108 protein-coding genes and 1 tRNA gene (2 of these 109 only partly in view) are annotated in these 111,484 nt (G+C 63.3%); 24 read left to right on the forward strand and 85 right to left on the reverse strand.

The features are described from left to right. The 5 genes from AC1Q6X_RS21450 to AC1Q6X_RS21470 form a co-directional block, all read right to left on the reverse strand. On the reverse strand, positions 1-505 hold the 5' end (the start) of the coding sequence (locus tag AC1Q6X_RS21450; protein ID WP_070221591.1) for an ATP-binding protein. The gene continues 2,327 nt to the left of window position 1, outside the view; 505 of the gene's 2,832 nt are visible here — the first part of the coding sequence; its start codon is at positions 503-505; its stop codon lies off the left edge, out of view. Between the two features lie 8 nt (positions 506-513). Next, positions 514-1,248, reverse strand: coding sequence for a hypothetical protein (locus AC1Q6X_RS21455; RefSeq protein WP_492498350.1), 735 nt, complete (start codon positions 1,246-1,248; stop codon positions 514-516). Then, positions 1,241-2,611 (reverse strand): hypothetical protein, encoded by a 1,371-nt coding sequence (locus AC1Q6X_RS21460; protein ID WP_092608970.1) that lies wholly within the window; start codon positions 2,609-2,611, stop codon positions 1,241-1,243. The genes AC1Q6X_RS21455 and AC1Q6X_RS21460 overlap by 8 nt, the downstream gene beginning before the upstream one ends. 268 nt (positions 2,612-2,879) lie before the next feature. After that, positions 2,880-3,635, reverse strand: coding sequence for a DUF3108 domain-containing protein (locus tag AC1Q6X_RS21465; protein ID WP_492498351.1), 756 nt, complete (start codon positions 3,633-3,635; stop codon positions 2,880-2,882). Next, a complete protein-coding gene (locus AC1Q6X_RS21470) occupies positions 3,636-4,754 on the reverse strand; it encodes a DUF3108 domain-containing protein (protein ID WP_492498352.1) in 1,119 nt (372 codons plus the stop codon). A 149-nt stretch (positions 4,755-4,903) separates the two neighbouring features. Here AC1Q6X_RS21470 and AC1Q6X_RS21475 point away from each other — a divergent pair, with 149 nt between their 5' ends. Continuing rightward, complete coding sequence (locus AC1Q6X_RS21475; RefSeq protein ID WP_492498353.1) at positions 4,904-5,614, forward strand: PhaM family polyhydroxyalkanoate granule multifunctional regulatory protein; 711 nt, start codon at positions 4,904-4,906, stop codon at positions 5,612-5,614. Between the two features lie 21 nt (positions 5,615-5,635). On the opposite strand, the gene AC1Q6X_RS21480 is transcribed toward AC1Q6X_RS21475, so the two are convergent. The 11 genes from AC1Q6X_RS21480 to pdxR form a co-directional block, all read right to left on the reverse strand. Further along, positions 5,636-5,899: a hypothetical protein gene (locus AC1Q6X_RS21480; RefSeq protein ID WP_230492232.1), complete on the reverse strand. Its 264-nt coding sequence runs from the start codon at positions 5,897-5,899 to the stop codon at positions 5,636-5,638. Positions 5,900-5,915: 16 nt separating this feature from the next. Next, positions 5,916-7,625 (reverse strand): response regulator, encoded by a 1,710-nt coding sequence (locus AC1Q6X_RS21485; RefSeq protein ID WP_492498354.1) that lies wholly within the window; start codon positions 7,623-7,625, stop codon positions 5,916-5,918. Between the two features lie 11 nt (positions 7,626-7,636). Then, entirely contained in the window at positions 7,637-8,356 is a 720-nt protein-coding gene (locus tag AC1Q6X_RS21490; protein ID WP_492498355.1) for a sensor histidine kinase, read from the reverse strand. A 155-nt stretch (positions 8,357-8,511) separates the two neighbouring features. Beyond that, positions 8,512-10,290 carry a family 2A encapsulin nanocompartment cargo protein cysteine desulfurase gene (locus tag AC1Q6X_RS21495; protein WP_492498356.1) on the reverse strand — a complete coding sequence of 593 codons (1,779 nt, stop codon included), beginning with the start codon at positions 10,288-10,290 and terminating at the stop codon, positions 8,512-8,514. Then, positions 10,265-11,194 carry a family 2A encapsulin nanocompartment shell protein gene (locus tag AC1Q6X_RS21500; protein ID WP_070221598.1) on the reverse strand — a complete coding sequence of 310 codons (930 nt, stop codon included), beginning with the start codon at positions 11,192-11,194 and terminating at the stop codon, positions 10,265-10,267. Before AC1Q6X_RS21500 ends, AC1Q6X_RS21495 begins: the two co-directional genes overlap by 26 nt. A gap of 117 nt (positions 11,195-11,311) precedes the next feature. Further along, on the reverse strand, positions 11,312-11,536 hold the full coding sequence (locus AC1Q6X_RS21505) for a helix-turn-helix domain-containing protein (protein ID WP_070221599.1): 225 nt from the start codon (positions 11,534-11,536) through the stop codon (positions 11,312-11,314). Between the two features lie 7 nt (positions 11,537-11,543). Next, positions 11,544-12,530, reverse strand: a complete 987-nt coding sequence (gene epsC, locus AC1Q6X_RS21510; RefSeq protein WP_492418278.1) for a serine O-acetyltransferase EpsC — start codon at positions 12,528-12,530, stop codon at positions 11,544-11,546. 19 nt (positions 12,531-12,549) lie between these two features. Further along, positions 12,550-13,047, reverse strand: a complete 498-nt coding sequence (locus tag AC1Q6X_RS21515) for a rhodanese-like domain-containing protein (protein WP_083287303.1) — start codon at positions 13,045-13,047, stop codon at positions 12,550-12,552. Between the two features lie 228 nt (positions 13,048-13,275). Continuing rightward, a complete protein-coding gene (mnmC1, locus tag AC1Q6X_RS21520) occupies positions 13,276-14,907 on the reverse strand; it encodes an FAD-dependent 5-carboxymethylaminomethyl-2-thiouridine(34) oxidoreductase MnmC1 (RefSeq protein ID WP_492498357.1) in 1,632 nt (543 codons plus the stop codon). Then, the gene (locus tag AC1Q6X_RS21525) at positions 14,907-15,470 is read right to left on the reverse strand and encodes a DNA-3-methyladenine glycosylase I (protein ID WP_070221601.1); all 564 of its coding nucleotides are present in this window, start codon (positions 15,468-15,470) and stop codon (positions 14,907-14,909) included. Before AC1Q6X_RS21525 ends, mnmC1 begins: the two co-directional genes overlap by 1 nt. A gap of 38 nt (positions 15,471-15,508) precedes the next feature. After that, on the reverse strand, positions 15,509-16,987 hold the full coding sequence (pdxR, locus tag AC1Q6X_RS21530; RefSeq protein ID WP_492498358.1) for a MocR-like pyridoxine biosynthesis transcription factor PdxR: 1,479 nt from the start codon (positions 16,985-16,987) through the stop codon (positions 15,509-15,511). A 105-nt stretch (positions 16,988-17,092) separates the two neighbouring features. Between pdxR and AC1Q6X_RS21535 the strand changes: the two genes are divergently transcribed. Continuing rightward, positions 17,093-17,554, forward strand: coding sequence for an OsmC family protein (locus AC1Q6X_RS21535; RefSeq protein WP_099409234.1), 462 nt, complete (start codon positions 17,093-17,095; stop codon positions 17,552-17,554). Next, positions 17,555-18,208 (forward strand): FMN-binding negative transcriptional regulator, encoded by a 654-nt coding sequence (locus AC1Q6X_RS21540; RefSeq protein ID WP_070312551.1) that lies wholly within the window; start codon positions 17,555-17,557, stop codon positions 18,206-18,208. Between the two features lie 126 nt (positions 18,209-18,334). Here AC1Q6X_RS21540 and AC1Q6X_RS21545 read toward each other — a convergent pair whose 3' ends face one another. The 3 genes from AC1Q6X_RS21545 to AC1Q6X_RS21555 form a co-directional block, all read right to left on the reverse strand. Next, positions 18,335-19,288, reverse strand: coding sequence for an AEC family transporter (locus AC1Q6X_RS21545; RefSeq protein ID WP_492498359.1), 954 nt, complete (start codon positions 19,286-19,288; stop codon positions 18,335-18,337). Between the two features lie 99 nt (positions 19,289-19,387). Continuing rightward, positions 19,388-19,825 carry a CHRD domain-containing protein gene (locus AC1Q6X_RS21550; RefSeq protein ID WP_492498360.1) on the reverse strand — a complete coding sequence of 146 codons (438 nt, stop codon included), beginning with the start codon at positions 19,823-19,825 and terminating at the stop codon, positions 19,388-19,390. Between the two features lie 155 nt (positions 19,826-19,980). After that, a complete protein-coding gene (locus tag AC1Q6X_RS21555; protein WP_070312550.1) occupies positions 19,981-20,538 on the reverse strand; it encodes a winged helix-turn-helix transcriptional regulator in 558 nt (185 codons plus the stop codon). Between the two features lie 244 nt (positions 20,539-20,782). Here AC1Q6X_RS21555 and AC1Q6X_RS21560 point away from each other — a divergent pair, with 244 nt between their 5' ends. Next, complete coding sequence (locus tag AC1Q6X_RS21560) at positions 20,783-21,019, forward strand: hypothetical protein (protein ID WP_139143745.1); 237 nt, start codon at positions 20,783-20,785, stop codon at positions 21,017-21,019. Here the strand turns inward: AC1Q6X_RS21560 and AC1Q6X_RS21565 are convergent. The 4 genes from AC1Q6X_RS21565 to AC1Q6X_RS21580 are packed head-to-tail and all read right to left on the reverse strand — an operon-like array spanning position 21,016 to position 25,679. Continuing rightward, on the reverse strand, positions 21,016-22,023 hold the full coding sequence (locus AC1Q6X_RS21565; protein WP_070292382.1) for a Csu type fimbrial protein: 1,008 nt from the start codon (positions 22,021-22,023) through the stop codon (positions 21,016-21,018). The genes AC1Q6X_RS21560 and AC1Q6X_RS21565 overlap by 4 nt on opposite strands. Continuing rightward, a complete protein-coding gene (locus tag AC1Q6X_RS21570; RefSeq protein ID WP_492498361.1) occupies positions 22,023-24,371 on the reverse strand; it encodes a fimbria/pilus outer membrane usher protein in 2,349 nt (782 codons plus the stop codon). The genes AC1Q6X_RS21565 and AC1Q6X_RS21570 overlap by 1 nt, the downstream gene beginning before the upstream one ends. Before the next feature lie 36 nt (positions 24,372-24,407). Continuing rightward, positions 24,408-25,136: a fimbrial biogenesis chaperone gene (locus AC1Q6X_RS21575; RefSeq protein ID WP_227742093.1), complete on the reverse strand. Its 729-nt coding sequence runs from the start codon at positions 25,134-25,136 to the stop codon at positions 24,408-24,410. A 12-nt stretch (positions 25,137-25,148) separates the two neighbouring features. Continuing rightward, positions 25,149-25,679: a Csu type fimbrial protein gene (locus AC1Q6X_RS21580; protein ID WP_492498362.1), complete on the reverse strand. Its 531-nt coding sequence runs from the start codon at positions 25,677-25,679 to the stop codon at positions 25,149-25,151. 348 nt (positions 25,680-26,027) lie between these two features. On the opposite strand from AC1Q6X_RS21580, the gene AC1Q6X_RS21585 reads away from it, so the two are divergent. Next, positions 26,028-26,834 (forward strand): response regulator transcription factor, encoded by an 807-nt coding sequence (locus AC1Q6X_RS21585; RefSeq protein ID WP_492498363.1) that lies wholly within the window; start codon positions 26,028-26,030, stop codon positions 26,832-26,834. Between the two features lie 23 nt (positions 26,835-26,857). Here AC1Q6X_RS21585 and AC1Q6X_RS21590 read toward each other — a convergent pair whose 3' ends face one another. Together AC1Q6X_RS21590 and pnuC are read right to left on the reverse strand one after the other, a co-directional pair. Continuing rightward, positions 26,858-29,425 (reverse strand): TonB-dependent receptor, encoded by a 2,568-nt coding sequence (locus AC1Q6X_RS21590; RefSeq protein ID WP_492498364.1) that lies wholly within the window; start codon positions 29,423-29,425, stop codon positions 26,858-26,860. A gap of 331 nt (positions 29,426-29,756) precedes the next feature. Continuing rightward, complete coding sequence (pnuC, locus tag AC1Q6X_RS21595; RefSeq protein ID WP_083287966.1) at positions 29,757-30,347, reverse strand: nicotinamide riboside transporter PnuC; 591 nt, start codon at positions 30,345-30,347, stop codon at positions 29,757-29,759. 137 nt (positions 30,348-30,484) lie between these two features. On the opposite strand from pnuC, the gene AC1Q6X_RS21600 reads away from it, so the two are divergent. Continuing rightward, on the forward strand, positions 30,485-31,246 hold the full coding sequence (locus tag AC1Q6X_RS21600) for a substrate-binding periplasmic protein (protein ID WP_492498365.1): 762 nt from the start codon (positions 30,485-30,487) through the stop codon (positions 31,244-31,246). Between the two features lie 5 nt (positions 31,247-31,251). Here the strand turns inward: AC1Q6X_RS21600 and AC1Q6X_RS21605 are convergent, their stop codons facing one another. Beyond that, positions 31,252-31,953, reverse strand: a complete 702-nt coding sequence (locus AC1Q6X_RS21605; RefSeq protein ID WP_217494254.1) for an isochorismatase family protein — start codon at positions 31,951-31,953, stop codon at positions 31,252-31,254. A gap of 65 nt (positions 31,954-32,018) precedes the next feature. After that, the gene (locus AC1Q6X_RS21610) at positions 32,019-32,885 is read right to left on the reverse strand and encodes a pirin family protein (protein ID WP_492498366.1); all 867 of its coding nucleotides are present in this window, start codon (positions 32,883-32,885) and stop codon (positions 32,019-32,021) included. Between the two features lie 117 nt (positions 32,886-33,002). Here AC1Q6X_RS21610 and AC1Q6X_RS21615 point away from each other — a divergent pair, with 117 nt between their 5' ends. Together AC1Q6X_RS21615 and AC1Q6X_RS21620 are read left to right on the forward strand one after the other, a co-directional pair. Continuing rightward, entirely contained in the window at positions 33,003-33,908 is a 906-nt protein-coding gene (locus AC1Q6X_RS21615; protein ID WP_409027359.1) for a LysR family transcriptional regulator, read from the forward strand. Between the two features lie 46 nt (positions 33,909-33,954). Then, positions 33,955-34,758 carry a metallophosphoesterase gene (locus AC1Q6X_RS21620; RefSeq protein ID WP_492498367.1) on the forward strand — a complete coding sequence of 268 codons (804 nt, stop codon included), beginning with the start codon at positions 33,955-33,957 and terminating at the stop codon, positions 34,756-34,758. 9 nt (positions 34,759-34,767) lie between these two features. Here AC1Q6X_RS21620 and AC1Q6X_RS21625 read toward each other — a convergent pair whose 3' ends face one another. The 3 genes from AC1Q6X_RS21625 to bla all read right to left on the reverse strand — a co-directional run bounded on the left by AC1Q6X_RS21625 (position 34,768) and on the right by bla (position 37,395). After that, positions 34,768-34,941 carry a hypothetical protein gene (locus AC1Q6X_RS21625; protein ID WP_227742091.1) on the reverse strand — a complete coding sequence of 58 codons (174 nt, stop codon included), beginning with the start codon at positions 34,939-34,941 and terminating at the stop codon, positions 34,768-34,770. A gap of 11 nt (positions 34,942-34,952) precedes the next feature. After that, positions 34,953-36,161 carry an RtcB family protein gene (locus AC1Q6X_RS21630; RefSeq protein WP_492498368.1) on the reverse strand — a complete coding sequence of 403 codons (1,209 nt, stop codon included), beginning with the start codon at positions 36,159-36,161 and terminating at the stop codon, positions 34,953-34,955. Between the two features lie 289 nt (positions 36,162-36,450). Then, complete coding sequence (gene bla, locus AC1Q6X_RS21635; RefSeq protein WP_492498369.1) at positions 36,451-37,395, reverse strand: subclass B3 metallo-beta-lactamase; 945 nt, start codon at positions 37,393-37,395, stop codon at positions 36,451-36,453. A 138-nt stretch (positions 37,396-37,533) separates the two neighbouring features. Between bla and AC1Q6X_RS21640 the strand changes: the two genes are divergently transcribed. Next, positions 37,534-38,337 (forward strand): metallophosphoesterase family protein, encoded by an 804-nt coding sequence (locus tag AC1Q6X_RS21640; RefSeq protein WP_492498370.1) that lies wholly within the window; start codon positions 37,534-37,536, stop codon positions 38,335-38,337. On the opposite strand, the gene AC1Q6X_RS21645 is transcribed toward AC1Q6X_RS21640, so the two are convergent. Continuing rightward, positions 38,334-38,861, reverse strand: coding sequence for a dihydrofolate reductase family protein (locus AC1Q6X_RS21645; RefSeq protein ID WP_492498371.1), 528 nt, complete (start codon positions 38,859-38,861; stop codon positions 38,334-38,336). The two genes, AC1Q6X_RS21640 and AC1Q6X_RS21645, sit on opposite strands and share 4 nt — an antisense overlap. Positions 38,862-38,902: 41 nt before the next feature. Here AC1Q6X_RS21645 and AC1Q6X_RS21650 point away from each other — a divergent pair, with 41 nt between their 5' ends. After that, positions 38,903-39,499 (forward strand): TetR/AcrR family transcriptional regulator, encoded by a 597-nt coding sequence (locus AC1Q6X_RS21650; RefSeq protein ID WP_492498372.1) that lies wholly within the window; start codon positions 38,903-38,905, stop codon positions 39,497-39,499. A gap of 30 nt (positions 39,500-39,529) precedes the next feature. Here AC1Q6X_RS21650 and AC1Q6X_RS21655 read toward each other — a convergent pair whose 3' ends face one another. The 29 genes from AC1Q6X_RS21655 to AC1Q6X_RS21795 form a co-directional block, all read right to left on the reverse strand. Next, on the reverse strand, positions 39,530-40,207 hold the full coding sequence (locus AC1Q6X_RS21655) for a type 1 glutamine amidotransferase domain-containing protein (protein WP_070312539.1): 678 nt from the start codon (positions 40,205-40,207) through the stop codon (positions 39,530-39,532). A 22-nt stretch (positions 40,208-40,229) separates the two neighbouring features. Beyond that, complete coding sequence (locus AC1Q6X_RS21660; RefSeq protein ID WP_230506573.1) at positions 40,230-41,393, reverse strand: iron-containing alcohol dehydrogenase; 1,164 nt, start codon at positions 41,391-41,393, stop codon at positions 40,230-40,232. 82 nt (positions 41,394-41,475) lie between these two features. Next, positions 41,476-42,078 carry a TetR/AcrR family transcriptional regulator gene (locus tag AC1Q6X_RS21665; protein WP_070221625.1) on the reverse strand — a complete coding sequence of 201 codons (603 nt, stop codon included), beginning with the start codon at positions 42,076-42,078 and terminating at the stop codon, positions 41,476-41,478. Positions 42,079-42,144: 66 nt separating this feature from the next. Further along, complete coding sequence (locus AC1Q6X_RS21670; RefSeq protein ID WP_230506574.1) at positions 42,145-43,554, reverse strand: HdeD family acid-resistance protein; 1,410 nt, start codon at positions 43,552-43,554, stop codon at positions 42,145-42,147. A gap of 435 nt (positions 43,555-43,989) precedes the next feature. Further along, a complete protein-coding gene (locus tag AC1Q6X_RS21675; protein ID WP_070221627.1) occupies positions 43,990-44,769 on the reverse strand; it encodes an enoyl-CoA hydratase in 780 nt (259 codons plus the stop codon). 204 nt (positions 44,770-44,973) lie between these two features. After that, a complete protein-coding gene (locus AC1Q6X_RS21680) occupies positions 44,974-46,170 on the reverse strand; it encodes an acetyl-CoA C-acyltransferase (protein WP_070221628.1) in 1,197 nt (398 codons plus the stop codon). A gap of 68 nt (positions 46,171-46,238) precedes the next feature. Beyond that, positions 46,239-46,736 carry a PaaI family thioesterase gene (locus tag AC1Q6X_RS21685; RefSeq protein WP_230506575.1) on the reverse strand — a complete coding sequence of 166 codons (498 nt, stop codon included), beginning with the start codon at positions 46,734-46,736 and terminating at the stop codon, positions 46,239-46,241. 11 nt (positions 46,737-46,747) lie between these two features. Then, positions 46,748-49,147: a 3-hydroxyacyl-CoA dehydrogenase/enoyl-CoA hydratase family protein gene (locus AC1Q6X_RS21690; RefSeq protein ID WP_070292368.1), complete on the reverse strand. Its 2,400-nt coding sequence runs from the start codon at positions 49,145-49,147 to the stop codon at positions 46,748-46,750. A gap of 14 nt (positions 49,148-49,161) precedes the next feature. Next, a complete protein-coding gene (locus AC1Q6X_RS21695) occupies positions 49,162-50,952 on the reverse strand; it encodes an acyl-CoA dehydrogenase C-terminal domain-containing protein (RefSeq protein ID WP_034753387.1) in 1,791 nt (596 codons plus the stop codon). 77 nt (positions 50,953-51,029) lie between these two features. After that, the gene (locus AC1Q6X_RS21700; protein WP_070312530.1) at positions 51,030-51,632 is read right to left on the reverse strand and encodes a TetR/AcrR family transcriptional regulator; all 603 of its coding nucleotides are present in this window, start codon (positions 51,630-51,632) and stop codon (positions 51,030-51,032) included. Positions 51,633-51,890: 258 nt separating this feature from the next. Further along, the gene (locus AC1Q6X_RS21705) at positions 51,891-52,280 is read right to left on the reverse strand and encodes an RNA-binding S4 domain-containing protein (protein ID WP_070312529.1); all 390 of its coding nucleotides are present in this window, start codon (positions 52,278-52,280) and stop codon (positions 51,891-51,893) included. Beyond that, a complete protein-coding gene (gene clsB, locus AC1Q6X_RS21710) occupies positions 52,277-53,440 on the reverse strand; it encodes a cardiolipin synthase ClsB (RefSeq protein WP_070221631.1) in 1,164 nt (387 codons plus the stop codon). Before clsB ends, AC1Q6X_RS21705 begins: the two co-directional genes overlap by 4 nt. 9 nt (positions 53,441-53,449) lie before the next feature. Then, positions 53,450-54,271, reverse strand: coding sequence for an endonuclease/exonuclease/phosphatase family protein (locus AC1Q6X_RS21715; RefSeq protein WP_070221632.1), 822 nt, complete (start codon positions 54,269-54,271; stop codon positions 53,450-53,452). Between the two features lie 97 nt (positions 54,272-54,368). Further along, a complete protein-coding gene (locus AC1Q6X_RS21720; RefSeq protein ID WP_099409257.1) occupies positions 54,369-54,662 on the reverse strand; it encodes a hypothetical protein in 294 nt (97 codons plus the stop codon). Between the two features lie 19 nt (positions 54,663-54,681). Continuing rightward, positions 54,682-55,146, reverse strand: coding sequence for a dihydroneopterin triphosphate diphosphatase (gene nudB / locus AC1Q6X_RS21725; RefSeq protein WP_492498373.1), 465 nt, complete (start codon positions 55,144-55,146; stop codon positions 54,682-54,684). 84 nt (positions 55,147-55,230) lie between these two features. Continuing rightward, entirely contained in the window at positions 55,231-57,027 is a 1,797-nt protein-coding gene (gene aspS, locus AC1Q6X_RS21730) for an aspartate--tRNA ligase (protein ID WP_070221635.1), read from the reverse strand. A gap of 69 nt (positions 57,028-57,096) precedes the next feature. Continuing rightward, entirely contained in the window at positions 57,097-57,738 is a 642-nt protein-coding gene (locus AC1Q6X_RS21735) for a DUF502 domain-containing protein (RefSeq protein WP_070292364.1), read from the reverse strand. A 40-nt stretch (positions 57,739-57,778) separates the two neighbouring features. After that, positions 57,779-58,087 (reverse strand): FmdB family zinc ribbon protein, encoded by a 309-nt coding sequence (locus tag AC1Q6X_RS21740; protein WP_230506580.1) that lies wholly within the window; start codon positions 58,085-58,087, stop codon positions 57,779-57,781. A gap of 80 nt (positions 58,088-58,167) precedes the next feature. Beyond that, positions 58,168-58,770, reverse strand: a complete 603-nt coding sequence (locus AC1Q6X_RS21745; protein ID WP_492498374.1) for a methyltransferase — start codon at positions 58,768-58,770, stop codon at positions 58,168-58,170. 19 nt (positions 58,771-58,789) lie between these two features. Then, complete coding sequence (gene ubiB / locus AC1Q6X_RS21750; protein ID WP_070221638.1) at positions 58,790-60,361, reverse strand: ubiquinone biosynthesis regulatory protein kinase UbiB; 1,572 nt, start codon at positions 60,359-60,361, stop codon at positions 58,790-58,792. After that, a complete protein-coding gene (locus AC1Q6X_RS21755; RefSeq protein WP_070292362.1) occupies positions 60,358-60,996 on the reverse strand; it encodes a ubiquinone biosynthesis accessory factor UbiJ in 639 nt (212 codons plus the stop codon). Before AC1Q6X_RS21755 ends, ubiB begins: the two co-directional genes overlap by 4 nt. Before the next feature lie 152 nt (positions 60,997-61,148). Next, on the reverse strand, positions 61,149-62,087 hold the full coding sequence (locus AC1Q6X_RS21760) for a Tim44 domain-containing protein (RefSeq protein WP_070292361.1): 939 nt from the start codon (positions 62,085-62,087) through the stop codon (positions 61,149-61,151). A gap of 31 nt (positions 62,088-62,118) precedes the next feature. Then, complete coding sequence (gene ubiE, locus AC1Q6X_RS21765; RefSeq protein WP_034753359.1) at positions 62,119-62,853, reverse strand: bifunctional demethylmenaquinone methyltransferase/2-methoxy-6-polyprenyl-1,4-benzoquinol methylase UbiE; 735 nt, start codon at positions 62,851-62,853, stop codon at positions 62,119-62,121. A 29-nt stretch (positions 62,854-62,882) separates the two neighbouring features. After that, positions 62,883-64,124 carry an RNA polymerase sigma factor gene (locus AC1Q6X_RS21770; RefSeq protein WP_492498375.1) on the reverse strand — a complete coding sequence of 414 codons (1,242 nt, stop codon included), beginning with the start codon at positions 64,122-64,124 and terminating at the stop codon, positions 62,883-62,885. Between the two features lie 2 nt (positions 64,125-64,126). Further along, the gene (locus AC1Q6X_RS21775) at positions 64,127-64,471 is read right to left on the reverse strand and encodes a YciI family protein (protein ID WP_070221642.1); all 345 of its coding nucleotides are present in this window, start codon (positions 64,469-64,471) and stop codon (positions 64,127-64,129) included. Positions 64,472-64,565: 94 nt separating this feature from the next. Further along, positions 64,566-65,018, reverse strand: coding sequence for a gamma-butyrobetaine hydroxylase family protein (locus AC1Q6X_RS21780; protein ID WP_070221643.1), 453 nt, complete (start codon positions 65,016-65,018; stop codon positions 64,566-64,568). A 9-nt stretch (positions 65,019-65,027) separates the two neighbouring features. After that, positions 65,028-65,480 (reverse strand): HIT family protein, encoded by a 453-nt coding sequence (locus AC1Q6X_RS21785; protein WP_492404216.1) that lies wholly within the window; start codon positions 65,478-65,480, stop codon positions 65,028-65,030. Then, positions 65,477-69,517, reverse strand: a complete 4,041-nt coding sequence (locus tag AC1Q6X_RS21790; RefSeq protein ID WP_492498376.1) for a DUF3683 domain-containing protein — start codon at positions 69,515-69,517, stop codon at positions 65,477-65,479. Before AC1Q6X_RS21790 ends, AC1Q6X_RS21785 begins: the two co-directional genes overlap by 4 nt. Positions 69,518-69,773: 256 nt before the next feature. Continuing rightward, positions 69,774-70,265 carry a YqaA family protein gene (locus AC1Q6X_RS21795; protein WP_070221645.1) on the reverse strand — a complete coding sequence of 164 codons (492 nt, stop codon included), beginning with the start codon at positions 70,263-70,265 and terminating at the stop codon, positions 69,774-69,776. A 201-nt stretch (positions 70,266-70,466) separates the two neighbouring features. Between AC1Q6X_RS21795 and ilvA the strand changes: the two genes are divergently transcribed. From ilvA to rapZ, 5 genes are all read left to right on the forward strand, one after another. After that, the gene (gene ilvA, locus AC1Q6X_RS21800; RefSeq protein WP_034753344.1) at positions 70,467-72,002 is read left to right on the forward strand and encodes a threonine ammonia-lyase, biosynthetic; all 1,536 of its coding nucleotides are present in this window, start codon (positions 70,467-70,469) and stop codon (positions 72,000-72,002) included. 95 nt (positions 72,003-72,097) lie between these two features. Further along, positions 72,098-72,940 carry an NADPH-dependent 7-cyano-7-deazaguanine reductase QueF gene (gene queF, locus AC1Q6X_RS21805; RefSeq protein WP_121668351.1) on the forward strand — a complete coding sequence of 281 codons (843 nt, stop codon included), beginning with the start codon at positions 72,098-72,100 and terminating at the stop codon, positions 72,938-72,940. 343 nt (positions 72,941-73,283) lie between these two features. Continuing rightward, the gene (locus AC1Q6X_RS21810) at positions 73,284-73,766 is read left to right on the forward strand and encodes a PTS sugar transporter subunit IIA (RefSeq protein ID WP_034753339.1); all 483 of its coding nucleotides are present in this window, start codon (positions 73,284-73,286) and stop codon (positions 73,764-73,766) included. Between the two features lie 36 nt (positions 73,767-73,802). Further along, complete coding sequence (gene hprK / locus AC1Q6X_RS21815; RefSeq protein WP_034753337.1) at positions 73,803-74,738, forward strand: HPr(Ser) kinase/phosphatase; 936 nt, start codon at positions 73,803-73,805, stop codon at positions 74,736-74,738. A gap of 166 nt (positions 74,739-74,904) precedes the next feature. Continuing rightward, entirely contained in the window at positions 74,905-75,768 is an 864-nt protein-coding gene (rapZ, locus tag AC1Q6X_RS21820) for an RNase adapter RapZ (RefSeq protein ID WP_070221648.1), read from the forward strand. Here rapZ and AC1Q6X_RS21825 read toward each other — a convergent pair whose 3' ends face one another. The 8 genes from AC1Q6X_RS21825 to AC1Q6X_RS21860 all read right to left on the reverse strand — a co-directional run bounded on the left by AC1Q6X_RS21825 (position 75,769) and on the right by AC1Q6X_RS21860 (position 82,481). Further along, positions 75,769-76,854 (reverse strand): enoyl-CoA hydratase/isomerase family protein, encoded by a 1,086-nt coding sequence (locus tag AC1Q6X_RS21825; protein WP_492498377.1) that lies wholly within the window; start codon positions 76,852-76,854, stop codon positions 75,769-75,771. It lies immediately after the preceding gene. Between the two features lie 131 nt (positions 76,855-76,985). Further along, positions 76,986-77,345, reverse strand: coding sequence for a ribosome hibernation-promoting factor, HPF/YfiA family (gene hpf, locus AC1Q6X_RS21830; protein WP_070221650.1), 360 nt, complete (start codon positions 77,343-77,345; stop codon positions 76,986-76,988). Between the two features lie 69 nt (positions 77,346-77,414). After that, positions 77,415-78,893 carry an RNA polymerase factor sigma-54 gene (locus tag AC1Q6X_RS21835; protein ID WP_070221651.1) on the reverse strand — a complete coding sequence of 493 codons (1,479 nt, stop codon included), beginning with the start codon at positions 78,891-78,893 and terminating at the stop codon, positions 77,415-77,417. A gap of 4 nt (positions 78,894-78,897) precedes the next feature. Further along, on the reverse strand, positions 78,898-79,653 hold the full coding sequence (lptB, locus tag AC1Q6X_RS21840; RefSeq protein ID WP_034753325.1) for an LPS export ABC transporter ATP-binding protein: 756 nt from the start codon (positions 79,651-79,653) through the stop codon (positions 78,898-78,900). Beyond that, positions 79,653-80,234 carry a lipopolysaccharide transport periplasmic protein LptA gene (lptA, locus tag AC1Q6X_RS21845; RefSeq protein WP_070221652.1) on the reverse strand — a complete coding sequence of 194 codons (582 nt, stop codon included), beginning with the start codon at positions 80,232-80,234 and terminating at the stop codon, positions 79,653-79,655. The genes lptB and lptA overlap by 1 nt, the downstream gene beginning before the upstream one ends. A 25-nt stretch (positions 80,235-80,259) precedes the next feature. Next, a complete protein-coding gene (gene lptC, locus AC1Q6X_RS21850; protein ID WP_070221653.1) occupies positions 80,260-80,871 on the reverse strand; it encodes an LPS export ABC transporter periplasmic protein LptC in 612 nt (203 codons plus the stop codon). 42 nt (positions 80,872-80,913) lie between these two features. Further along, entirely contained in the window at positions 80,914-81,447 is a 534-nt protein-coding gene (locus tag AC1Q6X_RS21855; protein WP_492498378.1) for a KdsC family phosphatase, read from the reverse strand. Then, complete coding sequence (locus AC1Q6X_RS21860) at positions 81,447-82,481, reverse strand: KpsF/GutQ family sugar-phosphate isomerase (protein ID WP_492498379.1); 1,035 nt, start codon at positions 82,479-82,481, stop codon at positions 81,447-81,449. Before AC1Q6X_RS21860 ends, AC1Q6X_RS21855 begins: the two co-directional genes overlap by 1 nt. Positions 82,482-82,565: 84 nt before the next feature. Here AC1Q6X_RS21860 and AC1Q6X_RS21865 point away from each other — a divergent pair, with 84 nt between their 5' ends. Continuing rightward, positions 82,566-84,545 (forward strand): cation:proton antiporter domain-containing protein, encoded by a 1,980-nt coding sequence (locus AC1Q6X_RS21865; RefSeq protein ID WP_492498380.1) that lies wholly within the window; start codon positions 82,566-82,568, stop codon positions 84,543-84,545. Between the two features lie 14 nt (positions 84,546-84,559). Here AC1Q6X_RS21865 and AC1Q6X_RS21870 read toward each other — a convergent pair whose 3' ends face one another. The 3 genes from AC1Q6X_RS21870 to AC1Q6X_RS21880 all read right to left on the reverse strand — a co-directional run bounded on the left by AC1Q6X_RS21870 (position 84,560) and on the right by AC1Q6X_RS21880 (position 87,828). Continuing rightward, a complete protein-coding gene (locus AC1Q6X_RS21870) occupies positions 84,560-85,717 on the reverse strand; it encodes a GGDEF domain-containing protein (protein WP_070221656.1) in 1,158 nt (385 codons plus the stop codon). 34 nt (positions 85,718-85,751) lie between these two features. Then, positions 85,752-86,603 carry an MOSC domain-containing protein gene (locus AC1Q6X_RS21875; RefSeq protein WP_492498381.1) on the reverse strand — a complete coding sequence of 284 codons (852 nt, stop codon included), beginning with the start codon at positions 86,601-86,603 and terminating at the stop codon, positions 85,752-85,754. 130 nt (positions 86,604-86,733) lie between these two features. Next, on the reverse strand, positions 86,734-87,828 hold the full coding sequence (locus AC1Q6X_RS21880; RefSeq protein WP_070221658.1) for a type II asparaginase: 1,095 nt from the start codon (positions 87,826-87,828) through the stop codon (positions 86,734-86,736). Between the two features lie 133 nt (positions 87,829-87,961). On the opposite strand from AC1Q6X_RS21880, the gene AC1Q6X_RS21885 reads away from it, so the two are divergent. Together AC1Q6X_RS21885 and AC1Q6X_RS21890 are read left to right on the forward strand one after the other, a co-directional pair. After that, a complete protein-coding gene (locus tag AC1Q6X_RS21885; protein ID WP_492498382.1) occupies positions 87,962-88,354 on the forward strand; it encodes a hypothetical protein in 393 nt (130 codons plus the stop codon). Further along, complete coding sequence (locus tag AC1Q6X_RS21890) at positions 88,336-89,187, forward strand: MipA/OmpV family protein (RefSeq protein WP_492498383.1); 852 nt, start codon at positions 88,336-88,338, stop codon at positions 89,185-89,187. The genes AC1Q6X_RS21885 and AC1Q6X_RS21890 overlap by 19 nt, the downstream gene beginning before the upstream one ends. A gap of 105 nt (positions 89,188-89,292) precedes the next feature. Here the strand turns inward: AC1Q6X_RS21890 and ychF are convergent, their stop codons facing one another. The 3 genes from ychF to AC1Q6X_RS21905 all read right to left on the reverse strand — a co-directional run bounded on the left by ychF (position 89,293) and on the right by AC1Q6X_RS21905 (position 91,344). Continuing rightward, on the reverse strand, positions 89,293-90,384 hold the full coding sequence (ychF, locus tag AC1Q6X_RS21895) for a redox-regulated ATPase YchF (RefSeq protein ID WP_071325626.1): 1,092 nt from the start codon (positions 90,382-90,384) through the stop codon (positions 89,293-89,295). Positions 90,385-90,535: 151 nt separating this feature from the next. Then, complete coding sequence (locus AC1Q6X_RS21900; RefSeq protein WP_070221669.1) at positions 90,536-90,769, reverse strand: helix-turn-helix domain-containing protein; 234 nt, start codon at positions 90,767-90,769, stop codon at positions 90,536-90,538. Beyond that, positions 90,769-91,344: a hypothetical protein gene (locus AC1Q6X_RS21905; protein WP_070221670.1), complete on the reverse strand. Its 576-nt coding sequence runs from the start codon at positions 91,342-91,344 to the stop codon at positions 90,769-90,771. Before AC1Q6X_RS21905 ends, AC1Q6X_RS21900 begins: the two co-directional genes overlap by 1 nt. A gap of 118 nt (positions 91,345-91,462) precedes the next feature. On the opposite strand from AC1Q6X_RS21905, the gene AC1Q6X_RS21910 reads away from it, so the two are divergent. Continuing rightward, positions 91,463-92,560 carry a serine hydrolase domain-containing protein gene (locus tag AC1Q6X_RS21910; protein WP_070221671.1) on the forward strand — a complete coding sequence of 366 codons (1,098 nt, stop codon included), beginning with the start codon at positions 91,463-91,465 and terminating at the stop codon, positions 92,558-92,560. Here AC1Q6X_RS21910 and pth read toward each other — a convergent pair whose 3' ends face one another. The 7 genes from pth to AC1Q6X_RS21945 all read right to left on the reverse strand — a co-directional run bounded on the left by pth (position 92,561) and on the right by AC1Q6X_RS21945 (position 98,675). Beyond that, a complete protein-coding gene (gene pth, locus AC1Q6X_RS21915; RefSeq protein ID WP_034753275.1) occupies positions 92,561-93,145 on the reverse strand; it encodes an aminoacyl-tRNA hydrolase in 585 nt (194 codons plus the stop codon). It lies immediately after the preceding gene. A gap of 115 nt (positions 93,146-93,260) precedes the next feature. Next, on the reverse strand, positions 93,261-93,869 hold the full coding sequence (locus tag AC1Q6X_RS21920; RefSeq protein ID WP_070221672.1) for a 50S ribosomal protein L25/general stress protein Ctc: 609 nt from the start codon (positions 93,867-93,869) through the stop codon (positions 93,261-93,263). A gap of 166 nt (positions 93,870-94,035) precedes the next feature. After that, positions 94,036-94,986 (reverse strand): ribose-phosphate pyrophosphokinase, encoded by a 951-nt coding sequence (locus AC1Q6X_RS21925; protein WP_034753270.1) that lies wholly within the window; start codon positions 94,984-94,986, stop codon positions 94,036-94,038. A gap of 150 nt (positions 94,987-95,136) precedes the next feature. After that, a tRNA-Gln gene (locus AC1Q6X_RS21930) sits at positions 95,137-95,213 on the reverse strand. A gap of 78 nt (positions 95,214-95,291) precedes the next feature. Beyond that, on the reverse strand, positions 95,292-96,176 hold the full coding sequence (ispE, locus tag AC1Q6X_RS21935) for a 4-(cytidine 5'-diphospho)-2-C-methyl-D-erythritol kinase (protein ID WP_070312513.1): 885 nt from the start codon (positions 96,174-96,176) through the stop codon (positions 95,292-95,294). Then, entirely contained in the window at positions 96,173-96,823 is a 651-nt protein-coding gene (locus tag AC1Q6X_RS21940) for an outer membrane lipoprotein LolB (protein WP_492498384.1), read from the reverse strand. The genes ispE and AC1Q6X_RS21940 overlap by 4 nt, the downstream gene beginning before the upstream one ends. Positions 96,824-96,884: 61 nt before the next feature. Continuing rightward, positions 96,885-98,675 carry a tetratricopeptide repeat protein gene (locus AC1Q6X_RS21945; RefSeq protein WP_492498385.1) on the reverse strand — a complete coding sequence of 597 codons (1,791 nt, stop codon included), beginning with the start codon at positions 98,673-98,675 and terminating at the stop codon, positions 96,885-96,887. 167 nt (positions 98,676-98,842) lie between these two features. Between AC1Q6X_RS21945 and mutM the strand changes: the two genes are divergently transcribed. Genes mutM through AC1Q6X_RS21970 form a run of 5 tightly spaced genes read left to right on the forward strand, consistent with a single transcriptional unit; the run spans position 98,843 to position 105,223 of the window. Further along, positions 98,843-99,679, forward strand: coding sequence for a bifunctional DNA-formamidopyrimidine glycosylase/DNA-(apurinic or apyrimidinic site) lyase (gene mutM, locus AC1Q6X_RS21950; RefSeq protein WP_492498386.1), 837 nt, complete (start codon positions 98,843-98,845; stop codon positions 99,677-99,679). 22 nt (positions 99,680-99,701) lie between these two features. Beyond that, a complete protein-coding gene (locus AC1Q6X_RS21955; RefSeq protein WP_070221677.1) occupies positions 99,702-101,603 on the forward strand; it encodes a dynamin family protein in 1,902 nt (633 codons plus the stop codon). 34 nt (positions 101,604-101,637) lie between these two features. Beyond that, a complete protein-coding gene (gene mutY / locus AC1Q6X_RS21960; protein ID WP_492498387.1) occupies positions 101,638-102,801 on the forward strand; it encodes an A/G-specific adenine glycosylase in 1,164 nt (387 codons plus the stop codon). Further along, positions 102,801-104,603: a sensor histidine kinase gene (locus AC1Q6X_RS21965; RefSeq protein WP_492498388.1), complete on the forward strand. Its 1,803-nt coding sequence runs from the start codon at positions 102,801-102,803 to the stop codon at positions 104,601-104,603. The genes mutY and AC1Q6X_RS21965 overlap by 1 nt, the downstream gene beginning before the upstream one ends. Then, positions 104,600-105,223, forward strand: a complete 624-nt coding sequence (locus tag AC1Q6X_RS21970; RefSeq protein ID WP_070221680.1) for a response regulator transcription factor — start codon at positions 104,600-104,602, stop codon at positions 105,221-105,223. The genes AC1Q6X_RS21965 and AC1Q6X_RS21970 overlap by 4 nt, the downstream gene beginning before the upstream one ends. Here AC1Q6X_RS21970 and AC1Q6X_RS21975 read toward each other — a convergent pair. The 4 genes from AC1Q6X_RS21975 to AC1Q6X_RS21990 all read right to left on the reverse strand — a co-directional run. Next, positions 105,220-108,441, reverse strand: a complete 3,222-nt coding sequence (locus AC1Q6X_RS21975; RefSeq protein ID WP_492498389.1) for a molybdopterin dinucleotide binding domain-containing protein — start codon at positions 108,439-108,441, stop codon at positions 105,220-105,222. The genes AC1Q6X_RS21970 and AC1Q6X_RS21975 overlap by 4 nt on opposite strands. A 10-nt stretch (positions 108,442-108,451) precedes the next feature. Further along, positions 108,452-109,564 carry an NrfD/PsrC family molybdoenzyme membrane anchor subunit gene (gene nrfD / locus AC1Q6X_RS21980; RefSeq protein ID WP_492498390.1) on the reverse strand — a complete coding sequence of 371 codons (1,113 nt, stop codon included), beginning with the start codon at positions 109,562-109,564 and terminating at the stop codon, positions 108,452-108,454. Positions 109,565-109,567: 3 nt separating this feature from the next. Continuing rightward, on the reverse strand, positions 109,568-110,278 hold the full coding sequence (gene dsrO / locus AC1Q6X_RS21985; RefSeq protein ID WP_070221683.1) for a sulfate reduction electron transfer complex DsrMKJOP subunit DsrO: 711 nt from the start codon (positions 110,276-110,278) through the stop codon (positions 109,568-109,570). Positions 110,279-110,633: 355 nt separating this feature from the next. Further along, positions 110,634-111,484, reverse strand: the 3' portion of a protein-coding gene (locus AC1Q6X_RS21990) for a deoxyguanosinetriphosphate triphosphohydrolase (RefSeq protein ID WP_230506599.1). Its footprint extends 301 nt past the window's final position; the window shows 851 of its 1,152 coding nt (coding positions 302-1,152); its start codon lies beyond the right edge, outside the window; the stop codon is at positions 110,634-110,636.

Raw genomic sequence — 111,484 nt, forward strand, 5'->3', positions numbered from 1 at the left:
TGTCCGTCTCGCCCTGCTCCAGCGCCAGCACTTTCGACATGGCCGGCGACAGGCCCGCATTGGCCAGGCGCTTGCGGTAGTTTTCCACGCCGAGCCAGTCGTTGGCGTCCGTGATGTCCTCGATCTGCACATTGCCCGGACGCATCAGATACTGGCGCTTCCAGTCGCCGCCATTCTTCTGGATCTGGCAAAACAGCGTTACTTCATCATCGCTGAAGAAGCCGGAACTGCGGAACGGGCGGTTCGACAGCTGCTTGCCCACGTTCTTGTTGTCGACCACGGCGCGCAGCCAGGCCGTCTGCTGGCCCGAATGGCGCGCATAGTGTTTATACGTGCGCCCCATCGAGCAGTCGAGGCCGAACAGGGTGCGCAAGGCGTCGAGCAAGGTGGTCTTGCCCGAGCCGTTCTGGCCCGCGATGGTGATGATCTTCGCGTCGAGCGGAATATTCTTGATGCGCTGCCAGTAATCCCAGTGCACCAGTTCAAGTGATTTGATATGAAACATGGGCGCTTTCAGTGAGGGAGATCGGACACGGGCTCGTCGCCCGCGTCAGGCAGGTCGCCGATGTCGCCGGACAAGTCGGCGGACAAGTCAGCGTCCAGGTCGACGGCCACCAGGCGCGCCGGCGCCCGCTTGAACACGTCGGCCAGGGCGCCGTTGATGATGCGTTCTTTCAAGACGTCCGTGTCCATCATCAGGTCCAGCAGCGGACCTTCCAGGATGAAGTCGCCGCGCCGCTCGATGAAGCCCAGCTTGGCCAGGGTGCCCAGGTTCATGTCCATGCGCGTCTTCTTGCCCAGCTTGTCGCCGAAGTCGGACAGCAGCGCCTTGTAGGAAATGCCGATCGACGCGTCTTCCGCGCGCGGCAGGGGCTTTTCCGTGCCAAACATATCATTTTGATCGTCGTCCGCATGCTGGTGCGTTTCCTGGCGCTCGCGCTTGGGCAGGATGATCTGCGCCCACAGCACCACCAGCAAGGCCACGCCATCGCGCGCCAGACCGAAATTATTGTTTTGCCACACGTCGCGCGCGCCGAAAATCTTCGGCTCGATGGTGCGCGTCAGGGCCAGGGTCACATGGTCGGCATACACGTTGTCGAGCAGCTTCAAGCCGCAGGCCAGCAGGCGCGCATCGATTTCGGCGCGGAACAGCTCGTCGGACAGCACGCGCTTGACGAGCTTGTCGTCGCGGCGCAGGGTTTGATGCGTGAGCAGGCGCGCAATCAGGATTTGGGAATCGTCATTCATCGGCGGTGCCGCTATCTAAATCAAGTGAAACATTCAGTGAAAGCGAGGCGATCGACATGGCCGCCACGTGGGGGTCGGTCAGTTGGACCATCTCGTCGGTCGGTGTAAAGGTGATCGGCAGACGGGCCAGTTCGGCCGTCGAGCCTTGCAAGCTCGCTTCGGACACGTCGCCGAGCAGCGGCAGCATCGAGGCGCGGTAGGACGCCACGGCAAAGCTGGCCGGCAGCAGCGAATCCTGCACGGGCACCGATTTCGGTCCTTCTTCGCCGATGCTGGGGAAATTGCCCAGGCTGGCAAAGTTCGACAGGCGTTCGAGCAAATCATCGAGTTCAAGCTGCATGGCGGGACCGTCGCTGATGGTGGTGGGCGCGTCCTCTCCGCTGGGCAGGCCCGTGTTGATGACGCCTGCCGCCCGTTCGGACAGCAGTTCCGTTTCGGCCACGTCGATCATTTCGGCCGGCGTGGAGAACAGCGGGACGACGGGCTGGTCGATGGCGCCTTCGGCCAGGCTGGCCAGGTCGTCGTGCAGCAAGAGCCAGCGCTTGATGTCGGTGGTCGACAGGCCGGACTGGCCCAGGTGCACGCGCTGGCGCTCGATCTGGTTCAGGGCGCGCGAAAACATGCCTTGCATGTTGAGCAATTTACTTTGCGCCCGGCCGATCGCCTGCGCCGCCTTGTGCGTGGCGCTGTCCGCGTTTTCATCGGAGGTGATGGCCACGAGAATCTCGGAACCCTTTTCCACCCAGTCGCAAGCCATGTTCCACTTCGCCTGCGCCGTGCGCAGCCGGAATTCGGAGCCGGAAGCAATCGCGTCGGAAAACTCTTCCGTCAAGTCCACCAGGCGGCCCAGCAAATGCTGGAGTTGTTCGACCGATACGCCGCCCACGGCTTGCGCGCCCGCCACCTGAGACAGCAGAAAACCCATTTCCGCTTCGTCTTCCGTCTGGCCCAGGCCCAGCAAGCTGTCGATGGCCGACAGCACATTGCGGGCCATCGGTGTGACGCGGTACACGCCCTGCTGCGCATCCCAGGCCAGCAGCTGGTTCGAACGCAGGCGCAGCAAGACCGTTTCCAGGCTTTCCGGCAACAGATAAGCAAGCTTGGTGTTGATATCGGCGCGCGTATAGGCGGACGTGGCGGCATCGGACGCCAGCTCGCGCAACACCAGCAGACGCACCAGCACGCCATCGAAACCGCCGTGAAACAGGGCCGTAAACACTTGCAGCAAGGGCTGCGCCCGCTTCAAGTGAAATACCTGCTCGATTTCATCGGCCGAAATATTGGGCTGGAAATGCGCCTGCAAGGAATCGTGATGCTCTTGCTCTGTCTGATTTGCATCCGTAGCCACGGCTGCACTTGCCATTATATCAATCATTCTTTTCCGGATGAGTGTTCAGCGGGCGGCGCGGCGGGCTAACGCAGCGCTGCGGGGCGGGGGCGTCAGTATATCAGTTCTGACATGCAATTCGACTTGTGGAAGAGGGGCGATGGCGCTGTCGACAAGCCGAGTGTTGCATCAGCAAAAAAACCAACAGCGAAAATCCGGGGTCAGACCCGGCGGGTCTGACCCCAGCATTTGCCGTTAGGGGTGAAAAATAGAGAAAATCAATATTTGCTATGATAGCAAGCACTTACTTCTTGACGATCTTCTGCAAGGTTTGCTCGACATAATCGCCACCGTCCGCGTCGGCGAATGTCACCTTCACGGGATACCATTCCAGCGACGGCGCCAGCCACAGGTCCACTTGCTGGCCCTTCTTGTCCGGCGGCGGCGCCTTGACCAGGTGGATGGCGGCGACCTCCCCCATGCCCGTGGCGACCGTCTCTTCCTTGACCACCTTGAAGGTCCACGGCTCGGCATCGTGCGCGCCGGCGACGAAGAACGCCCATTCCGAGCCGGGGACGAATTTCTCGGGCGCGGCGCGCGCCACGCTGGCCAGTTGCCAGACGGCGCTATTGCGGTCCTGTTCGCCGCCTTTCAGCGGATACGTTTCATCGCCTTCGCCAAAGACGATGGTCTTGCTGTCGCGCTTGAAGGTGGTCGTCACGGCATCCTTGCGAAAGCGCTTTTCCACGAACTGGGCTGGCGCCAGGCCGAAATCGTCGACCGTGCCTTCGCTGCGCTGCTCGAGGATCTTGCCGAACAGGGCAGCCTTGGTTTCGGCCAGCAGCGAATACTTGCCATCGCCCACGCGCCAGTTGCTGACCGATTCGCCGGACAGCCCGATGCCGCGCTGTTTGGCCTTGATCGAATACACGAGGTCGGCCGACGGCACCAGCTTGTACGGGCGCTTGATGGCGGGATGCTCCAGGGGGGCGTCGGCCATGGCAGGCGTGAGGGTGGCGGCCAGCAGGCTGGCGAGCAAAATGCGTTTCAAAGTAGTCATTTATTTTCCTGTAGCGTCATTGACGCGAATTTGGGTCACGGTTTGCGTGGTGAGCGCCCCGTTCGCTTCGGTATTGCGTATTTGTACCGGATACCATTGCATGGACGGCGCCAGCCAGATATCAAGCTGCGACGAATACGTGCCCGGCTTCGGCGGCCGGCGCAAATGCCAGGTCACCAGGCGGCCCATCTTGGTGTCCAGCTCTTCCTCGCCCACCAGCTGGAAGCGGAACACGGTCGCTTCCTTTTCCTCGCCGACAAGGATGTCGATATTGCCCGCCAGCTGGTTGACGTCGGCGCGGCCGATGGCGGCCAGCTGGAACGGCACGGTCGCCTTGTCCTGCGCCCCCTCCTGCCATGGCACCGTCGTCGTCGTAGCTGAAAACGTGATGGTCTTGGCGTCGCGGTTGAAATGCGTGGCCGTTTGCGCGCGGCCCTTGCGTTTTTCCGTGGCCGTGACGGGCACGATGCCGCTGCCGCCGATCAGGCCCTCGCTGGTCAGCACCAGCAGGTTGATGCGCGTAATCAGCATGCTCAGGCCCACTTCCAGTTTCAGCTGGTACGTGTCGCCCCGGTTTTCCCACGCCATGCCGGCCACGCCTTGCCACTTGGTGCCGTCCGCATCGCGCCGGTCCACGTGCAGGTCGAACTGGGCCGAAGCGGGCGCATTCGTCTTGTAGCGCCGCGCCTGCTCGACGGGCGGTGGCGGCGGCGCGGGAGCCGGCGCGGCAGCTTCCGCCACGGCGGGCGCGGGCGCCGTGATGGCTGGCGCGCTGGCCGCCGGTGCCGCGGGCGTCACCGGCCCTTCCGGCGCGTCGCTGGCAGGCGCCGTCAACTGGGCCGACTCGCTCGACGGCAGCTCCGTCGGCGGCGGTGGCGGCGGCAAGCGAGGCTCGGGCAAGGGCCGCAGCGTCGGCGGCGGAGGCGGCGCCACCGGCACGGGTTTGGGCGGCTCGGCGATCAATGCCATGCTCACCACCTGCGCATGATCCTGCCCCAGCGGCACCATGCTGGCATGCGAGGTGAGCCATTCCAGCGCCACGTAATGCAGTGCGCCGATGACCGCGACAAAAATGACGGTGCGGCGGCGCGGTGGCGAAAAGAAGGAGTCAGGCATCATAGGCCGTAGTGTAACGCCTTCCCCCCACTTCCTGCTTCTTGCCTGTGCTCAACTCCTGCTGTTTTATGTAAGAAAATGTTGGCGGCTTTGCGTCAGTTGCAAGCTGATATCTGCTACGCTAGGCACATCCACCTACCAGGAGATTTCGCATGGCAAACCCGCAAATACCCCAAATGCCGGGCGCAGCAGTTGTGACCGACACCCTCGACTTCGTCAAAAACCTGTGGGGCAGCATGAGCGTGCCCGGCATGGGCGTGCCCGGCATCACTGCGCCCACCATGTCGGTGGAAGAGCTGGACAAGAAAATCAATGACTTGAAAGCCGTCGAAGCCTGGCTGAACCTCAATACCAGCATGCTGCGCGGCAGTATCCAGGCATTGGAAGTACAACGCGGCACCATCGCCACCCTGAAATCGATGGGCGCGTCCCTGGCGGCGGCCATCACCCAGCCCGGTGCCAGCGAGAAAACCGTGTTTGAATCGGTGCCCTACGCTTCCGCGTTTTTCCAGCAAGCGGCACCCGCAGCGCCAGCGCCTGAACCGAAACCGGCGCCTGCACCCGCGCCCGCGCCCGAACCGGCTACGGCGGCGCCCAACGATGCCGGCAGCCAGGCGGCAGCCCAGCTGGCCAATCCAAGTGCCTGGTGGAATTTGTTACAAGATCAGTTCAAGCAGGCCGTGTCGACAGCGATGTCGCCCGATGCGGCCAGCGCGGCAGCGGCCAGTTTTGGCGGTGGAGCCACGGCCGGCAAGTCCGCCAAGCCGGCAGAAGCAGGCATGGCAGCCAAGGCCAAAGCCCCGCTGCGCAAGGCGCCGGCAAAACGCGCGGCACCCAAGTCCAAGGCGCCAGGCAAATCCTGACGTCGCGGAGAGGCGATGTGATCAGGCGATACGATGAATGCGGATCGCCTCGATCTGATTGTCGGCCTGGCGTTTTACGTCACCGATCGTGATCAGGCCTTCGTCGGCCAGCGCCTTGGCGTGCTCGTACGAAGACTGGAATGTTTCCAGCGTGTCTCCCTTGGCAGCCACCGGGCGTACCCAGGCAACGGCGCCGACTTTCATTTTTTTGTATACTTCATTGACCACATCACGCATAGTTTCTTCCTTATTGTTGTAGAGCAACTCAAGCGCAGGCGAACCCACGCTGGCCCCTAGTTTATCATCCGGCACGCTCCCGCACGGCTTTTCCCCCTTTTTCCGCCACCTCGACAGCCTCTTCCGGCCCGGGCGGGGGCGTCAGCTGCACCAGTTGCTCCATCAATTGCGCAAAGCGCTGCTGGCCCGGTGCAATTTTGTCTACATACAACAACACTTCCATCGCCTCGGCCGCCAAGTCCGCCTGGTAGCCGCGCTGCTCCAGGAACGATACGATGATTTGCGCGGAATTGAACAGGATGCGCAAGTTGTTCGGCAGTTTTTCGCGCGCCGCGCGCATCCAGGCCACCGCTTCGTTGAGCTTGTCCGTCTTCCACAGCAGCACGCCCTTGTTCATCAAGTCCGACGCTTCCTTGCGCGAGGCGATGATCAGGCTCGTGCCTTCGTCGCCCATCTTCGCCTTGTCGAAGATCTTTTGCACCTCGTCCTGCACCACCTGGTTGTCGTGGTTGTTCTTCACCACGTAGCACAGCAGGCCGGCCGGCGCATCCTTGACGCCGACGGCGAACAGCAGGGTCGCCAGTTCCATGCAGATGCTTTTCTCGGGCCGCGCCGGGTCTTCCAGCAGCATGGCTTCGAGTTCATCGCCGCACTTGCGCGCGCGCCGGTAATCGCCCGTTTCGTGGTGCACCATGCCTTCCGTGATCTTCGCGCGCAAGCCGATCTGCTCGGGCGAGAATTCGCGCTGCGCCAGCAGCAGCCACTGCAGCGCCTCCTTGGCATCCTTCTTCAGGCCGCACACGCGCGCCAGGCCCAGATAGGCGTCCGGCGTCTTCATGACGGAAAACTCGCCGATGGAAATACACTTGCGAAAGGCCTTTTCCGCCATGCTGACATTGCCGATCTTTAGCGCCGCCAGCCCCAGGTTGCGCTGGCGCGGCACGGAATTGGGCGACAGGCGCGCCGCCTTTTCCAGCACGCCGCACGCTTCCTCGTGCTGGCCCATCAGCTGGTAGGCGACGGCCATCTGGTCGTAGGCGTCGATGTAGTACTTGTTCTCGACGATCACGCCCTGGAAGATCTGCCGCGCCGCCTCGTGCTCGCCGTTATTCATGCGGATCTTGCCCAGGCCTGCCTTGGCCCAGCTGTAATCGCGCTCGGCCAGCACTTTTTCGTACACGGCGCGGGCCTTTTCCGGCTCGCCGCTTTTCAGCAGCAACGACGCCTTCATGCGCAGCAATTCCAGCTCGTGCAGCTTGTTGACTTCGATCTGCGCATCGCACAACTTGGCCGCGCGCAGATAATCCTTTTCCATGCAGGCCTGGTCGATTTCACGGAACACCTGCTTCTTGTGCCACACGCGGTTCAAGCGCGTCAGCAGCACGCCTTCCGTGATCGGTTTGATCAGGTAGGCGTCGGGCTGGTGCTCGGCCGCGCCCATCACCGATTCCACGCTTTTCTCGGCCGACACCATCAGCCAGACGCTCGACGGCGCCGTCAGGTTGCGCACGCGCGTCTCTTCCAGCACTTGCTGGCCATTCTTGCCTTCGCCCAGGTTGTAATCGCACAGCACCACGTCGTAGCGCATCTTGGCCAGCAGCTTCATGGCTTCGCCGCCGCTGGCCGCCTGGTCGATATGGCGCGCGCCCAGGTTGCGCAGCGATTCGCGCAGCAGGATGCGGATGCCGATGAAGTCGTCGACCAGCAGATAATGTTTGTCGGCCCAGTCGGTGCTGCCCGCTTCGGCGGCGGTGGCGTGGCTGTCTGTCGTCATGGCATCCTCGTTCAGGGCAGGCGCAGGATGAAACAGCCGCCGCCCAGGGCGCCGCCATTTTCCAGGGCGATGCTGCCGCTGCTGCCCCGGTGCTTGTGCATCTTTGCCACTTCGCTGGAAAAATACAGGCCCAGGCCCGTGCTGTTGGTGGAAAAATTCACGCCGGCCCCCATGCCACCCATGGCCGCGCTGCCCGCGTCGAGCAGCGCCTGCGTATAGCCGTCGCCATTGTCTTCCACGCGCAGCTCGAGCATATCGTCGTGCTCCCGCACCGACAGGCGTATCGTATCCTTCGTGTAGCGGATGGCGTTGTTGATGGCATGCGCGAGCACGCCGATGACCAGGTCTTCGTCGAGGGTCCAGATCAGCTCCGGCGGGCAAGCCGTCTGCAGATGGATGCCTTTCGAGGCCAGCAGGATCTTTTCCTGGTCCACCACCTGGTCGATGACCTGGCTCACCAGTTGCGGCTGCACGTCGAAGGGGTAGCCGGGCTTGCCCACTTCTTTGTACAGGGCCAGCAGCTGGATCAGGTTATCGTTGAGGCGCTTGGTCTGGTACAGCATCTGCGCCATCTGCAGATAGGCCGGGTCGGCCTGGGGCGTCGGCTTGGCCTGCTCGGCCGCCAGCAGCGACTCCAAAGTGCCGCTGACGACGCTGATCGAATTTTTCATGTCGTGCACGGTCGACGCCAGGAACAGGAATAGCTCGGGCGAGCTGTGTTGATCTTCCACCGGATATCTCCTTGGGCCGCAGCTTGAATATTGCCAAGGATAAATTATACCGCCAGCCTGCGGGCGCCAGCCAGCCGCGCGCAAAGTCCGTGATTTGACGCAACAATGCCGCCCCGCTTGCGCAGGGGCGGCATCAGCTTGACAAGCGGGCAAGATCAGCGGCGCGCGCCCGCCAGGCGTTTGACCACGACGATCATGCGGTCGATTTCCTCATACGTGTTGTAGAAGGCGAACGAGGGCCGCACGGTCGCTTCCACGCCGAAGCGGCGCAAAATCGGCTGGGCACAGTGGTGGCCCGAGCGCACGGCGATACCCTCGTCGTTCAAGGCGCGCCCCACTTCCGCCGGCTCATAGCCGGCCAGCACGAACGAGGCCACGCTGGCCTTGTCCAGCGCCGTGCCGATCAGGCGCACGCCGGGAATCGCTTGCAACTGGTGCGTCGCGTATTCCAGCAGCGCGTGCTCGTAGGCGGCGATGTTTTCCAGGCCGATGCGCTGCACGTAATCGATGGCCGCGCCCAGGCCCACGGCATCGGCGATATTGCCCGTGCCCGCCTCGAAACGGTTCGGCACGCCCTGGTAGACGGTGCGCTCGAACGTCACGTCGGCGATCATGTTGCCGCCGCCCTGCCATGGCGGCAGTTGCTCGAGCAAGTCCGCCTTGCCATACACGGCGCCGATACCCGTCGGGCCGAACACTTTATGCCCCGAAAACACATAGAAATCCGCACCGAGCGCCTGCACGTCCACGCGCAAATGCGACACGGCTTGCGCCCCGTCGACCAGCACGCGCACGCCGGCCGCATGCGCCAGCGCGATGATCTGCGCCACGGGCGTGACGGTGCCCAGCGCATTCGACACCTGCGTCACCGATACCAGCTTGGTGCGCCCGTTGAGCAGCTTGCGGAATTCATCGAGGAGGATCTGGCCGCTGTCGTCGACGGGAATCACGCGCAGGGTCGCGCCCTTTTCCGCCGCCAGCTGCTGCCACGGCACGATGTTGGCGTGGTGCTCGAGCTGCGAGACGATGATCTCGTCGCCGCTGCCGATGTACTTGCGCCCGAAGGTGTTGGCAATCAGATTGATGCCTTCCGTGGCGCCGCGCACGAAAATGATTTCATTGGCCGAGGCGGCGCCCAGAAAATTCGCCACCTTGGCGCGCGCGGCCTCGTACGCATCGCTGGCGCGCGCCGCCAGCGCGTGGGCGGCGCGGTGGATGTTCGAATTCTCGTGCGCATAGAAGTACGACACGCGGTCGATCACCGACTGCGGCTTGTGCGTGGTGGCCGCATTGTCGAACCAGGCCAGCGGCTTGCCGTTGACCCGTTCGGCCAGCACGGGAAAATCGCGCCGCACGGCGTGCACGTCGAATGGCGCGGGGGTTTGGCCATGCCCTTGCGGCCGCGCAGGCAGCTCGGTCTGGAAATAGAACGCCGGCTGGCTGTCAGATGGCGATACGGGCAGCTGGCGCGCGGGCGTCCGCTGCGGCGTGGCAAACGCGTCGGGCGCGGCTTGTCCCAGTCCCTGGCCCGCCAGGCCGTCGAGATTACGGTTCGACACGGGATAGCCATGTGCGCCGCCGACAAAATAATAGGGCGACGGTGCACCGATGGCGGACAGCCGCGGCGTGGGCACCGATGCCGGCGCCGGCGCAATGGGGGACTCCAGCGGCGCCGTCACGGGCGGCACCTGCGCCGTCGCCACGCCGGGGGCGATGGCAGCGAACGACGGGCCGGGCTGCGGCGGCGGACGGTTCGCATAACGGGGTGCCGCATCGAGCACGCTGCCGGAACCGCCAAGGCTGGGCGACTTGTCCAAGCCCGGCAAACGGGCAAAGAATTCACCGGCCAGGCGGTTCAGGGTCGCTTCATCGGGCAAAAACGGGACGGCAGGCAAGCCTGCCGCGCCATCACTTGTAGGTGTCTGGGTAGTCATGGTATTTACCGATCTCCACGTCTTCCAGTACGGCCAGCGCATCGTCGGTCAGCACGGCCAGCGAGCAATACAGCGAAATCAAATAGGACGAAATCGCGTGGCGGTTGATGCCCATGAAGCGCACGGACAGGCCCGGGCTTTGCTCGCCCGCCAGGCCAGGCTGGAACAGGCCGATCACGCCTTGCCGCTGCTCACCCGCGCGCAGCAAAATGATTTTCGTCTTGCCGTCTTCGATGGGCAGCTTATCGGACGGCACCAGCGGCACGCCGCGCCACGTCAAAAACTGGGAGCCGAACAGGCTGACGGTGGGCGGCGGCACGCCACGGCGCGTGCATTCGCGGCCAAAGGCGGCAATGGCCAGCGGGTGCGCCAGGAAAAAGCCCGGCTCCTTCCACACTTTCGTCAGCAGTTCGTCGAGGTCGTCCGGCGTGGGCGCGCCCGTCAGCGTAAAGATGCGCTGGTCGTCATGCACGCTGGCCAGCAGGCCGTAGTCGGGATTGTTGATCAATTCGCTTTCCTGGCGCTCCTTGATCGTCTCGATGGTCAGGCGCAGCTGCTCCTTGATCTGGTCGTGCGGGCTGCTGTACAGGTCCGACACGCGTGTGTGCACGTCGAGCACCGTGCTGACGGCATTGAGAAAATACTCGCGCGGCTGGTCGTCGTAGTCGACGAAGGTTTGCGGCAGTTCCGATTCGTCGCGCTGCGAGCAGGCCACGCGCACGTCCTTCGGATTTTTGACGCGATTGAGGCGGTAGATACCCGCTTCCACAGGCAGCCATTGCAGCAGGTGCACGAGCCAGCGCGGCGTGATCGTGGATAACTGGGGGACGCTCTTGCTTGCATTGGCCAGCTGGCGCGCGGCGTTGTCGCCTAGCGCAAACTGACTCTCTGTTGCTACTGTCATGACTACTCCTGATGAGAAAAGTGAATATGCTTATCTGAAAAACAAATAAAGTATCGGACGTCTCCCCTCTTCTCTCAACATGCTATCGCCATCATCGTGACGCTTGATCCACCCGATTTAATCCACAAGTTCCGGTTCGCAGCGCGCCATCAATCCCGCCAGGCCGATGCCCAGCGCGATGGCCAGTTTTTCCACCGTCAGCAGCGATGGCGTGGCGGCTCCCCGTTCGATTTCGCCGATGAACGAGCGGTTCAAGTCGGCCGCTTCGGCCAGGCGCTCCTGCGACCAGCCACGCCCTTCGCGCAACTGGCGCACGGCCAGTCCAAACTGTTTGATCAACATGCTGTCCTCATGGGTGGTGGGCAAAGGCGGGGTGGGATGGCGCCGGCGACTCCGGGGCCTCCTGCTGGTTGTGCGCTTGCGTGACATGGCTGCCGGGCGCCACGCTGCGGGTGAGCCAGACATTGCCGCCGATGACGGAGCCCTGGCCGATGGTCACCCGTCCCAGGATCGTCGCGCCCGCATAGATGACCACGTCGTCCTGCACGATGGGATGGCGCGCCAGTCCCTTTTTCAACACGCCATCAAAGCCGGCTGGAAAGCGCTTGGCGCCCAGGGTGACGGCTTGATAAATACGCACGCGCTCGCCGATGATGGCCGTCTCGCCGATCACCACGCCCGTGCCATGGTCGATGAAAAAGCTGCTGCCGATGATGGCGCCCGGGTGGATGTCGATGCCCGTCTGCGAATGGGCCACTTCGGCGATGATGCGCGCCACCAGCGGCGCGCCGAGCGCATACAAGGTATGCGCCAGGCGGTAATGGATGATGGCCAGGATGCCCGGATAGCACAGCAGCACTTCGTCGACGCTGTGCGCGGCCGGGTCGCCATGGAAGGCGGCCGCCACGTCCGTGTCGAGCCGGGCGCGGATGCGCGGCAGCGCGCGGGCGAAGCGCTGCACGATGGCCAGCGCCTGCTGTTCGATGGACACCGTCTGCTGCAAGCCGTGCTGGCGCGCGTGGTAACTGAGTTCGCGCCGCACCTGTTCGTGCAAGCCCGTGAGCGTCGTGTCGAGCGTGTGGCCGACAAAGAAATCCTCGCTCTCCTGCTGCAGGTCGAGGGGACCCAGGCGCATGGGAAACAGGGCCGCGCACAGGGCTTTGATGATGTCGTGCAAATGCTGGCGCGACGGGAATTCGCGCGCACCGCATTCCTGGCTGCCGGCCAATCCTTCGCGCCACTGCGCGCGCACGGCGCGCAACTCGCCGACGATCTGGTGCAGCTCCCATTGCGGCTGCGCGGCAAGGGAGACGGGGGGAATGGCTCGCTGGTTCATGGTGGTCCCGGGAAGCGGGTTAATCTTGCAGCCACGGCAGCGCATGCCAGCGCCAGCCGCCGCTGTGGCCACGCTGCTGCTGTGCGTCGAGGTCGCCCTCGAAGCCTTGCGCGATATTGAAGACGTGCGTAAAACCCGCCTTGGCCGCCGCTTCGGCCGCCGCGGCCGAGCGCTTGCCGCTGCGGCACAGCAGCACCACGACGGCATCCTTGCCGCCCACCTTCGCTTCGAGCTCGCGGGTAAAACGGGGATTGCGGTTCATGGCCGTGCCGGTGGCCCACGCCACGTGCAGCGAGGCGGGCACGTAGCCGACAAAAGTGCGTTCTTCGTTGGTGCGCACGTCGACCAGCACGGCTTTGCCGGCCTGCACCAGTTGCCACGCATCCTGCGCGCTGACGATGCCCGCATACGGCAAACCCTGCGCCTGCGCCTGGCTGCGCGCGAGATGGAGTACTTCATCAAACGCCGCCTCGCCGTGCGCGGCGCGGGGATCGAAAATCAGTTCTGCAGCAGCCATCTGTCCACCTCTTTATTCCGTCGTCAAAAACCAGCACGAGTCCACTGTAGCGAACTTATGTTGTTCGGAAAACAAATTAAAAAGAGTTTGGAAAGCTGAAAAACAGATATGGGGACTACGCGCGGAGCGTCCGCGTATGGGGTCAGACCCTCACGCGCGTTGGCGCCAGGCTTTGCGTCAGCTGTGTTGGGGGTCTGACCCCAGCCCTCGCCTGCCCTGCGCCAACGCTCAACCAGCGCGGCGGCGCTCGCGCAGCAAGAAACGGGCAGGATCCAGGGCGGCGGCCAATTGACTCTCCAGCGGCAACGGCTCCCCCTCCAGCTGGCAAGCCAGCAGCTCGGCCGCCAGCGGTGCCCAGATCAGGCCGCGCGAGGCATAACCGAGCAAGCCGAACAGGCCGGGCCAGCGCGGCACGTCGCGCAGGCGCTCGCAGCGGCCCGGTATGCCGGGGTCGGGCAAGGCGCCCGCCAGCGGCAGGCGGTCCGCTGCCATGCAGCGAAAGCCCGTGCGCCCGGCCAGCGGCGCCTCGAACGGGGCCACGTCCAGGATGTCGGCGATCTTCGCGATATTGTCTTCCTGGTTCGATGGGCGCAAGCCGGGGTCCGCGTCCGCATCGTAGCTGGCGCCCACGCACACGACGCCCTGGTACGCCGGCGTCACGTAGGCTTCGCGGCAGACGACGAACGGCAGCGACGGCAAGCTGCCTTCGGCCAGGTGCGTGACCTGGCCGCGCACGGCGTCCAGCGGCAAGCCGGCCGCCTGTTCGAAATCCACGGCGCCCGTGCCCGCCGCCAGGATGACGGTGGGTGCCGCCGCGATCAGGGCACCGTCCGCATCGCGCACCAGCCATTCGCCGTCGCCACGTTCCAGGCGCAGGGCGCTGCTGAAAAAGCGCCGCGTGAGCAAGGCGCCGCAGGCGTCCAGCATGGCCGCGCAGACGGAAGACGGGCGCGCCCAGCCGCCCTGCTCGAACCACCAGGCGCCATCGGGCGCCGGCGCGCCCAGCATGGCGGTTGCCTCAGGCGCTTCCAGCCAGCGGGCGAATTCACGCGGATACAGGCCGCTGGCGGCGATCTGCCGCTGCACCTGCGCATGCGCCCCGTCGCGCGCCAGGTGCAGCACGCCGCTTTGCGCACCCTCGATGGCGGCGCCGATACCGCCCAGGTCTTTCCAGCGCTTCAGCGAGTACAGAAAGGCGGCGCGCACCAGGCGCGTGGCGATATTGTCGTCCTTTGACATCAGCGGCATGAAGATGCCGGCCAGGTTGCCCGACGCTTCGCTCGCAGGCTGCGCGTGGCGTTCGATCAAGGTCACCTTCCAGCCGCGCGCGGCCAGCCGTTCGCAGGCGGCCGCGCCGGCCACGCCCGCGCCGATGACGACGGCGCACCGCTCGGGCGCGGCAACGGCCGCGTACTCGTCGCGCCGCGCATAAAACACGGCGCGCAAACGGCTCTCGTCAAAAACAAAGCCATGCTTTTGCAGCGCCGTGCGCTGCGCCTCGTCCAGGTGCACGGCTTGCAAGTGCGCGCCATCGGCCATCAGGCGCGCCAGCACCGGCGTGGCCGCCGGCACCCAGGCCAGATGCACTTCATCGACACGCGCCGACAATTGCGCCAGACAGGCATCGGGCTCGCCGATCAGCACATCGAGTGTGACGAGGCCATCGTGCGACACCATGCGGTGCAGACCCGGCACGCAGGGCGGCCACTGTGCGCGCCACTCGTCGGGCAAGTGATGCGCATCGACAGGACGCGGCGCCAGCGCGATGTAATGCAGGCGGCGACCGCCATGCGCGGCGCAGGCGGCGCGCAGGCGGGCAGCGTCAAAATCCGTGTCGAGCAGGACCAGGGCGCGGCGCATCAGCGCCCCGCGCGGCAAAAGCAGGCGGGCGCGTGGTCGTTGACCATGCCGATGCCCTGCATGTAGGCGTAGATGATGGTCGAGCCGACGAACTTGAAGCCACGCTTGAGCAAGTCTTTCGACAGTTTGTCGGACAGGGCCGTCTTGGCGGGAAACTCGCCCGGCTGCCAGCTGTTGACGATGGGCTGGCCGTCGACATACGCCCACAAAAAGCTGTCCAGGGTCTGCCCTTCCGCGCGCAGGCGCAAATAGGCTTGGGCATTCGTGATGGCGGCCGCCACCTTCAGGCGGTTGCGCACGATGCCAGGGTCCGCCAGCAGCTGCGCCACCTTGTCCGGGCCATATGCGGCGATCTTTTCCGCATCCCAGTTATCAAAAGCGGCGCGGTAGGTGTCGCGCTTGTTGAGGATGGTTTCCCAGCTCAGGCCAGCCTGCGCGCCTTCCAGGTTCAGCATCTCGAACAGCCGGCGCTCGTCGTGGCAAGGCACGCCCCATTCCGTGTCGTGATACGCAAGGTAGCGGGGATTGGCCGGATTGGCCCAGGAGCAGCGGATGGTGGTCATGGTCGGGTTCTTCATGTGCGGGCAACCGCCAGTATAGTTTATCGGCCGCGCAGGATGCGCCCCAGCTCCTGCAAGCCGTGCGCCATCTCGGCCGGGGGAATGGCCGCAAAGCCCAGCAGCAGCCCGGGCGGCGTGGCGCATTCGGGCCCCGCCGCCGGGTCGGCATAGTGTCCCAGCGGGCGCAGTTCGATGCCCCGCGCCAGGCCCGCGCGCGACACCGCTTCCTCATCGTGATCGCCGCGAAAATACGCGCACAGTTCCAGGCCGCTGTCGGCCGGGCCGCACGCGAGCTGGTCGCCCAGCTCGTGCGCCAGACCGCGCACCAGCAGGTCGCGCCGTTCGGCATTGCTGTCGCGCGTGCGGCGGATATGCCGGCCAAAGTGGCCTTCGGCGATGAAGTCGGCCAGCGCCATCTGCGGCACGATGGCCGTGTGCCGGTCCATCACGGCCTTGGCCTGCACCAGCGCCTCGGCCAGCGCGGGCGGCGCCACCATGTAACCGAGGCGCAGGCCGGGGAACAACACCTTCGACAGGGTGCCCACGTAGACCACGCAGCCGGCCCGGTCCAGGCTTTGCAGCGACGCCAGCGGCGCGCCCGTGTAGCGGTATTCGCTGTCGTAATCGTCTTCCACCAGCCAGGCTTTATTGTGCGCGGCCCAGGCCAGCAGGGCCAGGCGGCGGGGCAAACTCATGCTCACGCCCAGCGGCATCTGATGCGACGGCGTCACGTAGGCCAGCTTCGCCTGCGGGCAGTGCGCCACGCCGTAGGCCACGTCCAGCCCCTGCGCGTCGACGGGAACAGGGAAGACGCGCGCGCCGGCCGCGCGCAGCGGGCCGCTGGCGCCCCGGTAGCCGGGCGACTCCATCCAGGCGGCGTCGCCGGGCGCCAGCAGGATGGTCGACAGCAAAAACAGCGCCTGCTGCGAGCCGGACGTGATGACGATTTGCTGCGGCGTGCACTGGACGCCGCGCGACGCCTTCAGGTACACGCACAGCAGTTCGCGCAGCGGCAGGTAGCCGGCCGGGTCGCCGTAGCCGAACTGGTGGTCGGGACGGCGCCAGCGCCGCGCTTCCAGGCGGTTCCACACGTCAAATGGAAAATGGTCGATGCGCGGCATGCCGACGCGGAAGGCGCGCAGCGGCCCCCGGTGGAATGCCACCTGGCGCATGGCCGTCACCACGCCCTGCCCGCGCGCCGACAGGGGCCGCAGCAGGCCGGGCGCAGCTGCCGGCGGCACAGGCAGCGGCACCTCGCGGCTGACAAAGGTGCCGCGCCCGACGGCGCCATCGAGGTAGCCTTCCGCCGTCAGCAGCGCATACGCATTGAGCACCGTCTGGCGCGACACAGCCAGCAGGCGGCAAAAATCGCGCGTGGGCGGCAGCTGCATGCCGGGGCTCATGCGCCCGTCGAGGACGGCCGCCTTGATGGCCGCGTACAGCTGGCGGAACAGCGGTTCGCTGGCGCCGCGCTGCAGCGGCAAGGCGGCGATAAGCTGGTTCAGGTGGGAAGCTGGCATAGTGTGGCTCTCGAATTGGTATCTTCAAGATAGCACTTATTGGCTGTTTTAAATAGCCAAGACTGGCGCTAAGATGGCGTATCCCTCTACTTTTGCGGAGTACCCATGCATCAGTTTTTCGCCACCTTGGCCTGGCAGCGCGACGGCCAGGATTTCGCCGGCCAGCGCTACAGCCGCGGCCATGAATGGCAGTTCGACGGCGGCCTGACGGTACCCGCCTCGTCGTCGCCCCTGTCCGTGCCGCTGCCGATGTCGGTGGCGGAAAACATCGACCCGGAAGAGGCGCTGGTGGCCGCCACGTCGAGCTGCCACATGCTGTTCTTCCTGTCGCTGGCGGCCCAGCGCGGCTACGTCATCGACGATTACCGCGACGATGCCGTCGGCGAACTGGGCAAGAATGCACAAGGCCGCCTGGCCATGACGCGCATCGTGCTGCGTCCGCGCATCGCCTTCGCGGGAACGCCGCCCACGCCAGATGCCTTGGCCGCCCTGCACCACGATGCGCACGAACGCTGCTACATCGCCAATTCGCTGACGGCCGACGTCGTCGTACAAGGAGCCTGTTAAATGTACACGCCCTCCACCTTCCGCGAAGAGCGCCTCGACGTGCTGCATGGCCTGATCGACAGTCACCCGCTGGGCGCGCTCGTGCGCCACGGCGCCGATGGCTTGTGCGCCGACCATCTGCCGTTCGAGATCGCCGCGCCCACGCTTGATGCGCCATTCGGCATCCTGCGCGCCCACGTGGCGCGCGCCAACCCGCTGTGGCGCGCCGCCGGCGGGAGCGACGACGCACTGGTGATCTTCCAGGGGCCGCACGCCTACATCACGCCCGCCTGGTATGCGGAAAAGCAGCGCAGCGGCAAGGAAGTCCCCACCTTTAACTATGCGGTGGTGCATGCGCACGGCCCCCTGCGCGCCATCGACGACGCGGCGTGGCTGCTGGGATTGGTGGAGCGGCTGACGGCGCGCCACGAGGCGGATCAAGCCGCGCCGTGGAAGGTGGGCGACGCGCCGGCCGGCTATATCGACAAGCTATTGAAAGCCATCGTCGGCATCGAGATTCCCCTCACGCGCCTGGAAGGAAAATGGAAGCTGGGCCAGAACCGCAGCATGCAGGACCAGGCCAGCATGGCGCACGGCCTGGCGCTCGATCATCACCCCGGCCCGGCGCAGGCGCTGGGCGCGCTGATCGCCGCCAACGTCACGCCAGCCAGCTGACGGCCGCCGAAAACGTCAAAAACGACAGCGCCGTCGAGACGAGGATGATGCGGGCAATGCGCGTCGACGCTGTGCGACCGATGATGCGCAAGGCGCGGGGCGCGCCCCGTGACGTTGACTGTCCCCTCACGCCAGCCAGCTGACGGCGGCCGAAAACGTCAAAAACGACAGCGCCGTCGACACTAAAATGATGCGGGCGATGCGCGCCGTGTTCGCGCCGAAGCGTTCCGACAGCAGCGCGACGTTGCTGGCGCTGGGCAGGCAGGCCACCAGCACCATGCAGGTCAGCGCGAACGGATCGAGCGGCGCACCGAGCGCGATGGCCGCGTGGCCGATGCCCCACACCAGCAGCGGATGCAGCAGCAGTTTTTTCAGCGCCACGGGCACATATTCTCCCAGCGGCGCCGGGTCGCTCGTGCTCATCTGCGAACGGGCCAGCACGGCGCCGATGGTAAACAGGGCAACGGGAGAGGCGGCATCGGCCAGCAGGCCCACCGTCTGCGTCAAAGGCTTGGGCAAGGCCAGTTCCAGCCACGACGACAGGGCACCGAGCACGATCGCCCACGGCATCGGGTTGCCCGCCATGCCCTTCATGGCGTTGACGACGGCGGCGCGGCTGCCGTGCGCGCCGCCGCTGCCGATGCGCGACAGGGCGATGCACAGCGAGCTGGTAATGAGCATGTCGACGACGATGGTGACGATGACGGGGCCCGAGGAACGGGGTCCGAGCAAGGTCAATAGCAGGGGCACGCCCATGAAGCCCGTGTTCGGGAAGGCCGCCACCAGCGCGCCGAAGGCAGCATTGTTCCAGTCGATGCGGTGGCTCAGGGTCATGGCCGTGGTGACACCCACCATGATCAGGGCGCACAGCAGATAGACGCCGAACACGCTGGCGTCGAGCAGTTGCGCGACGGGCGTGGCGGCGCCGAAGCGGTACAGCATGCACGGCAGCGCGAAGTACAGGACAAAACTGTTCAAGCCGCCGATGGCGGCCAGCGGCAGCAGCGTGCGCCGCACGGCCAGATAGCCGCACAGCACCAGGGCGAAGAAGGGAAAGGTGATGGCAAGAATGGTCAGCATGAAACGCCATTGTAGCGCGCCGCACTGGCCGGCCGGCTGGCGCAAAAAAAGGCCGCTCGCGCGGCCCAAGGAGGTTTCGGAAAAAACGCCGGGGGCAAGCTATGGCTTGAGCTGGGCGCGGATCTCGCCGGCCGGGTAGGCCGCGCTGTGCACGTTCACATACAGGTTGCCGGCCTGGTAGCTCGCATACTGGGGCGGCGTCAGCATGGTGTTCGGCGGCACGGCAAACATGCCTTCGGCGGTTTTCACCAGCGGCACGATGACGGGGCCGTTGACGCCCGCCGGCGCTTCATGGATATGCGCGACGGTGGCCACCATGCCCGCGTAGCGCACGCCCCCGCTGACGCTGCGGTCGTGCGCGATGCGGATATTGCTGCTGCCGGTGGCCATGCTGGTATTGGCCGGCACTTCCTGCGCGCCCGTCAGGGTGACGTCATGGCCGCCCGGGTGATGCGGGCCATGGGAACAGGCGCCCAGCAGGGCGGCCAGCGCCAGCACAGTGGCGGCGCGGCGTAGGTGTTGCGGCAATGTGGTCATCGCAGTACTCCTTCAACGGACATCGGATCACGGATGGCGCCATGCCCGCACAGCCGGGTCTGCGCCGCACTTGAGTTGCATGGTGCGACAGTAACGCCATGCCGTGCAGTCCGTCTTGCTTTGCGACAAACTTGGCGCGCGCCCGCCACCCGGCCTCAGACCAGATGCCCTTCCGCCACCCAGCCCCGATTGGCTGCTGGCGCCTTCGGCTTGGGCGCGATGCCGCTGCTCTTTTCCGCATCGAGGATGATGCTGCGCATGCTGTCGCTGGCGGCAGGCCCTGGCGCGAACGCGTAATACTCATCATTGATGGGCAAGCCCGTCGTGGCGTCGACCAGCACCGGATCGGCGGCCAGGCCCGTGTCGCGGCTGGCGATGACGAGACTGGCGCCTTCGGGCGCGAAGTTTTCATTGCCCCAGGCGATAAACGCCAGCAAGACGGGCTTGAAGGCGCGGCCGGACTTGGTCAGCACATAGTCGTAGCGGGGCGGCTTGGCGCAATACAGGCGGCGCGTCATCAAGCCCCCTTCCACCAAGTCGGCCAGGCGGCGCGTCAGGATAGTGGGCGCGATCTTGAGGCTTTTTTCAAATTCGTCGAAGCGCGTCTTGCCATAAAACGCTTCGCGCAGGATGAGGATGCTCCACCATTCGCCGACCTTGCCCAGGCTGCGCGCAATGGGGCAAGGCAAATTATTAAAGTTGGTATGTTTCATGACCGTCTCCTCACGTTGATCCAACACAACAATTAAAAAAAAATCCTACGGTTGCCACACGGAAACTTAGTTACTATCGCTTTGCAAGCGGTCTCCCGCCCCGTGGAGGGCTTGAAAATACGCGAAAAATCACACTTTTCTTGCTCCAGTACAATCATGCTTAGTCCAGCTTCTCCCGTCCCGGTGTGCGAAACGGCGTCAGAGAATGTTGTTTCCCGTCCGTTTTTCACCTGATACGCTTACGATGACTTCTTTGAAATTTGCCTCCCTGCCAATGTTGCTCGCCCTCTCCCTCTGCCAGACCACCGCCGCCGCCACCGTTTCCTCCGCATCGTTCCAGGCCACCTTCGTCGTCCACGAAGCGTGCACCGTCGTCTCGCAGCGCGGTAGCACCCAGGTGCGCTGCCAGTACAACACGCCCTATCTGCTGCAACAGCAGGCGACGCCATCGGACACCGGCCTCATCACCGTCACGTTCTAAAAATAGATCGTTGCCGTCACCGTGTCCTTGTAGTCGCCGGGGCGCGGCGACACCTGCGCCGGCACGCGGCCGTAAATCGTCAGCGGCACGCTGGCGCCCGTACCCGTGCCTGTCACCATGCTGGTGCCTGACGTGCCATCGCCCCAGAGCGGGCCATCGAGCGTCGACGACAGCAGGTAGCTGACCTTGTCCGTCGTTACAATGTTTTTCATTTGCCGGTTCGCCACGTTGGCCGCCACGCTGCCGCCGTTCAGGGCAATCTGGTAGGCATTGTTGTTCACGCAGCGCACGGACAAGGTACTGGTGCTGCGCAAGTTGCCCGTCAGGATGGAAGCGTTCGCGAATGCCATCGGACTGGCCGCGATGGTGCAGTCGTTGACGGCCGTGGCATTGACCGCGAAACCGAAGCTGCCGCTGCTGGCCGTGCAGCCAAACAGGTTGACGAGGCCATACGTGGTGTAGGTGTAGGTGCCCTGGCCGGCAAAGCTCGACGTGTACACCGTATTGGCGTTGGCGGCCGTGGGCACGGCGGCCAGGGCCGTGCCAGCGGGGATCCTGGCATACACGGTAAAGGTGGTGGAATACGTGCCGGGCGGGGCCAGCAAGCCGGCCGACAAAATGATGCCGAAGGTCGACGGCGCGCCCGCCACGCCGGCGCCGCCCCAGATCTTCGCCGTGGCATACGAATTGTCCACGTACACGTTGTACTCCATGCGGTTGCTGCCATTGCCCAGCTTGCGCGGCAGGGCCGAGGTGGAATTCGTGCCCAGCCCCAGCGAGATGCACACTTGTGCGTTGGGCGTGAGCAACTGCCCCAGGTTCAGCGACGAAAACAGGCAGCTGAAGGTGCCCGTTGCCTGCGCCACGTAATCGCTGCCGGAAATCGGGCTGACGGCGCCGAAATCGATATTCGTCATGCTCACCGTGCAGGTATCGGCCGCCTGCGCCGCGCCGCCCCAGGCGCATCCCAGCAGCAGGGTCAGACATGGCAGCAGGCGGCGCATCAGCGGCCTCCCCCGGCGCCGGCGGCAGCGCAGCGCAGCGGCCCGATCACGGGCAAGCCGCCCGCGGCAGGACGCACATAGGCAAAACCTACCGTGCACGCGCTGTCGCCCTCGCCGACTTGCAGCTGATTCTGCTCGAGCAGATCGTCAACGAACACCATGCCGTCAAATCCCATGACCGTCTGCTTGCCGCTTTGCACATGCAGCACGGGCAAGCCCGTGGCCAGCGGCTTGCCGTCGGCGCCTTGCATGATGACGGTGGCGGCGCTGTAGCGTTCGACGGGAAAGGCGGCCAGCACGCCCGCCAGCTGTTGCGGCACGACATTCATATTGGTCACGGGCACGCGCGCGTCAACGTCGAGCTCATCCGTGGCGATGCTGATCTGGTTATTGCCATAAGGATTCAAATTCGGTACCAGCAGATAGCCGCCCCTGTCCGTCACGCCGATCTGGCGGTTTTCATGCAGCACGGGAATATTGCCCACACCGCCAGTGGACACCAGCGCAAAACCGCTGCCCACCTGGCGCGCCGCCTCGACATGCCCATCCATCAGCACCAGCGCGCCGGCCGCGCCCAGCGAGGAGGCATTGCCCATGCCGCCGCTTTGCGTGCGCGCATTCACGCGGCCGTTATTGCCCAGGTATTCCACTTGCGCTTGCCGATAGGCATTGCGGCCCACCGTGCCAGCCTGCAAGTTCCAGCCGACACCGCCGCCAAAGTCCGCCGCGCGCTGCGCGCTGACGCTGCGGCCGCTCTCGCCGTTTTGCCGGCTGCCGCTCGTGCTGATGGCCAGATTGTTGTCGAAGGCCATGCTCAAGCCGACATAAAAGCCCCGCTTCTCGCGTTGCCGCAAATCCTGGAACAGGCTGGCGTTCAGGAACAGGCCGTGAAACAGGGTCGCCGAATAGCCCAAGGTGGCCAGCTTCGATGACGGTGCGCCGGGCGTGCGGTAGCCGATATAACTGCTGCTGATACTGCTTCCCGCCGGCAAAGGCAGGCTCACGGTGACGCGGTCCGCCGCGCGCACCACGGGGCTGCCATCACGCGAAGCGAGGTCGCCAAACCCGGCGCTGGCGCGCACGCTGTACGCATCGACGCTGAAGCTTGGCCCCACATATTGGTACCCGGCGCCCAGCTGCGCACCACGGCTGCGGCCGGCGCTGGCCGACAGCGAGCCGCTGAGCACGCCCGCCTGGCCCAGCCGCACCAGCGCGCCCGCCCCCGCCTGGTACAGGCCGGCAGCCAGTTCCGCATGGCCTTCGATGGTGAAGCTGTCGCTGACGCCATGGCGGCCGGAAGCGCTGGCAAGCAGTTGCCGCTCGTAGCCGAACAGGCGGCGGCCATAGTCGCGCCGCACGGCGCCCGCCTCGACCGAGTAATCGCTCAAGCCGCTGGCCAGCATGCGCGTGTCGACATACAGGGGCAGCACGGTCGTCACGCTGCGCCCCAGGGCATCGCGCGTGATGAGGGTGGCTTGCCCCGCGCCATTGATGCCGGCCACCTGGTTCAGCACGAACGGACCGCTGGGCACGCTGGCAGCATATTGCTGCACGCCATTCACATACAGGCTCAGCGACGAAGGCACGAGCGCCGTGCCATCGACGGAGGCGACGGGAAAGGTCAGCAGGTCCGGGCGCAGCTGGAAGTTCTTGCGCCACTGCACGCCGCCCACGCGCACGGCGCGGCTCCAGCTGAGCGATGAGGAGATCAGGTCGCCCACTTGCCACGTTTGCAGGGTCTCGGGGTCGGCATGGCTCCAGAAGGTGTCAAAGCGCATGTACTTGCGCTGGTCTCCCCCCAGGTTCACGGTACCGGTATGGCTGAACACGCCGCTGTCATTGAAATAGCGCAAGTCGTTGAAGATGGCCGCGCGCCGTGTCCGGCCCAGTTCCGCATAGGCTTCGTAATCGAGCACGGCGCCGGGCGTGACGCGCGACGGCGGCGTCTGCGGCGCCAGGCGCGCATCGATGCGGTACGGCGCGCGCAAGTCGTCCGTCACCTGCAGCGACACGCTCTGGCGCGCCGCATCATATTCATAGCTGAGTCCCGGAACCGCATCGAGCGCCACCTCGGTCTGACCGGGCGCGACCACGCGCGCCGGGTCCAGCCCCAGCTGCTGCAAGTTCGCCACACTGCTGCGCAAGGTTTTGCCCACCTGGGTAAAACGCAAGATCAGCCCGGTTGAAACAGCATTCACACTTACCTCCAGATACAGTTCATTCGGCGCCGCCGGATCGGTGGGCAAGCTGGCCGGCCCCGGATCGGCGCCCGTCACGGCCGCCGCGCCATCGGCCCTGGCCAGCGGCGCCATGACCAGCAACAGCAACGCTGCCAGCGCGCGTTTCATGCTTCACGCCGGTCGCGCCCGCCATGGCGGCCATGTTCAAGGTGTCGAATTCTTGGCAATGAGCGCCTTCGCATTCACATTGACCGCAATACTCAACGGCCCATCCAGTTCGGCCTCCCTGGCGACGGGCAGGCGCCATACGCGCATGCGTTCGGCCAGGACATAACCAAACAGCCCCTTGCTGACGGCAAACTCCTTGCCCGCCTGGTTCGTCAACGTCATCGCCCCGATCTGCGCATGGACATTGCCGCTGTTCTTGATACGCAACATCCACTCGCCCCGCTCGCGGAAGACTTGCCAGTCGAGCACTTCCTTGCCAGGCGCAGCGGCCGGCAGCACGAAAACGGGCACCGAATAGCGCAGGCGGATATCGACGCCACTGCGACCCGCATCATCCTCGCGGCTGATTTCATCGATGAGCACGCGATACGTCTTTTCCTGCGCGACAGGGCCAGCCTGGGCACGCACGAGGCGGATGGTCTGCCGGCTGTTGGCGGCGATTTCGACGATCGGCGGACTGGCCACCAGCTCCTGCGTCGGCGCCAGCACTTCTTCGCCATCGCGCTGGTCCCAGGCGAACACCCGCACCTGCCCGTAGATGGCTTGGTCGCCGAGATTTTGCAAGTTGATACCCGCGGCATTCTGAGCGGCGCGCAAATTGAGCGTCACCGGCGAAATCTGCAAATTGGCGCCGTTCGCGCCGGCGGCGCAGCAGGCCAGCAGCGCCAGTACGCTTTTCAGCAGCGACATCGAACCGGCGTTCACGCAGCGCCTGGCTTAAAAGTACACGGTGGCCGTGATGGTCGACTTGTAGGTATCAGGGGCCGGCGTCGCCTGCGGCGGAATGTTGCCGTACACCGTGAGCGGCTGCGACGCGCCGTTGCCGGTGCCGCCGACGGTATTCGTGCCCTGCGTATCGCCCCACAAGGTGCTGCCGGCCGTCTGGAACAGGTTGAATTGCACCGTCCCCAGGTTGCCGCCCGTGCCGCTCAGATAGCGCGTGGTGCCGCTTGAGCCCGTGCCCGTACCCGCCGTCAAGCCCACGTTGTACGGCGTGGTATTGGTGCAGGTGACATTCACGGTCGTATTGACGTTCACGGCAGTAGCCAGTACGCCCTGACTTTGGCCAAAGTCGAGATTGGCAGCCGCAATGGTGCAGTTGGCGATGATTTTCAGGGTCACGTCAAAGGTCGTGGTATTGCTGCCGTTCAAATACACAGCGGCATCGGCGTAGCCAGGCAGGAGGGCCGTCACGGCAAGGACGACACTGGCGGCAGCGGTGAAGCGGGGTAAAATAACTCGCAACATGATACCTCCTGATGACGGAACATCATTAATGCGCCCATCGGCATGAAGGGCTCGAGGATAGTCACGGTATTGCCGGCGTTTTCTGGGGCACGCAAACCAGGACGACAACATACTTGCGCCGAGAGTCAGAAAGCGAGGGACTCCGGCATTGTTTGCAGCATTGGCAAAACAGATTTTTTGGCAATCGACATTGCTTAAAATCAATGCATGAGTGAATTATTGGCGATATAGGAAATCCGCGCTTCTTCTCGCGGAGAAACATCTTTTGAAATACGAGAAAAGCAGAAAAAAAAGAAAAAGCGAGGCATAATAAGCCACAACTTGCTATTTGGTTAAGTCATCCATGCCATGCCATTGACCAGCGAAACCATCAGAAAAAACATCTTGATCGTGGACGATTCCGCGTTCGAGCAGCGCATGCTGATGGAGCTGCTCAGCGAGCAGCCCTACCGCTTCAGCATTGCCTTCAATGGCTATCAGGGCTACCAGCTGGCATTGGCCACGCATCCCGACCTGATCCTGCTCGACGTGCGCATGCCCGAGATGGATGGCTACACGGCGTGCCGTTTGCTCAAGGCCAATCCCGACACGGAACAGATTCCCGTGATCTTTCTCAGCGGCGCCGACGCCGCCAAGGAGCGCGTCATGGGCTTGCAGGTGGGCGGCGTCGATTACATTGCAAAGCCGTTCCTGCCGGAAGAACTGGCCGCGCGCATCCATATCCACCTGGGATTGATGCGTAAAAGCAACAGCACATTACCCGCGGCGACCCCGGTCGGCGACCGGCAGCAACATCCGGACCTCGTGTTCGTCAATGCCGTCAAACAGTTGATCCTCGACAACCTGGGCAGCCTGCCCAACCTGTCCGAAATCGCCCGCAGCGTGGGCACCTACCGCGAAAAGCTGACCCTGATGTTCCGCGAGCAGACGGGCATGACGGTCTTCGCCTTCATCCGCGAAGCGCGCATCGCGCGCGGCGTGGAACTGCTGCAGCAGACGGAAATCGACGTGCAGGATGTCGCCCTCCTGATCGGCTTTCACAACGCGGGCAACTTCGCCACGGCCTTCCGCGAACGCATGGGCGTCACACCCAGCGCCTACCGCCAGCGCCTGCAGGAGCAGACGGTGCAGCGGCAGGTGTCGAACGGGCACTGAGGGGCACGCATGCCCCCCGCACCCTAGAACTTATAGTTCAGCTTGAGCGACGCGAAGCGTCCGCGCGGATCGGCTTGCGTATAGTCGAAGCCCGAGGCCGAGTAATCCCACGGCGCGCGCTTGTTGGCCAGGTTTTGCACGATGAAGGTGACGTTCGCCGCCGGCGTGACTTGCCAGCTGGTGGTCACGTCGAACGTGCTGAAGGCGGCCACCGATTCATCGAGATGCGTATTTTGCGCATAGCCGCCCACGTAATTCCAGGTCAGCGTGGACGACCATTTGCCCTGCTCCCAGGTGGCCGAGGTGACGCCGCGCCATTTCGGGATGGAGCCGAAATAATTGGTGCCGGCGCCATCGGTGAGCGGCGCGCCGTCCGACAGCGGTTCGGCAAAGCGCAGCACGCGGCTCAGCTGGCCGGCCAGGGTCAGCTTGCCCCAGTCCTTGTCGACGAAGCGCTGGCGCAGGTCCAGGTCGATGCCGGACACTTCGCGCTGGCCCTGGTTGCGGTACTGGCGGTACAGGGTCGTGATGCGGCCATCGGCGTCGCGCGTGATCTTCTGCGGCGCCGCTGCTTCGTTGGCGAGCGTGGTGGTGGCGCTTTCCGTGCCGATCACGCCATCCTGCCTGATGCGGTAGTAATCGAGGCCGATGCTCGAACTGCTGGTGGGCGATACCACCACGCCCAGGTTCAGGTTATTCGAGCGCTCCGGACGCAGCGCCGTATTGGCGATGGTGATGGCCGTCACGCCGCGCGTCTGCGTGGGCGTGACGGGGTCCTTCGGATCGAGCACGCTGACATAGCTGACGGCCGTGCTTTGCGTAATTTCCGGCAGCGACGGCGCGCGGAAGCCGCGCGACACGGTGCCGCGCACCAGCAGCCACGGCGCCGCCTGGTAGCGCGCGCTGGCCTTCGGCGAAAACGCATTGCCGAAATCGCTGTAATGGTCGGCGCGGCCCGCCAGGTTGACGGACAGGTCTTTCACCACCGGGACGTTCAATTCGGCAAACAGGGCCGACACACTGCGCGAACCGTTGATGATGTTGATCGCCGGGCGCAGCTCGGTGCCGGACAAGACGGCCGTCGAGGTTTGCGAATCCATCTTTTCGCGGCGCCACTGCGCGCCGGCGGCAAAGCCCAGCGGGCCGGCCGGCAACTGCCACAGGTCTTTCGCGGCCGAGAAATCGACGGTGTCGAGGGTCGATTCGGCCGGACGCAGGGTCGACAGACGCAGGCGGTTGCGCACCGCTTCGCTGTTTTGTGCCTGATCAAAGAAGTTATAGCTGCCGTCGGCCAGCACCTGCTGGAATGCGTAGCGGTTGACGAAGTTCTGCACGGTTTCCTCCAGCTTGCTGCTGGAGTGGCCTACGGCCGCATCCCAGTCCCAGCCCGCCAAAGTGCCCTTGACGCCCGCCAGTGCGCGGTAGAACGTGACCTTGTCCTGTTTCAGGCGCGGCCCCAGGTCGAACAGGGTGGCCGTGAACGGCAGGGGCGTCGTACCCGGATTGTTCGGATGGCCCACGGGCAGCACGACGGGAATCGTGTCGAGCGCCTGGGTGGCGTTGTTCCACACGCGCGTGGCGTTGTTCACCGTCAATGGCGCGCTGAAGGTCTGGTCGGCGCGCGAATAGCTGTGCAGCAGGTCGACATACGCTTCCGTATCCGCATTCAGTTTGAAAGTGGCACGCGCGGCCGTGTGCACGCGCTGGATGCCGGGAATCAGGGTTTTATATGGCGACGGGTTATACGCCAGCACTTGTCCCGTCTTGCCGGGCGTGATGTCGCCATAATTAACCAGCTGCAATGGTCCGCGCACGCCGCCCAGGGTCTTCGTCGGGTCCGTGCCCGCATAGTTGGTGATGGCCCAGCCCAGGCTGCCCCGCTGCTGGTTGCGGAAGTCCGCATCACGCATCCACGCCACATCGCTTTGCTGCAGCTTGTCGCGCTGCTGCGCATCGACCGAGAAGACCAGGCTGTAGCCATCTTCCTCGAGCTTGCCGAAACCCGTCTGCAGCGCCGCGCTCTTTTCATGCTGGCCCGTGCCTTCGGTCGAGCCGCCCCACTGCGCCGTGATGTCCGTGCCTGTGAATTCCTTGTACAGGATGATATTGACCACGCCGGCCACGGCATCGGAACCGTAGACGGACGAGGCGCCATCCTTGAGCACCTCGATGCGCTGCACGGCCGCCATCGGCAGGCTGTTCAGGTCGACAAAGGTTTCCTGCAGGTTTTGCGCCGTCGCATAACTGGCCACGCGCTTGCCATTGACCAGGATCAAGGTATTTTTCTGGCCGATGCCGCGCAGCGACAGGCCCGAGGTGCCGGCCGAGAAACTGCCCGTATATTGTTCGTTGTAGCTGTTGCCGCTGTTGGCGGAGATGGCCCGCAGCACATCCGACACGCTGGTCTTGCCGCTGGCTTTCAATTCCTTGGCCGTGATGACCTGCACGGCGCTGGCACCCTCTTTTTCGCTGACGCGGATATTCGATCCGGTCACGTTGACGCGCAACATGTCGTCCTCGGCATGGGCGATGGTGGAGACGGCGGGAAATGCGGCGGCGATGGCAAGACTGATGGCGAGTGGTTTGAACATGGTTTCCTCTTATTGGGATTGCAGCCTTTTTCCGATAAAAAGGCCGAGCAGGGGCACGCGGACCGGGTAGGCCAGCGGGCAAACGACAACGAAACGGATGGGAATGACTTAGGGGATGCGTGGCCGGGCACGCACCGGCATCCACTGCGCCATGCATTGCATGGTCAGCTGGTGCCGGACGGCATAAAAACAGGGAGAAGGACTAATGCGCAACATAAAAGACACCGGTGAGCGGGGAAAGGCCACTATATCCCGGCGTCTTTATGGCGTGAACGAATTAAAAATTGATTGTATATACGATTTGAATCTAAGGACTTGGTCTTTGGCAATATCAGGCGTCGGCCATCGCCTGCGGCGCGGCCGCCGCGCGGCGCGCCTGCACGCTCCACCAGTACCAGGAAATGACGGCATTGACCCAGTAGGCCGCATACAGCACGGCCGTCAGGTGCAGACCGCGGCTGTAGTAGAGCGGCACGGCCACAGTGTTGACCAGCAGCCAGAAGGCCCAGGTTTCGATGCGCCGGCTCATCAGCAAAAATTGCGCGATGATGCTGAACACCAGCACGGCCGAATCGATGAAGGGCGCGTAGGCATTCGTGAAGCGGTGCAGCAGCATGCCGTAGATCGCCACGGAGGCGATACCGGCCGGCACCACCCAGGCCAGAATGCGCCGGCCCGTGCGCGTGATCGGCAAGGGCTTGCCGCCGGCGCCGCGCCGCCATTGCAGCCAGCCGATGACGCAGGTGACGATGAAAAACAGCTGCAGCATCACGTCGGCGTACAGGTTGACCTGGAAAAACAGTACGGCGAACAGCACGCAGCCGACCATGCCGATCCACCAGGAATGGATATTATTGCGTCCAGCCAGGATGATGGAGGCAGTCATCAAAACATTGGCGGCGATCTCGAGCGGGGGAGTCAAGCGGATTTCCTTAGAATGAAGGCAGGCCGCCACTATAGCCCATTTGATATCCGCAACCAGCCATGCACTGCTTGACTTTCGTGGCCATTCTGGCAAATTGGCAAGCACTACCACTTGAACCACTGCGGAGATGTTCCATGCGCTTGCGCCACGTGCTGCTTGCGGCAACGCTGCTCGGCAGCGTCCTGCCCGCCCAGGCCTGCCGCATGACAATGGCGCTCGAGCAATGGCCGCCGTACCTGTATCGCGACGCCCAAGGCAGCTATACGGGTCTGGACCTGGAATTGCTGCAGGCCATCTTCAAGGAAGCGCACTGCACCCTGGTCACCTTGCCGGAACTGCCCACGGCGCGGCGCCAGCTGCTGTTCCAGACAGGCGGACTGGACCTGATGCTGGCCGCGTCCGAAACGCCGGAACGCCAGTCCTACGCCCGCTTCTCCATCTCGTACCGCGATGAAGCCGTCGGCGTCTTCGGCAAGGCCGGCACGCCCGCCGCGCAGCGCCATGTCGGCAGCTTCGGCCAGCTGGCGCGCGGCAAGGCCACCCTGCTCGCGCCCAAGGTGGGCTGGTATGGCCCGCAGTACGCTGCGGGCCGTCCGGCGCTGGAAAAAGACAGCCGCCTGAATACCTTCGGCAGCTTCCGGCAAGGCATCCTCATGCTCGACGCGGGCCGCGCCGACCTGTTGCTGGGCGACGTGCTGGCCGTGCGCCACGAAGCGCGCCTGCAGGGCGTCGCCCTGACCGCCCTGCCCTTCCTCGCCCTGCGCGCGCCCGTGCACCTGATGCTCAATGCGCGCAGCACCAGCACGGCCGATCTGGCGCGCCTGAACGCCGCCATCACGCGCTTGGAGCAGCGCGGCGTGCTGGCGGCGATACGCGCCCGCTACGACGCGCCGTAAGGCGATCAGCCCTTGCTGGCCGCCTCGAGGATTTCCAGCTTGGTCTCGCGGCCATTCTTTTGCACGCCCTGCGCCTTGTCGTAGCTTTCGATCAGGGCACGGTACGGCGGCACGATGTGGTCCGTCATGATGGCGGCGAAATCCATCGCATCGGCGCGGTTCCAGGTGCTCATCACTTCAGCCAGCACGGCATACGTGTCGATCGGCACGGCGCCCGCTTGCGTGACGCGCGCCATGGTGATGTCGGTGGCCATCTTCGACCAGTTGCCCGAGGCATCGATGATGGCAAACACCTTGTAGCCGGCCGCCAGCGCGCTGATGGTGGGGAAAGCCATGCATACGCTGGTGAGCGTGCCGGCGATCAGCAGGGTCTTGCGGCCCGTCTTTTCGATGGCCTCGACCCAGGCAGGATTGTCCCAGGCGTTGATCTGGCCCGTGCGCGGGATGTAGACGGCGTCCGGGTTGAAATGATGGATCTCCGGGATCAAGGGGCCGTTCGGGCCGTCGGGCACGGAAGCGGTGGTAAAGGTCGGCATATTGGCCAGGCGCGACAGCTTGGCCAGCGCCGTGACGTGGCCGCGCAGCACGTGCTGCTCGATGTCGCGCACCAGCTGGAACAAGCCGCTCTGGTGGTCGATCAGCAGCATGACGGCGTCGTCGGGATCGATCATCGGTGGCAAACCTTGGAAGTTGGCGGGGGTGCTCATGGTGGTCTCCTGAAAAACCATGCCGCGGGATGCGGCATGGGTACTGCACAAATTAATGACACAAACTATGTCGCGATGCGGGCGAAGCGGCCGCTGTTGAAATCCTCAAACGCCTGCGCGATTTCCGCTTCGCTGTTCATGACGAAGGGGCCATGGCCGACGATGGGCTCGTCGATCGGCTCGCCGCTCAGCAGCAGCACCACGGCGTCGCTGTTCGCCTCGACGGTGATGCTGTCGCCGTCGCGCCCGAACAGCGCCATCTGCGCTTCGCGCACCACGCTCTCGCCATTGACCAGCACCGTGCCATGCAGGACGATCAGCGCCGTGCTCCAGCCGGCGTGCACCGGCAGCGCCGTCAGCTTGCCCTGGGCCAGGCGCACATCCCACACCTGCATCGGCGAAAACGTGCGGGCCGGTCCGTGCCGGCCGTCGAAGTCGCCGGCGATCACGCGCACGGAACCGGCGCCGTCGGGCAGCGCCACCGTGGGAATCGTGTCGCTGGTGATGGCCTGGTAGCCGGGCGCCGTCATCTTGTTTTTCGCCGGCAGGTTCACCCACAGCTGCACCATTTCCAGCGTGCCGCCCGACCGCGTGAAGGCAGGCGAGTGAAACTCTTCATGCAGGATGCCGGCGCCGGCCGTCATCCACTGCACGTCGCCGGGGCCGATCACGCCGCCCTGGCCCGTCGAATCGCGGTGCGCCACTTCGCCCTTGTAGACGATGGTCACCGTCTCGAAACCGCGGTGCGGGTGCGAGCCGACGCCGGGCGGACGCGTGCCGGGCGCAAATTCGGCGGGGCCGGCATAGTCGAGCAGCAGGAAGGGGCTCAGCTGCTTGCCATGGCCGTTATACGAAAACATCGAGCGCACGGGAAAACCGTCGCCGACCCAGTGCTGGCGCGGTGCGCTGTAGATACCTGTGACTGTGTTCATCTCGATCTCCTGTTGGTTTGCATTACGATGGAAACAGAATACGCTTGCAACGATGAAGCCGGTAGACGGTAAAATTCGCCATCAGCGTTCCAAAAATAGAACGATCAAGGAGGCGGCATGCAGGATTTGAACGATTTGTATTACTTTGTGCAGGTGGTCGACCATGGCGGCTTCGCCCCGGCCGGGCGCGCGCTGGGCATGCCGAAGTCCAAATTGAGCCGGCGCATCGCACTGCTCGAAGAGCGCCTGGGCGCGCGCCTGCTGCAGCGCACGACGCGGCATTTTTCCGTCACCGATGTGGGGCAGACGTTTTACGAGCATTGCAAGGCGATGCTGGTGGAAGCGGAGGCGGCGCAGGAAGCGATCGAACTGACGCGGGCCGCGCCGCGCGGCACGGTGCGCCTGTCCTGCCCCATCGCCCTGCTGCATTCCCTGGTCGCTCCCATGCTGGCCGGTTTCATGCGCGACCATCCGCAGGTGACCCTGCTGCTCGAAGCGAGCAACCGCCGCGTCGACCTGGTGGCCGAGGGCATCGACGTGGCCATCCGCGTGCGCCCGCCGCCGCTGCCCGACAGCGACCTGGTGCTGCGCGTGCTAGCCGAACGCAGCCAGTGCATGGTGGGCAGCCCGCTGCTGTTCGGCGACGCGCCGCTGCCGACAGCCCCGGCCGACCTGGCGGACTGGCCCAGCCTGGCCCTGGGCATGCCGCAGCAGCACTACCAGTGGGATTTATATGGCCCCGATGGCGCGCGCGCCCAGCTGCGCCACGTGCCGCGCTTCGTCACGGGCGACATGCTGACCCTGCGCGACGCGGCCGTGGCCGGCGTGGGCGTGGTGCAGCTGCCGACCATGATGATCACCGAACAGGTGGCCAACGGCAGCCTGCTGCCGCTGATGGGACAATGGCGGCCGCAGCGCGAAATCATCCACGCCGTCTTCCCGTCGCGGCGCGGCCTGCTGCCGGCCGTGCGCGCGCTGATCGACTACCTGGCGCACAGCTTCGCCGCGCTGGAGGAAGAGTGACGGTTTTCAGGTACGATGGCGTACTCCCGAATCGCCTGGATACCGCATGCGTTTATTGATTCTGTCGGACCTGCACCATGAGCTATGGCGCGACGAAGCGCCGCAGGGCGACCTTGCGCTCAGCCGTCCCGACGCCGTGATCCTGGCCGGCGACATCGATACGGGCGCGCGCGCCGTCGCCTGGGCCACCACCGCGTTTGCGGGCCTGCCCGTGCTGTACGTGCATGGCAACCACGAAGGCTATGGCCACCACCTCGACAAGGTGCGCCAGGAGCTGCGCGCGGCCTGCGCCGCCACGCCGAACGTGCATTTTCTCGACGCCGATACCCACGTCTTCACCGACCCGGCAGGCAGCAAGGTGCGCTTCCTGGGCGCCACCCTGTGGACGGATTTCCGCCTGCTGGGCGACGACACGCGGCAAGCGGCCATGCGCGACGCGGAAGCCGTCATGAACGACTACAAGCGCATCCGCCTGGCCAGCATGGGCTTTCGCAAGCTGCGCGCGGCCGACACGGCGATGTTCCACGCGCAGCAAAAAGCCTGGCTGGCGCGCGAACTGGCGCAGCCCTTCGACGGCCGCACGGTGGTCATCAGCCACATGGCGCCGTCGCTGCGCTCGGTCGACGACGCCTACGGCAGCGAGGGCTGCTCGCCTGCCTATGCCTCGCGCCTGGACGATCTGGCCGCGCAGGCGGACCTGTGGGTGCATGGCCATATTCACGTCTCGCGCGATTACCGCATCGGCCCGTGCCGCGTCGTAGCCAACCCCTGCGGCTACAAGACGCGCAGCGGCACGCCGCAAAATCCCCAGTTCAACCCGAACTTCATCGTCGAACTGCCGTTGCGTTAATCCAGCGCGCTACTCCTCGGGCTTCAGGCGTCCCGCCAGCAGTTGCTGCAGCCGGTGCTTGCCGGCCCGGCGCGCCGCGCGCGGCGACGCTTCCGACTGATGCGCGCCGGCGCCGCCGCGCAGTTTGGCGGCCGCCACCAGCGGGTTGCGCGGCTTGGGCGGGATTTTCACTTTGATCTTCATGGCCACTCCTTTCAACCCTTGATGCAGACGACCTGGCGCAAGGTATGCACCACTTCCACCAGGTCGCTCTGATGCGCCATGACGGCGTCGATATTTTTATAGGCGGCGGGGATCTCGTCGATCACGCCGCCATCCTTGCGGCACTCGATGCCGGCCGTCTGCTCGGCGAGGTCGAAGCGGTTGAAGCGGCGCTTCGCCTCGCTGCGGCTCATGCTGCGCCCCGCCCCGTGCGAGCAGGAACAGAACGATTCCGGCTTGCCCTTGCCGCGCACGATGAAGCTGCGTGCGCCCATGCTGCCGGGGATGATGCCCAGCTCGCCCTGCCGCGCCGAAATGGCGCCCTTGCGCGTCACATATAAATCCTCATTGCCATGCGTTTCGCGCGCGATGTAGTTGTGGTGGCAGTTGATGGCTTCCCCGTCGAGCCGGAACGGCGGAGCAAACTTCGCCAGCACATCGAGCACGCGGCGCATCATTTCGCTGCGGTTGAGCAGCGCGTAATCCTGCGCCCAATCCACCGCTTCCACATAGTCGTCAAATACCGTGGAGCCCTCGCTCAGGTACGCCAGGTCCGCGTCCGGCAGCTGCAGCTGGTGGCGCCGCATGTCCTTCTGCGCGGCGGAGATAAAGTAACGGCCGATCACGTTGCCGATGCCGCGCGAACCCGAATGCAGCATGATCCACACCCGCTGCTCCTCGTCGAGGCAGATTTCAATGAAGTGATTGCCGCCCCCCAGGGTGCCGGCCTGGCAAATCCACGTGCGCTCGAACTGGCGCAGCATCTTGGCGATGCCCCGGTGGCGCTCAACGATGTGCGCCAGGCGGTCGCCGAGCGGCCGCACGGCGCGCGCCTGGCGCGAGCCTTGCACGCGGCTCCATTCATGTTGTTCGAAGCCGATGGGCACTTCCGCTTCGATGGCGCTGCGCAGGCGCGCCAGGTTATCGGGCAGGTCGCTGGCCGTCAGGGTCGTGCGCACGGCGTTCATGCCGCAGCCGATGTCGACGCCAACGGCGGCCGGGATGATGGCAGCGCGCGTGGGAATCACGCTGCCGACGGTAGCGCCGATGCCGGCATGCACGTCTGGCATGGCCGCCACATGCGGATGGACGATGGGCAGGCTGGCGATATTGTGCAGCTGGCGCAGCGCCTGCGCGTCGATATCGTCGGTAAAGATATGCACGGGCACATGGGCGCCGTGCAGTGTCTGATGAATGGGCATAACGTCTTCCTTGGTATTGTCGTTATGCCGGGGTCGTCGAAAAGAAAAAAACCCCGGCGAGTTTCCTCACCGGGGTTTTGCAGGACACCGGCTCGGGATCGGCAATGTGCCGATGGCCCCGAGCGTCATGCACGGGGCTAGTGGTAGTACAACTTGCTGCCAGCCTGCTCGAACATGGGTTTCCTTTCTTTTGTCTGGTTAATCTGAACTGCGCTGAACTGCGGACGATGATTCTGCACCTTATGCTGCAGTGCGTCAACCGCTTTTCATGGCGAAGACGCCAACGTTGTTATTTTGTCGCGGCCGCTTTTTCCTTCGCGATGCGGGCATCGAGCTTGACTTCATTTTTGGCCGCGTAATTGCGGCACGCCTGCGCATCGATGAAAGGATTCGGCGTGACGCCTTCGAGCAATTGCGTCAGTTTCAGGTCGCCGCCCGAGTGGTCCGGGTGGGCCGAGATCAAAATGTCGCACGGCAGTTTGGCAAAGTCCTGCATGACGCGGCGGAAGGCCGGCGTCAGGTCCCCATGGCGGTCATCGCCCAGGTAGTGAAAATCGTCGGCCGCCACCGGCGTGAGGCTGGCGCCGAACACCACGTTCAGGCATTCCTGACGCTCGGCATCCTCGCACGAGACCCAGGTCCAGCTGGTGCTGCCCGGCGTATGGCCAGGCGTGTAGCGCGCCGTGACGGTCACCTCGCCCAGATGCAGGGTTTCGCCATCGGCGATCTCGCGCACGTTTTCCACGGCCGGCATGGGGTCGATTTCGCCCGCCTGCGGGTCCATGGCGAGTACCGAGCCCGCGCGCAGCGCCTGCGCACCGAGCGGGCTGGCGACCACCTGCGCGCCGCTGTCGCGGGCCAGGGCGGCAATGCCGCCCGAATGGTCGAAATGCGCTTCCGTATTCAGGATGAACTTGATGTCTTCCAGGCGAAAGCCCAGCTCGAGGATATGTTCCTTGATGGCGGCCACCGACTGCGGCAACGCGCCATCGATCAGGATCAAGCCGTCGCGCGTATCGATCAGCACCACGCTCAAGCCGCCCACGCCCACGTAATACGTGTCGCCGTGGATGCGTGCCGGCTGCTGCGGGCGGTTCCACTGCGCCGCATACGGCGAGGCGATCGGCTGCGTCAAGGGATCGACGGCGGGCGTGGCGGCATGCGCGGCAAATGGCAGCGCCAGGGCGGCCAGCGCGATGCTGAGCAGGGACTTGGAAAGGAAGAAAGGCGGCATGCGGCTCCAGTAATGAGTGTGCGGTAATCGATGCCACAGAGTAACGTCGCTACCCTCGCGCGGTCAAGCAAGCCATCGTCCGCACTTGCGCTACGATAGAGGTCCATACACTTTCGTGCGCCTTGCCGCCCTATTGCCATGCGTTTGCTGATTCTGTCCGACCTGCATCTGGAAGTCTGGGGTGAAGACACGCCCGCCATCGACCTTGCCGCCAGCCGCCCCGACGTGGTGATCCTGGCCGGGGACATCGACACGGGCAGCAACGCCATCGCCTGGGCCGCGCGCACCTTCGGCGCCCTGCCCGTGCTGTACGTGCATGGCAATCACGAGGGGTATGGCCACCAGCTCGAACGCATGCAGGACGCCGTGCGCGACGCCTGCGCCTGCGCCAATGCGCAGGGCGCCAACATCCGCCTGCTCGACGGCGACGCCGTGACGCTCGATGGCGTGCGCTTTCTCGGCGTCACGCTGTGGACGGATTTTCTGCTGTTCGGCGCCGAGCGCCGGGATGAAGCCTTGAGCGCGGCGCAAAGCTACATGCCCGACTACAAGCGCATCAGCACGGGCGGCGATGCACCGCGTCTCTTGTGCGCCAGCGACACGGCGCAGCTGCATGCGCAGCACCGTTCGTGGCTGGAACGACAGCTGGCGCAACCATTCGAGGGCAAGACGGTCGTCATCACGCACATGGCGCCGTCGATGCTGTCGGTGGAAGAGCAATACGCGACGAACCTGGGTTCGCCCGCCTTCGCCTCGCAGCTGGACGAGCTGGTAGCCCAGGCCGACCTGTGGGTGCATGGCCACATGCACGCCTCGCTCGACTACCGCGTCCAGGAGTGCCGCGTCGTCTGCAACCCCTGCGGCTACAAGCGGCCCGATGGCACGCCGGAAAACGATCGCTACGATTCCGGCTTTATCGTCGACCTCGCCGGCACGGTTTAATTTTTCCGATAGCGCAGCTGCACCACGCCGCTGGGCAGCTGGCGCGTGCCGTCCAGGCGCCAGTCGCTGCGCGGCAAGCCGTCCTCGAACAGGCGCACGCCCTTGCCCAGCACCACGGGCAGCACGGACAAGGTCAGGCTGTCGACGACGCCCTCGCGCAAGCCGGCGCGGATGACGGCGCCGCCGTCGAGATACACGTGGCGGCAGCCGTCTTCGGCCAGCCCCTCCAGTACTTCACGCACGCTGCCCTCGCGGTGCTGCTCGCCATGGCGCGGCGCGAAGTCGCGGTGGCTCAATACCACCACGCGCTTGCCCGCATACGGCCACGGCTCGAATCCCAGCACGGCGTCATACGTGGTGCGGCCGATCAGCAAGGTATCGACCTGCTCCATCAAGGCCGTGTAGCCGGTGGCGTCGGGCGAGTCAGGCGCCAGCTCGGCCAGCCAGGACAGGTCGCCGTTTTCTCCGGCGATGCAGCCGTCGATGCTGATGCCGAGAAATACGCTGACAACAGGCTTTTTCATGGATGTTCCTTCAATTAATTCTACGGTGTAGAATTATGCCCATGAAAACCCCAAAACTTCAAGACCTGGAATCTCCCGTGCGCCGTGCCGGACGTCCGCGCCGCGTGGCGCCCGCGCTGGACAGCACCGCCATCCTGCAAGCGGCCTTGACCCTGCTGGAAGAGCAAGGCGAAGCGTTTTCCATGCGCGCGCTGGCGCAGCGGCTGGGCGTCGATGCCATGGCCCTGTATCACTACTATGCGGGAAAAGAGGAGTTATTACTGGCCCTGATGGCGCAGCGTTTTGCCGCGCTCGATCCGCGCCAGCCGCCGTTTACGCAACGCCAGGGGCCGCAGCGCCGCCTGCTCGCGCTGTGCGCGCTGTACCTGGAACTGGTCAGCGCCACACCGTATTTCGTGCGCCTGATGGCACGCGGACTCGTGACGCAAGCCGATGTGGCTGAACGCTTTACGACGCTGTTCGAGCTGGCCGTGGAGGCCCTCGATCTGGATAAAAAAACCCGGCTGCGCGGGCGCGACGCGCTCGTCGATTTCCTGCACGGCTATGCACTGGCGGGCAGGCCCGCCAGCGAGACGGCCTGGCATACGTCCGTCGGCCTGATCCTGGCGGGCATGGCCGCCGGACGCAGCGGTGGATGACGCCCGGCGGCCGGCCGTCCTACCGGCGCATCAAGCCAGCAGCTTGAGCAGCGCCTGGGCGGCCGCTTCCGACGAGGCCGGGTTCTGGCCCGTGACCAGCAAGCCATCGGTGACGGCGTACGGCTGCCAGTCGCCCAGCTTCGAGTAAACGCCGCCGTTTTGCTTGAGCATGTCCTCGACGAGGAAAGGCACGATGGCCGTCAAGCCGACGGCGTCTTCCTCGGTATTCGTAAAGCCCGTCACCTGCTTGCCGCGCACCAGCGGCGAGCCGTCGGCCGCCTTCACGTGGCGCAGCACGCCAGGCGCGTGGCAGACGGCGGCGACGGGCTTGCCGGCGGCGATCATCTGCTCGATCAGCGCGATCGAGTGCGGGTCTTCAGCCAGGTCCCACAGCGGGCCATGGCCGCCCGGGTAGAACACGGCGTCAAAGTCGGCCGCCTTCACGTCGGCCAGCTTGCCCGTGTTGGCCAGCACGGCTTGCGCAGCGGCGTCCTGCTTGAAGCGGCGCGTGGCGTCCGTTTGCGAATCGGGCTCGTCGCTTTTCGGGTCCAGCGGCGGCTGGCCGCCGTTGGGCGAAACCACCGTCAGCTGCGCGCCCGCTTCCTGCAAGGCATAGTAGGGCGCGGCGAATTCTTCCAGCCAGAAGCCGGTTTTCTTGCCCGTGTCGCCCAGTTGATCGTGCGAGGTCAGTACCATCAGGATGTTCATGTTGTTTCCTTTTATGTCAGGGTTACAGTGCTGCTTCGAGGATACGGCGGCTACGCGCGAGGTCGATATCGCGGTGTTCGCCGAGGGAGGTCATGCCATGTGCTTCCAGTTGCGTCAAAACCGCTTCCACCGCTTCCTGGCCCAGCTGATAGGCCGACAAACGGGTCGGAATGCCCAGCCCTTCAAAGAAGGCGCGGGTGCGGGCGATGGCGGCGGCGATGCGCTCGTCGTCGCTGCCCTGCGTGATGTTCCAGACACGTTCGCCATATTGCAGCAATTTGCCGCGTTTCTGCTCGCGCTGCACGTCCAGCAGTGCGGGCAGCACCAGGGCCAGGGTGCGCGCATGGTCGATGTCGTACAGGGCCGTCAATTCGTGGCCGATCATGTGGGTGGCCCAGTCCTGCGGCACGCCGGCGCCGATCAGGCCATTCAGGGCCAGGGTGGCCGTCCACATCAGGTTGGCGCGCGTGGCGTAATCGTCGGGCGAGGCGACCGCCTGCGGCGCGATCTCAACCAGGGTCTGCAGCAAGCCTTCGGCAAAGCGGTCCTGCACCTTCGCCTGCACCGGATAGGTCAGATACTGTTCCGTGGTGTGAACAAAGGCGTCGACCAGGCCATTGGCTACCTGCGTGGCCGGCAAGGTAAACGTTTTGCCGGGGTCGAGCACGGAAAACTGCGGGTACAGCAGCGGGTTGCGAAAACTCAGCTTGGCATGCGTGGCTTTTTTCGTCACCACGCCGCCGCTGTTCATTTCCGACCCGGTGGCCGGCAAGGTCAGCACCGTGCCGAACGGCAGGGCGCGCTGCACGTTGGCGCCGCCGCGCTCGGCGATTTCCCACGGCTCGCCGTCATACAGGGCGGCCGCGGCGACGAACTTGGTGCCGTCGATCACGGAGCCGCCGCCGACGGCCAGCAGGAAGTCCAGCTTCTCGCTGCGCACCTGTGCCACGGCGCGCATCAGGGTTTCATAGCTGGGATTGGGTTCGATTCCGCCAAACTCCTGCACCGTGCGCTGGCCCAGCGCAAGAGCAGTGCGCACTTCGGCCAGGGTGCCCGTCTTTTCCGCGCTGGCGCCGCCGTACAAGATCAGCACGCGCGCATCGTGCGGCACCAGCGTGGACAATTTGATGACGGTATCAAGACCGAAGACGATACGGGTCGGGTTGTGGAATTCAAAATTCTTCATGCTGCTCCTTTATTATTAGACTGGTCGTCTAGAATGCGGTTCAAAAAAACGCGGATGTCTGTCATCCGCGTACCTGGCGCCCTTATTGATCCGGCGGCAGCTGCAGCATGGCCAGGGTCGCCCGCCAGGCCGTTTGCAAGGCGCTGGCGTCGCGCCGCAGCTTGGTCAACATGGCCGCGCCCAGCCACAGCTGGTACAAGGTGGCGGCCATCTGCGCCGGGTCGGCCACCGATGGCAGCGTATCGTCCACCCTGCCCCGCGCGATGGCCAGGGCCAGCCTGGCGATGATGCGGTCGGTGCCGCCAAGCAGCGCCACGCGCATCGGTTCCGACATGTCCGCCACTTCGCTGCTGAGCTTGACCACCAGGCAACGGCAGTCGCAGCCGCTGCCATCGAGGCTGTCGCTGGTCCAGCTGGCCCAATACGCCATCAGCGACTGCGCCGCGTTCCGGCCGGGCTGGCCCAGCACGCGCTCCATTTCGTCCAGGTAGCGCGTTACGTAGTCTTCCAGCATCGCTACACCAAACAATTCCTTGGACTTGAAGTAATGGTAGAACGAACCCTTGGGCACATCGGCGGCCGATAAAATCTCGTTCAGCCCCACGCCGGCAAAACCCTTGCGCGTGATGATGGCCTTGCCCTGGTCGATAATGTGCTGGCGCACGTCGGTGTATTCAGCTTTCATGCGGGGCATTGTAGCACAATTAGACCAGTCGTCTAGATCCATCTATTTCAATGCAGCGACGGCGAACTACGCGCGCTTGTCACGCATGGCGTCTTCACCAGGATTCTCGCGCAGATCGATGGCGCCATGGTCCTGGGCACGCCATTCGCGGCGCAATTGCGCCATCCTGTTGAAGGCGGCCCTCGCCAATTTCCACCAGGCGAACGGACGCGGATCGGCCAGCATGCTGAGCGCCCTGGAATAATCGAGCGTCAACCCGGGCGTCCACGCCATCGTCACGGCACGCTTGCGGATCTGGGCGGCTACCCACAACTCCGGCGTCGCCAGGATGCGGAAAAACACTCTCCAGCCTGCGCGATCCCCATACAGGCGGCCAACGGCGCCGTCGATCGCCGCCTCCAATGCCCGGGCAACAGTACTGGAACAATTACGATGCGTGAGATTGTAAGTCTCGTCGCAGCGATACTGTCGCCAGAAAGCCTGCAGCTGGCGCGGGTCGTAATTCCGGATACGGACCTGAACGGTGGACGGGCACCATGCCTTGGATTCTGTCGCATAATCCGGCTGGAATACGCCCGGCACGTCATTCTCCCGGGTGGCGCGCAGCAGGCGCCCGAAATCGTCCGGCGAACGGTCGATCTCTGTGCGCGGATACAGGCTGATATAAATACCTTCCGGCGATTCCAATGCCGCATGCCCGGTAGAGATCACGCCGTTGACATCGACTGCGGCGATATAGCGATCGACAATCGGATAATGTTGGGTCGGCGACCTGGCTGAACCGGCAGGCGTCCAGACATGCACCGTCAGCGCCTGTTCATGCTCCGCTGGAGGACCGTCCCACTCCACTTGGGTATATGCAGAAGCAAGGTGTTCATCCGGCTGGACTGCGGAATGCGCCGATTCCAACAGGGCCGGATTACCGCTCATGCGACGAACACGGCTTGCCAGCCCCATCAAATTGGCGCCGCCAAACATCAGAAACAAGCCCAGGCAATACGGTAGTGTTCCAACATAATGCGTCGGGTATGGCTGATAAAAGAAGATTGCCAGCGCAATCTCGGCCAGGCCCCAGGAAAACGCCACGCGCCAGCGCCGATAGCGGACCATGTAGGCAGAGACGCACTGTATCAGTCCGTCGGCGAGAAAAAGCGTTCCAAAAATCATCGATAACAGGAAATTGCCATGGTGGTGACCGGCGAAGATCAGCATCGCCGCCAGCACCACGGCGCAGCCTTTCACGTAGCGCAAGATGCGCTGTCCGCCGACGCCAGTCCATGCCACAGCCAGCGTTGCCAGACCTTCGACCAGGAACAGGTAAGCAAAAAAATTGATCGGGAAGTACATCGCATTGTCGAGCGCGTCAATAAAGATGACCAGGCCTGCGAGCAGCCATATCAATCCGATCAGCAGGATACTGCGCCAGCGCTTGCGTAGATATTCAACGCCCAATAACAGCAACACCAATCGAATCATGAATGCTCCTCCTGTTTTACCTGCAGCAGCAATACCCGGACAATACGCGTCAACTGGTCGTCATGGCCGTGCAAATACATGACGATGAACTTTCACATCATTTGAGAATGGAAACTGTCGCAATCCATGCATTAGCATAAAACATGAAATTCATCAGGAAAGTATCATAAAAGATAAAAATGTCAGGTTTGCTTGTCGGCAGCCGTAGCCGCACCAAGCAATCGTTATTGGGCCCTGTTTTCAATCAGGCTCGCCGCGACGTCAAGACCAGCCCCCGTTGCAGGGGCGCAGCTGAGAAACTTCTTTTATATTCAATGAGTTGCGGCAGCGGCTGTAAACGTGGTCGTTTTCGCGCTGACCGGCCACCGCATTCTCATCGTCGATCGTCATTTCCGCATCAGATGGTGAAGGTCCGACGCGATGTCAGGCCCTGCCTTAGGCGAACTTCTTGAAATCCGGCTTCCTCTTTTCAAAGAAGGCCGTAAACGCTTCCTTCGCCTCGGCGCCGCCCAGCATGGCGCTGAACAGTTTGTTTTCCTCGGCGATGGCCGCCTTCATCGGTTCCATGCGGCTTTGCTTCATCAGGCGCTTGGTGGCGCGGATCGAGGCCGCCGGCAATGCCACCAGCTTGGCCGCCTGGCCTTGCGCGAACGTCATCAGGTCGTACAGGGGCACGACTTTTGAGACGAGGCCCATTTCCAGCGCTTCGCTGGCGGGGAACGATTCGCCCAGCATCAGCTTTTCCGCCGCGCGCGGGTAGCCGGCCAGTTGCGTGAGCAGCAGGCTGGAGCCGAATTCCGGGCACAGGCCCAGCTGCGTGAACGGCATCGAGAAGCTGGCGTTGTCGGCCGCGTAGACGAGATCGCAGTGCATCAACAAGGTCGTGCCGATGCCGATGGCGGGGCCGGAGACGGCCGCCACCACGGGCTTGCTGCTGCCGTACAGGGCGCGCATGAACTGGAACACGGGACGGTCATGGTCAAGCGAGCCATCCTTCGGGCGCGCCGTCTTCATGAAGTCATCGAGGTCGTTGCCGGCCGTGAAAATCTCGCGCTTGCCGCAGATCAGGATGGCGCGTACTGCATCGTCCGTCTCGGCCGCCACCAGCGCATCGGCCAGGGTCTGGTACATGGCGCCCGTGATCGCATTCTTGCGTTCCAGGCGGTTGAATTCCAGGGTCAGAATGCCCTCGCTCTTGCTGCACAAAATATCCATGTCATCTCCAAAAAGATAAAGGGCGCCGGGGTAATCCCGCAGCGCCCAAGTTTTGACTAATCTTAGCTGACCACTGACGTCACGACGCCTGGCAGAAGCGTAGCGAGCGGCAGCGAGTTGTGGCCGAGACGCGCAACTGTGCGAAGGCACAGTGAGCATCGCAGGCCGCGAATCGCAACGCGCAGTAGCTTATGCCAAGTGTCATCAGACGCGTTCGAAGATGCCTGCTGCGCCCATGCCTGCGCCCACGCACATCGTGACCATACCGTACTTCTGCTTGGTGCGCTGCAGCGCGTGAATCACGGTCGCGGCGCGGATGGCGCCGGTGGCGCCCAGAGGGTGGCCCAGGGCGATCGCGCCGCCCATCGGGTTGACCTTCGATGGATCCAGGCCCAGGTCGCCGATGACGGCCAATGCCTGTGCGGCAAACGCTTCGTTCAGCTCGATCCAGTCCAGCTGGTCTTGCGTGATGCCGGCGGCGGCGCACGCTGCAGGAATGGCAAATTTCGGACCGATGCCCATGATTTCCGGCGGCACGCCGCGCACGGCGAACGAGGAGAATTTTGCCAGCGGGGTCAGGTTATGCTCGCGCAAAATTTTCTCGCTGACGATCAGCAGCGCGCCGGCGCCGTCGGACATCTGCGAGCTGTTGGCGGCCGTGACGGTGCCCTTGGCGGCGAACACTGGTTTCAGTTTTGCCAGCGACTCCATCGACGAATCGGCGCGCGCGCCTTCGTCAGTGTCGACGGTGCGGCGCGATACGTCCACCTGGCCGGTGGCCAGGTTCGGCGTGCGCGTGATGATTTCCACTGGCGTCGTTTCGGCCTTGAAGAAACCGGCTTGCTGCGCGGCGATGGCGCGGCGGTGCGATTCAACGGAGAACGCGTCCTGCTGTTCACGCGACACTTTCCATTGCTGCGCCACTTTTTCGGCCGTCAGGCCCATGCCGTAAGCCATGCCGATGTTTTCGTCGCTGAACATGTCCAGATTCATCGATGGGTGGTGGCCCATCATCGGCACCATCGACATCGATTCGATGCCGCCGGCGATCATGACGTCGGCTTCGCCCACGCGGATGCGGTCAGCCGCCATGGCGATGGCCGTGATGCCCGAGGCGCAGTAGCGGTTGACGGTGACGCCGCCCACGGTTTTCGGCAAGCCGGCCAGCAGCACCGAGTTACGCGCGATGTTGAAGCCCTGCTCCGCTTCCGGGAACGAGCAGCCGATGATCGCGTCGGTGATCAGCGCCGGGTCGAGGCCAGGCGCCTGCGCCAGGGCCGATTGCAGTACGCGCACCAGCAGGTCGTCCGGGCGGGTGTTTCTGAACATGCCGCGCGGCGCTTTGCCGATCGGGGTGCGGGTTGCAGAGACGATGTAGGCGTCTTGAAGTTGTTTGCTCATTTTGTTCTTTCAAAGATGTTGAACGAGGTTCGTGTTCTGTCGAATGTCCGGGGTAGTCAGGTTGCCGCTTAGCGCTTCTGCGACAAATACCAGTCCACCGTCACCTGTGCCGCCAGCGTGCCTTCGGCATCGAAAATATCGACTGCCACGGGAAACGCCACCTTGCCGTCCTGCGCCAGCTGCGCCTTCAAGGCAGCCAGGTCGCCCGGCACGCGGCCTTCGGCGCGCGTCGCGCCCCGGGCCACCTTCTGGTAGGCGATGCGCGACTCCTTGGCCACCGGGCGCAAGCCCAGTATCAGCTCGGCGAAGCCGCCAGCCATGGCCGCGCCGGAAGCCGTTTCGGCCAGGGTAAACAAGGCGCCCGCATGCTGCGTGCCCAGGTGATTATGCAGTTTGGGATCGTCCGGCAGCGACACCTTCGAGGTGCCGGCGCCGATCTCGTCGATGCTGATCCCCAGCAGCCGCACGAAGGGCAAGGTGTCCATCATCTGTTGTTTGATACGGTCATACACCATGCTTGGCCTCACGCGCAGCAGTACTTTAAATACGAGGGACAGGATCGTCATCGACGTTGTGCTTAGTTGCGTACCGGCTTACCGGTCTGCATCATGCCCATGATCCGTTCCTGGGTTTTCGGATGGTTCAACAGCTCCAGGAATGCCTTGCGTTCCATATCCAGCAGCCACTGTTCGCTGACGAAACTGCCCTGGTCCACGTCGCCGCCCGATACGATCTCGGCGATCATCTCGCCCAGCTTGAAATCGTGCGCCGAAATGAAGCCGCCGTCGCGCATGTTGACCAGCTGCGCCTTGATGGTGCCCCAGCCGTAGCGGCCCGTCACCTGGATCAGCGAAGGAAGCGCCGGACGGAAGCCCGCGTCGAACATGGCGCGCGCTTCGACCTTGGCCACGTGCAGCAGCTCGTAGGCGTTGAACACGATCACGTCGTCTTCCTTCAGGTAGCCCATCTTCTTCGCTTCCAGCGCCGATTTCGACACGTTGGCGGTGGCCGCATTGGTGAAGCCCGTTTTCAGGAATTGCAGGATATCGTTACCCTTGGCTTCCTTGTAGGCGCGCTGCGCCGCTTCCTTCAAGCCGCCGCCGGCTGGAATCAGGCCCACGCCCACTTCCACCAGGCCGATATACGACTCGATCGAGGCCACGCGCTTCGATGCGTGCAGCGCCAGCTCGCAACCGCCGCCCAGTGCCAGGCCAGCGACCGCGGCGATCACCGGCACGTTCGCGTATTTCAGCGACATGAAGGTGTTCTGCAGTTCGGCGATGATCGGATCGACGGCTTTCACGCCGCCTTGCATGAAGGCCGGCAGGGCCGATTGCAGGTCGGCGCCGGCCGAGAAGGCGCCGCCTTCGGCTGCGTCCGCGTGCCAGATCACCAGGCCCTTGAAGTTTTTCTCCGCTTCGGCCAATGCCAGTTTCAGGCCGTTGATCACGCCTTCGCCGATCACGTGCATCTTCGTCTTGAACGAGATGATCAGGACGTCGTCGCCCGTATGCCAGACGCGCACGGATTCGTCTTCGAAGACGGTGGTGCCGGCGGTCTTGCCGTCGATGGCGCCGCTGCCCAGCACGGGCGCGCGGAACTGCTGTCGGTCGTAGACGGACAGGTTAGAGCGTGGCACGAAGCTGTTCGACACGGCGGAATACGAACCTTCCGGCGTGTGCACGCCGCCTTTTTCAGCGACCGGGCCTTCGAAGACCCAGGCAGGCAACGGCGCGTTGCACAGCGCGTGGCCGGCGTCGATGTCTTCCTTGACCCAGTTGGCCACTTGCAGCCAGTTCGATGCCTGCCACGTTTCAAACGGGCCCACGTTCCAGCCGAAGCCCCAGCGCATGGCGAAGTCGATGTCGCGCGCGTTGTCGGCCACGGTGTCCAGATGGATGGCGATGTAGTGGAAAGCGTCGCGGAAGATCGCCCACAGGAACTGGCCTTGCGGATTCGTCGATTCGCGCAGCGCCTTCATCTTCTTGACCGGATCCTTTTCCTTCAGGATGCGGGCGATGATGTCGGCCGCCTTGGCGCCGCCGGCCACGTATTCACCGGTGGCGAAATCGAGGCGCTGGATTTCCTTGCCGACCTTCTTGTAGAAGCCCGCGCCGCTCTTCTGGCCCAGCGCGCCTTTTTCGACCAGCTGCGCCAGCACGGCCGGCGTCTTGTAGACGGCGGCGAACGGGTCGTTCGGCAGGTAGTCCTGCATGGTCTTGATCACATGGCCCATGGTGTCCAGGCCGACCACGTCCGCCGTGCGGAAAGTGCCCGATTTGGCGCGGCCCAGCTTGGAGCCGGTCAGGTCATCGACGACGTCCACGGACAGGCCGAATTTTTCCGCTTCATGCACGATGGCCAGGATGCCGAACACGCCCACGCGGTTGGCGATGAAGTTCGGCGTATCCTTGGCGCGGACCACGCCCTTGCCCAGGGTGGTGGTCAAAAAGCCTTCCAGCTGGTCGGCGATCTCGGGTTTGGTGAACGCGGTCGGGATGATCTCGACCAGGTGCATATAGCGCGGCGGATTGAAGAAGTGCACGCCGCAGTAGCGCGATTTCAGGTCGGCGTCGAAGCCTTCGGCCAGCTTGGTGATCGACAGGCCCGAGGTGTTCGAGGCGAAGATCGCGTTCGGGCCGATGTGCGGGGCCACCTTCTGGTACAGATCGTGTTTCCAGTCCATGCGCTCGGCGATGGCTTCGATGATCAGGTCGCAACCGGCCAGCAAGTCCAGGTTGTCTTCGTAGTTGGCCACCTGGATCAGCGCGGCGTCATCCTTGTTGCCCAGCGGCGCAGGCGACAGTTTTTTCAGGTTCTCGATGGCGCGCAGCACGATGCCATTCTTTGGACCTTCTTTTGCAGGCAGGTCGAACAGCACGACCGGCACTTTCGCGTTGATGCAATGGGCGGCGATCTGCGCGCCCATCACGCCGGCGCCGAGGACGGCTACTTTTTTAACGATGAAATTGGTCATATTTTCCTCAAGTCTTAGAACAGGTCTGCGTCGAGTGCCATCAGGTTGGCCGAACCGGAACGCGCCTGACGGATCAGGGTTGCCGTTTCAGGCTGCAAGCGGGCGAAGTAGAAACGTGCGGTAGCCAGTTTGGCGGTGTAGAACTTGTCGCCGCTGGATTCTTTTTCGAGGGCGATCTTGGCCATCTGCGCGAACAGGTAGCTGTAGATCATGTGGCCGACGACGCGCAGGTAAGGCACGCAGGCCGCGCCCACTTCGTCCGGATTCTGGAAGGCCTTCATACCGATTTCCATGGTCAGCTTGGTGACTTTGTCGCCCAGGTCGCCCAACGGGGTGACGAATTCGCTCATCGCTTCATCGGTGCCGTTGTCTTCGACGAAAGCCTTGATTTTTTCGCCGAACTTGCGCAGCTTGGCGCCGTTGTCGCCCAAGATCTTGCGGCCCAGCAGGTCCAGCGACTGGATCGTGTTCGTGCCTTCATAGATCATGTTGATGCGCGCGTCGCGCACATACTGCTCCATGCCCCATTCCGAAATGTAGCCGTGGCCGCCGAACACTTGCATCGCGTCCGAGGTGGCGATCCAGGCGTTGTCGGTGATGAAGGCTTTGATGACGGGGGTCAGCAGCGCCACTTCGTCGGCCGCTTCCTTGCGCACGTCGGCGTCCGGGTGGTGCAGTTCGCGGTCGATCTGCAGCGCCACGTACGAAGTGAAGGCGCGCGCGCCTTCGGCGTAGGCTTTGCCCGTCAGCAGCATGCGGCGCACGTCAGGGTGCACGATGATGCGGTCGGCCGGCAGTTCCGGGTTCTTGATGCCGGACAGCGAACGCATTTGCGTGCGGTCCTTGGCGTAGATCAGCGCGTTCTGGTAAGCGATTTCCGTCAGGCCCAGCGACTGCATGCCCACGCCCAGGCGGGCCGCGTTCATGAAGACGAACATGGCGTTGAGGCCCTTGTTCGGCTGGCCGATGATCCAGCCTTTCGCGCCGTCCAGGTTCATCTGGCAGGTCGAATTGCCGTGGATGCCCATTTTTTCTTCGATGGCGCCGCAGGTGATCGGGTTGCGCTCGCCGACCGTGCCATCCGCGTTCGGCAGGAATTTCGGTACCAGGAACAGCGAAATGCCTTTCGAGCCTTCCGGCGCGTCCGGCACGCGGGCCAGCACCAGGTGCAGGATGTTTTCCGCCATGTCGTGCTCGCCGGCCGAGATGAAGATCTTGTTGCCGGTGATGGTCCAGGAACCGTCCGCCTCAGGCAGCGCTTTCGAGCGCAGCAGGCCCAGGTCGGTGCCGCAGTGCGGTTCGGTCAGGCACATGGTGCCCGTCCATTCGCCCGACACCAGCTTCGGCAGGTAGACTTCCTTCTGGTGGTCGGTGCCGTGTTCCTTCAGGCACTCGTAGGCGCCGTGCGACAGGCCCGGGTACATGGACCAGGCCTGGTTCGACGAGTTCAGCATTTCATAGAACGAATTGTTCAGCACGACAGGCAAGCCCTGGCCGCCGTATTCCGGATCGCAAGCCAGCGCCGCCCAGCCGCCTTCGACGTACTGCTTGTAGGCTTCCTTGAAACCTTTCGGCGTGGTCACGCTTTTCGTGACGGGGTCGTGGTGGCAGCCTTCACGGTCGCCGGAGTGGTTCAGCGGGAACAATACTTCGGAGGTGAATTTGCCGCCCTCTTCCAGCACCTGGTTGATGATGTCGGCGTCGACGTCGGCGTACGACGGCATTTGCTTCAGTTCTTCTTCCACTTGCAGGAACTCATGCAGGACGAATTGCATATCCCGGATTGGCGCGACGTATTGACCCATAATTTTCTCCTGAAGGCGATTAGCTAAAGTGTTGTACTTGTAGTGCGTGTGCGTTGTTGCGGATACTGCCTGACGGCTTATTTACTTGTGGCGCAATTCTGGTACGACGCCAGCAGGCGGACAAATCCCGCTTGCGCCCGTTCGATGCTGCCCGGCACGCGCAGGAAGCGCGCGTCGTGATGCAGGGCCAGGATCAGGCCATACATCTCGTACACCAGCTGCTGGGCGTCCGTGTCCGCTTTCAGGTCGCCCGTGGCGATCGATTGCTCGACACAGCGCAGCAGCGCGCCCTGCCAGGCCCGCACCATGGCCACCAGGGCCTCGCGGATGGGACCGGGACGGTCGTCATACTCGACGGCGCCACTGATATAGATGCAGCCGGAAGCGATTTCCACGCTGACCCGCTTGACCCAGCGCGCAAACATCGATTGCAGGCGCTGGATGCCGCGTGGTTCTTTCATGCTGGGGAAAAAGACTTCTTGCTCGAAACGATAGTGATAAAGCTTCAGCACTTCCATCTGCAAGTCCTCGCGCGAGCCGAAGTGGGCAAACACGCCCGACTTGCTCATGTTCATTTTGTCCGCAAGCAGCCCAATCGTCAGGCCCTCCAGGCCGTCGCGGCTGGACAGGTCCAGCGCCACGTCGAGGATGGCTGCACGGGTCAGCTCGCCCTTGCGCATGAATTTGACTGAAGTATTCAAGATGTCCGTTCTAAAAGTGATGTTGCCGATTTGGCGGACTGAAGCGAGGGTAAAAAAAAAGCACGCTTCGAAAAAATCCGAACGCTCGTACTATTATCCACTACCACGTAAAAGTCAAACGGGAACTTTAGAGCCGGCGTTCTATTGGTGCAGCGCAGCATTTTCTGACTGCGTGTTTGTATCGGTTTCAAACGGCAAAAGCGCCGTGCGCCCTTGCCTTATAGTAACAATCGCGCCTCAGTCGAGGCCGCCAGCCTTGCTCAGTTGACGGCGGTCGCGCTTGGTCGGCCGCCCCTTGATGGTGGTGCCCGGCTCGCGGAACAGCTTGCGCTCCTCGGCCAGCTGCTCGCGGCGGGCGATGCTGGCCGGCGTTTCTTCATACAGCAGGCGCGCCACGGGTGCCGCGCCGCGCTTGTCGGACAGGCCCAGCACGGCCACTTCCCACGTCTCCGCGCCATTGTCGATGGCCAGCTCGTCGCCCACGCGCACGCTGCGCGCCGGTTTCACGCGCTCGCCGCCCACTTTGACCTTGCCCGTGTCGACGGCTTCGCTGGCCAGCGAGCGCGTCTTGAAGAAGCGCGCCGCCCACAGCCATTTGTCCAGCCTGACCGTTGTCATCTCGTTCATGCGTACTTGCCTACTGAAAAAATGCGCATCACCAGCCGGTACACGAGGAAGGCGGCTTCATAGCCGATGCGCCGGAAACGACCGATGTGCTTGAAATCATCCTGGTGAATCACGATGCCGTCGGCCACGCCTTGCTCGATATGCTGGCGCAGGCTTTGCGCGAAGGCCACGTCCTTGATCACCACGTTCGCTTCCTGGTTCAAAAACAGGCTCAGCGCGTCAATATTGCTCGAACCCACCGTCGCCCAGTCGTCGTCGACGACGGCCACCTTGGCGTGCAGCTGCGTCTTGCGGTATTCGACGATTTTCACGCCGGCAGCCAGCAGTTTCGGGTAAAACGAGTGCGCCACAGCATCTTGCATGCGGAATTCGCCCACGCCGATCAGCAGTACCACGTCGACGCCCCGCTGGGCCGCCTGGGCCAGGGCGTGGCGCAGCTTGTGACCGGGCGCGAAATACGGGTTGGCCAGCATCACGCTTTTCCTCGCCTGGCCCAGCGCCTGCAGGTAGGCGCGCTGGATGGTGCGGCGGTTGCGCAGGTTGTCGCGCACGACAAAACCGGCCACGACGGGGTTTTTCGCCAGCTCCTTGCTGACGACGCGCATCTTGCGGTACAGCTTGATACGCCGCACCAGGTTCATCTTGCCCAGGCGCGCCCACTGCGCCTGCACCTCTTCATGGATGGCGTCCACCAGCGGCCCCTTCACCTGCACGGCGAAATCCCAGCGCGGCGCTTCCAGGCTGATGCTGTGATCGTAGTCGCAAAACATGTCGTCGTTGATATTGATGCCGCCCACCAGGGCGATCTCGCCATCGGCGACGCAGATCTTGCGGTGCGTGCGCGTGATGCCGCGCCGGAACCAGGGATTGAAGATGCGGTGGTGCACGCCGGCCGCTTCCAGCTGCGCATGCATGGCCTTGACGCGGCGGTTGCCCGTGCCGAACCAGTCCGTGATCATGCACACCAGCACGCCGCGCGCAGCCGCCCGTTTCAGGGCGTCGAGCACCAGGGTGCCCGTGGCGTCATCGGCAAAGATATAGGTTTCGAAATAGACTTCCGAGCGCGCGCCGTCAATGGCCGCTATGAGCGCGGGAAAATAATCGGTGCCGCAATACAGCAGCTTGATGTCGTTGTGGGCGATGAAATTGACTGTGCGCATGCCGGCAGTCTACGCGAGTTTCAAAGCGGCAACTATCGGCGCGTGGTCCGACAGTTTGGCCCACAGGGTGCCATGCATCACTTGTGCACCTTCCACGTGGAAACCGCGCACATAGATGCGGTCCAGGCGGAACCACGGCAAGGCGGCGGGAAAGGTGCGTGCCGGTACGGGGACGGGTGTTTTCGTCTGGCGCCGCGCCAGAGTACGCACGAGGTCGCCCAGGGCCGAGTTCGATGCGCGCTGGTCAAACACTTCCACCACGCCCAGCGCATTGCGCAGCTTATCGCTGAGCGTGTTGCGCCAGTCGTTGAAGTCGCCCGCGATGATGACGGGTTCGCCATTCGGCGCCGATTCCATCACGGCGTCGATCAGCGCCTGCGTCTGCCGTCCCCGCCCCGACTCGAACAGGCCCAGGTGGACCACGTAGCAGTGCACGTCGGCCTGCGGCGTCTTGAGCACGCAATGCAGGATGCCGCGTTGCTCGTAGGCATGGTCGGACACGTCATGGTTGGTTTGCGAGGCGATGGGAAATTTGCTGAGCAAGGCGTTGCCATGGTGGCCATGGTCGTACACGGCATTCATGCCGTAGGCGGAATGGTGCTCGGCGCCGGCAAAGAATTCATGCTGCGACGCTTCCGGCCAATGCTTGTGGCCATTTTTCTCGGCGCCAAAGCGGGCCGCATTGCGGTCGTGCTTGCCTTGCACCTCTTGCAGGAAGACGACATCGGCATGGAACAGGGCGATCGCCTGCTTCAATGCGTGGACTCTGGGCAAGCCCCGCACGGAAGAGACGCCCTTGTGGATATTATAAGTTGCTACGCGGATTTTCATGCATGGATTCTACTCCCAGACGGGCCCCGCGCGGCGCCAGCGTAGGTGCGCGTGCGCACCTAATTCCTCGATTGGCTCGCCTTCGGCCTCGCCTGGCTCAGGCAAACATGCGCGCCAGGCCGCTGGCGACACTGACGCCGGCCGCCGCGATGCCGGCGGACCACACCACCTTGACCAGCAACGGTGCGCCGCGCCAGGCCACCGTGCGCTTGCCCTTGCTAAACATACCGGGATGCAACAGCAGTCCCACCACCATCAGCGGCAAGCCGACGGGCGGCGTGCGTTCGGGCGGCGTGTACAGGCTGGCCGCCACAATCACGACCAGGCACAGCGCCAGGCAGAATGTGCCGGCCAGTTTTTGTTGCAAGGAGAGATTAAACCAGTTCAACATGCAAGGCTTTCGAATGAGATCAACGATGGCGCGCCAGGCCCGTCATGGCCGGCAATTGCAGAATCGCTTCCGCGTTGGACGACGAGAAACAGCGGTCGGCCGCCGCCAGGTAGGGCAGCCACGCGTATTGCAAGTGTTCGCGCGGGCTCAGGGTGATGGCGACGTCGCGCGGCACTTGCACGCTGAACACGTGTTCCGTATTGCGCGTCACGCCGGGCGCATAGCGGTGGCGCCAGATCGGATAGATCTCGTACACATTCGACAATTTCCAGTCGCGCAGCACGATGTCGTTCCCATCGGCAACGATGCCCGTTTCCTCAAACAATTCGCGCGCGGCCGTCTGCAGCAGCGGTTCGTCGACGGCATCGACGGAACCCGTCACGGATTGCCAGAAACCGGGCTGGCCCGCGCGCTCGATCAGCAAGACGTCAAGGTCAGCCGTATGAATGACGACCAGCACGGAAACAGGGATTTTATGAGTCATATCAACAATGAAAAAGGCGCCACAACAGCGCCTTTTTTTGCATAGTGGATCAAACAGCGGCCGCCGGGGCAGCCGCATGCTTCATTACACTACTTTAGGCTCGGCGCTGCGCAAACGGATGTGCAGTTCACGCAATTGCTTTTCGTCAACTTCCGACGGCGCATGGGTCAGCAAGTCTTGCGCGCGCTGGGTTTTCGGGAAGGCGATCACGTCGCGGATCGATTCGGAACCCGTCATCATGGTCACGATACGGTCCAGGCCGAATGCCAGGCCGCCATGCGGTGGCGCGCCGTATTGCAGGGCGTCGAGCAGGAAGCCGAACTTCAGCTGCGCTTCTTCCGCATCGATCTTCAATGCGCGGAACACTTTCGACTGCACTTCTTCGCGGTGGATACGGATCGAACCGCCGCCCAGCTCCCAGCCGTTCAAGACCATGTCGTAAGCCTTGGCGATGCAGGCGCCCGGATCGCTTTCCAGCATGTCTTCATGGCCGTCTTTCGGCGCCGTGAATGGATGGTGGGTCGCCGTCCAGCGGTCCGCTTCTTCGTCGTGCTCGAACATCGGGAAGTCGACCACCCACAATGGCTTCCACACGTCTTCGAACAGGCCGGCTTTCTTGCCGAACTCGCTGTGACCGATTTTCACGCGCAGCGCGCCGATGGCGTCGTTGACGACTTTCGCCTTGTCGGCGCCGAAGAAGATCAGGTCGCCGTCTTGCGCGCCCGTCTGCTCAAGGATCGTGGCCAGCACGTCGGCAGGCAGGAACTTGACGATCGGCGACTGCAGACCTTCAGGACCCTTGGCTTTCTCGTTGACCTTGATGTAAGCGAGGCCCTTGGCGCCGTAGATGGCGACGAATTGCGTGTAGGCGTCGATTTCCGAACGGGGCATACTGCCGCCTTGCGGTACGCGCAGGGCCACCACGCGGCCGCCTTTCATGTTGGCGGCGCCGTTGAAGACCTTGAACTCGACCGACTTCATGACTTCGGTCAAGTCCGTGAAGGCCAGCTTGACGCGCATGTCCGGCTTGTCGGAACCGTACAGGCCCATCGCTTCGGCGAAATCCATCACCGGGAACGGGTTCGGCAGGTCGATGTTCAGGGTGTTCTTGAAGACGACGCGGATCATGTCTTCGAACAGGTCGCGGATTTCCTGTTCCGTCAGGAACGAGGTTTCGCAATCGATCTGCGTGAATTCAGGCTGGCGGTCGGCGCGCAAGTCTTCGTCGCGGAAGCACTTGGTGATCTGGTAGTAACGGTCGAAGTTGGCGACCATTAACAGTTGCTTGAACAACTGTGGCGATTGCGGCAAGGCGAAGAAGCTGCCGGCGTTCACGCGCGACGGCACCAGGTAATCGCGCGCGCCTTCTGGCGTGGACTTGGTCAGCATCGGCGTTTCGATGTCGATGAAGCCCAGCGCGTCGAGGTACTTGCGCACTTCCATCGTCACCTTGTAGCGCAGGCGCAGGTTGTTTTGCATTTGCGGGCGGCGCAGGTCCAGCACGCGGTGCGTCAGACGCGTCGTTTCCGACAGGTTGTCGTCATCGAGCTGGAACGGCACGGGCACGGAAGGGTTCAGCACTTCCAGTTCCGAGCAGACCACTTCGATCTTGCCCGACTTCAGGTTGTTGTTGATCGTGCCTTCGATACGGTTGGTCACGACGCCCGTCACGCGCAGGCAGAATTCGTTGCGCACGGCTTCGGCGACCTTGAACATCTCCGCTTGTTCCGGGTTGCAGACGATTTGCACCAGGCCTTCGCGGTCGCGCAAATCGATGAAAATCAGGCTGCCGTGGTCGCGGCGGCGATGTACCCAGCCGCACAGGCTGACGGTTTGTCCCAGCATGGCTTCGGTAACGAGGCCGCAGTATTCAGTACGCATAGACATAAAATTCTCAGTTCAGGTTAGTGAGTGTTCAATCCGGCCACGTCCCGCATGGGACGCCTGCCTTTATTCTTTGGCTGCCGGGGCCGGTACAGCAACAACTTCCGCAGGTGCCACCACGCCCATCGAGACGATATATTTGAGCGCCGCATCGACGCTCATGTCGAGTTCGACGACATCGCTGCGCTTCATCATCAGGAAAAAGCCTGACGTCGGGTTCGGCGTCGTCGGCACGTACACGCTGACATAGTCGCCCACCAGGTGGTTCGCCGCATCGCCGCCCGGCACGCCCGTCAGGAAAGCGATGGTCCAGGAGTTCTGGTGCGGATACGGCACCAGCACGGCCTTGCGGAAGGCATTGCCCGACGGGGAAAACAGGGTATCGGATACTTGCTTGACGCTCGAATACAGGGAATTGACGATGGGTATGCGTTGCAGCAATTTTTCCCACAGTTTCACCACGTAATTGCCGACCAGGTTATTCGTCAGCAAGCCCGTGAAGAACACGATCAGCACCGTCAATACCGTGCCCAGGCCGGGAATGGTGCTCAGCGCGGGAATCTTGTGGCCGAACCAGACGCTGGGCTGCGTACTGCCGGGCACCAGCAACAGCGACTGGTCCATCGTGCTGATGACCAGATTCAGCACCCAGGCCGTAATGGCCAGGGGCACCAAAATCAGTAATCCGGTAATAAAGTATTTACGCATCGGTTTCTCGGTAATGGATCGTATCGGCGCGGCGCGCTTTTCAGTCCGCTTTCGGCGTGGTGGCAGCAGGAGCGGGCGCAGGCGCAGCGGCAGGCGCGCTCTCGGCGGCCGGGGCGGGCTTGGCGTTATCGGCCGGGCCCGTCGGAATGGCCGTGGTGGGCGCCGTGCCGCCGCGGAAATCGGTCGCGTACCAGCCAGTGCCCTTCAATTGGAAACCGGCGGCCGTCAATTGTTTCTTGAAACTGGGCTTGCCGCACGACAGGCACACCGTCAGTACTGGATCGGAGATCTTTTGCAAGACATCCTTGGCAAAACCACACTCGTCACAACGGTAAGCGTAAATCGGCATCTCTACTCCGAGAAAAAACTTCAAAAACCCTGAATTATAAAGCTTTTCCTTTGTCGCCAGCGGAAAATGCCCCGCCCGCTTCAGTCCGCCCGGCGGCGCCAGCTCATCCAGCGCTCCTTGCCGGCGAAGACGGCAATGGAATCATCGACGGCCTCATCGGCCAGACAGTCGAAATGCGGCGCCAGCAATTCCTGCAGTTTCTCCCGCGAAATGCCGAACGGCGGCCCCTTGGCATTGTCGTCATAGAAAAAGTAGCCGGCCAGCATGGCGCCCGGCGCCAGCAGCTGCGCCCAGCGGGCCGCCACTTGCGGCCACATGGCGCGCGGCATGGCGCACAGAAAAGCCCGTTCATAGATCAGGTCCAGCGGTGCCTCGGGCTGCCAGGCAAAGAAATCCGCTTCCACCACCTGCCCTGCCCGCTCGCCCAGCTGGGCACGCGCGGCGGCCACGGCAGCCGGCGCAAAGTCGATGGCCGTGGCATCCCAGCCGTGATCGAGCATGAAGACCAGTTCATAGGCGGAGCCGCAGCCGGGTATCAGGCAGCGCAGCGCCGCCGGACTGCCGGCCACGAAGCGGCGCAGGCGGGACGGCACGCCGCCCTGGTCCCAGGGCGTGAATTGCTTTTCGAAACGCTCGTCCCAGAAGGCGGGCGAGAGCGGGTCGCGGTTGTGGAAGTCAGCCATCACTTACGTCCTGATCCAGTTAAAACGGCAGTTGATGCCAGCGCATGAATACTTGCAAGCCCAGCGCGCCGAGGGCGAAGGCGCCGACAAAGTACACGATAAAACTCAGCAAGCGGTTCGTCTGGCGTTGCTCCGCCAGCAAGGTTTTCATCAGTTCCACGTCGTTTTCACGCGGTTCGCCATGCACGGTCAAGGCCTGGTGCAGCAAGCGCGGCAGCTGCGGGAAAATGTGCGCATAACGGGGCGCCTCGGCGCGCAAGCGCTCCATGAAGCCTTGCGGGCCCACCTGGTTGCTCATCCATTTTTCCAGGTAGGGCTTGGCCGTTTGCCACAGGTCCAGTTCCGGATCGAGCTGGCGGCCCAGGCCTTCGATATTGAGCAGGGTCTTTTGCAGCAGCACCAGTTGCGGCTGCACTTCCACGTTGAAGCGGCGCGAGGTCTGGAAGAGCCGCAGCAATACTTGCCCAAAAGAAATATCCTTCAGCGGGCGGTCGAAGATCGGCTCGCAGCAGGCGCGCACGGCCGCTTCCAGCTCGTCGACGCGCGTGTCCTTCGGCGCCCAGCCCGATTCGATGTGCGCCTCGGCCACGCGCTTGTAGTCGCGGCGGAAGAAGGCGAGGAAGTTTTGCGACAGATAATCCTTGTCGTAGTCATTCAAGGTACCCACGATGCCGAAGTCGAGCGCGATGTAGCGGCCGAACGAGTCGGGCGCGATGGACACGAGAATGTTGCCCGGGTGCATGTCCGCGTGGAAAAAGCCGTCGCGGAACACTTGCGTGAAGAAAATCTCCACGCCATCGCTGGACAGTTTGCGCAAATCCACGCCGGCCGCCACCAGGCGCTCGGTCTGCGACACGGGGATGCCGTACATGCGCTCCATGACGATGACGCTGCTGGAACAATAATCCCAGTGCATTTCGGGCACCAGCAGCAAGTCCGAGTTGGCGAAGTTGCGGCGCAGCTGGCTGGCGTTGGCCGCCTCGCGCATCAGGTCCAGCTCGTCGTGCAGGTATTTGTCGAACTCGCCCACCACCTCTTTCGGTTTCAGGCGCTTGCTGTCGGCCCACAGGCGGCTGGTCCAGTCGGCGGCGATGTGCATCAGGGCCACGTCTTCGTCGATCAGCTTTTTCATGCCTGGACGCAAGACCTTCACGGCCACTTCGCGGCCGTCTTTCAAGGTGGCAAAGTGCACCTGGGCAATAGATGCGGACGCCACCGGCTCGCGCTCGAAGCGGGCAAACAGTTGATCGGGGTGCGCACCGAGCGACTTGGTGATTTGCGCGATGGCCAGGTCGGAATCGAACGGCGGCACCCGGTCTTGCAGGCGCGCCAGTTCTTCGGCGATGTCGGGCGGCATCAAATCGCGCCGGGTCGACAGCACCTGGCCGAATTTGACGAAAATCGGACCCAGCTCTTCCAGCGCCAGGCGCAGGCGCAAGCCCCGTGGCGACGACAGGTCGCGCCAGAAAATCAGGGTGTCGATCAATTTGGCGGTGCGGGGAACTTGCAGACCAGAAATCGCTATCTCATCCAGACCGTACTTGATGGAAACACGGATGATTTTAAACAGGCGCAGGAATTTCAATATCATGTAGACAAATCCGGTGAGGAGGACTGCGGCTGGACGGCGGCGGCCGCCTTTTCCAGCCGGGCAAGGCGCTTGGCCAGGCGTTCGACGTCATCGCGCACGCGCGTCACGCCAGCGGAATACTCTTGCAGGGTAGAAGGACGGATCAGCATCGGCTGTTCGTCGAGAAAGTATTCGGCCACGTTTTCTGCCAGCTTTTGCTGGCCCGTACGCACAAAGGCGGCGGCATCTTTCGCACCGGAAACAAGGCGCGTGGCCAGCATGGGACCGACGACCTTTTCCAGGTCGTGCTCGGCTTCCCAGCGCAAACCCTTGCTCAATTGCGAAATCGCATTGGCAAACTCGGCATCGCCTTCGATCTTGACGTAGGAAAACGCCCGCTCGCGGTTTTGCAGGATCAGCGGCACATCGGACAATTTCACGCGGATGGTCACATTGGCAACTACGTCCGCCGGTGCCGCCTCCAGCATGCCGGCGCTGTCGACGCGCAGGCGCAAGGCCACGGCGCCCGTATCGATGCAGGCCAGCTTGCCGGCGTGCACGGCCAGCTGCTGGCGCGCCCACGGCTCTTGCGCCAGCAAATGGTTGATAGTGGCGATGACGGGCGTCATCAGGGAAAGATCGGAAAGTGGTGCCATCGTGTGCCTGCGCGCCAAACGCGCCCCTAAAAATGAAAAACCGCCCGTACAACAACGCGGGCGGTTTCGATCTTACCAGTTCAGCAGGAAATATCTGTTAAGCATCATGCATTGCGCATGAACTTAAGCCATTATTCAGCAAGTTTTTACAATTAATTCAATTGCTGGATGCCTGCCAGGACCCAGCCGCTGTTGCCGCTGACGGGTTTCGACATATTCCACACTTCCGCAAACGGTTCCGCTGCCGCGCCCGGCGCCGAACGGATCAGGCCCGTAAATTTCACGCTGGCCAGGTAATCGTTGACGCTCGTCTCGATACCGAGCAATTCGGCGTCGATGGTGACGACATCCGTAAAGTCCGGCTGCGCGCCCCGTTCCTGGATTTGCATGCGCAGTTCCGCATACACTTCCGGCGACGTGAATTCGCGGATATCGTTGACGTCGGCCTTGTCCCAGGCCGCTTGCAAGCGAATGAAATTGCTTTTCGCGTGGCGCAGGAAGGCTTCCTTGTCGAAGTCGCCTGGTACGCCCCATGGCGCGGCAACCGGTGCCGGCTTGTCCAGGCCGACGCCGGACGAGACGGGTTGCAGCGGCGGCAGCGGCGGGATGTGCGAACCGATATCGGGCACGTTGCCGGCCGGTGCAGGCTGGTTGCCGAAACCGGCGAACGGCGCATTGCCGGCGTTAGTGTCGCGTTTGCCGCGCACCATGCGGTAGATGAAGAAGGCCACGCCGGCCAGCAAAGCCACCATCAGCAGGGTGCTGATCATGCTGGCCAGGGCGCCGCCCAGGCCAAAATGCGACAGCAAGGCGCCCAGACCCAGGCCCAGCAAGGCGCCGCCCAGCAAGCCTTTCCAGCGGCTCGGCGCCTTGGCGGCAGGCGCCGGTGCGGGGGCAGGAGCCGGTTGTGCCTGGCGCGGCGCGGCAGCCGGCGCCGGGGTGGGCGCAGGTGCAGGCGCCTGGCGGCCCACGTTTTGCGACTGGCGGCCAAACGAACGGCCACCGCCCATGGGACGGGCCAGCGCCTCGCCCAGCATGGATACCGTGGTCGCGGCCAGCATCATGCCGACCATAAATTTCTTCAATTTCATTCCATCTCCTAAAATCACCAACGTTGATGCATTACATCTTGATACCGGTGTGCAAAGCGGCAATGCCTGCCGTCAAATTGTAGTACTGCACGCGTTCCAGGCCCGCCGTTTCCATCATGGTCTTCAAGGTTTCCTGGTCCGGGTGCATGCGGATCGATTCGGCCAGATAGCGATAGCTTTCCGCGTCGCCGGCGATTTTCTGGCCGAACCACGGCAAGACCGAGAACGAATACAGGTCGTACGGCTTTTGCAGGGGCGCTGCCACCTTGGAAAATTCCAGCACCAGCAGCTTGCCGCCCGGTTTCAGCACGCGGCGCATTTCCGCCAGCGCCACGTCCTTGTGCGTCATGTTGCGCAGGCCGAAGGCCACGCTGACGCGGTCGAAATAATTATCGGGGAATGGCAGTTTTTCCGCGTCACACAACAAGGTGGGGGTGAGCAAGCCGCGATTCAAGAGGCGGTCGCGGCCCACGCGCAACATCGATTCATTGATATCGGTCAGCCAGACTTCGCCCGTAGGGCCCGCCTGCTTGGCGAACGCCTTCGACAGGTCGCCCGTGCCGCCGGCGATGTCGAGCACCTTGAAACCGGGGCGCACGCCCGCGTTGGCGATGGTAAACGTCTTCCACAGACGGTGCAGCCCGCCCGACATCAAGTCGTTCATCACGTCGTATTTGGCAGCGACGGAATGGAACACCTTGGCGACTTCGCGCACTTTGTCGTCTTCTGCAACTGTTTTGTATCCGAAATGGGTCGTATTGGTCATGGTAGGCAGTCTGTTTGAACTTGCATGCATTATACAAGCGGCAGGCGCATTTCCCCGTGACGCCGGAGAAGGTATTGCCTTTCCACTGCATTCGAAGCCAGCATGGCCGCCCGCGCATACGCGGCCAGCGCCCCCGGCCGGTCGCCCTGGCGGCGCAGCAAGTCGGCCCGGGCCGCGTGCAGATAATGCGAGTTGACAAGGCTGGGAACGGCTTCGAGCCGCGCCAGCCAGGCCAGCCCGTGTGCCGCGCCGTGCGCCATGGCGCAGGCGATCACGGCATTGAGCAAAATCATGGGTTCCGGCTTGTGCCGCAGCAAGGCGCCATACAGGGCGCTGATCTGGCGCCAGTCCGTCCCGCTGGCTGTGGGCGCTTGCGCGTGCAAGGCGGCAATGGCGGCCTGCAGCTGATACGGCCCTGGCGCGCGCGCCGGCAAGGCCAGCGCCAGCACGGCCAATCCCTCGGCAATCAGGGCGTCATCCCACAGGCGCCGGTCCTGCTCTTCCAGGGTCAGCAGTTCACCGCCTGGCGAGAGGCGGGCGGGGCCGCGCGACGCCTGCAGCAGCATCAGGGCCAATAACCCCTGCACTTCCGGCTGGCCGGGCTGCAGGCTGTCCAGCAGCCGCCCCAGGCGCAGCGCTTCCGCGCACAGGTCCGCGCGCAGCAACGTGTCGCCGCCGCTGGCGCAATAGCCTTCGCTGAACACCAGGTAAATCACGTGCAGTACTTGCGCCAGCCGCGGCTGCAGCTCTTGCTCCGGCGGCAACTCGAAAGGGATACGGGCTTCGGCGATCTTGCGTTTGGCGCGCAACAAGCGCTGCGACAGGGCCGCTTCCGCCACGCCGAAGGCGCGTGCGATCTCGCCCGTGGACAGGCCACACAGGGTGCGCAGGGCCAGCGCCACCTGCGCCTCGGGCGCCAGCGCGGGATGGCAGCAGATGAACAGCAGGCGCAGGCGGTCGTCTTCGATAGGCTGCGCGTCAACAGTCTCGACCGCAGGCAGGCACGACAGCACGGCCTCGGCATCGCTGACGCTCTTGCCCGCCCGGCGTACGTGGTCGAGAGCCGCGTTACGCGCCACGGCACTGAGCCAGGCGGCGGGATTGCCGGGGATGCCTGTGCGCGGCCACAGTTCCAGCGCCTTGCGGCACGCTTCCTGCAGCACATCTTCCGCCAGGCCCAGGTCGCCGAAGCGCCGCATCAGGCCGGCCAGCACCCTGCCCTTTTCCAGGCGAAAGACGTGCTCGACGGCCACAATGGCGTCGCCGGCCATGGCTATGCCGTGACAGGCCGCACTTCGATGGTGCCCAGGGATGCCGCCGGACAACGCCCGGCCCAGGCCAGCGCCTCGTCGAGGTGGGCGCAGTCGAGCAGATAGTAGCCGCCCAGCTGCTCCTTGGTTTCCGCGAACGGCCCATCCGTGATGACAGGCTTGCCATTGCGCACGCGCACGCTGGTGGCGCTGCCCACCGGCGCCAGCTCGGCCCCGCCGCGCAGCACGCCGGCCGCTTCCAGCGCCTGCGTGTAGCTGGCAAAGTCGGCCATCAGGCTGGCCATCTGCCCTTCCGGCATGGATGCATAACGGGATTCATCGGCGTAGATCAGGATCATGTATTCCATAGTCTCTTCTCCAAAGAAAAATGCCCGCAAGCGCGGGCATTCATACGACGAATGGGGCGGCGGCAATCCGACAAGATTACCGCATTATTTTTAATTAATGCTTATGGCCGCAGCTGGGTCCATGCACGTGGCCGCCGGAAGATTGCTTGACCGTCATGTCGGCCTTGGCGTCGCGGCCGCTGTCGCCCGGGTAGCCGGCCGCCGCCAGCTGGTCAAGGTAGGCTTGCCACAGTTTGTCCTTTTCCGCGCCCAGCTTGTACAGATAAGCCCAGGTGTACAGGCCGGAATTGTGGCCGTCGCTGAAGGTGGGCTGCACGGCGTAGTTGCCGACGGGCTCGATGCCCGTGATGCCGACCAGGCGCTTACCTAATTGCAAGGTTTCCTGGCCCTTGCCATGGCCCTGCACTTCGGCCGATGGCGAATACACGCGCAGGTATTCGAACGGCAGCGCAAATGTGCTGCCATCGTCGAAAGCCACGTCGAGCACGCGCGACTGGTTGTGCACGGTCAAGCCGGTCGGTTGGGGCGTTGCTGTTTTTTCGGTCATGACGATACTTTATGCGGATAAACGTTGAATGATGGCCTCACGCAAGGCCGGCAACAGGGCGCGGCGCGCGGCCAGCACCTCGGGCGCCGTCTCGCGCTGCACCACGGCCCAGCTGGGGTGCGGGAAATGCGCATCGTCACGATAACGCGGGATCACGTGCCAGTGCACGTGCGGCGTCATGTTGCCGAAACTGGCCACATTGACCTTTTCCGGCGCCATCACTTCGCGCACGGCCAGCTCGACTTGCCACACGACTTCCATGACATAGTTGCGCTCGCCGGGCGTGAGATCCGTCATTTCCTTCACGTGCTTGTTCCAGATCACGCGGCAAAACCCGGGGTAGGCAGGGTCGTCGACGGCCACCACGGACAGGCGTTCGCTGCGCCACAGCAAGACCTCACAGCCCTGCTTCTTGGCAAAGCCATCGAGCAAGTTGCACAGATCGCAGGTCGAGGACGTCACACCAGCACCCGTTCGATGCCGCCGTCATTGGCGCGTTTCACGTAATCGGGCATCCAGTTCTCTCCCAGCAAGTGTTTGGCGATCTCGACGACGATGTAATCGGCCGTCGTGCCCGAATCATCATTGTAGCGCGACAAGCCTTGCAGGCACGACGGGCAGCTGGTGAGGATTTTGACGTCGCCGGTGAACCCATCGCCGCGCAGCTTGTCGGCGCCCTTGACCATCTCTTCTTCCTTGCGGAAACGCACTTGCGTGGAAATGTCAGGGCGCGTGACGGCCAGCGAGCCCGATTCGCCGCAGCAACGGTCATTCTTCTCGATCTTCACGTTATCCACCGTGCTGATCAGGGAGTTGATCGTCTTGCCCGATTCCTGCAGCTTCATCGGATTGTGGCATGGCTCGTGGTACATATAGCGCGTGCCGTTCACGCCTTCCAGCTTGACGTTTTTCTCCAGCAAATACTCATGGATATCCATGATGCGGCAGCCAGGGAAAATCTTCTCGAACTGATACGTGGCCAACTGGTCGTAGCAGGTGCCACAGGACACCAGCACCGTCTTGATGTCCAGGTAATTGAGCGTGTTGGCCATGCGGTGGAACAGGACGCGGTTGTCCGTCATCATCTTCTCGGCCTTGTCGAACTCGCCCGCGCCCCGCTGCGGATAACCGCAGCACAGGTAGCCAGGCGGCAAGACCGTCTGCACGCCTACTTCCCACAGCATCGCTTGCGTGGCCAGGCCCACTTGCGAGAACAAACGTTCCGAACCGCAGCCGGGGAAGTAGAACACGGCTTCCGTATCGGCCGTGGTCGTCTTCGGATTGCGGATGATCGGGATGACCTTGTCGTCTTCGATGTCGAGCAGCGCGCGCGCCGATTTCTTCGGCAGGTTGCCCGGCATCTTTTTGTTGATGAAGTGGATCACCTGCGCCTTGACGGGCGGCTTGCCCGTCGATGGCGGCGGCGCCTTGGTTTGCTTCTTGGCAAATTTCTTCAACAGATCGTGGCCCAGGCGCTGCGCCTTGTAACCCCAGCCGATCATAACCTTGCGCGTGGCGTTGATGGTCACGGGATCGGTGGCGTTGAGGAACATCATCGTCGCCTTGGTGCCCGGATTAAAGCTCTTCTTGTCCATCTTGCGCAGCAAATTGCGCATGTTCATCGACACGTCGCCGAAGTCGATGTTCACCGGGCAAGGCGTCACGCATTTATGGCAGACCGTGCAGTGGTCGGCCACGTCCTCGAACTCTTCCCAATGCTTGATGGAAATGCCGCGGCGCGTCTGCTCTTCGTACAGGAAGGCTTCGATCAGGGACGAGGTCGCCAATATCTTGTCGCGCGGCGAGTACAGCAAGTTGGCGCGCGGTACGTGGGTCGAGCACACGGGTTTGCACTTGCCGCAACGCAAGCAATCCTTGACGCTGTCGGCGATGGCGCCGATATCGCTTTGCTGCATGATCAGCGACTCATGGCCCATCAGGCCGAACGATGGCGTGTAGGCATTGCGCAAGTCGGCGCCCATGCCCGGCAGGTTCAGCAGTTTGCCCTTGTTGAAACGGCCTTCGGGATCGATGCGCTGCTTGTAGCTGCGGAAGTCGCCGATCTCTTCTTCCGTCAAAAATTCCAGCTTGGTGATGCCGATACCATGTTCGCCGGAAATGACGCCATTGAGCGAACGGGCCAGGATCATGATGCGGCCCACGGCTTCGTGGGCGTCCTGCAGCATTTCGTAATTGTCCGAGTTGACGGGCAAGTTCGTGTGCACGTTGCCGTCGCCCGCATGCATGTGCAGCGCGACAAACACGCGGCTACGCAAAATGCGCGCGTGAATGGCAGTGGCCTCGTCGAGGATCAGTTTGAAAGCGGCGCCGTTGAAGATCTGGCGCAGCTGGGCGCGGATTTCCTGCTTCCACGTGATGCGCACCGTGCGGTCCTGCACCACGTCGAACAGGGTGGCGTTCGGCTGCGTTTGCAGGCGCGCATCGAACACGGGCAACAGGCGCTCCATGCCCAGTTCGGCCAGTTCGCCCTTCACGTCGACCAGCGGACGGTCGAGCTGGGCCAGCAGATAGGTCCAGCGCGCCGTCACTTGCGCCAGCAGCTGCTGCGCCTGCTCGGCGCGGTCGCCCAGCATTTCAGCATCGTCGACGCGGTCATCCGATGCATCGTCGCTCTTGCCGATTGGCAAATTACCCTTGGCAAAGAATTCGCTGAGGGCGTCGGCCAGTTGCAGCTTGTTCTTGATCGACAGCTCGATATTGATGCGTTCGATGCCATCCGTGTATTCGCCCATGCGATTGAGCGGGATCACGACGTCTTCATTGATCTTGAACGCATTGGTATGTTTGGCGATCGCCGCCGTGCGGGCACGATCCAGCCAGAATTTCTTGCGCGCTTCGGGGCTGACGGCCACAAAGCCTTCACCCACGCGGGTGTTGGCGATGCGCACCACTTCCGACGCCGCTTGCGCGACGGCGTTTTCATCGTCGCCGACGATGTCGCCAAACAGGGCCATCTTCGGCAGCACGCCCCGCTTCGACTTGGTGGCGTAGCCGACGGCGCGCAGGTAGCGCTCGTCCAGGTGCTCGAGGCCCGCCAGGCGGATGCTCGTGTATTGCTCGCCCTTGGCCGGCAAGCCATCGAGGTAATCCTTGATTTCCACGATCGACGGGATCGCGTCGCGCGCCTGGCCGAAGAATTCCAGGCAGACGGTGCGGGCGAACTTCGGCATCTTGTGCAGAATCCAGCGCGCCGACGTGATCAGGCCGTCGCAGCCTTCTTTCTGGATACCCGGCAAGCCGGCGAGGAATTTGTCCGTCACATCCTTGCCCAGGCCTTCCTTGCGGAATTTACGGCCAGGAATTTCCAGGATTTCCGTCTTGAACGGCGCGTTCGGTTTTGTCGCGTCGCGCGTGCTCGGGTGACGCCATTCCAGCTGGAAACGTGCCAGCGCGATATCGTGGATCTTGCCCAGGTTATGGTCGAGGCGCGTGACGTCGAGCCAGTCGCCGTTCGGGTCGACCATGCGCCACGAGGCCAGGTTGTCGAGCGCCGTGCCCCACAGCACGGCTTTCTTGCCGCCCGCATTCATGGCGACGTTGCCGCCGATGCAAGAGGCGTGGGCCGAGGTGGGGTCGACGGCAAACACGAAACCGGCCTTCTCCGCCGCTTCCGAGACCTTGTTCGTGATCACGCCGGCGCCCGAATTGATCGTCGCGTATTCGTGCGTCAAGCCAGGCAAGACCGTCATTTCCACGGCGCCCAGGGTGATCAGTTTTTCTGTGTTGATGACGGCCGACATCGGCGTCAATGGAATCGCGCCGCCCGTGTAGCCGGTGCCGCCGCCGCGCGGGATGATGGTCAGCCCCAGCTCGATACAGCCCTTGACCAGGCCGGCCATTTCCTCCTCCGTGTCGGGCGTGAGCACGACGAACGGGTATTCCACGCGCCAGTCGGTGGCATCCGTCACGTGCGACACGCGCGTCATGCCGTCGAAGCGCACATTGTGCTTTTCCGTGTAGCGGCCCAGCACCTTGACCGTGCGCTTGCGCAAGTCGTAGGTCTTGCGGAATTCATCGCCAAAGTCGGCCACGGCCTTGCTGGCGGCCTTGAGCAGCAGTTCAACGTTATGGCTGCGCGCCTGCGCCACTTCCGGCGTCTCGCCGCTGGCGGCCACGTCGCCGCCGGCCGCATCGATGGACAGGCGGCGCTTGTCGACTTCGGCCAGGCGGTGATGCAAGGCATCGATCAAGCCCTGGCGGCGCTTCGGATTGTCGAGCAAGTCATCCTGCAGAAAGGGGTTGCGGCGCACGACCCAGATATCGCCCAGCACCTCGTACAGCATGCGGGCCGAACGGCCCGTCTGGCGGGCGCCGCGCAGCTCGTCGAGCAGGCGCCAGGAGTCCTCCCCCAACAGGCGTATGACGATCTCGCGATCGGAAAACGACGTGTAGTTATACGGGATTTCGCGCAGGCGGCTTGCTGCGGGACCATTCGGCGTTTCTGCCAGTAAAGCTTGGATTTGTGCGGGAGCGTTCATGGAGTGTGGTGACGATGTGGACTGGACCCTAAAGACCCATTTTATCTTATTGCGCCGCACCATGCGGGAACAGCCTTAGGCAGCCTAAGGTTTAAGCACCGCATCCGCCACCATAGCAAATATGGAAAAGCCCTCCATTGCCGAATAAAAAACCAGATTCTACGAATTTTCAACGAAAAAATACCAAAAATCAGACCCTGCTGCGAACTATCGAACTGCACGAAATGGGGCAAACTGGCGTTGCAGGCCGTCCCATTCAAGCCAGCATCTGGCCGATCCGGTGCCAAACACCATCGGGGACGTAGAGCAGCAAGCCTGTCATGGTCAGGTAGCGTGCGCACTTGCCGATGGCCATATAGGCCACGCTGGGCCAGAACGGCAACTTGAGCCAGCCCGCCAGGGTACACAGGGGATCGCCCACGAGGGGCAGCCAGGCCAGCAGCATGGTCTTGGCGCCATAGCGGGCCAGCCAGCGGAACCAGCGCGTATCGCGCTCCTTGGCGAACGCCTGCTTGGCCCGGTAGCCCATCCAGTAGTCGACGATGCCGCCCAGGGTATTGCCCAGGGTGGCGACGCCGATGGCGGCCCAGAACAGCGCGGGATTGGCCTTGATCACGGCAAACACGGCCGGCTCCGAGCCGAGCGGCAAGAGGGTAGCGGAAATAAAGCTGATCAGAAAGACCGATGTCAGCCCGACTTCCGGTGCTGCGATCAGCTGCAGCAGCCAGGCGATTGCGGATTCGATCATGGAACACTTCGCGATGCGGTAAGGCTCTCCATTATAATGAAGAGCAGCCTGGGCGCCGCACACATCGCGCCGGCTGGCAAAGGCAGACCCGCCCGCAGTTCCACAGAGCATTATTGTCGCCAGGCTATCCGCCGCCGCGCCGCCGCTATCGACAGACACGCTCCAGACCCTTTCTGGCCCAGAATAACTTGCTTGCAGACTATGAACATCGACTACCTCAAGAAAATCCTGACCGCCCGCGTCTATGACGTCGCCACCGAAACGCCGCTGGAACTGGCCCCTGCCCTGTCGCAGCGCCTGAACAACCAGATTTACTTCAAGCGCGAAGACATGCAAAGCGTGTTCAGCTTCAAGATTCGCGGCGCCTATAACAAGATGTCCAAGCTCAGCGAAGCGGAACGCAAGCGCGGCGTGATCTGCGCCTCGGCCGGCAACCATGCCCAGGGCGTGGCCCTGTCGGCCGCCCGCATGGGTTGCCGTGCCGTCATCGTCATGCCCACTACCACGCCGCTGGTGAAGGTCGAGGCGGTCAAGGGACGCGGCGGCGTGAACGTGGAAGTGGTGCTGCACGGCGAGTCGTACACGGATGCCTACAACCATGCGCTGACCCTGGAAAAGGAACAGAAGCTGACCTTCGTGCACCCGTTCGACGACCCGGACGTGATCGCCGGCCAGGGCACGATCGGCATGGAAATCCTGCGCCAGCACGCCGGCCCCATCCACGCCATCTTCGCCCCCATCGGTGGCGGCGGTTTGATCGCCGGCATTGCTGCCTACGTAAAACAGATTCGCCCCGACATCAAGATCATCGGCGTGCAAAGCGTCGATTCAAATGCCATGGCCCGCTCGCTGAAGGCGGGCGAGCGCGTGACCCTGAACGACGTGGGCCTGTTCGCCGACGGCACGGCCGTGCGCCTGGCCGGCGAGGAAACCTTCCGCCTGGTGCAGGCGTATGTCGATGAAATCATCACCGTCGACACGGACGCCATCTGCGCCGCCATCAAGGATGTGTTTACGGATACGCGCAGCATTCTGGAGCCGTCCGGCGCCTTGGCCATCGCCGGCGCCAAGGCCTATGTGGAACGGGCCAGCCTGACCAAGCACCCCGTCAACAATGAAACCCTGGTCACCATCGCCAGCGGCGCGAACATGAATTTCGACCGGCTGCGTTTTGTGGCGGAACGGGCCGAGTTGGGCGAATTCCGCGAAGCCGTGTTCGCCGTTACCATGCGCGAACAGCGGGGCAGCTTCAAGCGCTTCTGTTCGCTCATTGGCGCGCGCAACGTGACGGAATTTAACTACCGCATCAGCGATGAAAAAGCCGCGCACGTGTTCGTCGGCATTCAAATTGCCGACAGGCATGAATCCAGCGTGCTGGCGAAGACCTTCGAGGAACACGAATTCAAGACCCTCGACCTGACCCACGACGAACTGGCCAAGTCGCATATCCGCCACCTGGTGGGCGGCAAGAGCCGGCTGGCGCAGGACGAGCTGCTGTACCGCTTCGAATTCCCCGAACGCCCGGGCGCGCTGATGCGCTTTCTCGACAGCATGGCGCCGAACTGGAATATTTCCCTGTGCCATTACCGCAGCCAGGGCGGCGACGTGGGCCGCATCCTGATCGGCCTGCAAGTACCGCCCGATGAAATGGGAGAATTCGCCCGCTTCCTCGATACCCTGGGGTATCGTTACTGGGATGAGAGCAGCAATCCCGTCTACAAGCTGTTTTTAGGTTAGTTCTAACCCAGGCGAACAAGCTGGGGTCAGACCCGACGGGTCTGACCCCGAAATAGGCTACCATGCGTGCTTGACTGAATTCACGCCACACGACCATGACCACCACCAACGACCTCGCCGAACAATCCCCGCTGGGCAAAAGCTCCGCCTACCACACCGATTACGCGCCGGAATTGCTGTTTCCGATTCCGCGCCAGGGCAAGCGCGACGAGCTGGAACTGCACGGTACATTACCGTTTTTCGGCCTCGATATCTGGAACGCCTACGAACTGTCGTGGCTGAACCAGCGCGGCAAGCCGCAGGTGGCCATTGCCAAGGTCAGCGCGCCGGCCGATTCGCCCAACATCATCGAATCGAAATCGTTCAAGCTCTACCTGAACTCGTTCAACCAGACCAAGCTGGACAGCCCGCAAGCCCTGCTGGCATTGCTCCAGCAGGATTTGTCGAATGGTTTCGGCGCGCCCGTGCAAGTGGAACTGACTTTGCAGGAAGATTTCGGCAAGCTCAAAATGGGCGAGTTCGACGGCGTGCTGCTCGACCGTCTGGACCTGGAAATCACGCAATACACGCCCTCGCCGCTGCTGTTGAAGGCGGCGCTCGATGAGGCGCCCGTGGAAGAAAAACTGGTGTCACATTTGCTCAAATCAAATTGCCTGGTGACGGGCCAGCCCGACTGGGGCAGCGTGCAGATCGTGTATGCGGGGCCGCAGATCGACCAGGAAAGCCTGTTGCGCTACCTGATCGGTTTCCGCGAACACAATGAATTCCACGAGCAATGCGTGGAACGCATCTTTGTCGATATCTTGCGTCAGTGCAAGCCCCAAAAACTGTCCGTGTATGCGCGCTATACGCGCCGCGGCGGCCTCGACATCAATCCCTGGCGCAGCAACTTCAGCACGGGAGCGATGCCGGGCAATCTGCGCAACGCGCGCCAGTAACGCTAGGCAACACCGCGCAACACCCCAAAACCATGCCAACAGGAATGTTGGCTGTGTTTTAAAACAACGTTGCAGTAGTGCCGCAGAGCATGTCAAAGACGCTGAAAAATCGGAAAATCGGCATTCGGCGGCGGAAAAACCGGCGCGCCGCGTGTTTTTAATCAAGAAATAGCCGATACACGCCGATGTTATTTTTTTGCTAAAATGATGGTCACATTGGCTGTAGCGCCCACTGCGCCCGCAGCGGACGTATACTGTTGAGAATTGGCGTTACAGGCCGCGAAAACAGGCCTATAATTCGGCTCGCAAGCCCTCTGCGCATTGCACCATTTCATTGAGTGTCATGACTAATCTTAGCAAAATATTATCCCTCGAAAACGTCCTGCTGGATCTGGAAGTTTCCAGCAAGAAGCGCGCCTTCGAGCAAGCCGGCCTGATCTTCGAAAACAATTACGGCATCGCCCGCTCTACCGTCTCGGACAATCTGTTTGCCCGCGAACGTCTGGGCTCGACCGGTCTGGGTCATGGCGTGGCCGTGCCGCATGGCAGAGTCAAGGGCAGCAAGACCTTGAAATCGCCGCTGGGCGCCTTCGTGCGCCTGGCCGAACCGATTCCGTTCGAGTCGCCCGATGGCAAGCCCGTCAATCTGCTGTTTTTCCTGCTGATTCCCGATCATGTCACCCAGCAACATCTGGAAATCCTGTCGGAAATCGCCGAAATGTTTTCCGATGACGCCTTCCGCACGGCATTGGCCACGGATCCGGAACCGAAATCCGTGCATTCGCGCATCGTCAATTGGCAACCCAGTCTGCAAGCGGCGGGTTAAACTTCAGGTATTCCTCCACTCCTGAAGAAGACTGCCATGTTGCAAACGCCGCTGACGATACAACGCCTGTACGACGATAATCGTGAAAGTCTGCAACTGGGCTGGTTCGCCGGCTTCCCCGGCGGCGAGCGCCTGATCTCGGGCGACGTCTCGTCAGCCGCCGACCAGGTGGGCCACTTGAACCTGATCCATCCGGGCCGCATCCAGGTCTTCGGTCACCAGGAAATCAATTACTACCAGCGCCTGAAGGTCAACACGCGTACCCACGTGATCGGCGAACTGATCGCCGGCGGTCCGCCCGCGCTGATCATCGCGCAAGGGCTGGAAACGCCGCCCGACATCCTCGCCATCTGCGACGAGCAAAACATTCCCCTGTTCTCCACCCCGCTGCCGGCCGCGCAAGTGATCGACTTTCTGCGCGTCTACCTGTCGAAAAAACTGGCGCAGCGCATCATCATGCATGGCGTGTTCATGGACGTGCTGGGCGTGGGCGTGCTGATCACGGGCGATTCGGGCCTGGGCAAGAGCGAGCTGGGGCTGGAGCTGATTTCGCGCAGCCACGGCCTGGTGGCCGACGACGCCGTCGAATTCTCGCGCATCGCGCCGAACATGATCGAAGGCCGCTGCCCGCCCCTGCTGCAAAACCTGCTGGAAGTGCGGGGCCTGGGTTTACTCGACATCAAGGCCATCTTTGGCGAAACGGCCGTGCGCCGCAAGATGCGCCTGAAACTGATCGTCCACCTGGTGCGCCGCAACGCGCTGGAAGAAGAAGTCGAGCGCCTGCCTTTCCTGTTCCCTACGGAAGACGTACTCGGTCTGCCTGTGCGCAAGGTCGTCATCCCCGTCGCCGCCGGCCGCAACATCGCCGTCCTGCTGGAAGCGGCCGTGCGCAACACGATTCTGCAGCTGCGCGGCATCGATACCTTGCAGGAGTTCATGGAGCGGCAACGCCTCGCCATGAGCGGCGATTAACAACGTAGGTCGGATTAGCGGGGCCGCCGAGGTGGGGCAAGGCCCCGCGTAATCCGACGACAATGTTGGCGCGTGCAGCAAAGAAATACCCCAGCCCAAATTGCAATAATTTGTAAAGATAATTGCATCGGGAGCGCGGTGCCGGTCTTTATTGTATGATCGGGCTATGCATATCGTCCTTATCACCGGAATATCCGGCTCCGGTAAATCCGTCGCGCTCAATGTGCTGGAAGATACCGGCTACTATTGCGTCGACAACCTGCCGCCGGCCTTGCTGCCGAGCCTGGTGCAAACCTTGCTCGACGAAGGCACGCCGCAACTGGCCGTCGCCGTCGATGCGCGCAGCGCCGAATCGCTCGTCAGCTTGCCGCACAATGTCGCGCTGTTGCGCGACCAGGGGCATGACGTCAAGGTCATGTTCCTGACAGCCACCACACATTCGCTGGTGGCGCGCTTCTCGGAAACGCGGCGCAGCCATCCGCTGTCGCACGAGTTGCGCCCGAACCAGAATCCGGCCAGCCGCCGCACCCTGATCGAGTGCATCTCGGAAGAACGCGAACGCCTGTCGGCCATCGAACAGCTGGGCCATGTGATCGATACCTCGGAACTGAGCGCCAACAAATTGCGCGCATGGATCAAGGATATCGTCGCCTCAGAGCGCGCGCCGCTGACCCTGTTCTTCGAATCGTTCGCCTTCAAGCTGGGCGTGCCGCTCGATGCCGATTTCGTCTTCGACGTGCGGGCCTTGCCCAATCCCTATTACGACCTGGCCCTGCGCCCGCTCGACGGCCGCGACGCGCCCGTGATCGCTTTCCTCGACGCGCAACCGAGCGCGCTGGAGCTGCTGGCCGACATCCGCGCCTTCATCGAGAAATGGTTGCCGTCGTTCAAGTCCGACAACCGCAGCTATTTGACGGTGGCGCTGGGCTGCACGGGCGGCCAGCACCGCTCCGTGTACATGGCGGAACGGCTGGCGCAGTATTTCGGCCCCAAAGAAAGAGTCGTGCTGCGCCACCGCGAGCGTTCTTAATCAGTCGAGGTGGCGCAGCGGATGGGCTTGCGCCGGCCAGACGGGGGCGAAGAAACGCGCCACCATGGCCGCGTCGACCCCGTCCAGGCTGGCAGGCTGCCAGCGCGGGGCATTGTCCTTGTCGACCACCAGCGCGCGCACGCCTTCGAGCACTTCGCCATGTTCGAAATTGTGGCGCACCACCGTGCGCTCCATGCGCAGGCAATCGGCCACGCCCAGGTGGGCGCCCCGCTGCAGCAACTCCAGGGTCACCGACATCATCAAGGGCGAGCGCAGGCGCATGGCCGCCAGCGCCTTCGCCGCGAATGCGCCGTCATCCTGCGCCAGCGAGGCCATGATGGCGGCCACCGAACCCGCGCTGAAATGGCGGTCCAGCGCCGCGCGCGCCGTGGCCAGGAGGGAAGCGCCCGCCTCGGCCTGGAAAGGCGCCGCCAGCGCCTTGATGGCGACCGGCAAGGCCTCGCCCGGTGTGGACTCGAACAGGGCCAGCAGCGCCCCCATCTGCGCCTCGGGCAGATACACGTCGGCCAGGCCCGTGTACAGGGCGTCGGCCGCGTTGATCGTCAAACCCGTCAAGCCCAGGTACAGGCCCAGCTGACCGGCCAGACGGGACAAAAAGTAACTGCCGCCCACGTCGGGGAACAGGCCGATATTGACTTCCGGCATAGCCATGCGCGTGCGGCCTGTGACGATGCGCAGGCGGTTGCCGGGCCCCGCTTGCGCCACGCCCATGCCGCCGCCCATCACCACCCCATCCATGACGGCGATATACGGTTTCGGATAAAAATGGATCAAATGATTTAAAGCATATTCTTCCGTAAAGAAATCTTCCAGCAAGGCGCTGCCGCCCTGCGGCGTGGCCAGGCCCGCATCGTAAAAGAAACGGATGTCGCCACCCGCGCACAGGGCTTTTTCGCTGCTGGAGCGGATCACCACGGCGTCCACCTGCGGATCGTCGCGCCATGCCAGCAAGGCCGCGCTCAGGGCGCGCACCATCTCCAGCGACAGGGAATTCAAGGCTTTCGGACGGTCGAGCACGATGTGGCCCGTGCGGTGGCGGATGGAAATCTGGACGAGGTCGCTCATGGCAGGCAGGAAAGAAGTGAAAGTGCAAACATTCTAGCGCCTGCGCGGCGAACATTGCGTTTCGCTGGACGCAAAAAAGGGCGCAATGTGCGCCCTTAGTTGATCACAGCCGGTTGAAAGTCGCGGGCCGCTTAGGCGGGGGCGAATTCTTCTTCCGAACTGTCTGGCAGATGCTTGATCGCCTCTTTACCGTGCCCTTGCACTTTGGTTTTGTATTTCATCACTTGCCTATCGAGCTTGTCGATCAGGGTATCGATCGCGGCATACAGGTCGTGTGCCAGGCTTTCCACATAGACAGTTTTACCACTCAGACGCAGGTTGACTTCGGCCTTTTGACGTTTTTCTTTCTCTTTGAGGTTATCCACGGTCAGAATCACGGCGATATCGATAACTTGATCGAAATGACGTTTCACGCGCTCCAGCTTCGTTTGTACGTATTCACGGATGGCTGGTGTCACTTCGAGATGATGTCCGCTGATGGTGAGATTCATACACACTCCTAAAGATGATCGGGTTCGTGCGGTCCATCGTATCCGGCCCGCAGAGGAACCGAAAAAAACTTACAAACACTTACGCAGGCTCACTGGCGGAATTTTTAATGCTTCCCGGTATTTGGCAACAGTACGTCGCGCAATCACCATGCCTTGTTCCCCCAGCATGTCCGCAATCTTACTGTCGGATAAAGGATTTTTAGGGTCTTCTGCTCCTGTCAGTTGCACGATCAATGCCCGTATCGCCGTCGATGACGCTTCGCCCCCCGCTTCGGTGGCGACGTGGCTACCAAAGAAATATTTCAACTCGAACATGCCGTGCGGGGTCAGCATGTACTTTTGAGTTGTTACCCGCGAGATAGTACTCTCGTGTAAACCCAGTGTATCAGCTATTTCACGGAGCACAAGGGGGCGCATGGCAACGGCCCCATGCGAGAAAAAGTTCTTTTGTCTTTCTACTATCGCCTGCGCCACGCGCAGAATCGTGTCGAAGCGCTGGCGCATATTCTTGATCAGCCACTTGGCTTCCTGCAACTGTGCACCCATGGCGCCCTCGCCCTTGCCCTGCTTGAGCAAGTTGGCGTACATGGCATTGACGCGCAGGCGCGGCATGACGTCGTTGTTCAGGGTCACTTGCCAGCCATTGCGCGCGCGCTTGACGACGACGTCGGGCACCACGTAATCGGACACGTCCGCAGCGAACACGGCGCCCGGATGCGGGTTGCACTGGCGAATTACCGTCTGCGCTTCACGCAAGTCTTCATCGTCGCAATCGAGGGCTTTTTTCAGCTTGTTGAAATCGCGCTGGGCAAACCAGGCCAGGTGCTTTTCCACGATGACGAGGGCCATGCGCCGCGTCACCATGGCGATGTGCGGCAAGCGCTTGATCTGCAGCGCCAGGCATTCGGACGCATTGCGCGCGCCCACGCCGGGCGGATCGAAACTTTGCAGCAGCGACAAGGCCGTGCGCATCTCGTCGGCATCGATTTCCAGCTCTTCCGGCAGGCGCGCCAGGATGTCGTCGAGCGACTCTTCCAGGTAGCCATTGTCGTCGAGCGCGTCGATGATCAGCTCGACCAGCGCGCGGTCGCGCAATTCGAGCACCGTCACGCGCATCTGCTCCATCAGGTGTTCGCGCAGGGTGCAGTGATGGGCCTCCAGTTGCGGGCGGGAATCTTCGTCGTCGGGCGCCTTGCCCCGGCTCGCTTCGCTCCAGTCGCTGTCGCCGCCATCCGCGGCGGCCGGGCCCTCGCCCGCCTCGCCGTCAAAGGTTTCCGCTTCGGCCGGCGCCGCGGGCGCCTCCTGGCCTGGCGGCTGGGGCGGCGCTTCGGCCGGCGCGGCCGTGGAGCTCAAGGCCCCGTCGGACAGCAGGCGCAGCGAACGGTCGAGTGGATCGTCGAGGCGCTCGAGCAAGGGATTGTCCGTCAGCAGTTGCTCGAGTTCCTGATGCAATTCCAGAGTAGACAATTGCAACAGGCGTATCGATTGCTGCAACTGCGGCGTCAGTGCCAGGTGCTGCGAAGTGCGCAGCTGCAATGATTGTTTCATTGGCTTACATGCGGAAGTGTTCGCCCAGATAGACCCGGCGTACCGACTCGTTCGCGATGATGTCGTCGGGGCGTCCCGACGCCAGTACCGAGCCCTGGTTGATGATGTAGGCACGGTCGCAAATACCCAGCGTCTCGCGCACATTATGATCGGTGATCAGCACGCCGATATTGCGCTCCTTCAAGAAGCGCACGATGCGCTGGATCTCGATCACGGCGATCGGGTCGACGCCGGCGAACGGTTCGTCGAGCAGCACGAAACGGGGATCGGTGGCCAGGGCGCGGGCGATTTCCACGCGGCGGCGCTCGCCGCCCGACAGGGACAGCGCCTGGTTCTCGCGCAACTTTTCAATCTGCAAGTCGGCCAGCAGTTTATCCAGGCGTTCCTCGATCTCGGCCTTCTTCAAAGGACGGCCTTCGACGGTCTGGATTTCCAGCACGGCGCGGATATTGTCTTCCACCGTCAGCTTGCGGAACACGGACGCCTCCTGCGGCAGATACGACAGGCCCATCTGTGCGCGGCGGTGGATCGGCAGGCTGGAAATGTCCACGCCGCTGATGTCGATGCTGCCGCCATCCGACGGCACCAGGCCGACGATCATGTAGAACGAGGTGGTCTTGCCGGCGCCGTTCGGGCCCAGCAGCCCCACCACTTCGCCGCATTCGACTTGCAGCGAGACATCATGCACGACTTGCCGCTTGCCATAGGTTTTCTGCAGTCCGCGAACGATCAGGGTGCTGCCGCAACGGGTATTGTCCATTATTTCGTTCCTGGCACAGGTGTGGCCGGCGCTTTCTCCGCCGCGGGCGCCTTGGTCTTCGGCTGGATCACCATGCGCACGCTGCCGCCGTCGGAGGTGCTGGTGCCGCTGTCGGAATTTTCCATCTTGAATACTTCCTTGCGGCTGTCATACGAGATGAAGGCGCCATTGGCCACATCCGTCACTTTCGTGCCCTCCAGGCGCGTCAGCTTGGCCTTGGAAAACAGTTTCACCACTTCCGTCTTGTTGTCGTATTCCACGCGCTCCGCTTCGCCTTCGACCCACAGGTCGCCGGCGCCATCGCGCTTCTGGCGGAAGGTGGCCAGCTTGCCGGGATCGGCCCAGAAGGTGATGAACTGGTAGCCTTGCGGGTCTTCCGTGATCAGGGCCCGGCCCGCCTTCATGGTCAGCGTGCCCTTGACCAGCACGACGTCGCCCGTCAGGGTACGAATCTGCTTGACGTCATCGACGTGGCCGCTACGCGCCGTGATGACGGCTTCCTTCTCGGAATCGGCCTTCTCGGCATGCGCCACGCCCATGAGGGCCAGAGAAAATACGCTCAACAGCAAGATGTTCTTCATAGTATGGTTTCCTTGTTTCATTCTGTCATTTTGCCGCCGCGGCCGGGCGCGGTTTCGGCGGGAGGACCATGCGCAAGGCATTCTGCACTTCCACCACGCCGGTGGCGTTATTGGCCTTCATGCCGATACCATTGATGCGCGAGGCGCCCGTCAGGATATCGACAGGCACGTCCGTTTCCATTCTTTCTTCGTCCGGAAACACCGTCAGCGCTTCCGTCCTGACCGTCAGGTTCTGCGCCTTCGGACTGGCCACGCGGTCGATCACGACCTTGCGGTGCAGTTGCAGCCGGGTATTGTCCTGGTCGATATGCGCCAGTTCCGCATTCATGTTCAACGGCGGCATGCCCGGCGTCAGCTTGCGCACGAAGGGCTGGTCGATATCGGACGAATCGTCGGCCGGATAATGCGTGAGCTTGTTGCCCGACACGATATAGCTGGGCTTACCCGTCAAGTCCATGCGCACCAGGCTGAAATTGGTGATGAAATAGTCGGGCTCACCCAAATTCTTGCTGGCCTTGATGTCCTGGCCATTCTTGTTCATCACTTCAAGCAGCCAAAAGCTGGCCAGCGCGACGACGACCGCGCCCAGCAGGGTAAAAATCATGCGCCAGCGATGGGCGCCTCCTGGCTTACGCATAGGGTTTCACTCTTTCATAGGTCACTGGCGGCAAGGCGCACCTCACTCCAGGAACGGCGCCATGACGCGCGCATAGTTGTCCTGGGCGCGCAGCAGGAATTCGCAGATTTCGCGCACCGCGCCGCGGCCGCCGCCGGCCTGCGTCACATGGTGCGCCAGGCCCTGCGCTTCCGGACGCCCGCCCGGCACGCTGACGGCAAAGCCCACGCGACGCAGGATGGGTGCATCGATGACGTCGTCGCCGATGTAGCCGCATTGCTCTTCCGTCAAGCCCGTCAGCGCCAGCAGTTCGCGAAACGGCGTCAGCTTGTCGTGACCACCCTGGTGCACATGGGTAATGCCCAGGTCTTGCGCGCGGCGTGCCGTGATGGCCGAGCGGCGCGCGCTGATGATGGCCGTCTGCACACCGGATTCCTGCAGCAGCTTGATGCCCAGGCCATCATACACATTAAACATTTTCATCATTTCGCCATCGGGGCCGAAATGCAGGCTGCCGTCGGTAAGCACGCCGTCGACGTCAAAGATCATCAGTTTGACCTTGGCCGCGCGCGCCAGGTTGTCCGCTACGCTCTCCATCAGATCACCTTCGCTTGGGTCAGATCATGGATATGCAGGGCGCCCACCAGCTTGCCGTCGGCATCGACGACCAGCATCTGGTTGATGCGGAACTGTTCCATCACGGCCACGGCATCGACAGCCAGGCGTTCGGGCGCGATGCTGCGCGGCTGCGCATGCATGACGTCGCAGATCGCCACTTGCGTGAAATCCTGCACGCGCTCGAACATGCGGCGCAAGTCGCCATCCGTAAACACGCCCACGGGGCGGTTGTCCGCATCGACGACGGCCGTCATGCCCATGCCCTTCTTCGTCATTTCTTCCAGCGCCTGCAGCAGCGAAGCGTCCACGGGTACTTTCGGCACCCGTTCGCCGCTGCGCATGACGTCATGCACGTGCGTCAGCAGGCGACGGCCCAGGGCGCCGCCCGGGTGCGAGCGGGCGAAATCTTCTTCCTTGAAGCCGCGCAAGTCGAGCAAGGCCACGGCGATCGCATCGCCCAGAGCCAGGGTGACGGTGGTGCTGGCCGTCGGCGCCAGATTCAGCGGACAGGCCTCTTTTTCAACAGAAATATCCAGGTGCACATCGGCCAGCTGGGCCAGGCTCGAGTTCGGCTTGCCCGTCATGGAAATCAGTACGCCGCCCATGCGCTTGACGACGGGCATGATGGCCATCAGTTCGGACGACTCGCCCGAGTACGAGATGGCAATAAAAGCATCGTCCGAGGTGACCATGCCCAGGTCGCCATGGGCCGCTTCGGCCGGATGCACGAACAGGGCCGGCGTGCCGGTGGAAGCGAGGGTGGCGGCGATCTTGCGCGCGATATGGCCGGACTTGCCGATGCCCGAGACGACGACACGCCCCTTGCACTGCAGCAGCAGCGCCACGGCGCGGCCCACGCTGTCGTCCGTGGCCAGGCGCGCGTGCAGCGCAACGATGGCGTCGGACTCGATCTGCAAGGTGGTGCGGGCCAGCGCGACGGCGCGCTCGGTCGTCGCTTGCATGTCAATTCGATCAAAAGCTTTCAGCATTGTTTTTTCATGGGTTACACTCATGCCCAAAGTATAAACGAATTAGGAAAGCAAAAAACTTGCCAGTCACAACAAACAACGATTTCCATTGACCGCACCGGGCAACCCATGTTTTCCTCGCTTGAACTGACCCTGATGTTACTCGGCAGCGCCGTGCTGGGCGTGGTCGCTTTCAGAATGTTGCATTTGCCGCCCATGCTCGGCTATCTGGCCGTTGGCATCGTTATCGGCCCCCATGCGCTGGGCCTGGCGGCGGAAAACGAGGCCAGCCATACCCTGGCCGAGTTCGGCGTCGTCTTCCTGATGTTTTCCATCGGGCTCGAGTTTTCTTTGCCCAAGTTCCTCGCCATGCGGCGCATCGTTTTCGGCCTCGGCATGGCGCAGGTGGTCACCACCATCATCGCCACCGTCGTCTTCGGCTGGTTCGTCGGGCGCTACCTGTCCGCCTACATCCACCTGAGCTGGCAAGCCGCGTTCGCCCTGGGCGGCGCGCTGGCCATGTCGTCGACGGCCATCGTCTCGAAAATGCTCACGGAGCGGCTGGAACTCGAAAGCGAACACGGCCGCAAGATCATCGGCATCCTGCTGTTCCAGGACCTGGCCGTCGTGCCCCTGCTGATCCTGATTCCCGCCCTCACGCGCGATTCGGACAACCTGGCCGAAACCCTGGCCTGGGCCGGAGGCAAGGCCCTGGTCGTGCTGATCTTGCTGCTGTTCCTCGGCCAGAAGATGGTGCGCGGCTGGCTGACCATCGTCGCCAAGCGCCGCTCGCAGGAATTGTTCATGCTCAACCTGCTGCTGATCACGCTGGGCGCGGCCTGGATCACGGAGCGCGCCGGGCTGTCGCTGGCCCTGGGGGCGTTTGTGGCCGGCATGCTCATTTCCGAAACGGAATTCAAGCACCAGGTGGAAGAGGATATCAAACCGTTCCGCGACGTGCTGCTGGGCCTGTTCTTCATCACCGTCGGCATGCTGCTCAATATCCGCGTGGTGCTCGATAACTGGTGGCTCGTCCTGCTCTTGCTGTGCGGCCCCGTGCTGCTGAAATTCACCCTGATCGCGGGCCTGGCCCGGCTGTTCGGCTCATCGACGGGCGTGTCATTGCGCACGGGCCTGGCGCTGGCGCAGGCGGGCGAGTTCGGCTTCGTGCTGCTGAATCTGGCCGGCGGCATCAAGCTGATGGACCCGTTCGTCGTGCAGGTGGTGCTGGCCTCGATGGTGCTGTCGATGCTGGTGGCGCCCTTCCTCATCGCCAAGTCGGACGCCATCGTCATGAAATTGGCCGCCAACGACTGGATGATGCAATCGCTGGCCCTGACGAAGATCGCCACGCGCACGATGGCTTCGCAGAAACACGTGCTGATCGCCGGCTTCGGGCGCAGCGGGCAAAGCCTGGCCACCCTGCTGGCGGAGGAAAAGATCGAATACCACGCGCTGGACCTGGACCCGGAACGGGTGCAGGAAGCGCAGCTGGCCGGCGCCCACGTCTCGTATGGCGACGCGGGCCGGCGTGAAAGCCTGGTGGCGGCCGGCATCTACCGGGCCAGCGCCGTGGTGATCACGTATGCGAATACCCCCTCGGCACTGAAGTTATTACATTTACTCAAAGAAATGGCGCCGACCTTGCCCGTCATCGTGCGCAGCCACGACGATACCGACCTCGACCAGTTGAAGAAGGCGGGTGCGGCCGAAGTCGTGCCGGAATTGATGGAAGGCAGCCTGATGCTCGCTTCGCACGCGCTCATCATGATGGGCGTGCCCCTGCGCCGCGTGGTGCACCGGGTGCAGGCGGCGCGCGAGGAGCGCTATGCGTCCCTGCGGGGCTACTTCCACGGTTCCAGCGACGCGGGCGACGATGCCGAACTGGAGCGCCTGCATACGGTCACCGTCAGCGAAGGCGCGCACTGCGTGGACTTGCCCTTGAGTGCGATCGACGTGGCCGGCTGCGGCGCGTTTGTGACGGCCATCCGCCGCGGCCGCGGCAGCCTCGATGTCAGCCCCGAAACGCAGCTGGCCAGCGGCGACGTGGTGGTGCTGCGCGGCACGGCCGACGCCGTGGCCAAGGCGGAAACCTTGCTATTGAAATAATCAGCCGATCTTGCTCAGCTGCTCTGCGGCTGCCAGCTGACGACCTTGTTGCGGCCATCGGCCTTGGCCTGGTACAGGGCCTGGTCGGCGTGCGCCACCAGTTGCTGCGCCACCGTTTCGATCGGGAGCAGCGCCGCGTCCGCTTCAAGGCTGGCCACGCCGATCGACACGCTGACCCACGCTTGCGCGCTGCCCGGCAAGTCGAACATGGTGCCGGCGATGCTGGCGCGGATGCGTTCGGCAACAAACGTGGCGCTGTCGAGGTCGGCGTCGATCAGCAGCACGACGAATTCTTCGCCGCCGAAGCGGCCCAGTGCATCGGAGCGGCGCAATTCCGTGCGGATGCGCGTAGCCACTTCGCGCAGCACTTCATCGCCGCCCTGGTGGCCATGCTTGTCATTGAACAGCTTGAAATGGTCGATATCGATATACATGCATGAGATGCAATAATTCTGGCGCCGCGCACGGGCGATTTCTTCCAGCAGGCGGCGGTCGATATAGCGGCGGTTGTAGACGCCCGTCAGGGAATCGGTCAAGCCGATGTATTTGAGCATTTCATTGCTGATCACGTTTTCCAGGCAAATGGCGATGATGGACGCCATGTGCTTGATGAAATCCGTGCCCAGCGCGGGCGTAAAGCGCGTCACGTCGCTGCTGGCCAGGTTCAGGCTGCCGATCAGGCGCTTGTTGCGCAACAAGGGCACCAGCGCCACGCTGCGCAGAGATGCTATCTGCGGAAAACGCGGGCCATGCACGGCCGCGTCGAAGGCACCGAGCAACGGCGATGGCGGCAAGGCCGCTTCGCCCTCGGCCGCCGGCACCGGCGACGTAAACCCCAGCTCCGCCACGGCATGCACGAACAGCAACTGCGGGAAGGCGCTGAAATCGACGCCCAGCTTTTCCATCACCAGCACGATATCGTCATCCTCGTCGAGCAGGCTCAAGGTGACGCCGTCGAGGTCGGAAATCACGGGCAAGGTGCGGAAAATGGTGCCGATCAACTCGGGAAACGTGGACGCGCTGACGATTTCCAGGTCGAACGCCTGGTGGCGGCACATGATGTCGTGGTTGCGCTCGACCTGTTCCAGCAGGAAAGCCATGCGCGCGCGCAAGGCCTGGTTTTCGGCTTCGAGGCTGGCAATGCGCGGGTCCGGCGGTATTGCTTGATTCATAGAAACCTTAAACCCTTGTGTACGGGCGCCATGCTTAAAATGCCAGTTCGAAACCGATGTCCTGCCCCACCACGATACGCTCATCGCCGCCTTCGGTGACGATGGCGTTCATGCCGAAGCAGATGGCGCCGTCGAGTTCGGGCTTGGCGCGATAGCCATGCATGACGTCGAGCGGATCCGGGCCGGGCACGCCCGTGGCCTGGTCCACCGACGGGATCGGGCAGCGCGAACACGGCTTGACGGGTTTCAAGGTCGTCGCGCCCAATTGCAGGAACGCGGCGTAGTCTTCCTCGAAGGCGCCGATATCGCCGATGACGAGGTTGGGCCGGAAGCGGTTCATCGGCAGCGGTTCACGGCCGACGGCGCGCAGCTTGTCGTTGACATCGGCCAGCGAGGCGGCACCCGCGATCAGCACCGGGTAGCCGTCGGCAAACATCGTCGAGGCGGCCACGCCATCCGTCCATTTGGTGCTCGTGGCGCGCACCACGTCCGGGTGAAAGCGCGCGAGGCGGCACGGCACGCCGATGGCCTGGGAAAACCATGTCGCCGTCACCTCGTCGCAATCGTAGGCGCGCACGGTATCGTCCCACACCTGCACCTCCAGCATCGGTGCCAGTTGCGGATGCGGCAAGCCCAGCTCGATTTCCAGGCGCAGCATGCCCGGCGCGCGCAATTCCAGCGTGCTGGCCTTGATGGATGGCACGATCAGCGCCATGCGCGGATGTTCGCGCTGGGTCAGGAAGCGGCCTTGCTCGTCCACCACCATCCATTCGCGGTCGAACACGTGCTCGCTCATCAGCCCTGAGCGCGTCAGGACCGCCTCGCGCAAATGGATGCCGGCGCACGATTTGATCGGATACAGGATGATGTCGGACAGGATAGCCATGGACAGGGGGAGAAGGAACAGTGTTGCTGCTTCTGCCAGGAAATTATTCAGAAGCGAAGTATGGCAGCAAAGCGGGCAAGCGTAAATCAGCCAGATTCAGCCAATGAGGCTGAATCTGGCGCGGTCATGATCAATACGTGTAGAAAATACGCTGGATTTCTTGCGTGCTGTTGGTTTTGGTCAAGGCCAGCATCAGCAGGATGCGGGCTTTTTGCGGGTTCAGGGTGTCGGATACGACACTGTCGAGTTCATCGTCGTTGGCTTCGCCATTGCGCGCCACGATGCCCTGGCCGACGCGGCTCGAACGCACGATCAGCACGCCCTTCTGGCGCGCTTCCACCAGGGCCGGCTTCATTTGCGCGGCCACGCTGCCATCGCCCACGCCCGCGTGGATGATGCCCTTGGCGCCGGCGGCAATGAAGGCGTCCATGCCGACACGGTTCATGTTGGCATAGCCGTAGACGATGTCCACTTGGGGCAAAGCGTCGAGCTTGCTGATGTCAAATTCCGATTCCAGGGTGTGCTTGCGCGTCGACTGGCGATAGAAGAAAGGCTTGCTGCCCTGGATGTAGCCGAGCATGCCCAGTTCCGGCGACTTGAAAGTGTCGGTGGTGGACGTGTTCGTCTTGGTCACTTCACGCGCCGCGTTGATCTGGTCGTTCAAGGCCACCAGCACGCCCTTGCCCACGGCTTCCTTGCTGCCGGCCAGCAACACGGCGTTGTACAGATTGATGGGGCCGTCAGCCGAGATGGCGGTCGAGGGACGCATGGCGCCCACCACCACGACCGGCTTGTGGCTTTTCACGGTCAGGTTCAGGAAATACGCCGTTTCCTCGATGGTGTCGGTGCCGTGCGTGACGACCACGCCATCGACATCGTTCGAGGCCAGCAGCACGTTGATGCGCTTGGCCAGGGCCAGCCAGTGGCTGTTGCCCATGCTTTCGCTGGCGATCTGGAACACTTGCTCGCCTTTCACATTCGCCACTTTCTTCAATTCCGGCACGGCCGCGATCAGGCGCTCGACGCCCACGGTGGCCGAGGTGTAGCCGACGGTGGTGGTGCTGTCGGCGCCGCTGCCGGCGATGGTGCCGCCCGTGGCCAGGATCACCACATTCGGCAATTTGACGGCCGCCTGCTGCGCGCGTGCGGGGGACGCGGCAACAAAGCCCATCAGCAAGGTGGCCAGCATCAGCTGTGCACAAGAATGGAATTTGCGTGAAAACATGGTGCTCCTGTTCGGTGATGTGTCAAAGATAACAAAGTCGTGTGCAAATTATATGTCATCAGTGCTACAAAAAAGCCCCGATTGACGCGTTCAGCGCAAACGTGCGCGCCTTCCCATGCGCTACAGTGGCGCCATGTCCACACTCCCGTCCTTCCGCTCTTGCCTCGTCCTGCCGTTCGTCCTGATGGCGCTGGGCGCCTGCTCCACGCAGGTCGAACTGCGCACGGCGGCGCAGCAGGAGCAGTGGGGACGTGAAGCCGCTGGCCAGGGCGACTGGGCGCAAGCCATGCGCAGCTACGCGGCCGCGGCCGAGAATGCCGAACTGGGCCATGGCGATGCAGCTTGGCAGGCGCGGCTGCACCACGAAGCGGGACGCGCCGCCAGCGCCGCCTGCCGCTACGATGCGGCCGCATTTCATTTCCGCCAGGCTATCGCGCTGGCAAAGCAGGCCCGTACATCGAGCGCCCTCAGCGACAAGGCGCTGGAATCGCTACAGGCCGGCAAACCTTGCCCAGTTCCCCCATGAACGTCGCGCGCACCTTGGCGGCAGCATCCACCCTCTTTACCGGCATGGCGTCCGCGTGCGCAGCCGAGCCGGCGCTCCCCCTATGGGAAGCGGGCGTCTTCGGCGGCACGGCCGTCACGCCCGCCTATCCTGGCGCCAGCGAACGCTCGACGCGCAGCCTGGTCCTGCCCTATCTGATTTATCGCGGGAAAGTATTGCGCGCCGACCGTTCCGGCGTGGGCGCGCGCCTGCTCGATACGGATCGCCTCGACTTCGATATCGGTTTTGCCCTGTCCTTGCCGGCCCGCTCCAGCGACGTGCCGGCCCGGCGCGGCATGCCCGACCTGGGCACCTTGGTGGAATTTGGCCCGCGCCTGAAAATCAAGCTGGCCGAGCCGACGCAGCACAGCCGCCTTGGCCTGGAACTACCCTTGCGCGCCGTCATCGAAGCGCGCGGCGGCCTGCGCCGCCAGGGCGCCACGTTCGAACCGCGCCTCGTGTACGCGCTGCAAGGCGAGCGGCAGGCATGGCATGTCGATGCCAGCGTCGGCGCCGTGCTGGGCAATGCCGCCATCAACGATTACTTGTATGGCGTCAGCCCCGCGTTTGCCACCGATGGGCGCCCCGCGTATGCGGCCAAAAGCGGACTGATGCTCACCCGTCTGGGCCTGGGCGGCTCCTACCGGCTACAGCGGGACTGGCGCGCCTTTGCCTTTTTACGCTACGACAATTACACGGGCGCCGCCAACCGCGCCAGCCCCCTGCTGCGCCAGAACAGCGGCACCTCGGCCGGCATCGGCCTGATGTGGACGTGGCAGCGCTCGGAGAGCCTGACACGGGGCCACGACGATTAGAGAACCAGCCGATGGCAGACATGCTGGCCATCCGGGCAATAAAAAACCCTGCAAATCAATGACTTGCAGGGTTCGTTGTCGCCCCGTATGGGACCGGCGCAGGGATTAGACGTTGAACAGGAAGTTCAGCACGTCGCCGTCCTTGACCACGTATTCCTTGCCTTCGGCGCGCATCTTGCCCGCTTCCTTGGCGCCCGCTTCGCCCTTGTAGGCGATGAAGTCGTCATAGGCGATGGTTTGCGCGCGGATGAAGCCGCGTTCGAAGTCGGTGTGGATCACGCCGGCCGCCTGTGGCGCAGTGGCGCCCACGGGGATGGTCCAGGCGCGCACTTCCTTCACGCCCGCCGTGAAGTAGGTTTGCAGACCCAGCAGCTTGTAGCCGGCGCGGATCAGGCGGTCCAGGCCCGGCTCTTCCATGCCCATGTCGGCCAGGAAGGCGCCCTTGTCGGCGTCGTCCAGGTCGGCGATTTCCGCTTCCAGCGCCGCGCAGATGGCGACGATGGGGGCGTTTTGCGATTGCGCATACGCCGTCAGCTGGTCCAGCAGCGGATTGTTGGTAAAGCCCGTGTCGGACACGTTGGCGACGAACATGGCCGGCTTGGCCGTGATCAGGCACAAAGGCTTGATCAGTTCCATTTCGTCGGCGTCCAGGCCCATGGCGCGCACGGGTTTCGCGTCGTTCAGGTACGGCATCATGCGTTCCATGATGGCCAGCAGCTTGGCCGCATCCTTGTCGCCCGAGCGGGCTTTCTTGTTTTCGCGGTGGATAGCTTTTTCCACGGTACCCATGTCGGCCAGCGCCAGTTCGGTCTGGATGACTTCGATATCGTCGAGCGGGTTGATCTTGCCGGCCACGTGGATGACGTTGTCGTCTTCGAAGCAGCGCACGACGTTGACGATGGCGTCCGTTTCGCGGATGTGCGACAGGAACTGGTTGCCCAGGCCCTCGCCCTTCGATGCACCGGCCACGAGGCCGGCGATGTCGACGAATTCCACGATGGCGTTGACCATGCGTTCCGGCTTGACGATGGCGGCCAGCGCATCCATGCGCGGATCCGGCACTTCGACGACGCCGACGTTCGGCTCGATGGTGCAGAACGGATAGTTTTCAGCCGGGATGCCGGCTTTCGTCAGTGCATTGAACAGGGTGGACTTGCCGACGTTCGGCAAGCCGACGATACCGCATTGGAGACTCATGGAAAACCTTTAAATAATCAATATTGCCGGCAAGCGGCTGGTGCAAAACGGCCGTTGCGGGCGTTTTCTGGATAATCTTGCTGTATTCATGCTCTAAGGGTCAATTGTACCTCTATGCACCCTACTCTTCAAAAAAACCGCCCTGGCGACCTTAACTGTCGCCATCCCCGTCATCCGCCTGCGACGCATCGAATTCCAGGATGTCGCCGGGCTGGCATTCGAGCATCTCGCAAATTTTCGACAAGGTATCGAAACGCACGCCGCGCACCTTGCCCGATTTTAAAAGGGACAGGTTCTGCTCCGTGATTCCGATAAAGGCAGCCAGTTCCTTGGATTTCACTTTTTTCCTGGCCAGTACCAGATCGAGGCGCACGACGATGCCCATCAGATGAACCCGCTGTTTTCATCGGCCAGGCGCTGGCCTTCATGCAGGATTTGCGCCAGCGCAAAGAAAATCGAGCACAGCAGCAAGGTCCACAGGTCGCCGCCCGTGATGTCGATAACCAGGCGCAACTGGCGCGTTCCCTCTTCCAGCAAGCCAAACAGCATTCCGCGCACGGTGGGTTCCAGCAAAGTCAGCACCGTTCCCAGCAGCAAGCCGCCGGCGAAGCGGCGAAAGTGGCGCGCCACCTGCGGCGTAAAAAACACGCCCTGCTCGAACTGGCGCAAGACCAGGGCCAGCTGGCGCACGGCATCGGCCAGCACGCACAAAGCCGGCAAGGCCAGCGCCAGACCCAGCCCCCGCTGCCACAGGGGCATGGCTGCCAGGCGCGCGAATGGCTGGCTCTGCAATTGCAGCAACAGTTCATACATGCCTGCGCCGCCCAGGCTGCCTTGCGCGGCCGGCGCAGGCGCCAGCCAGCCCAGCACCGTCAGCAGCAGGTACAGCACAAAGAATCCCGAAACGCCGTAGCGCACGCGCCGGCTCAGCGCCGCCGGTCCCGTTGGATTTTTTTTCATCTTTAAAAGTATACGAAAGTGTCAAGTGTGGTTAGAATAAATTATCGTAAAACAATAATTAAATCATGTTTTACGACCATTTTAACATGTTCACCTCACCCTATCGACTGGAGACTCCATGAAAACCCTGCTTGCCGCACTCGTTTGCAGCACCACCTTGCTGCTGAGCGGCGCCGCCCGCGCCCATGACTTGAACGCCATGCTGCAGCAGGCGCTGGCCGACAAGAGCGTACCGGCCATGGCGATGCTTGTCATTCGCGACGGCAAGATCGAGGCACAGGCGCAGGCTGGCGTACGGGCCAATGACGGCAACGATGCCGTGCGCGCCGATGACGTGTGGAATATCGGCTCCAACGGCAAGGCCATGACGGTGACCCTGATCGCGCGGCTGGTGGAACGGGGCGTGCTGTCGTGGGATGCGCCGCTGTCAACCATGCTGCCCGCGCTGAGTGCCGGCATGCGCGCCGAATACCGCGACGTCAATCTGATGGATCTGCTGTCGCACCGCGCCGGCCTGCCGCCCAATCCCGATGAAGCGTGGATCGATTCCACCTACGCGGACACGCGCCCCTTGCCGCTGCTGCGCCAGGAGTACGCGCAGCGCGCGCTGGCCGACGCGCCCGTGGCCGCGCCGCGCGGCGAATCGCATTACTCGAACAGCGGCGCCATGATCGCCGCCGCCATCGCCGAGCGTGTCACGGGCAAAACGTACGAGGAATTGATGCAGGCGGAAGTGTTCGGCCCTCTGGGCATGCGGGCCGCCTTCGGTTTCACGGTGCGCGGACAGAATCTGGGCCACAAGGAAAACAAGCCGATCGCCGGCTTGATGGCCAGCAATCCGCTGATGATGGCGCCCGATGGGGAAATTCACCTGAGCATGCAAGACTGGGCAAAGTTTGCGCTCGATCAACTGCATGGCGAACAGGGCAAGGGTAGGCTGCTGAAACAGGAAACGTATGTCTTGCTGCACACGGCGCAGGGCGACACGCATGCGGCCTTGGGCTGGGGCGTGATGCACTTCCCGCCCCAGGCGCCGCAGCGTGTACTCACCCACCTGGGCTCGAACGGCTACTGGCACGCGCTGATCGCGCTGGCGCCCGGCAGCGGCGACGGCCTGCTGATCGCCGCCAACGCGGGCGACGGCAGCAGCGCCCAGGCCAGCCAGCAGCAGATGGCGAAAACCATCATGGCCGGCTTCGGCAAGGCGGGAAAATAATTACGCGGTGTGCAGCTTCATCGTCGCCGCCTCGAACTTGCCCTCGACGATCTGCGGCATGACCTGCAGGGATTTGTCGATCGCCTGCTCGATCAGCTCCTGGTCTTCGCGGCGCGGGCGGTGCAGCACGAAGTCGGCCACCTGCTGCTGCAGGCTCAGGGTGCGCGGGTGGCCGATGCCCAGGCGCAAGCGCCAGTAATCCTGCGTGCCCAGCGCGGCCGTGATGTCTTTCAAGCCATTGTGGCCGCCGGCCGAGCCGCCCTTTTTCAGGCGCGCAATGCCGGGCATCAAATCGAGTTCGTCGTGCACGACGAGCACTTCATCGGCGGCAATCTTGAAAAAGCGCGCCAGCGCGCCCACGGACTGGCCCGAGCGGTTCATGAAGGTCAGCGGTTCGAGCAGCCAGACTTCGTTGCCGCCAATCGACGTTTTCGCCAGCATGGCGTTGTAGCGCGAATCGCGCTGCAGGCGCGTGCCGGGCAGGCTGTTGGCAAGATTGTCCACCAGCCAGAAGCCGGCATTGTGGCGGGTTTGTTCGTATTCGGGTCCCGGGTTGCCGAGGCCGACGATCAGGCGTATGGGCATGGCTGTGTCTGCAATGTAAAAGAAAGCATTATCGGTGAAAACAGGCAGAAAAAAACCCGCGCGGCGAACCTGGCGGGTTTTTCCTTGCCACTACCGCATTGCTGCGGCGGCAAAATTACTTCTTGTCGGCTTCAGCAGCAGCGGCTTCGGCTTCAGCAGCAACGTGGCCAGCCGGTACCGAAGCGGTAGCGATGGTCAGGTTGGCGCCGTGGGTGACAGCGGTCACGCCAGCTGGCAGGACCAGGTCGCCAACGTGCAGCGAGTGACCGACGTCGATGTTCGACAGGTCAACGTTGATGAATTCTGGCAGTTGGCCTGGCAGGCACGAAACTTCGATTTCGTTGGCTACGTGGCTGATGGTCGCGCCGTGCAGTTTGACTGCTGGGGAAACGTCAGCGTTTACGAAGTGCAGCGCCACTTTTACGTGGATAGCTTGCTTAGCGTCAACGCGCTGGAAGTCAGCGTGCAGAACCAGTTGTTTGTATGCGTGGACTTGGAAGTCGCGCAACAGAACTTGCTGGGAAACGCCGTCGATTTCCAGATCCAGGATCGACGAGTGGAACACTTCTTTTTTCAACGCGTGGTACAGAGCGTTGTGATCCAGCGAGATCAGCACCGGGGCTTCAGCGCCACCGTAGACGATACCAGGGGTTTGGCCGGAAATGCGCAGGCGGCGGCTCGCTCCGGAACCTTGCAATTCGCGTTTAAATGCGATAACTTTCATGTGAAACTCCAAGAAGAACAAGGCTTGCGCCTTGTGTTATGAGGACTCCCGCGACCAGGAATCCTCGAAAATGGGTGCAAAACACCCCGAAAACTAAAACACTGCGGCGCAACAGGCAAAAGCCGGTCGCGCCGCAGGCATTACGTCTGTTGCTGCTCTTGCCGAATTAATCGATGAACAGCGAGATGACGGAGTCACCCTTGATGATGCGTTTGAACGTCTCGGCCAGCAGCGGCGCGCACGTCAATTGACGGATCTTGCCGCAGGCCAGGGCCGCTTCGGACAGGGGGATCGTGTCGGTCACGACCAGCTCATCGAGCGGCGAGGCCGAAATACGGTCGATCGCCGGGCCCGACAGCACCGCGTGCGTGCAATACGCCACGACTTTTTTCGCGCCGCGCTCTTTGAGCACTTCGGCAGCCTTGGTCAAGGTGCCTGCCGTGTCGACCATGTCATCCATGATCACGCAGTTGCGGCCTTCGACTTCACCGATGATGTTCATCACTTCGGACACGTTCGCTTTTGGACGACGCTTGTCGATGATGGCCAGGTCGCAGCCCAGGCGTTTTGCCAGGGCGCGCGCACGGACCACACCGCCGACGTCCGGCGACACCACCAGCAGATCCTGGTAGTTTTTCTTTTGCAGGTCGCCCAGCAAAATTGGCGAAGCGTAAATATTGTCGACTGGGATATCGAAGAAACCTTGAATCTGGTCAGCGTGCAAGTCCATGATCAGGACGCGCTCGACACCGGCTTCTTCCAGCATGTTCGCCACCACCTTGGCCGAAATCGCCACACGCGCGGAGCGTGGACGGCGGTCTTGACGGGCGTAGCCGAAGTAAGGAATCGCGGCGGTGATGCGGCCAGCGGAAGCACGTTTCAAGGCATCAACCATCAGCATGATTTCCATCAGGCTGTCGTTGGTTGGAGCACAGGTGGATTGCAAAACAAAAACATCCTTGCCGCGTACGTTTTCGTTAATCTCGACCATTACTTCGCCGTCGGAGAATTTCGAAACGTTTGCTTTACCGAGAGGAATGCCGAGGTTTTTTGCGACCCCCTCTGCCAACGCTGGATTCGCGTTGCCGGTAAAAACCATCAGGTTTTCGTAAGCCATGGGAGTCCCAAGAGGTGATAAAGAAGTCTTGAAAAGCACTAACCGGGCATAGGCCCGGTCAGTCATTGTTTAGAATATGCCGCGTGGCGGCACACCTGCTTTTTCCCGTACTGGACGCCAACTTCGCATCGACAGACTACGGTGAAATGGTGGCAGGGGAAGAAGGATTCGAACCTTCGCATGCTGGAATCAAAATCCAGTGCCTTAACCAGCTTGGCGATTCCCCTACGCTACTGACTGCTTGCCGTCATGTTGGCCAGTATTATACCGACTATTTGACGCTAAGCAAAATCTTTTTTTGCTCTCTACAACATGGTGAGCATCGGGTGGCAATTCAGCGCTTTTGCCTTCCAGGCGACCCAGACTGGTGGCACATTGCTGAGCACCGCATCCGCTTCTTCCTGACTGCCAAACGCACTAAATACACAAGCACCGGAGCCAGTCATCCTGGCCTCACCGTAAGCACCCAGCCATTCTACCGCATCTGCTACCGGCTTGAAAAGACTGCATGCTACTTGCTGTAAATCATTCTTTCCAAACCCGCCCGCATCGTTTCCTTCTGCGAGGTACCTGGAAAAGTCCGCTATTGTGACGGGTTCGGTATTTCTCGTCAAGCCTTCCGCGCAAAAAATTGCGGCGGTCGGCACTTGCACGCCCGGCTCGATCACCACATACCAGCATGCGGGCGTGGCGACGGGCTGCAAGGCTTCGCCCACGCCTTCGGCAAAGGCGTTTTCGCCAAAGATGAAAAACGGGATATCGGCGCCCAGCGGCAAACCCAGTGCCATCAATTCCTCGCGCGTCAAACCGGCCTGCCACAGGCGATTGAGCGCCATCAGCGCCGTGGCCGCGTCGGACGAGCCGCCACCCAAGCCGCCGCCCATGGGCAGCACCTTGTCGATGGCGATATCGACGCCGCGCGGCAAGGCGCCCGTGCGGCGCAGTACTTCCGCCTGCAGGAGCCTGGCGGCTCGGATGATCAAGTCCTGCTCTTGCGGCACGCCGGCCAGCTCCGTCACGCGGACAATCGCCGTGTCGTCGCGCAGCGCGAAGTGCAGGGTGTCACCATGGTCGAGCAACTGGAACACTGTCTGCAGCAGATGGTAGCCATCGGCGCGGCGGCCGTTGACGTGCAAAAAGAGGTTCAGCTTGGCGGGAGCCGGGCAGTTATTCAGGGTTGTCAATGTCATGGTGCTGGTGCGGATGGGGCGGGATCGAGGACGATGCGCAGCGACACGGCATCGGCCTGCGCGCTGGCATTGCGTTCGGCATCGATACGCCGCGGTTGGGGCAAGGCGCCCGGTGTCTTGTCGGCCGCATTTTGCCCTACTTCTTGCCACGACACATAGCGCAAGCGCCAGCCGTCTTTCGTCGTCACACTGTCGTTGGCCGGCGAAGCGACGAAGCGCTTGCCGTCGGCGCCCACTGCATGCCCTTGCAGCCAGTCGCGCAAGCCCGACACGGGCAAGGACCAGCCCAGCATCTGCGCGCTCAGGGTGTCGACATCGGGCGCGCTGCGCGGCGCCTTGCCGCTTTGCGTCAGCACGGCCTCGCGCGGCGTGACGGCAATCGTCGCCAGCGTGCTGCCGACGGGCGAATACAGGGTCACGTCCGTGCGCTGCGCCGTCTGCTGCCAGTTGAAATTGACGGTGGCCGATTCGGGCTTGTCATCTTTCTGGTACACGACGTTCAGGCGGCCCGTCAGCTCCACCTGTTCGCGGTAGGGCGCGACGGTGTTGGCGGATGGCGCGGCGCCTGACGAGAATGGGGAACTCAGGGTCGAGCAGGCCGAGAGTGACAGGCAGACGAGTGTGAGGGGAAGCAGTTTTTTTAACATGGGTACAAGGAAAAACCAGCGCCATGGCGCTGGTTTTTTATAGTTGAGATAATCGATTCAATCACAAACTGACATTCAGGCGCGCCAAGGTGCTTTTCAGCGCCTCGTTTTTCGGGTCCTTGCCTTGCGCCTCGCGCCACAGTTTTTGCGCTTCGGCCTTGTCGCCCTTTTGCCACAGCACTTCGCCCAGGTGGACGGCGATTTCCGGATCGCTGCGCACGGCATAGGCGCGGCGCAGCGCGTTTTCCGCGGCGGCCAGGTTACCCATGCGGAATTGCACCCAGCCCATGCTGTCCATGATGAACGGGTCGCCCGGCGCCATCTGCAAGGCTTTTTCGATCAGCGCATGGGCTTCCTCGAGGCGCAGGCCCCGTTCGGCCAGCGAATAACCGAGCGCGTTGTACGCGTGCTGGTTGTCCGGCGCCAGCGCCATCACGCGGCGCAGGCTGGCCTCCATCCGCTCGAATTTGTCCATGCGCTCGGCCAGCAAGGCGTAGTCGTACAGCAGCTCCGGATTGTCGGGAAAGCGCAGCAAGGCGTTTTCCAGCACCGTGTAGGCGCTTTGCACATAGCCGGCGTCGCGCAGGAATTGCGCGTCGACCAGCAGCACCTGCGCCTGGCTTGCCGGATCGTCCGTTTCGATTTCCGTCAACGCCTTGCGCGCCGCATCGAGATTGCCGCTGCGGGCGATCAGTTGGGCGCGGCGCAAGCGCGCCTCGACATAGCCGCTTGATGCGCTGTTGTCGACCTTGTCCAGCCAGGCGATGGCGCCCGCCGTGTCGCCGCGCGTCTCGGCGATCTGCGACAGTATCATCAGGGCCTTGAACGGATCGCGCGTGTCGCCGGGAGATTTTTCGAGCACGGCCAGGAAGCGCTTGAAGTACTGCTCCGCGCCCTTGGTGTCTTCCAGCTGCAGCGCCACGATGCCGAGCGCATACAGGGCGCCCACGTTATCGGGAGCGCTTTTCAACAGCAGCAGGAACTGCTCGCGCGCCGGTTCCAGCTGCTTCTGTTCGACCAGCAGGCGCGCGTATGCGCCGCGCACTTCGACGGCATCCGGATTCTTTTGCAGGAAAGCGGCCAGCACCTTGCCCGCCGCCTCGGGTTCGCCCGTCACTTGCGCCAGGGTCAGCACGGCCAGCTCGGAGTTTGGCTTGATCGCCAGCGCCTTGTTCGCTTCGCCGATGGCACGGTCACGCTCGCCGATCGACAGGGCGCCCTGCGCCAGCACCAGGTGCGCTTCGAACATGTCCAGGTAAGGCTGCACCAGGCGCGTCACCATCGAATAGGCATACAGCTTGTCATTCGAGCGCGACAAAATCTGCTGCATCTGGAACAGGGCCACACCCCGTGCGCCTTGCGGCGCATTGGCCAGGCGTTCGGCGAAAATCGGTTCCGCTTCTTCGATCTTGTCCGTCAACACGACAAAGCCGAGGAAGAACTGCGTCGCCTCGTCCGAGTCTGGCGCCAGTTCGCGCCACAGGCGGATGGCCGCCAGCGCCTCGCTGCCCTGCTTGGCGGCCAGCGCCATTTCGGAAGCGCGGCGCGCCAGGCGCGGATCGCGCGTCTGCTGCGCCGCCACCATCATCGTCACGTACGGTCCCTGCCACTGGCCGCTCTTGAATTCCATCTCGGCCTTGGTCAGCTTGTACAGCAAGTCGCTGCTCAATTCGACCTTCGGCAGCTCGTCGCCGGCGGGCCCCTCCTTGGAGGTGGCGTCCGGCTCCTGCGGTGCGGCGGGAGCAGACGCAGGGGGGCTGGCCGCGGCATCGGCGGGGGCGACAGGCGTCTGTGCCATGGCATGCGTGGCCATCAGGGCGGACAAGGTTACAATGGCGAAAGCGTTTTTCAAAGGCTGATCCTGGCTAAACGGCAAAGTTTGATTCTACGCCCAACGCGGCTATCGCGTACTTCACGTATGTAACGAAATATATGCGTCGTGGCGGCGTAGCCTGCCAGAGCCAGCCCTCGGCCGGCAAGCCGCCTGTTTTTTACCCGGTTTTCAACCATTCGAGCTCTATGCCAGAATTGCCAGAAGTCGAAGTCACACGGCGCGGTGTCGCGCCCCATCTCGAAGGGCGCGCCGTGCGCTCCGTCGTGCTGCGCCGCGACGGCCTGCGCTGGCCCTTCCCTCCTGCCCTGGGCGAACAATTGTCGGGGCAAACCATCGGCCTGACGGGGCGGCGCGGCAAATACCTGCTGATCCACTTCCGCCACGGCACCCTGATCATCCACCTGGGCATGTCCGGCCATTTGCGCGTGCTGCCGACGGGGACGCAGGCGCAAAAGCACGACCATTTCGACCTCGTCGTGGAGGACGCGGACGGCGGCAGCCAGGTGCTGCGCATGACGGACCCGCGCCGCTTCGGCGCCGTGCTGTGGCACGACGAGGCCGACGGCCCGCTGGACGGCCACGCGCTGCTGCGCGGGCTGGGCACGGAGCCGCTCGAAGGCGGCTTCACGGGCCAGCTGCTGTTCGAGAAAACGCGCAACAAGGCCACCAACATCAAGCAGGTGCTGATGGCGGGCGACATCGTCGTCGGCGTGGGCAATATCTATTGTTCCGAAAGCCTGTTCCGCGCGGGGATCAACCCGAAGACGCCGGCCCGGCGCATCGGCCTGGCCCGCTACGAGAAACTGGCGCAGGCGATCCGCGACGTGCTGGCCGAAGCCATCGTGCAAGGCGGCAGCACCCTGCGCGACTTCATCGGCGTAAACGGCCAGTCTGGCTACTTCCAGCAGACGTATTTCACGTACAACCGCGCGGGCAAGCCCTGCCGCGTCTGCGGCGCGCCGATCCGGCAAATCGTGCAGGGACAGCGTTCCACGTTTTACTGCGTGAATTGTCAAAAGTAAGCACACTCACAGAGGGAGCCAGATGGTCAGAGACCTGGAACAATACAGCGCATGGCGGCAGGACGTACAGGCCGCCTTGCAGGCATACCGGCAAGCCGCCAGCGCGGCGGGCCTGGTCGACGGCGCTTCCGCGCTGCGCCTGGCGCGCTGTGGCTCCCGCCTGCTCGATGACCGTTTATCCGTCGCCTTCGTGGCGGAATTCTCGCGCGGCAAATCCGAGCTGATCAACGCCATCTTCTTTGCCGGCTATGGCCAGCGCATCCTGCCCTCGGGCGCGGGCCGCACCACCATGTGCCCCACCGAGCTGCTGTACGACGCGGCCTGGCCGCCATCGATCCGGCTGCTGCCCATCGAGACGCGCGCGCAGAACCTGTCGACCAGCGACTACCGCGAACTGCCCGCCGCCTGGACCGTCCTGCCCCTGAATATCGAAGCGGGCGACGACATGCAGGAAGCCATCCGCCAGGTCAGCCTGACGAAAAAAGTCAACGTGGAAGAAGCGGCGCGCTACGGCCTGTATGACGCCGGCGATGCGGACGCTCCCGCCATGCTCGACGAGGACGGCCAGGTGGAAATTTCCATGTGGCGCCACGCCATCATCAACTTCCCCCATCCGCTGCTGAAACAGGGCCTGGTCATCCTCGACACGCCGGGCTTGAACGCCATCGGCACGGAACCGGAACTGACCCTGAACCTGATCCCGAATGCGCACGCGGTGCTGTTCATCCTGGCGGCCGACACGGGCGTCACGCGCAGCGACATCGAAGTGTGGCGCAACCATATCGGCGCCGGCGCGGGACGCCTGGTGGTGCTCAACAAGATCGACAGCATGTGGGATGAATTGCGCGGCGATGCCGAGGTGGCGCAGGCCATCGAACGCCAGCAGGCCAGCGTGGCGCACCTGTTGACGCTGGACGCTGGCCAGGTGTTTCCCGTCTCGGCGCAAAAGGCCCTGGTGGGCAAGATCAACCACGACGCGGCGCTGCTGGAAAAGAGCCGCCTGCAGGCGCTGGAGACGGCCCTGTTCGAGGAGCTGATTCCCGCGCGCAAGGACATCATCCGGCGCCAGCTGGCGTTCGACCTGGACGCCATCGAAGCGGCGCAGCAGGTGCAGGCGGCGGCCCGCGCGCGCGGCATCGCCGAGCAACTGCACGAACTGCACAGCCTGCGCGGCAAGAACCAGAGCGTGATCGCCCACATGATGCGGCGCATCGACATCGAGAAGAAGGAATTCGACAGCAGCCTGTTCAAGCTGCAAGCGACGCGCGCCGTGTTTACCCGCCTGTCGACGGAGCTGTACACGAGCCTGGGCATGGACATCGTGCGCGACGATATCGACGGCGTGCGCGCCGCCATGCAGCGCAGCCGCTTTTTCACGGGCCTGCGCGAAGCCGTGCGCCAGTATTTCGAGCGCATCGGCCAGAACCTCGACCGTTCGGAAGGCAAGACGGCCGAGATCACCGAAATGATGAACGTGATGTACCGCAAATTCGCTTCCGAACATGGCCTGGCGCTGGCCTTGCCGATGCCGTTTTCGCTGGCCCGCTACCGCCAGGAGATCGCCGACATCGAAGCCGTCTACCATAAGCAGTTCGGCACGGCGACCCTGCTCACCACCAGCCGCGTCGTGCTGATGGAAAAATTCTTCGACACCATCGCCTCGCGCGTGCGACGCAGTTTCACCAACGCCAACGACGACGCCAGCGCCTGGCTGAAAGTCATCATGGCGCCGCTCGAAGCGCAGATCGTCGAGTACAAGGAACAGCTGAAACTGCGCTTTGCCTCGATCCAGCGCATCCACGACGCCACGGGCAGCCTGGAACAGAAAATCGCCGGCTTCGAAGCGAGCCTGGCGGCGCTCGAACGCGACAAGGCGCAGCTGGCGCAATTGCTGGCCGCCTTGCGCGCGGCCAGCGCCGCATGAACCCTACGCACTGAATACAACCCTGGAATCCTGCATGAAACGTCTGCTGCATCCGCTCTCGCCCGCCACGGGCGCGGCACCTTTGGAAGATTACGTCGACCCGACTTTTTCCGCCACCGTCATCGCCTGGCAAAAGCAGCATGGCCGCCACGCGCTGCCGTGGCAGAATACGCGCGACGCCTACCTGATCTGGCTGTCCGAAATCATGCTGCAGCAAACGCAGGTCACCGCCGTGCTCGGCTACTACGCGCGCTTCCTCGAACGCTTCCCCACCCTGCGCGATTTGGCCGCAGCCCCGGTGGAAGACGTGATGGCGCAGTGGAGCGGCCTCGGTTACTACACGCGGGCACGCAACCTGCACAAGTGCGCGCAGCGCGTGGTGGCCGAATATGACGGCGTGTTCCCCAGCGACCCGCTGCTACTGGCCGAGCTGCCCGGCATCGGCCGCTCGACGGCGGCCGCCATTTCCGCGTTTTCCAGCGGCACGCGCGCGGCCATCATGGACGGCAACGTCAAGCGCGTGTTTGCGCGCACCTTCGGCATCGACGCCTATCCCGGCGAAAAACGGGTCGAGGAAGCCATGTGGCGCCGCGCCGAAGCGCTGCTGCCTGAAACAGGTATCGAGGCCTACACGCAGGGCCTGATGGACTTCGGCGCCACCCTGTGCACGCGCAGCAGCCCCGATTGCGGCCGCTGCCCGCTGCAGCCGCGCTGCGTGGCCTACGCCACCCATCGGGTCAAAGACTTACCTGTACGCAAACCCAAAAAAACCAGTCCGGAAAAACATGCGGTCATGCTCGTCATCATCGACGACGGCCAGGTGCTGCTGGAGCAGCGCCCCGGCTCGGGCATCTGGGGCGGCCTGCTGTCGCTGCCCGAACTCGACGGCCATATGCTGGCAGATGAAGACGCACCGCGCGAGATAAGCCAGGGGGCGCTGGCGCGCGCCGTGGCGCCGTTCGGCGCCATCGAGACGCAGGAGCGCTTGCTGCCCATCGTGCACGTGTTTACCCACTACAAGCTGCACATCGTCCCCTGCCGCATCACCCTGGCGCGCCGCCTGGCGCTTGCCGGGGAAGCGACGCACGTCTGGTACGACGGCGCGAAGATCGCCGACGCGCCGCTGCCCGCACCGATCAAGAAACTGCTGCTGGACCTGTTCGGCGATGCGCGTTCGGCGCAGCGCAGCATGTTCTAGTGCGCAGGCTTGTTGCACTGGCGCTGGCGGCGCTGTGTCTGCACGGCACGCAAGCGGCTGACGCGCTGCCGGAGGTACCAGAGGTGAGAATAGGCGTGCTCGCCTACAAGGGCGGCGACGCCGTGCAGCAGGACTGGTCGTACGTGACGCGCCACCTGCAGGCCAGCATCCCCGGCATCCGTTTTACATTGGCCGACTACGACCAGGCGGGCCTGACGCGCGCCGTGCAGTCGCAGGCCATCGCCTTTGCCATCACCAGCAGCGGCCACTACGTGGCGCTCGAACACAGTGACGGCGCCAGCCGCATCGCCACGCTGGAGTCGCCTTGGACGGACTCGCCGCGCCAGGCCATCGGCTCGGCCATCGTCGTGCGCAGCGCGTCGCCGCTGCACGACCTGGCCGACCTGGCGGGCAAGAACGTGATGGCGGTGGCGCCCGACGCGTTTGGCGGCTACCAGATCGCCGCGCGCGAACTGCAGGAAGCGGGCATCGATCCCACGCACGATTTTGCCAGCCTGCGCTACAGCGGCTTTCCTTCGCAGCAGATCGTCGAGGCCGTGCGTGCTGGCCGCATGGACGCCGGCATCGTGCGCACCTGTTTGCTGGAACAGATGGTGGCGCGCGGCGAAGTGCGGGCCGAGGAACTGCGCGTCATCACCACGCGTCCGATTCCCGGCTTTCGCTGCGCCAGCTCGTCGCGGCTGTATCCGGACTGGCCCTTCGTGGCCCTGCGCCAGACGCCGCCCCCGCTGGCAAAAAAAGTGGCGCAGGCCCTGCTGGCCATGCCGCGCACCAGCGAAGGCTACAGCTGGACGGTGCCCAGCGATTACCAGATCGTCGATGAACTGTTCCGCGAACTGCGCATCGGCCCCTACGCCTATCTGAACAAGCTGACGTTCGAGACGGCCCTGCGCCGCTACTGGGGCTGGATGCTGCTGGTGTTGGCCTTGCTGGTGGCCTGGGCCGTGCATACGGTGCGCGTGGAATACCTGGTCAGCCGGCGCACGGAGCAATTGCGCGCGGCGCAGCACCAGCAGCGCGCGCTGGAAGAACAGGCGCGCCAGCGCCAGGCCACGCTCGACCACACGGCGCGCCTGGCCATCCTGGGCGAAATGGCCAGCGCCATCGCGCACGAATTGAACCAGCCGCTGGCGGCCATCGGCAATTTCGCGCGCGGCATGGCGCGCCGCATCACGGCGGGACGGCTCGACGCGGCGCCCTTGCTCGACGGCGCGCAGGAAATCGCCACGCAAAGCGAGCGCGCGGGCGCCATCATCCGGCACATCCGCGCGATGGCGCAAAAGCGTCCCGCGCACAGCACGGCCTTCGCGCTGGCCGACGCCGTGGAGCAGGCGGTATCGCTGTTCCGCGCGGCCCATCCGCAAGCCAATATCAGCTGGCGTCACGAGGCGGCCAGCGCTGCACCGCGGGTGCTGGCCGACCCGCAGCAGGTGCAGCAGGTGCTGCTCAATTTATTGAAAAATGCGCTCGACGCGCAGGTCGAAAACGACCATCCGCAGCACCCGATCGGCGTGCTGCTGCACCGCGAAAACGGCGCCTGCACGGTGGCCGTGCGCGACGCCGGCTGCGGCCTCGATGCGGCGCAGATGGCGCGCCTGTTCGAGCCCTTCTTTACCACCAAGGCCGAAGGCCTGGGACTGGGCATGTCCCTCAGCAAAAGCATCATCGAGTCGTTCGGCGGCAGCCTGTCGGCCCACGCCAACGCCGATGCGCCAGGCTTGACGGTCTGGTTCCGCCTGCCCGAAGATACGCATATGGAAGCAGATAAGGAAACACCATGAACGAAAGCGATGCGATCATCTTTGTCGTCGACGACGACGCCGCCATGCGCCGCTCGCTGGCCTATCTGTTCGATTCGGCCGGCTGGCAAGTGCAGACGTTCGAATCGGCGCGCGATTTCCTGCAGCGCTACGAGGGCCATGTACCGGGCTGCCTGCTGCTCGATGTGCGCATGCCGCTGATGAGCGGACTGGAACTGCAGCAGGAGTTGAATAACAGGACCGGACACGCCATATCGCTGCCCGTGATTTTCCTCAGCGGCCACGGCGACCTGGCCATGGCCGTGCAGACGATGAAGGCGGGCGCCTGCGATTTTCTGGAAAAGCCGTGCAAGGACCAGGTATTGCTGGACGCCGTCTCGCGTGCCGTGGCCCGCAGCGTGGAAGAAAGCCGCAGCGCCGCCAGCGCGAATACGGCGCAAACGGCGCTGGCGAGGCTCACCGCGCGCGAGCGCGAAGTGGCGCTGCTGATGGCCGAAGGCAAGGCCTCGAAAGTCATCGCCCGCGAACTGGGCATCAGCGACAAGACGGTGCAGGTGCACCGCCATAACGCGATGGAAAAACTGGGCCTGCATTCAGCAGCCGAGGTGGCCCGGCTGCTGATGGCGGGTGGGCAAATCTAGGCCCGCACGATGCGGGCAGGAAGCCCTTGCCGCACCGACGTGCCCGAGACGGGATCGACGAACACGTTCTTGTCGCCGCGGCTTGGGTCCGTCAATCCCAGGTCGTTCAGGTTGATGCCCGCGCCGATGGCCGGTTCATCAGGCTGGCGCAGCTTGCCGATGCGGTGGGCGCGCGCGCCGTGTTCCTTGTGGCCGAAACCGTGTTCGACGGCGATCACGCCGCGCTGCACGCCATGGCGCAGCATCACCGTGGCCCTGGCCTTGCCACCCGGCGTCTCCAGATAAATCTGGTCGCCATTTTCCAGCTTCAGGCGCGCCGCATCGTCGGGATGCACGGCGACCGGGTTGTCCGGATGGATGCCGCGCAAGCGCCGCGCGCCGATGCTGTACGAGTTTTGCAGCGCCGATTTAAAACTGATCAACTCGTACGGCCATTCGCTGGCCGGGTAGGTTTTGCGCACGGGCGTGCCGTCGGCGAAAGCCGCCACCCTCCACGCGGGCGTGCCGGGGAAACGCTTGCCGCTCAAGCTGTTCTTGCTCACGCCCAGACCCTCGTTGTACAGCATCATCGGTTTCAGGTAGCGGTGCGTGGACCAGTCCTGCGGATACGGCGTCTCGTCGACGACCGGTGCGGCAGCCGCCGGTGCCTTGGCATTCGCCGGCGGCGGCAGGCGCAGGCCGAACATCTCGCCATAGCTCTGGTAGCGCCCTCCCCGCGCCAGCATGAAGGCCACCTTGCGCCACTCTTCCGGCTTCAGGGTGCGCTCCAGTTCTGGGCGGATGCGCGCCACGCCGGACAGCGCGATATCGTCGTCGCTCGCCTCAGGCACGGCCGTCTTGCCTTGCCAGGCGATGTTGGCGCCGCCGCGCAGATACCAGTCTTCCGCGCGCTGCAGGGGGAAGCGCTGGCCCTCCATGTCCTGCAGGGCTTCCGTGCCGAAGCCTGGCAAGGCCATCGTTTTGGCCAGCGCGATGAAGAACGATTCCATGCAGATGCTCTGGCCGTCCGGCGTCTTTTGCACGCGCGGCTCGACCACGGGCCAGCGCGCCGTGCTCATTTTGACGGGCATGCCGCCCCAGGCGCCGGCCCAGCCCCAGCTTTCATACAGCAAGGTATCGGGCAGCAGATAGTCGGCAAACGCCGAGCTTTCATTGATGAAGGGGTCGATGGCGACGATCAGGGGAATCTTCTTCGGATCGGCCAGCTCCTTGCCGATCTGCGCGCGCAAGCCCGTGATGCCGTAGACGGGATTGCAGCTCCACAGGATCAGCGCCTTCAAGGTGTACGGATAGCCGTTCATGGCGCTGGTGAGCCATTCGGTGGCCAGCGCGGGCGCGTTCGGATACCACGGCGCCTTGGCCGGATACGCCTTGCCCGCTTCCTTCTTCAGCTTGAATTCCGAGGTTTTTTCATACGGCACGTTGCGCCCGATCGGCATGCCGGCCGCCTTGATCTCGCCGTCGAAACTTTCGAGGTTGTAGCGCGGGCCGGGGCTCGCATCCTTGAAGCTGCCGCCGTTGACGAGGGTGCCGCCCTTGCGGTTCAAGTTGCCGATCAGGGTATTGAGCATGACCAGCGCATACGCGTTATAGAAACCGGCGCCCGACATCATGCCGCCGTGCGCATTGACGGCCGCGCGCTTGCCATGGCTGGTCAGTTCCTGCGCCAGGCCTTCGATGATGTCAAGCGGGATGCCACAGGCGCTGGAATAGTCCTCCATGCTGTGGCGCTGCGCTTCTTCGTTGAGCATCGTCATGGCCGTCTTCAGGTGCAGCGGCGCGCCGGCCACGTCCAGCGGGCCGTCGAAGAACAGGCGCGCTTCGCCCTTGGCGGCATTGTGCGGCACGATCGCTTGCGTGGCCGCGTCGATCACGCAGAACGCGTCGCCATCCTTGTAGCGCTCCTCTTCCGCCAGTTCCACCGCGCCGATGTCCGACGCGCGCAGATAGCGGCCGTCGCGCGGATGGCCCTTCTCGCTGATGATCAGATGCGTGGCGTTGCACCAGGCGGCTTCGCCTGCCGCTTCCGCCACCTTCAGGTTCGGCTGCACGAGGAAGTTGCGGTCATAGCGTTCGTGCTCGATGATCCAGCGGATCATGGCCATGGCCAGCGCGCCATCCGTGCCCGGCTTGATCGGCACCCAGCGGCTGCGGTCGCCCGCGGCCAGGCTGTCCGCATTCGTCAGCACGGGGTCGACGACGACGTAGCTGAAGTCGCGCTTGCCCGAACGGGCTTTCGCGATCAAGGTGCCCTGGCGCTTGAACGGGTTGCCCGCATTGCCGGGCGCCGTGCCGACGAAGATGCAGAACTCCGTGTTTTCCAAGTCCACTTTCGCATGCGGCATTTTCTTCATGTCGCCGAACATGGCGCCCGAGCCGCTGCGGTAGGCGCCGCCGCAATACGAGCCGTGGTTGACCAGGTTCAGACTGCCGTACGATTGCTTGAAAAAACGCGTGCCGAACGCCAGGCGGCCATCGTCGGTGCTGCACATCAGGCCCACCTGATTGACTTGCGGACCCAGTTCCGGCTGCGCCGGATCGATCGGTTTTTCCAGCTCGCGCAAGGCGCGCAAGCCCTGCACGTGGCCTTCGCCAAACAGGTCGCCGCCTTCCGTCACTTCCTTGACCAACTGGTCGAAGGCGATCGGCTCCCACTGGCCGCCGCCGCGCGGTCCCACGCGCTTCATGGGCGCCAGCACGCGGAACGGCGACTCCATCTGTTCCAGCACGCCGTTGCCGCGGCCGCAAGCGGTGGAACGTCCCTTCAAGCCCTTTTCCTCGAAACGCGACAGGGAAATGAAGCTGTCGCGTATCGGGGTCTGGTACGGCAGCGCCGGATCGGCCGACAGGGGGCTGTACGGATTGCCGGCCACGCGCAGCACCTTGCCGCTTTTTTTATCCAGGCGCACGCGCACGCCGCAGAACGTGGTGCAGCCCATGCACATGGTGTAGCTGACCTGCTGGTCGGGATTGACCGTCAGTTTGCCCGTGGCCGTGTCGACGGAAAACTCAGGCGCCAGCGAATTGCCGTGCAAGCGCTGTACGGGTTTGTCCTTGCCCAGCGCGTGGTCGACCATGCGGCCGGCCGTGGTGGAAAAGCTGGCGGCAAAGGCGGCCAGCCCGCCGCCGATGGCGCCATAGCGCAGCAGCTTGCGGCGCTTGTCGTTTTCGTCTTCAGGGACGTCGTTGCGGTCGTCGTTGTGTATTTGATCGTTCATTGTTGACTCCTCAGTGCGTGGCCATGGCGGGACGGCTGCGTGCAGCGACGACGCGTCCGGCCCATGGCAAAAATTCCAGCATCAGCAACAGCAGCGCGATCCACAGGCCGGCCGTGCCGATAATCCCCATCAAGCCGTCGTTCCCCATCGGCAGGTGGTAGTCGTACAGGCCCGCGCCCGTCTTCGGGATGTTCTGCCCGCCGATGAAAATCGTCCAGCGCATCATCCAGGCGCTGTGCAGCGCGATCAGGCCGTTGACCAGGCCACTCGTGGCGGGACGCCAGATGGCCAGGGCCATCGGCACGATCGACGACAGCACGGCCCAGACTGCCGTGAACTGCCATTGCGGCATGCCCGCCACCTGGGTAAAGGCCATGCTGTGGCTGGCGCTTACGCCGGACAGGCTGACGAACAGCCAGCCGCCGCCCAATGCCAGCACCAGCGCCAGCGACAGGGCCAGCGCGCGGTTCAAGGACACTTCCAGCTCCATGTCGCGGCCCGGCAGGAAACGGTTGAACAGCAGCGCCAGGCCTACCGCCCCGACAAAGGCCGTGGCGGCAAATTGCGCCGGCAGGAACGGCGTGAACCACAGTGGACGGGCGCGCACCACCATAACTTCCATGCCCGTGTACAGCCCCACCACGAAGGCGGCGAGCAGGGTGAAGGCGGCGGCGGTGATGATGGCCTGGCGCGATGCGGCGCCGCCACGTCCCAGCAGCCGATAGGCAAAGGCCAGGCGGTCCCGACCCTGCCCCTGCGTGGCGAAGTCCCCGCGCAGCGCCAGCCACGCGTACAGCATCAGACAGCCCAGATACAGGGGGATGAAGAACGAGCCCCACGACATCCACGACTGCGGCTGGAAGTAAATGTAGAAATGGTAGAAGCGGCCCGGCCCGTGCAAGTCGGCCAGCAGCGCCACGGGCGCCGTCATGCCGCAGACGAGAGACGCGAGCAGCGCGATGCGCCCCAGGCGTTCATACGCCTTGCGGCCGAAGACGAAGTACGGCAGGGTCAGCATGAAGCTGCCGTAACTGAGGCCGATGAGGAAAAAATACTGCACCGCCCACGGCAGCCATGCCGCTTCGCGCGTGACGTTGACAATTTCGGTGATGTGGCTGTCCATGGTTTATTTCCCGTGTTTGCTCGGTTGCCAAAGTGTCGCTTCGCCCTCGACGTGGCCGGCGAAGCGCGTGTCCAGTCCCAGGTAAAACACGTGGGGCTGGGTACCCTGTTCAGGCTTGAGCACCTTCACCTTGTTCTCGCTGAGCAGCTGGTGCACCATGCTGTCCGGATCATTGAGGTCGCCGAAGATGCGCGCGCCGCCCACGCAGGTTTCCACGCAGGCCGGCAGCAGGCCTTCGTCGACGCGGTGTGCGCAGAACGTGCATTTGTCGGCCTTGCCCGTCTCGTGGTTGATGAAGCGCGCATCGTAGGGGCAGGCCTGCACGCAGTAGGCGCAGCCCACGCAACGGTCGCCATCGACGACGACGACGCCATCCTTGCGCTGGAAGGTGGCGCCCACGGGACAGACGGGGATGCAGGGAGGATTGGCGCAGTGATTGCACAGGCGCGGCAGCATGTAGGTGCCGCAGCGGTTCTCTTCCTTGACTTCATAGGTCGAGACGACGGTGCGAAAGCTGTTTTCCGGCACGGCGTTTTCCATGATGCAGGAGACCGTGCACGCCTGGCAGCCGATGCATTTCTGCACATCGACCACCATCGCCCAGCGCTGGCCGCCTTCGCCCCTGGTGGCGGCCTTGCCTGGCAGCGGCGCGATGGCCGCCCCAATGGTAACGGCTGGCAAGGCGCGCAAGAAACTGCGGCGCGATTCGATCATGACACTCTCCTTGACGATGGGCGGCAAGCCCTTGTTGACTTGCTGCCATGATAGAAAAGAAGTTGCCGTACGGATATTGGGGTGATCGTGCGGGGACCTAGATGATCATGCCAATTGACAGGATCGACAATGCGGAGTAGGTCAGATTAGCGGGGCCGCCGAGGCGCGCCAGCGCGTAATCCGACAACATTGTTGGCATGAAGTGTCGTGGTATCGCGCAGACATGTCGGATTACGCTGCGCTAATCCGACCTACGTCAGATTCCCCATGACCGCTTGCATAGGTAGGTCGGGTTAGCCGGCACGGCGTAACCCGACATGAAGCGTCGCGGGCATGTCAGTCCACGCAGTGACCGTTACAGCTCGTCGAGCGAATAAAGCCGGCGGTGCTCGCGGATCGCGTAGCGGTCCGTCATGCCGGCGATATAGTCGGCGATCTTGCGCGCCTGCTTTGTCACATCATCGCCGTTGACCTGATAATCGGGCGGCAGCAGGGCCGGTTCGGCCATGAAGCTGTCGTACAGTTCGCGCACGATGCGGCTGGCCTTCACGCGCATGCGGTTGACCTGGTAGTGGCGGTACAGGTTCGCGCGCAGGAAGCGCTTCAGCTCCGTCGCATCCTTGCGCATGGCGTCCGAAAAACGGATCAGCGGCGGACTGGCGCGCACTTCGCTGACGTCGCGCGGCGCGGCGTCGAGGATCAGGGCATTCGACGTGACGATCAGATCGTCGGCCAGGGCCGTGATCAGGCGGCGCAGGGTTTCGTAGATGGCGCGCCGGCCCGACAGGCCGGGAAACGCCTGCTGCACGTCGTGCCACAGGCGGCCGAAGAATTCCACTTCTTCCAACTGCGCGATGGTGATCAGGCCCGAGCGCAGGCCATCGTCGATATCGTGGCTGTTGTAGGCGATTTCATCGGCCAGGTTGGTCAGCTGCGCTTCCAGCGTCGGTTGCGTGCGGTCGATAAAGCGCTGCGCCACGGGACCGAGTTCGCGCGCATGCGCGAGCGAGCAATGTTTTAATATGCCTTCGCGCGTCTCGAACATCAGGTTCAAGCCATCGAAAGCGCCGTAGTGCTCTTCCAGCGTGTCGACCACGCGCAGGCTTTGCAGGTTGTGCTCGAAACCGCCGTGCGCCTGCATGCACTCGTTGAGCACGTCCTGGCCCACGTGGCCGAACGGCGTGTGGCCCAGGTCATGCGCGAGCG

This window comes from Janthinobacterium sp. GW823-FHT06H09 (assembly GCF_058794735.1).

What these genes read in the sequence shown, in the direction of transcription:
- dsrO (WP_070221683.1), bottom strand. Translation starts at nt 110,278, where the DNA reads ATGATCGAATCGCGCCGCAGTTTCTTGCGCGCCTTGCCAGCCGTTACC.
- lptC (WP_070221653.1), bottom strand. Translation starts at nt 80,871, where the DNA reads ATGCGTAAGCCAGGAGGCGCCCATCGCTGGCGCATGATTTTTACCCTG.
- AC1Q6X_RS21495 (WP_492498356.1), bottom strand. Translation starts at nt 10,290, where the DNA reads ATGACTACCCAGACACCTACAAGTGATGGCGCGGCAGGCTTGCCTGCC.
- AC1Q6X_RS21660 (WP_230506573.1), bottom strand. Translation starts at nt 41,393, where the DNA reads ATGAAGAATTTTGAATTCCACAACCCGACCCGTATCGTCTTCGGTCTT.
- ubiB (WP_070221638.1), bottom strand. Translation starts at nt 60,361, where the DNA reads ATGATATTGAAATTCCTGCGCCTGTTTAAAATCATCCGTGTTTCCATC.
- AC1Q6X_RS21535 (WP_099409234.1), top strand. Translation starts at nt 17,093, where the DNA reads ATGCATCAGTTTTTCGCCACCTTGGCCTGGCAGCGCGACGGCCAGGAT.
- AC1Q6X_RS21745 (WP_492498374.1), bottom strand. Translation starts at nt 58,770, where the DNA reads ATGGCTGACTTCCACAACCGCGACCCGCTCTCGCCCGCCTTCTGGGAC.
- AC1Q6X_RS21540 (WP_070312551.1), top strand. Translation starts at nt 17,555, where the DNA reads ATGTACACGCCCTCCACCTTCCGCGAAGAGCGCCTCGACGTGCTGCAT.
- AC1Q6X_RS21665 (WP_070221625.1), bottom strand. Translation starts at nt 42,078, where the DNA reads ATGAAAGCTGAATACACCGACGTGCGCCAGCACATTATCGACCAGGGC.
- AC1Q6X_RS21565 (WP_070292382.1), bottom strand. Translation starts at nt 22,023, where the DNA reads ATGCGCCGCCTGCTGCCATGTCTGACCCTGCTGCTGGGATGCGCCTGG.
- AC1Q6X_RS21835 (WP_070221651.1), bottom strand. Translation starts at nt 78,893, where the DNA reads ATGAAACAATCATTGCAGCTGCGCACTTCGCAGCACCTGGCACTGACG.
- AC1Q6X_RS21975 (WP_492498389.1), bottom strand. Translation starts at nt 108,441, where the DNA reads ATGAACGATCAAATACACAACGACGACCGCAACGACGTCCCTGAAGAC.
- AC1Q6X_RS21625 (WP_227742091.1), bottom strand. Translation starts at nt 34,941, where the DNA reads ATGAAGATCAAAGTGAAAATCCCGCCCAAGCCGCGCAACCCGCTGGTG.
- AC1Q6X_RS21970 (WP_070221680.1), top strand. Translation starts at nt 104,600, where the DNA reads ATGAACGAAAGCGATGCGATCATCTTTGTCGTCGACGACGACGCCGCC.
- AC1Q6X_RS21920 (WP_070221672.1), bottom strand. Translation starts at nt 93,869, where the DNA reads ATGAAAGTTATCGCATTTAAACGCGAATTGCAAGGTTCCGGAGCGAGC.
- AC1Q6X_RS21600 (WP_492498365.1), top strand. Translation starts at nt 30,485, where the DNA reads ATGCGCTTGCGCCACGTGCTGCTTGCGGCAACGCTGCTCGGCAGCGTC.
- AC1Q6X_RS21905 (WP_070221670.1), bottom strand. Translation starts at nt 91,344, where the DNA reads ATGAAAAAAAATCCAACGGGACCGGCGGCGCTGAGCCGGCGCGTGCGC.
- AC1Q6X_RS21455 (WP_492498350.1), bottom strand. Translation starts at nt 1,248, where the DNA reads ATGAATGACGATTCCCAAATCCTGATTGCGCGCCTGCTCACGCATCAA.
- AC1Q6X_RS21470 (WP_492498352.1), bottom strand. Translation starts at nt 4,754, where the DNA reads ATGATGCCTGACTCCTTCTTTTCGCCACCGCGCCGCCGCACCGTCATT.
- AC1Q6X_RS21605 (WP_217494254.1), bottom strand. Translation starts at nt 31,953, where the DNA reads ATGAGCACCCCCGCCAACTTCCAAGGTTTGCCACCGATGATCGATCCC.
- mutY (WP_492498387.1), top strand. Translation starts at nt 101,638, where the DNA reads ATGAAACGTCTGCTGCATCCGCTCTCGCCCGCCACGGGCGCGGCACCT.
- AC1Q6X_RS21570 (WP_492498361.1), bottom strand. Translation starts at nt 24,371, where the DNA reads ATGAAACGCGCGCTGGCAGCGTTGCTGTTGCTGGTCATGGCGCCGCTG.
- epsC (WP_492418278.1), bottom strand. Translation starts at nt 12,530, where the DNA reads ATGAACCAGCGAGCCATTCCCCCCGTCTCCCTTGCCGCGCAGCCGCAA.
- AC1Q6X_RS21675 (WP_070221627.1), bottom strand. Translation starts at nt 44,769, where the DNA reads ATGGATATTTTGTGCAGCAAGAGCGAGGGCATTCTGACCCTGGAATTC.
- AC1Q6X_RS21910 (WP_070221671.1), top strand. Translation starts at nt 91,463, where the DNA reads ATGAAAACCCTGCTTGCCGCACTCGTTTGCAGCACCACCTTGCTGCTG.
- ilvA (WP_034753344.1), top strand. Translation starts at nt 70,467, where the DNA reads ATGAACATCGACTACCTCAAGAAAATCCTGACCGCCCGCGTCTATGAC.
- AC1Q6X_RS21755 (WP_070292362.1), bottom strand. Translation starts at nt 60,996, where the DNA reads ATGGCACCACTTTCCGATCTTTCCCTGATGACGCCCGTCATCGCCACT.
- lptB (WP_034753325.1), bottom strand. Translation starts at nt 79,653, where the DNA reads ATGGACAATACCCGTTGCGGCAGCACCCTGATCGTTCGCGGACTGCAG.
- AC1Q6X_RS21655 (WP_070312539.1), bottom strand. Translation starts at nt 40,207, where the DNA reads ATGAACATCCTGATGGTACTGACCTCGCACGATCAACTGGGCGACACG.
- queF (WP_121668351.1), top strand. Translation starts at nt 72,098, where the DNA reads ATGACCACCACCAACGACCTCGCCGAACAATCCCCGCTGGGCAAAAGC.
- AC1Q6X_RS21770 (WP_492498375.1), bottom strand. Translation starts at nt 64,124, where the DNA reads ATGGCCGGCGACGCCATTGTGGCCGTCGAGCACGTCTTTCGCCTGGAA.
- AC1Q6X_RS21465 (WP_492498351.1), bottom strand. Translation starts at nt 3,635, where the DNA reads ATGACTACTTTGAAACGCATTTTGCTCGCCAGCCTGCTGGCCGCCACC.
- AC1Q6X_RS21790 (WP_492498376.1), bottom strand. Translation starts at nt 69,517, where the DNA reads ATGAACGCTCCCGCACAAATCCAAGCTTTACTGGCAGAAACGCCGAAT.
- AC1Q6X_RS21630 (WP_492498368.1), bottom strand. Translation starts at nt 36,161, where the DNA reads ATGCCCATTCATCAGACACTGCACGGCGCCCATGTGCCCGTGCATATC.
- AC1Q6X_RS21640 (WP_492498370.1), top strand. Translation starts at nt 37,534, where the DNA reads ATGCGTTTGCTGATTCTGTCCGACCTGCATCTGGAAGTCTGGGGTGAA.
- rapZ (WP_070221648.1), top strand. Translation starts at nt 74,905, where the DNA reads ATGCATATCGTCCTTATCACCGGAATATCCGGCTCCGGTAAATCCGTC.
- AC1Q6X_RS21505 (WP_070221599.1), bottom strand. Translation starts at nt 11,536, where the DNA reads ATGTTGATCAAACAGTTTGGACTGGCCGTGCGCCAGTTGCGCGAAGGG.
- lptA (WP_070221652.1), bottom strand. Translation starts at nt 80,234, where the DNA reads ATGAAGAACATCTTGCTGTTGAGCGTATTTTCTCTGGCCCTCATGGGC.
- AC1Q6X_RS21485 (WP_492498354.1), bottom strand. Translation starts at nt 7,625, where the DNA reads ATGACGACAGACAGCCACGCCACCGCCGCCGAAGCGGGCAGCACCGAC.
- AC1Q6X_RS21610 (WP_492498366.1), bottom strand. Translation starts at nt 32,885, where the DNA reads ATGAACACAGTCACAGGTATCTACAGCGCACCGCGCCAGCACTGGGTC.
- AC1Q6X_RS21545 (WP_492498359.1), bottom strand. Translation starts at nt 19,288, where the DNA reads ATGCTGACCATTCTTGCCATCACCTTTCCCTTCTTCGCCCTGGTGCTG.
- AC1Q6X_RS21525 (WP_070221601.1), bottom strand. Translation starts at nt 15,470, where the DNA reads ATGACCACCATCCGCTGCTCCTGGGCCAATCCGGCCAATCCCCGCTAC.
- hpf (WP_070221650.1), bottom strand. Translation starts at nt 77,345, where the DNA reads ATGAATCTCACCATCAGCGGACATCATCTCGAAGTGACACCAGCCATC.
- AC1Q6X_RS21555 (WP_070312550.1), bottom strand. Translation starts at nt 20,538, where the DNA reads ATGAAACATACCAACTTTAATAATTTGCCTTGCCCCATTGCGCGCAGC.
- AC1Q6X_RS21780 (WP_070221643.1), bottom strand. Translation starts at nt 65,018, where the DNA reads ATGACCGAAAAAACAGCAACGCCCCAACCGACCGGCTTGACCGTGCAC.
- AC1Q6X_RS21685 (WP_230506575.1), bottom strand. Translation starts at nt 46,736, where the DNA reads ATGACGATCCTGTCCCTCGTATTTAAAGTACTGCTGCGCGTGAGGCCA.
- AC1Q6X_RS21695 (WP_034753387.1), bottom strand. Translation starts at nt 50,952, where the DNA reads ATGGGTCAATACGTCGCGCCAATCCGGGATATGCAATTCGTCCTGCAT.
- AC1Q6X_RS21720 (WP_099409257.1), bottom strand. Translation starts at nt 54,662, where the DNA reads ATGTTGAACTGGTTTAATCTCTCCTTGCAACAAAAACTGGCCGGCACA.
- ychF (WP_071325626.1), bottom strand. Translation starts at nt 90,384, where the DNA reads ATGAGTCTCCAATGCGGTATCGTCGGCTTGCCGAACGTCGGCAAGTCC.
- AC1Q6X_RS21855 (WP_492498378.1), bottom strand. Translation starts at nt 81,447, where the DNA reads ATGGAGAGCGTAGCGGACAACCTGGCGCGCGCGGCCAAGGTCAAACTG.
- aspS (WP_070221635.1), bottom strand. Translation starts at nt 57,027, where the DNA reads ATGCGTACTGAATACTGCGGCCTCGTTACCGAAGCCATGCTGGGACAA.
- AC1Q6X_RS21880 (WP_070221658.1), bottom strand. Translation starts at nt 87,828, where the DNA reads ATGTTTTCACGCAAATTCCATTCTTGTGCACAGCTGATGCTGGCCACC.
- AC1Q6X_RS21900 (WP_070221669.1), bottom strand. Translation starts at nt 90,769, where the DNA reads ATGGGCATCGTCGTGCGCCTCGATCTGGTACTGGCCAGGAAAAAAGTG.
- AC1Q6X_RS21550 (WP_492498360.1), bottom strand. Translation starts at nt 19,825, where the DNA reads ATGACCACATTGCCGCAACACCTACGCCGCGCCGCCACTGTGCTGGCG.
- AC1Q6X_RS21715 (WP_070221632.1), bottom strand. Translation starts at nt 54,271, where the DNA reads ATGAAAATCCGCGTAGCAACTTATAATATCCACAAGGGCGTCTCTTCC.
- AC1Q6X_RS21670 (WP_230506574.1), bottom strand. Translation starts at nt 43,554, where the DNA reads ATGATTCGATTGGTGTTGCTGTTATTGGGCGTTGAATATCTACGCAAG.
- AC1Q6X_RS21870 (WP_070221656.1), bottom strand. Translation starts at nt 85,717, where the DNA reads ATGAATCAAGCAATACCGCCGGACCCGCGCATTGCCAGCCTCGAAGCC.
- AC1Q6X_RS21925 (WP_034753270.1), bottom strand. Translation starts at nt 94,986, where the DNA reads ATGGCTTACGAAAACCTGATGGTTTTTACCGGCAACGCGAATCCAGCG.
- hprK (WP_034753337.1), top strand. Translation starts at nt 73,803, where the DNA reads ATGTTGCAAACGCCGCTGACGATACAACGCCTGTACGACGATAATCGT.
- AC1Q6X_RS21650 (WP_492498372.1), top strand. Translation starts at nt 38,903, where the DNA reads ATGAAAACCCCAAAACTTCAAGACCTGGAATCTCCCGTGCGCCGTGCC.
- AC1Q6X_RS21620 (WP_492498367.1), top strand. Translation starts at nt 33,955, where the DNA reads ATGCGTTTATTGATTCTGTCGGACCTGCACCATGAGCTATGGCGCGAC.
- pth (WP_034753275.1), bottom strand. Translation starts at nt 93,145, where the DNA reads ATGCCCATACGCCTGATCGTCGGCCTCGGCAACCCGGGACCCGAATAC.
- AC1Q6X_RS21615 (WP_409027359.1), top strand. Translation starts at nt 33,003, where the DNA reads ATGCAGGATTTGAACGATTTGTATTACTTTGTGCAGGTGGTCGACCAT.
- AC1Q6X_RS21810 (WP_034753339.1), top strand. Translation starts at nt 73,284, where the DNA reads ATGACTAATCTTAGCAAAATATTATCCCTCGAAAACGTCCTGCTGGAT.
- AC1Q6X_RS21585 (WP_492498363.1), top strand. Translation starts at nt 26,028, where the DNA reads ATGCCATTGACCAGCGAAACCATCAGAAAAAACATCTTGATCGTGGAC.
- AC1Q6X_RS21775 (WP_070221642.1), bottom strand. Translation starts at nt 64,471, where the DNA reads ATGGAATACATGATCCTGATCTACGCCGATGAATCCCGTTATGCATCC.
- mutM (WP_492498386.1), top strand. Translation starts at nt 98,843, where the DNA reads ATGCCAGAATTGCCAGAAGTCGAAGTCACACGGCGCGGTGTCGCGCCC.
- AC1Q6X_RS21735 (WP_070292364.1), bottom strand. Translation starts at nt 57,738, where the DNA reads ATGCGTAAATACTTTATTACCGGATTACTGATTTTGGTGCCCCTGGCC.
- AC1Q6X_RS21885 (WP_492498382.1), top strand. Translation starts at nt 87,962, where the DNA reads ATGTCCACACTCCCGTCCTTCCGCTCTTGCCTCGTCCTGCCGTTCGTC.
- ubiE (WP_034753359.1), bottom strand. Translation starts at nt 62,853, where the DNA reads ATGACCAATACGACCCATTTCGGATACAAAACAGTTGCAGAAGACGAC.
- AC1Q6X_RS21560 (WP_139143745.1), top strand. Translation starts at nt 20,783, where the DNA reads ATGACTTCTTTGAAATTTGCCTCCCTGCCAATGTTGCTCGCCCTCTCC.
- AC1Q6X_RS21740 (WP_230506580.1), bottom strand. Translation starts at nt 58,087, where the DNA reads ATGCCGATTTACGCTTACCGTTGTGACGAGTGTGGTTTTGCCAAGGAT.
- AC1Q6X_RS21580 (WP_492498362.1), bottom strand. Translation starts at nt 25,679, where the DNA reads ATGTTGCGAGTTATTTTACCCCGCTTCACCGCTGCCGCCAGTGTCGTC.
- AC1Q6X_RS21590 (WP_492498364.1), bottom strand. Translation starts at nt 29,425, where the DNA reads ATGTTCAAACCACTCGCCATCAGTCTTGCCATCGCCGCCGCATTTCCC.
- AC1Q6X_RS21825 (WP_492498377.1), bottom strand. Translation starts at nt 76,854, where the DNA reads ATGAGCGACCTCGTCCAGATTTCCATCCGCCACCGCACGGGCCACATC.
- nudB (WP_492498373.1), bottom strand. Translation starts at nt 55,146, where the DNA reads ATGACTCATAAAATCCCTGTTTCCGTGCTGGTCGTCATTCATACGGCT.
- AC1Q6X_RS21700 (WP_070312530.1), bottom strand. Translation starts at nt 51,632, where the DNA reads ATGCGCAAGGGCGAGCTGACCCGTGCAGCCATCCTCGACGTGGCGCTG.
- AC1Q6X_RS21940 (WP_492498384.1), bottom strand. Translation starts at nt 96,823, where the DNA reads ATGTTAAAAAAACTGCTTCCCCTCACACTCGTCTGCCTGTCACTCTCG.
- bla (WP_492498369.1), bottom strand. Translation starts at nt 37,395, where the DNA reads ATGCCGCCTTTCTTCCTTTCCAAGTCCCTGCTCAGCATCGCGCTGGCC.
- AC1Q6X_RS21705 (WP_070312529.1), bottom strand. Translation starts at nt 52,280, where the DNA reads ATGAACGAGATGACAACGGTCAGGCTGGACAAATGGCTGTGGGCGGCG.
- nrfD (WP_492498390.1), bottom strand. Translation starts at nt 109,564, where the DNA reads ATGGACAGCCACATCACCGAAATTGTCAACGTCACGCGCGAAGCGGCA.
- AC1Q6X_RS21475 (WP_492498353.1), top strand. Translation starts at nt 4,904, where the DNA reads ATGGCAAACCCGCAAATACCCCAAATGCCGGGCGCAGCAGTTGTGACC.
- mnmC1 (WP_492498357.1), bottom strand. Translation starts at nt 14,907, where the DNA reads ATGCGCCGCGCCCTGGTCCTGCTCGACACGGATTTTGACGCTGCCCGC.
- AC1Q6X_RS21795 (WP_070221645.1), bottom strand. Translation starts at nt 70,265, where the DNA reads ATGATCGAATCCGCAATCGCCTGGCTGCTGCAGCTGATCGCAGCACCG.
- AC1Q6X_RS21690 (WP_070292368.1), bottom strand. Translation starts at nt 49,147, where the DNA reads ATGACCAATTTCATCGTTAAAAAAGTAGCCGTCCTCGGCGCCGGCGTG.
- AC1Q6X_RS21955 (WP_070221677.1), top strand. Translation starts at nt 99,702, where the DNA reads ATGGTCAGAGACCTGGAACAATACAGCGCATGGCGGCAGGACGTACAG.
- AC1Q6X_RS21515 (WP_083287303.1), bottom strand. Translation starts at nt 13,047, where the DNA reads ATGGCTGCTGCAGAACTGATTTTCGATCCCCGCGCCGCGCACGGCGAG.
- AC1Q6X_RS21680 (WP_070221628.1), bottom strand. Translation starts at nt 46,170, where the DNA reads ATGAGCAAACAACTTCAAGACGCCTACATCGTCTCTGCAACCCGCACC.
- AC1Q6X_RS21760 (WP_070292361.1), bottom strand. Translation starts at nt 62,087, where the DNA reads ATGAAATTGAAGAAATTTATGGTCGGCATGATGCTGGCCGCGACCACG.
- AC1Q6X_RS21645 (WP_492498371.1), bottom strand. Translation starts at nt 38,861, where the DNA reads ATGAAAAAGCCTGTTGTCAGCGTATTTCTCGGCATCAGCATCGACGGC.
- AC1Q6X_RS21865 (WP_492498380.1), top strand. Translation starts at nt 82,566, where the DNA reads ATGTTTTCCTCGCTTGAACTGACCCTGATGTTACTCGGCAGCGCCGTG.
- AC1Q6X_RS21875 (WP_492498381.1), bottom strand. Translation starts at nt 86,603, where the DNA reads ATGGCTATCCTGTCCGACATCATCCTGTATCCGATCAAATCGTGCGCC.
- AC1Q6X_RS21460 (WP_092608970.1), bottom strand. Translation starts at nt 2,611, where the DNA reads ATGGCAAGTGCAGCCGTGGCTACGGATGCAAATCAGACAGAGCAAGAG.
- ispE (WP_070312513.1), bottom strand. Translation starts at nt 96,176, where the DNA reads ATGACATTGACAACCCTGAATAACTGCCCGGCTCCCGCCAAGCTGAAC.
- AC1Q6X_RS21500 (WP_070221598.1), bottom strand. Translation starts at nt 11,194, where the DNA reads ATGACAGTAGCAACAGAGAGTCAGTTTGCGCTAGGCGACAACGCCGCG.
- clsB (WP_070221631.1), bottom strand. Translation starts at nt 53,440, where the DNA reads ATGCGCACAGTCAATTTCATCGCCCACAACGACATCAAGCTGCTGTAT.
- AC1Q6X_RS21860 (WP_492498379.1), bottom strand. Translation starts at nt 82,481, where the DNA reads ATGAGTGTAACCCATGAAAAAACAATGCTGAAAGCTTTTGATCGAATT.
- pdxR (WP_492498358.1), bottom strand. Translation starts at nt 16,987, where the DNA reads ATGCCAGCTTCCCACCTGAACCAGCTTATCGCCGCCTTGCCGCTGCAG.